Origin of the sequence: Alloalcanivorax balearicus MACL04, from assembly GCF_025532145.1 — a bacterium.
GTDB classification, from domain to species: domain Bacteria; phylum Pseudomonadota; class Gammaproteobacteria; order Pseudomonadales; family Alcanivoracaceae; genus Alloalcanivorax; species Alloalcanivorax balearicus.
In genome coordinates this window covers 1-107,833 of sequence record NZ_ARXS01000017.1, presented here as the reverse complement: position 1 = coordinate 107,833, position 107,833 = coordinate 1, and the positions used below count along the sequence as shown (strand labels likewise).

General features: G+C 62.5%; 90 protein-coding genes. 51 read left to right on the top strand and 39 right to left on the bottom strand.

What is annotated here, in order from left to right:
- Positions 1 to 88: 88 nt before the first annotated feature.
- Positions 89 to 1,684 (bottom strand): GMC family oxidoreductase, encoded by a 1,596-nt coding sequence (locus tag MA04_RS14675; RefSeq protein ID WP_262461220.1) that lies wholly within the window; start codon positions 1,682 to 1,684, stop codon positions 89 to 91.
- Positions 1,685 to 2,114: 430 nt separating this feature from the next.
- Here MA04_RS14675 and MA04_RS14670 point away from each other — a divergent pair, with 430 nt between their 5' ends.
- From MA04_RS14670 to pbpC, 3 genes are all read left to right on the top strand, one after another.
- Complete coding sequence (locus tag MA04_RS14670) at positions 2,115 to 2,675, top strand: HNH endonuclease (RefSeq protein ID WP_022995518.1); 561 nt, start codon at positions 2,115 to 2,117, stop codon at positions 2,673 to 2,675.
- 312 nt (positions 2,676 to 2,987) lie between these two features.
- Positions 2,988 to 8,558, top strand: a complete 5,571-nt coding sequence (locus tag MA04_RS14665; RefSeq protein ID WP_262461218.1) for an alpha-2-macroglobulin family protein — start codon at positions 2,988 to 2,990, stop codon at positions 8,556 to 8,558.
- Between the two features lie 67 nt (positions 8,559 to 8,625).
- Complete coding sequence (gene pbpC / locus MA04_RS14660; RefSeq protein ID WP_262461217.1) at positions 8,626 to 10,956, top strand: penicillin-binding protein 1C; 2,331 nt, start codon at positions 8,626 to 8,628, stop codon at positions 10,954 to 10,956.
- A gap of 36 nt (positions 10,957 to 10,992) precedes the next feature.
- On the opposite strand, the gene MA04_RS14655 is transcribed toward pbpC, so the two are convergent.
- A complete protein-coding gene (locus tag MA04_RS14655; protein ID WP_262461215.1) occupies positions 10,993 to 11,346 on the bottom strand; it encodes a MerR family transcriptional regulator in 354 nt (117 codons plus the stop codon).
- Between the two features lie 76 nt (positions 11,347 to 11,422).
- Between MA04_RS14655 and MA04_RS14650 the strand changes: the two genes are divergently transcribed.
- Entirely contained in the window at positions 11,423 to 12,238 is an 816-nt protein-coding gene (locus MA04_RS14650) for an aminotransferase class IV family protein (protein ID WP_262461214.1), read from the top strand.
- A gap of 135 nt (positions 12,239 to 12,373) precedes the next feature.
- Here the strand turns inward: MA04_RS14650 and MA04_RS14645 are convergent, their stop codons facing one another.
- The 11 genes from MA04_RS14645 to MA04_RS14595 all read right to left on the bottom strand — a co-directional run bounded on the left by MA04_RS14645 (position 12,374) and on the right by MA04_RS14595 (position 28,165).
- Positions 12,374 to 13,999 carry a BCCT family transporter gene (locus tag MA04_RS14645; protein WP_163126585.1) on the bottom strand — a complete coding sequence of 542 codons (1,626 nt, stop codon included), beginning with the start codon at positions 13,997 to 13,999 and terminating at the stop codon, positions 12,374 to 12,376.
- Positions 14,000 to 14,094: 95 nt separating this feature from the next.
- On the bottom strand, positions 14,095 to 15,456 hold the full coding sequence (locus tag MA04_RS14640) for a succinylglutamate desuccinylase/aspartoacylase family protein (protein WP_262461212.1): 1,362 nt from the start codon (positions 15,454 to 15,456) through the stop codon (positions 14,095 to 14,097).
- Positions 15,457 to 15,465: 9 nt separating this feature from the next.
- Complete coding sequence (locus MA04_RS14635) at positions 15,466 to 17,358, bottom strand: ATP-binding cassette domain-containing protein (protein WP_262461210.1); 1,893 nt, start codon at positions 17,356 to 17,358, stop codon at positions 15,466 to 15,468.
- A gap of 35 nt (positions 17,359 to 17,393) precedes the next feature.
- Positions 17,394 to 17,987, bottom strand: a complete 594-nt coding sequence (locus MA04_RS14630) for an AAA family ATPase (RefSeq protein WP_262461208.1) — start codon at positions 17,985 to 17,987, stop codon at positions 17,394 to 17,396.
- A 211-nt stretch (positions 17,988 to 18,198) separates the two neighbouring features.
- Complete coding sequence (mscK, locus tag MA04_RS14625) at positions 18,199 to 21,528, bottom strand: mechanosensitive channel MscK (RefSeq protein WP_262461206.1); 3,330 nt, start codon at positions 21,526 to 21,528, stop codon at positions 18,199 to 18,201.
- Positions 21,529 to 21,635: 107 nt separating this feature from the next.
- The gene (locus tag MA04_RS14620) at positions 21,636 to 22,535 is read right to left on the bottom strand and encodes a PA2778 family cysteine peptidase (RefSeq protein WP_163126590.1); all 900 of its coding nucleotides are present in this window, start codon (positions 22,533 to 22,535) and stop codon (positions 21,636 to 21,638) included.
- 13 nt (positions 22,536 to 22,548) lie between these two features.
- Positions 22,549 to 22,926, bottom strand: a complete 378-nt coding sequence (locus MA04_RS14615) for a PA2779 family protein (RefSeq protein WP_022995529.1) — start codon at positions 22,924 to 22,926, stop codon at positions 22,549 to 22,551.
- 48 nt (positions 22,927 to 22,974) lie between these two features.
- The gene (gene selD, locus MA04_RS14610; RefSeq protein ID WP_262461223.1) at positions 22,975 to 25,140 is read right to left on the bottom strand and encodes a selenide, water dikinase SelD; all 2,166 of its coding nucleotides are present in this window, start codon (positions 25,138 to 25,140) and stop codon (positions 22,975 to 22,977) included.
- Positions 25,140 to 26,264: a tRNA 2-selenouridine(34) synthase MnmH gene (gene mnmH / locus MA04_RS14605; RefSeq protein WP_163126592.1), complete on the bottom strand. Its 1,125-nt coding sequence runs from the start codon at positions 26,262 to 26,264 to the stop codon at positions 25,140 to 25,142. Before mnmH ends, selD begins: the two co-directional genes overlap by 1 nt.
- A gap of 268 nt (positions 26,265 to 26,532) precedes the next feature.
- Positions 26,533 to 27,420 carry a MaoC family dehydratase gene (locus tag MA04_RS14600; protein WP_163126593.1) on the bottom strand — a complete coding sequence of 296 codons (888 nt, stop codon included), beginning with the start codon at positions 27,418 to 27,420 and terminating at the stop codon, positions 26,533 to 26,535.
- Positions 27,421 to 27,511: 91 nt separating this feature from the next.
- Entirely contained in the window at positions 27,512 to 28,165 is a 654-nt protein-coding gene (locus tag MA04_RS14595) for a TetR family transcriptional regulator (protein ID WP_026949003.1), read from the bottom strand.
- A gap of 258 nt (positions 28,166 to 28,423) precedes the next feature.
- Here MA04_RS14595 and MA04_RS14590 point away from each other — a divergent pair, with 258 nt between their 5' ends.
- The 4 genes from MA04_RS14590 to MA04_RS14575 all read left to right on the top strand — a co-directional run bounded on the left by MA04_RS14590 (position 28,424) and on the right by MA04_RS14575 (position 33,088).
- Positions 28,424 to 29,503: a ferredoxin reductase gene (locus MA04_RS14590; protein WP_163126594.1), complete on the top strand. Its 1,080-nt coding sequence runs from the start codon at positions 28,424 to 28,426 to the stop codon at positions 29,501 to 29,503.
- A gap of 296 nt (positions 29,504 to 29,799) precedes the next feature.
- Positions 29,800 to 30,921 (top strand): fatty acid desaturase family protein, encoded by a 1,122-nt coding sequence (locus tag MA04_RS14585; protein ID WP_163126595.1) that lies wholly within the window; start codon positions 29,800 to 29,802, stop codon positions 30,919 to 30,921.
- 74 nt (positions 30,922 to 30,995) lie between these two features.
- Entirely contained in the window at positions 30,996 to 32,018 is a 1,023-nt protein-coding gene (locus MA04_RS14580; RefSeq protein WP_022995536.1) for an AraC family transcriptional regulator, read from the top strand.
- Positions 32,019 to 32,155: 137 nt separating this feature from the next.
- Positions 32,156 to 33,088: an SdiA-regulated domain-containing protein gene (locus MA04_RS14575; RefSeq protein ID WP_262461203.1), complete on the top strand. Its 933-nt coding sequence runs from the start codon at positions 32,156 to 32,158 to the stop codon at positions 33,086 to 33,088.
- Here MA04_RS14575 and MA04_RS14570 read toward each other — a convergent pair.
- Both MA04_RS14570 and MA04_RS14565 read right to left on the bottom strand, forming a co-directional pair.
- Positions 33,085 to 33,636, bottom strand: a complete 552-nt coding sequence (locus tag MA04_RS14570) for an FxsA family protein (RefSeq protein ID WP_262461202.1) — start codon at positions 33,634 to 33,636, stop codon at positions 33,085 to 33,087. The genes MA04_RS14575 and MA04_RS14570 overlap by 4 nt on opposite strands.
- Before the next feature lie 394 nt (positions 33,637 to 34,030).
- Positions 34,031 to 35,449 (bottom strand): 3-oxoacyl-ACP reductase, encoded by a 1,419-nt coding sequence (locus MA04_RS14565; RefSeq protein WP_262461200.1) that lies wholly within the window; start codon positions 35,447 to 35,449, stop codon positions 34,031 to 34,033.
- A gap of 221 nt (positions 35,450 to 35,670) precedes the next feature.
- On the opposite strand from MA04_RS14565, the gene MA04_RS14560 reads away from it, so the two are divergent.
- Complete coding sequence (locus MA04_RS14560) at positions 35,671 to 36,957, top strand: acetyl-CoA C-acetyltransferase (RefSeq protein WP_163126599.1); 1,287 nt, start codon at positions 35,671 to 35,673, stop codon at positions 36,955 to 36,957.
- A 69-nt stretch (positions 36,958 to 37,026) separates the two neighbouring features.
- Here the strand turns inward: MA04_RS14560 and MA04_RS14555 are convergent, their stop codons facing one another.
- Positions 37,027 to 37,887 (bottom strand): acyl-CoA thioesterase, encoded by an 861-nt coding sequence (locus MA04_RS14555; protein ID WP_262461199.1) that lies wholly within the window; start codon positions 37,885 to 37,887, stop codon positions 37,027 to 37,029.
- A gap of 206 nt (positions 37,888 to 38,093) precedes the next feature.
- Here MA04_RS14555 and MA04_RS14550 point away from each other — a divergent pair, with 206 nt between their 5' ends.
- From MA04_RS14550 to MA04_RS14535, 4 genes are read left to right on the top strand one after another with little or no spacing between them, the layout of a single operon-like run.
- Positions 38,094 to 38,408, top strand: a complete 315-nt coding sequence (locus MA04_RS14550; RefSeq protein ID WP_163126601.1) for a PepSY domain-containing protein — start codon at positions 38,094 to 38,096, stop codon at positions 38,406 to 38,408.
- Positions 38,408 to 38,716: a PepSY domain-containing protein gene (locus tag MA04_RS14545; RefSeq protein ID WP_163126602.1), complete on the top strand. Its 309-nt coding sequence runs from the start codon at positions 38,408 to 38,410 to the stop codon at positions 38,714 to 38,716. Before MA04_RS14550 ends, MA04_RS14545 begins: the two co-directional genes overlap by 1 nt.
- Positions 38,716 to 39,384 carry a response regulator transcription factor gene (locus MA04_RS14540; RefSeq protein WP_163126603.1) on the top strand — a complete coding sequence of 223 codons (669 nt, stop codon included), beginning with the start codon at positions 38,716 to 38,718 and terminating at the stop codon, positions 39,382 to 39,384. The genes MA04_RS14545 and MA04_RS14540 overlap by 1 nt, the downstream gene beginning before the upstream one ends.
- Positions 39,381 to 40,703: an ATP-binding protein gene (locus tag MA04_RS14535; protein ID WP_262461197.1), complete on the top strand. Its 1,323-nt coding sequence runs from the start codon at positions 39,381 to 39,383 to the stop codon at positions 40,701 to 40,703. The genes MA04_RS14540 and MA04_RS14535 overlap by 4 nt, the downstream gene beginning before the upstream one ends.
- On the opposite strand, the gene MA04_RS14530 is transcribed toward MA04_RS14535, so the two are convergent.
- The gene (locus MA04_RS14530) at positions 40,690 to 41,310 is read right to left on the bottom strand and encodes a TetR/AcrR family transcriptional regulator (protein WP_163126605.1); all 621 of its coding nucleotides are present in this window, start codon (positions 41,308 to 41,310) and stop codon (positions 40,690 to 40,692) included. The genes MA04_RS14535 and MA04_RS14530 overlap by 14 nt on opposite strands.
- Before the next feature lie 88 nt (positions 41,311 to 41,398).
- Between MA04_RS14530 and MA04_RS14525 the strand changes: the two genes are divergently transcribed.
- Positions 41,399 to 43,411: an NADPH-dependent 2,4-dienoyl-CoA reductase gene (locus MA04_RS14525; protein ID WP_262461195.1), complete on the top strand. Its 2,013-nt coding sequence runs from the start codon at positions 41,399 to 41,401 to the stop codon at positions 43,409 to 43,411.
- A gap of 49 nt (positions 43,412 to 43,460) precedes the next feature.
- Here MA04_RS14525 and MA04_RS14520 read toward each other — a convergent pair whose 3' ends face one another.
- From MA04_RS14520 to MA04_RS14470, 11 genes are all read right to left on the bottom strand, one after another.
- Positions 43,461 to 44,666, bottom strand: coding sequence for an acyl-CoA dehydrogenase family protein (locus MA04_RS14520; RefSeq protein WP_022995548.1), 1,206 nt, complete (start codon positions 44,664 to 44,666; stop codon positions 43,461 to 43,463).
- A gap of 13 nt (positions 44,667 to 44,679) precedes the next feature.
- Positions 44,680 to 45,987 carry an acyl-CoA dehydrogenase family protein gene (locus tag MA04_RS14515; protein ID WP_262461193.1) on the bottom strand — a complete coding sequence of 436 codons (1,308 nt, stop codon included), beginning with the start codon at positions 45,985 to 45,987 and terminating at the stop codon, positions 44,680 to 44,682.
- 402 nt (positions 45,988 to 46,389) lie between these two features.
- Positions 46,390 to 47,559 (bottom strand): OmpA family protein, encoded by a 1,170-nt coding sequence (locus MA04_RS14510; RefSeq protein ID WP_262461192.1) that lies wholly within the window; start codon positions 47,557 to 47,559, stop codon positions 46,390 to 46,392.
- A gap of 187 nt (positions 47,560 to 47,746) precedes the next feature.
- Entirely contained in the window at positions 47,747 to 48,514 is a 768-nt protein-coding gene (locus tag MA04_RS14505; RefSeq protein WP_262461190.1) for a GGDEF domain-containing protein, read from the bottom strand.
- Positions 48,515 to 48,774: 260 nt separating this feature from the next.
- A complete protein-coding gene (locus tag MA04_RS14500; protein WP_262461188.1) occupies positions 48,775 to 49,650 on the bottom strand; it encodes a GAF domain-containing protein in 876 nt (291 codons plus the stop codon).
- 347 nt (positions 49,651 to 49,997) lie between these two features.
- Positions 49,998 to 51,380: an alanine/glycine:cation symporter family protein gene (locus MA04_RS14495; RefSeq protein WP_262461186.1), complete on the bottom strand. Its 1,383-nt coding sequence runs from the start codon at positions 51,378 to 51,380 to the stop codon at positions 49,998 to 50,000.
- Positions 51,381 to 51,424: 44 nt separating this feature from the next.
- The gene (locus MA04_RS14490) at positions 51,425 to 52,417 is read right to left on the bottom strand and encodes a GlxA family transcriptional regulator (protein ID WP_163126612.1); all 993 of its coding nucleotides are present in this window, start codon (positions 52,415 to 52,417) and stop codon (positions 51,425 to 51,427) included.
- 320 nt (positions 52,418 to 52,737) lie between these two features.
- On the bottom strand, positions 52,738 to 53,712 hold the full coding sequence (locus tag MA04_RS14485) for a tetratricopeptide repeat protein (protein ID WP_163126613.1): 975 nt from the start codon (positions 53,710 to 53,712) through the stop codon (positions 52,738 to 52,740).
- Between the two features lie 42 nt (positions 53,713 to 53,754).
- Positions 53,755 to 54,423, bottom strand: coding sequence for a hypothetical protein (locus MA04_RS14480; RefSeq protein WP_145912288.1), 669 nt, complete (start codon positions 54,421 to 54,423; stop codon positions 53,755 to 53,757).
- A gap of 134 nt (positions 54,424 to 54,557) precedes the next feature.
- The gene (locus tag MA04_RS14475; RefSeq protein WP_262461183.1) at positions 54,558 to 56,900 is read right to left on the bottom strand and encodes a fatty acid cis/trans isomerase; all 2,343 of its coding nucleotides are present in this window, start codon (positions 56,898 to 56,900) and stop codon (positions 54,558 to 54,560) included.
- A gap of 89 nt (positions 56,901 to 56,989) precedes the next feature.
- Entirely contained in the window at positions 56,990 to 57,499 is a 510-nt protein-coding gene (locus MA04_RS14470) for a DUF1643 domain-containing protein (protein ID WP_262461181.1), read from the bottom strand.
- A gap of 332 nt (positions 57,500 to 57,831) precedes the next feature.
- Between MA04_RS14470 and MA04_RS14465 the strand changes: the two genes are divergently transcribed.
- On the top strand, positions 57,832 to 58,041 hold the full coding sequence (locus MA04_RS14465; RefSeq protein WP_014993836.1) for a dodecin: 210 nt from the start codon (positions 57,832 to 57,834) through the stop codon (positions 58,039 to 58,041).
- A 50-nt stretch (positions 58,042 to 58,091) separates the two neighbouring features.
- Here the strand turns inward: MA04_RS14465 and MA04_RS14460 are convergent, their stop codons facing one another.
- From MA04_RS14460 to MA04_RS14445, 4 genes are all read right to left on the bottom strand, one after another.
- Positions 58,092 to 59,756, bottom strand: a complete 1,665-nt coding sequence (locus MA04_RS14460; protein WP_262461180.1) for a DEAD/DEAH box helicase — start codon at positions 59,754 to 59,756, stop codon at positions 58,092 to 58,094.
- A gap of 185 nt (positions 59,757 to 59,941) precedes the next feature.
- Positions 59,942 to 60,751: a DUF4198 domain-containing protein gene (locus tag MA04_RS14455; protein WP_262461178.1), complete on the bottom strand. Its 810-nt coding sequence runs from the start codon at positions 60,749 to 60,751 to the stop codon at positions 59,942 to 59,944.
- Positions 60,752 to 60,791: 40 nt separating this feature from the next.
- Positions 60,792 to 61,280 carry a DUF2271 domain-containing protein gene (locus MA04_RS14450; protein ID WP_262461176.1) on the bottom strand — a complete coding sequence of 163 codons (489 nt, stop codon included), beginning with the start codon at positions 61,278 to 61,280 and terminating at the stop codon, positions 60,792 to 60,794.
- Between the two features lie 9 nt (positions 61,281 to 61,289).
- Positions 61,290 to 61,895 (bottom strand): PepSY-associated TM helix domain-containing protein, encoded by a 606-nt coding sequence (locus MA04_RS14445; protein ID WP_262461174.1) that lies wholly within the window; start codon positions 61,893 to 61,895, stop codon positions 61,290 to 61,292.
- Positions 61,896 to 62,064: 169 nt separating this feature from the next.
- Here MA04_RS14445 and MA04_RS14440 point away from each other — a divergent pair, with 169 nt between their 5' ends.
- The 3 genes from MA04_RS14440 to MA04_RS14430 all read left to right on the top strand — a co-directional run bounded on the left by MA04_RS14440 (position 62,065) and on the right by MA04_RS14430 (position 66,193).
- Positions 62,065 to 62,775, top strand: coding sequence for a response regulator transcription factor (locus MA04_RS14440; protein WP_262461172.1), 711 nt, complete (start codon positions 62,065 to 62,067; stop codon positions 62,773 to 62,775).
- Positions 62,775 to 64,121, top strand: coding sequence for a sensor histidine kinase (locus tag MA04_RS14435; RefSeq protein ID WP_262461170.1), 1,347 nt, complete (start codon positions 62,775 to 62,777; stop codon positions 64,119 to 64,121). The genes MA04_RS14440 and MA04_RS14435 overlap by 1 nt, the downstream gene beginning before the upstream one ends.
- A gap of 110 nt (positions 64,122 to 64,231) precedes the next feature.
- Complete coding sequence (locus MA04_RS14430) at positions 64,232 to 66,193, top strand: ligand-gated channel protein (RefSeq protein WP_262461168.1); 1,962 nt, start codon at positions 64,232 to 64,234, stop codon at positions 66,191 to 66,193.
- 94 nt (positions 66,194 to 66,287) lie between these two features.
- On the opposite strand, the gene MA04_RS14425 is transcribed toward MA04_RS14430, so the two are convergent.
- Positions 66,288 to 66,710: a DUF4168 domain-containing protein gene (locus MA04_RS14425; RefSeq protein ID WP_262461167.1), complete on the bottom strand. Its 423-nt coding sequence runs from the start codon at positions 66,708 to 66,710 to the stop codon at positions 66,288 to 66,290.
- Between the two features lie 232 nt (positions 66,711 to 66,942).
- On the opposite strand from MA04_RS14425, the gene MA04_RS14420 reads away from it, so the two are divergent.
- From MA04_RS14420 to MA04_RS14405, 4 genes are all read left to right on the top strand, one after another.
- The gene (locus tag MA04_RS14420; RefSeq protein ID WP_014993845.1) at positions 66,943 to 67,653 is read left to right on the top strand and encodes a phosphoadenylyl-sulfate reductase; all 711 of its coding nucleotides are present in this window, start codon (positions 66,943 to 66,945) and stop codon (positions 67,651 to 67,653) included.
- A 295-nt stretch (positions 67,654 to 67,948) separates the two neighbouring features.
- The gene (locus MA04_RS14415) at positions 67,949 to 68,362 is read left to right on the top strand and encodes a hypothetical protein (protein ID WP_163126622.1); all 414 of its coding nucleotides are present in this window, start codon (positions 67,949 to 67,951) and stop codon (positions 68,360 to 68,362) included.
- A gap of 99 nt (positions 68,363 to 68,461) precedes the next feature.
- Positions 68,462 to 70,660, top strand: a complete 2,199-nt coding sequence (locus tag MA04_RS14410; RefSeq protein WP_262461166.1) for a TonB-dependent receptor — start codon at positions 68,462 to 68,464, stop codon at positions 70,658 to 70,660.
- Positions 70,660 to 72,012 (top strand): PepSY-associated TM helix domain-containing protein, encoded by a 1,353-nt coding sequence (locus MA04_RS14405; RefSeq protein WP_262461165.1) that lies wholly within the window; start codon positions 70,660 to 70,662, stop codon positions 72,010 to 72,012. The genes MA04_RS14410 and MA04_RS14405 overlap by 1 nt, the downstream gene beginning before the upstream one ends.
- On the opposite strand, the gene MA04_RS14400 is transcribed toward MA04_RS14405, so the two are convergent.
- The gene (locus MA04_RS14400; RefSeq protein WP_163126625.1) at positions 71,998 to 72,483 is read right to left on the bottom strand and encodes a hypothetical protein; all 486 of its coding nucleotides are present in this window, start codon (positions 72,481 to 72,483) and stop codon (positions 71,998 to 72,000) included. The two genes, MA04_RS14405 and MA04_RS14400, sit on opposite strands and share 15 nt — an antisense overlap.
- A gap of 287 nt (positions 72,484 to 72,770) precedes the next feature.
- Here MA04_RS14400 and MA04_RS14395 point away from each other — a divergent pair, with 287 nt between their 5' ends.
- Positions 72,771 to 74,360, top strand: a complete 1,590-nt coding sequence (locus MA04_RS14395) for an ABC-F family ATPase (protein WP_014993862.1) — start codon at positions 72,771 to 72,773, stop codon at positions 74,358 to 74,360.
- 160 nt (positions 74,361 to 74,520) lie between these two features.
- On the opposite strand, the gene MA04_RS14390 is transcribed toward MA04_RS14395, so the two are convergent.
- Complete coding sequence (locus MA04_RS14390; protein WP_262461163.1) at positions 74,521 to 75,219, bottom strand: pirin family protein; 699 nt, start codon at positions 75,217 to 75,219, stop codon at positions 74,521 to 74,523.
- 215 nt (positions 75,220 to 75,434) lie between these two features.
- On the opposite strand from MA04_RS14390, the gene MA04_RS14385 reads away from it, so the two are divergent.
- The 6 genes from MA04_RS14385 to MA04_RS14360 all read left to right on the top strand — a co-directional run bounded on the left by MA04_RS14385 (position 75,435) and on the right by MA04_RS14360 (position 79,930).
- Entirely contained in the window at positions 75,435 to 75,887 is a 453-nt protein-coding gene (locus MA04_RS14385) for an SRPBCC family protein (protein WP_262461162.1), read from the top strand.
- 204 nt (positions 75,888 to 76,091) lie between these two features.
- Complete coding sequence (locus tag MA04_RS14380) at positions 76,092 to 76,529, top strand: hypothetical protein (protein ID WP_262461161.1); 438 nt, start codon at positions 76,092 to 76,094, stop codon at positions 76,527 to 76,529.
- A gap of 125 nt (positions 76,530 to 76,654) precedes the next feature.
- A complete protein-coding gene (locus MA04_RS14375; RefSeq protein WP_262461160.1) occupies positions 76,655 to 77,428 on the top strand; it encodes a type IV toxin-antitoxin system AbiEi family antitoxin in 774 nt (257 codons plus the stop codon).
- Complete coding sequence (locus MA04_RS14370) at positions 77,415 to 78,338, top strand: nucleotidyl transferase AbiEii/AbiGii toxin family protein (protein ID WP_262461158.1); 924 nt, start codon at positions 77,415 to 77,417, stop codon at positions 78,336 to 78,338. Before MA04_RS14375 ends, MA04_RS14370 begins: the two co-directional genes overlap by 14 nt.
- A gap of 100 nt (positions 78,339 to 78,438) precedes the next feature.
- Positions 78,439 to 79,071, top strand: a complete 633-nt coding sequence (locus MA04_RS14365) for a nucleotidyltransferase domain-containing protein (RefSeq protein WP_262461156.1) — start codon at positions 78,439 to 78,441, stop codon at positions 79,069 to 79,071.
- Positions 79,072 to 79,309: 238 nt separating this feature from the next.
- Positions 79,310 to 79,930, top strand: coding sequence for a hypothetical protein (locus tag MA04_RS14360; protein ID WP_262461154.1), 621 nt, complete (start codon positions 79,310 to 79,312; stop codon positions 79,928 to 79,930).
- Between the two features lie 350 nt (positions 79,931 to 80,280).
- Here the strand turns inward: MA04_RS14360 and fadA are convergent, their stop codons facing one another.
- Positions 80,281 to 81,456 (bottom strand): acetyl-CoA C-acyltransferase FadA, encoded by a 1,176-nt coding sequence (gene fadA, locus MA04_RS14355; protein WP_262461152.1) that lies wholly within the window; start codon positions 81,454 to 81,456, stop codon positions 80,281 to 80,283.
- A 24-nt stretch (positions 81,457 to 81,480) separates the two neighbouring features.
- Entirely contained in the window at positions 81,481 to 83,628 is a 2,148-nt protein-coding gene (gene fadB, locus MA04_RS14350) for a fatty acid oxidation complex subunit alpha FadB (protein ID WP_262461150.1), read from the bottom strand.
- Between the two features lie 304 nt (positions 83,629 to 83,932).
- Between fadB and recJ the strand changes: the two genes are divergently transcribed.
- From recJ to MA04_RS14310, 8 genes are all read left to right on the top strand, one after another.
- Positions 83,933 to 85,630 (top strand): single-stranded-DNA-specific exonuclease RecJ, encoded by a 1,698-nt coding sequence (gene recJ / locus MA04_RS14345; RefSeq protein WP_262461222.1) that lies wholly within the window; start codon positions 83,933 to 83,935, stop codon positions 85,628 to 85,630.
- Positions 85,631 to 85,996: 366 nt separating this feature from the next.
- On the top strand, positions 85,997 to 86,281 hold the full coding sequence (locus tag MA04_RS14340; RefSeq protein ID WP_262461148.1) for a DUF7352 domain-containing protein: 285 nt from the start codon (positions 85,997 to 85,999) through the stop codon (positions 86,279 to 86,281).
- Between the two features lie 230 nt (positions 86,282 to 86,511).
- Positions 86,512 to 87,631, top strand: a protein-coding gene (prfB, locus tag MA04_RS14335) for a peptide chain release factor 2 (protein WP_148279224.1) whose coding sequence is annotated in 2 segments (ribosomal slippage) — positions 86,512 to 86,583 and positions 86,585 to 87,631 — 1,119 coding nt in all. Because the reading frame shifts where the segments join, the coding sequence is not laid out codon by codon here.
- Positions 87,632 to 87,693: 62 nt separating this feature from the next.
- The gene (gene lysS / locus MA04_RS14330) at positions 87,694 to 89,193 is read left to right on the top strand and encodes a lysine--tRNA ligase (RefSeq protein WP_262461145.1); all 1,500 of its coding nucleotides are present in this window, start codon (positions 87,694 to 87,696) and stop codon (positions 89,191 to 89,193) included.
- Positions 89,194 to 89,307: 114 nt separating this feature from the next.
- Entirely contained in the window at positions 89,308 to 89,976 is a 669-nt protein-coding gene (locus tag MA04_RS14325; protein WP_163121632.1) for a TetR/AcrR family transcriptional regulator, read from the top strand.
- On the top strand, positions 89,969 to 90,649 hold the full coding sequence (gene ung, locus MA04_RS14320) for a uracil-DNA glycosylase (protein WP_262461143.1): 681 nt from the start codon (positions 89,969 to 89,971) through the stop codon (positions 90,647 to 90,649). Before MA04_RS14325 ends, ung begins: the two co-directional genes overlap by 8 nt.
- Before the next feature lie 223 nt (positions 90,650 to 90,872).
- Positions 90,873 to 91,985, top strand: coding sequence for an enoyl-CoA hydratase/isomerase family protein (locus tag MA04_RS14315; protein ID WP_262461141.1), 1,113 nt, complete (start codon positions 90,873 to 90,875; stop codon positions 91,983 to 91,985).
- A gap of 395 nt (positions 91,986 to 92,380) precedes the next feature.
- Entirely contained in the window at positions 92,381 to 93,364 is a 984-nt protein-coding gene (locus MA04_RS14310; protein WP_262461139.1) for an NAD(P)H-dependent flavin oxidoreductase, read from the top strand.
- Positions 93,365 to 93,563: 199 nt separating this feature from the next.
- Here the strand turns inward: MA04_RS14310 and ygfZ are convergent, their stop codons facing one another.
- Complete coding sequence (gene ygfZ, locus MA04_RS14305; protein ID WP_262461137.1) at positions 93,564 to 94,517, bottom strand: CAF17-like 4Fe-4S cluster assembly/insertion protein YgfZ; 954 nt, start codon at positions 94,515 to 94,517, stop codon at positions 93,564 to 93,566.
- 126 nt (positions 94,518 to 94,643) lie between these two features.
- Between ygfZ and MA04_RS14300 the strand changes: the two genes are divergently transcribed.
- Together MA04_RS14300 and MA04_RS14295 are read left to right on the top strand one after the other, a co-directional pair.
- Positions 94,644 to 94,901 carry an FAD assembly factor SdhE gene (locus tag MA04_RS14300; protein ID WP_163121622.1) on the top strand — a complete coding sequence of 86 codons (258 nt, stop codon included), beginning with the start codon at positions 94,644 to 94,646 and terminating at the stop codon, positions 94,899 to 94,901.
- A complete protein-coding gene (locus MA04_RS14295; RefSeq protein ID WP_262461136.1) occupies positions 94,861 to 95,271 on the top strand; it encodes a hypothetical protein in 411 nt (136 codons plus the stop codon). Before MA04_RS14300 ends, MA04_RS14295 begins: the two co-directional genes overlap by 41 nt.
- Here the strand turns inward: MA04_RS14295 and nadB are convergent.
- A complete protein-coding gene (nadB, locus tag MA04_RS14290) occupies positions 95,255 to 96,892 on the bottom strand; it encodes an L-aspartate oxidase (protein ID WP_262461134.1) in 1,638 nt (545 codons plus the stop codon). The two genes, MA04_RS14295 and nadB, sit on opposite strands and share 17 nt — an antisense overlap.
- 368 nt (positions 96,893 to 97,260) lie before the next feature.
- On the opposite strand from nadB, the gene rpoE reads away from it, so the two are divergent.
- The 12 genes from rpoE (at position 97,261) to pdxJ (ending at position 107,771) form a co-directional block, all read left to right on the top strand.
- Entirely contained in the window at positions 97,261 to 97,845 is a 585-nt protein-coding gene (rpoE, locus tag MA04_RS14285) for an RNA polymerase sigma factor RpoE (protein ID WP_014993885.1), read from the top strand.
- Between the two features lie 4 nt (positions 97,846 to 97,849).
- Positions 97,850 to 98,440, top strand: a complete 591-nt coding sequence (locus tag MA04_RS14280; protein ID WP_163121616.1) for a sigma-E factor negative regulatory protein — start codon at positions 97,850 to 97,852, stop codon at positions 98,438 to 98,440.
- A 3-nt stretch (positions 98,441 to 98,443) separates the two neighbouring features.
- Positions 98,444 to 99,421: a MucB/RseB C-terminal domain-containing protein gene (locus MA04_RS14275; protein ID WP_163121614.1), complete on the top strand. Its 978-nt coding sequence runs from the start codon at positions 98,444 to 98,446 to the stop codon at positions 99,419 to 99,421.
- Positions 99,418 to 99,879 (top strand): SoxR reducing system RseC family protein, encoded by a 462-nt coding sequence (locus MA04_RS14270; protein WP_163121612.1) that lies wholly within the window; start codon positions 99,418 to 99,420, stop codon positions 99,877 to 99,879. Before MA04_RS14275 ends, MA04_RS14270 begins: the two co-directional genes overlap by 4 nt.
- 98 nt (positions 99,880 to 99,977) lie before the next feature.
- Positions 99,978 to 101,450, top strand: coding sequence for a DegQ family serine endoprotease (locus MA04_RS14265; protein WP_262461130.1), 1,473 nt, complete (start codon positions 99,978 to 99,980; stop codon positions 101,448 to 101,450).
- Positions 101,451 to 101,605: 155 nt separating this feature from the next.
- Complete coding sequence (lepA, locus tag MA04_RS14260; RefSeq protein WP_262461129.1) at positions 101,606 to 103,405, top strand: translation elongation factor 4; 1,800 nt, start codon at positions 101,606 to 101,608, stop codon at positions 103,403 to 103,405.
- On the top strand, positions 103,405 to 104,193 hold the full coding sequence (gene lepB, locus MA04_RS14255) for a signal peptidase I (protein ID WP_262461127.1): 789 nt from the start codon (positions 103,405 to 103,407) through the stop codon (positions 104,191 to 104,193). The genes lepA and lepB overlap by 1 nt, the downstream gene beginning before the upstream one ends.
- Before the next feature lie 4 nt (positions 104,194 to 104,197).
- Positions 104,198 to 104,575 (top strand): DUF4845 domain-containing protein, encoded by a 378-nt coding sequence (locus MA04_RS14250; RefSeq protein WP_014993892.1) that lies wholly within the window; start codon positions 104,198 to 104,200, stop codon positions 104,573 to 104,575.
- Positions 104,572 to 105,258: a ribonuclease III gene (gene rnc / locus MA04_RS14245; protein ID WP_163121604.1), complete on the top strand. Its 687-nt coding sequence runs from the start codon at positions 104,572 to 104,574 to the stop codon at positions 105,256 to 105,258. Before MA04_RS14250 ends, rnc begins: the two co-directional genes overlap by 4 nt.
- On the top strand, positions 105,251 to 106,159 hold the full coding sequence (gene era, locus MA04_RS14240) for a GTPase Era (protein WP_022996735.1): 909 nt from the start codon (positions 105,251 to 105,253) through the stop codon (positions 106,157 to 106,159). The genes rnc and era overlap by 8 nt, the downstream gene beginning before the upstream one ends.
- Positions 106,137 to 106,829, top strand: coding sequence for a DNA repair protein RecO (gene recO, locus MA04_RS14235; protein ID WP_262461123.1), 693 nt, complete (start codon positions 106,137 to 106,139; stop codon positions 106,827 to 106,829). The genes era and recO overlap by 23 nt, the downstream gene beginning before the upstream one ends.
- Positions 106,830 to 107,042: 213 nt before the next feature.
- Positions 107,043 to 107,771, top strand: a complete 729-nt coding sequence (gene pdxJ, locus MA04_RS14230) for a pyridoxine 5'-phosphate synthase (RefSeq protein WP_262461121.1) — start codon at positions 107,043 to 107,045, stop codon at positions 107,769 to 107,771.
- Positions 107,772 to 107,833: the final 62 nt, after the last annotated feature.

Sequence of the window (107,833 nt, the reverse complement as noted above, 5' to 3'; positions counted from 1 at the left end):
TGCGGGGCACCATAGAATCTCCCACAGCGGCGTTCCCGCAAAGGCGTAACACGGCCCCGCTGTCCCTAATGGGGGACAACTCTTTTTGTCACGCCACGCCGAGGATATCGTCGGCGGCTTTTTCGGCGATCATCACCGTCGGGGCATTGGTGTTACCGCCGATCAGCGTCGGCATGATGGAGGCGTCCACGACCCGCAGGTTTTCCAGACCGTGCACGCGCAATTGCGGATCCACCACCGCCATGTCATCGACACCCATCTTGCAGGTGCCCACCGGGTGGTAAATGTTGTCGCACTTCTCGCGCAGGAAAGCGCGGATCTGATCGTCGGACTGCACCTGGCTACCGGGAAAGATCTCATTGCCGCGCCAGGGGCCGAGGGCTTGCTGGGCCATGATCCCGCGCATCACCTTGACTCCGCGCACCATGCCTTCCATGTCGTCCTCGTGCTCCAGGAAGCGCGGATCGATCAGCGCCGGTGAGCGGGGGTTGGCGTCGCGCAGCCGGATGTCGCCGCGGCTCTTGGGGCGCAGAATGCAGACGTGGCCTGAATAACCGTGCCCGATACTGAAGGTCCAGTTCAGGCCGTGGTTATCCAGCTTGGCGGCGGTCAGGTGCAATTGCAGGTCGGGGATCGGCTCTTCCGGCCGTGATTTGATATAACCGCCGGCCTCGGCCACGTTGGATGTCAGTTGGCCGGTACGGCGGTAGAAAAAGTCCCAGACCGCGCGCAGGCCGGAAGTGAGCAGATCCCGAGGCGACAGTGTCAGCGTGTCGCGTTTCAGGTTCTGATGCACCACCAGCACGTCCGGATGATCCTGCAGGTTCTCGCCGACGCCGGGCAGATCGTGGACCACGTCGATGCCGTGCTGTTCCAGTTCCTGGCGCGGACCGACGCCGGACAATTTCAGTAACTGTGGTGAATTGATGGTGCCGCCGCAGAGAATCACCTGACCGGCGGACAGCGTTTGCACTTGCCCTTGATGCTCCACGTCCACGCCAGTGGCGGTGCGGCCTTCAAAGCGCACCCGGTGCGCCAGGGCACCGGTCATCACGGTCAGATTTTCGCGCTCCAGGGCGGGGTGCAGATAGGCCCGCGCGACGCCGCAGCGTTCACCGTCCTTTTGCGTCACCTTGTAGAAACCGACCCCTTCCTGGGTGGCATTGTTGAAATCATCACTGGCCGGATAGCCGGCTTCCTGAGCCGCGCTGACGAACGCCTCGCTGACCGGGTGCCGGAAACGCAGATCGGCCACGTTGAGACGGCCGTGGGTGCCGTGGAAATCATCTTCGCCGGCTTCGTAATGTTCGGAGCGCTTGAACAAGGGCAGGACATCCTGGTAACCCCAGCCGGGGTTGCCCAGGGACTCCCAGTGATCGTAATCCCAGGGGTGGCCGCGGGTGTAACACATGGCGTTGACCGCGGAGGAGCCGCCCAGGGTTTTACCACGGGGAATGTAGATCTGACGGTTGTTGAGCGCCTTCTGTGGCACGGTGTAGTAACGCCAGTTCCGGCTGTTGGAGCGCATCAGCAGGATGATACCGGCGGGAATGCGGATAAAGAGGCTGTTGTCCGGTGGCCCGGCTTCCAACAGGCACACCCGGTTGTTGGGGTTCTCTGACAGTCGGTTGGCCAATACACAGCCGGCGGAACCCCCGCCGACAATCACGTAATCGTATTGCATGCCGCTCGCCCTTGGTTGTTGTCGGCTCTCTGACCGGTCCACTACCCCCGGCAGTGAACCGTGGGGGCGTCCTGTCTCACTATCCTCGCATACTAGTCCCGCCGCGCCTCGGTGTTATTGGCCGAATCCGGACACCGCCAGGCCGGCAAAGTCAGCGACAGCGCGCTTGCGGGGGCGCGGAACGCTGTTTATGATCAATACAACTTTTTTTACGCGGCTTGCCGCGAGGCACTGCTTTCTGCTTAGCCGGTTTGGGTCGGTTAAGCAGAGACCAGGGTAAAGGAAGTTCGTCGCACAGATCCCCTTTACGGGGGCGGGCCCATATTCCCGCCGACGCTTTTTTCCATTCCCTGTCGCAGAATCGTCACGATAACAGGCTTTCATGGTCCCGCCACAGCGGGAGAAGTTCGTCGAGCAGGCGAGGGTGCCTATGAGTGAGCGCATTCTGCGATTGGACAAGGCCGGCACGCCGGTGGAATGGCTGGATTGGCAGGCCGCGGCCACCCTGTACGCGCGGGGTCTGGTGACCTGGACTCTGGGCGATGTGATTTATCGCCTGCGCGGCGGATTCTGCCGTGTCACCGGCGACCGCTCCCGTTTGTCCCTGCATTCCATTATTGCTTGCGATGGACTGGCCAGCCCGCGCCGCCGCACCCGTCCGCCGTTGACCAATCGCGCGCTGTTTCGCCGTGATCAGCATGTTTGTCTTTACTGCGGCAAGCCGTTCCCCGAATCGCAACTGACCCGTGATCATATTCGCCCCACTTCCCGTGGTGGTCGCGATCACTGGCTCAATGTGGTGGCTGCCTGCCGTCGCTGCAATCAGCACAAGGGCAATCGCCTGCCGGAGGAAATCGGCATGGAATTGCTGGCACTGCCTTATGTGCCGAACATGGCCGAGTATCTGGCACTGATTAACAGCCATCGTATTCGTGGTGACCAGATGGCGTTTCTGCGCAATCAGTTCGGCAAGAACAGCCGGTTGTTGTGAGAGCCTGTTTCGGCTGTCCAGACCACCAAGCCCCATGCTCCCCCTGTTCTCGATGCAAAAAAAAACGGCGCCCATGGGGCGCCGTGAATCGTTTGGCTCGGGAGAGCTATCACGGAGTACAACTCCGATGTCAACAGATGGGACCTCGTTGACGGTTTTGAGTATGGCGCCACTGAAATGCAAAAACATTTGCTTTATCGCCCGGGATTTCGGCTTGAGTGGTCAATTCTTGTGCACAGACGACAGCATGGGGTCAGGTTTGGAAGTGTGCTAATTTAGCCTCATTACACCATCCAATAAGGTAGGCAAGGAATGCAAAGCTCCGCTCTACGCCTGATTGGCGTGTCTCTGCTGCTGCTCGGTTTATGGGCTTGTGACACTTCCGACGAATCGGCGTCGTCCGCCAGGGATGAAAGCGAACAGGCCGAACCCGCGGCGGCGGCCGACAGCGAACCCGATCCCCGTTGGCGTACTCATCTGGACAGTTGGCCACGGGGGGAAACCGGTTCCCGCTCCCCGCTGGTATTCCGTTTCACCCATCCGGTGGTGGAGCAGAGCGCCGTCAATGAACCGCGGGAAAGCGTGGTGAAACTGCGCCCGGAGCGGCCTTTCACGGCGGTATTCACCGCCCGTGACCGGCTTGAAGTACAGCCTCTGGAACCCTTGCGCAGTGATCAAAGTTTCACTGTCACCTTGTTTCCTCAGGGCCTCTCCGGAGTCGATGACAGCTTGCCTCCGCTGGAAACCACGCTGACCGTATTGCGCCAACAACTAACCATTCGGGTCGAGGCATTGGCGCCGGTTGAAGGGGCCGACACCATGGTCCTGAAAGGGCGGATCGATACCCTGGATCTGGTGGATAACCAGGCGCTGGAATCGGTGCTCTCAGCCAGACAGGGTGAAACGTCGTTGCCGATGGTTTGGGAACACCCGTCCGGCAGCCTGATTCACCGCTTTCAGGTTACCGGGATCCGCCGTGATGTCGGTGAAGAAGTCCGCCTGGCCTGGGACGGCGAGCCAGTGGGCGAGTCGGGGTCGGGCGAGCAGAGTTATTCAGTGCCTCAGCCTGGCCAGTTCGCCATTACCTCGGTCCGCTCGGAGAGCTTTCCTGACCGTCATGTGGTGGTGCAGTTTTCCGAGGCCCTGCAGGCGGGGCAGGACTTCCAGGGGATGGTGGCGCTGGGTGGCAAGAGCGCCCGGGTGCAGGTCGACGGCTCCCGATTGCTGGTGTATCCGAGCGACGAGGTGGACGAGAAGGCGGTGTTGAAGATCGCTCCGGGCGTGGTCAGCGCCGCCCGCCACACTTTGGAGACGGAGTATCAGCAATCCCTGGTATTGAGTATGTCCAAGCCCGGTGTGCGGTTCGTTGGCGAGGGGGCCATCCTGCCACGGGGCGAAGTGCTCAGCGTGCCGTTCGAGGCCGCCGCCGCCGGCGCCGTCCAGGTGCAGGCGTTCGAGGTGTTCGAGAACAACATCACCTCCTATCTGCAAAGTCGTGATCTCGAGAATCAGCATCCGGATACTCGCTCCGGCCGTTATCTCTGGCAAAAAACCCTGGAGTTACCGCCGTCCGAGGAACGGGGATGGCAACGGTACCGGCTCGATCTGACCGAGCTGATGGCCAAACACCCCAACGGTCTGGTCCTGCTTACCCTCAAGGTGGACCCGCGCAGCATCCACTACCAATGCGGTGATGGCGGTCCGCAGCGTGAGAATAAACTGCCGGACAACTACGAAGGGCCGGGCCAGGACGACGAAGTACAGCGGTATTACCACGATGCCGGCTACCTGCGCTGGGACGAGCGCGATAATCCCTGCAGCGACAGCTATTACGCCTATAACAATGAGGCGGAAAGCTCCCGCGCTTTTATTGCTTCCAACCTCGGTTTACTGGCCAAGCAGGGGGAGGACGACCAGATGCTGGTGGTCACCACCGCCCTGGATACCAACACGCCCCTGGCGGGCACCCGGGTTACCGCCTACAACTACCAGCACCAGTCCCTGGGCAGTGCCAGCAGCGGCGACAATGGCATTGCCGAGTTGAAATTATCCGGCACGCCTTTCTATCTGGTGGCGAAAAACGGCAAGGAAAAAGGCTATCTCAAGGTGGCCCGCAATCGGGCGTTGCCTTCCAACCAGTTTGATACCGGCGGCGAGCGGGTTCTCGATGGTCTGAAAGGTTTCTTTTACGGCGAGCGGGATGTCTGGCGGCCCGGTGATGATATTCATCTGACGTTCGTACTGGATGACCCGCAACAGCGGATGCCGGCGGATCACCCGGTCACGGTGGACTGGTTTGATCCGCGCGGTAACAAGGTCGCCAGTTATACCAACGACGAGCCAGTGAACGGGTTCTACACCTTTACTCTGAAGACCGAGGAGAGCGCCCCCACCGGCAACTGGCGGGCGGTGGCGCGTCTGGGTGAGCGGGACTTTGATACCCGGCTGCGGGTGGAAGCGATCAAACCCAACCGGTTGCGTATTGAGCTGACCGCCCCCGAGCAGGTCTTCGCCGGTCAGAGCACACCGTTGGCGCTGCACGGACAATGGCTCAATGGTGCCCGCGCCAGTGCCCTCAAGGCCGATGTGAAGGTGCGCCTGCTCAACGGCGCCGATCCGTTCCCGGGGTATGCCGGCTACACCTTCAAGGATCCGTCCCGCACCCTGCAGGCGGAGCCGTTCACCGCTTTTGAGGGGCGCCTGGACGACGCCGGCGACGCCACCGTCAACCTGGCGGTGCCGGCGGTCACGCCGCCGGGCATGGCGGCGGCTCTGGTGACCACGCGAATTTTCGAGAATGGCGGGGATTACAGTACCCAGGTGCAGCGATTGCCAGTGGCGCCGTATCGGCACTGGGTCGGACTGCGGGTTCCGGACGGTGACGGCTGGGGCGGTGCCCTCGGACGTGACCAGAACCATAACCTGGATCTGCTCACCCTGGACCAGGACGGGCAGCCGGAGTCCCGTTCCGTCACCCTGAGCGTCTATCGTATCGACTGGCGCTGGTGGTGGGATCGGGGCGCCAATGATCTCGCCAATTTCATCAGTAACCCGCATACCCGCAAGGTGAAGGCCACCCAGCTCACCACCAATGACAAGGGGCGGGTGCAATGGCAATTGAACGGCCCGGATTACGATTGGGGCCGCTATCTGGTACGGGTATGTGATGACAAAGGCGGGCATTGCGCGGCACAGACCGTGTACCTGGGCTGGAGCGGCCAGCGCGGCGGTGGCGGGGACGCCGCCTCCCGGTTGGCTTTGTCCACCGACAAGGAACAGTACCAGGTCGGTGAGATGGCCAGGGTGAAGGTGCCGGTGTCCGGCACCGGACGCTTGCTGGTCAGTCTGGAAAGCGGCTCACGGGTACTCCGTCACTACTGGGTCAAACCCGGTGACCAGGAGAACTTCACCCTGGAGATTCCGGTGACCGCGGACATGGCGCCCAACGTTTACGTGCACGCCACTCTGCTGCAAGCGCACAAGGACCGTGACAATGACCGTCCGATCCGCCTTTACGGCATCGTGCCGTTATTGGTGGAAGACCCGGACACGCGTTTGGAGCCGGACATCGAGGCTCCGGAGGAAGTGCGTCCGGAAAGCGAGTTGACGGTGACGGTGTCCGAGAAGCAGGGCAGGGCGATGACCTATACCCTGGCGGTGGTGGATGAAGGCCTGTTGGGGCTGACCAATTTCCAAACGCCGAACCCCCATCAGACCTTTTTCCGCCGGGAAGCGCTGGGCGTGCTCACCTGGGACCTGTTCGATCAGGTGGTGGGCGCCTACGGCGGGGAACTGGAGCGGATGCTGGCGGTGGGTGGCTCGGAGGGGCTGATGGATGGCTCCGAAGCCCAGCGCCGCCGGTTCCCGCCAGTGGTGTATTTCGCCGGACCGTTCGAACTGAAGGCCAAGTCGGAGCAGGAACACAAGGTCCAGTTGCCGGCCTACATGGGCGAGGTCCGGGTGATGGTGGTGGCGGGGCATCACGACGGCCAGCAGCGCGCCTACGGCAAGGCTGATACCCCGGTTACCGTGACTCAGCCGTTGACGCTGCTGTCGACGCTGCCGCGGGTGCTGGGGCCGGGGGAATCCCTGCAGGTGCCGGTGAATGTCTTTGCCACCGAGGACACCATTACCGATGTGGATTTGAACCTGAAAGCGGAGCCGCCCCTGCAAGTCACCCGTGATACCGCCAGGCTGACCTTCGAGGAACCCGGAGACAAGATCGCCACGCTGTCACTGGAGGCCGGTGACCAGGTGGGGATCGCCCAGGTCACGGTGTCGGCCAAAGCGGGTAAGGAGCAGGCCGAGGAGCAAGTGAATCTGCCGATCCGTACCGCCAACCCGCCCACCAGCCGGGAACAGCGCAAGATGCTGGAGCCTGGAGACAGTTGGGCGCTGGACTGGAGCCCCCATGGTCTGCCGGGCACCAACCAAAGCGCCTTGACGGTCAGCAGTCTGCCCGCCATGGGACTGGAGCGGCGGCTGGAATACCTGATTCGCTATCCTCACGGCTGCGTCGAGCAAACCACCTCCACGGTGTTGCCGCAACTGTACCTGCACCAATTGGTTGGCCTCAGTGACGCCCAGAAACAGGAAGTGCAGAACAACATCGCCGGCGCCATTGACCGGCTGCGCCGCTTCCAACTGAACGACGGCGCCTTCAGCTACTGGCCCGGCAGCGGCCAGGCCAGCGACTGGGGCACGTCCTACGCCGGTCATTTCCTGGTGGAAGCGCGCCGCCTTGGCTATGCGGTACCGGCGCAAATGATCGACAGCTGGCGGAACTATCAGCGGCGGCTGGCCAGCGACCCCGGACAGTACGCCTGGCAATGGGCGAGCCAGGCCTACCGGCTCTATACCCTGGCCCTGGCCGGGGAACCGGAAGTCGGTGCCATGAACCGCCTGCGCGGCGCCCTGACGGTAAGCGACAGTCGCAACCGGTATGGCCGTTACACCGCCCGTTGGCTACTGGCCGCCGCCTATCAGCAAATGGGGCTGACCGATGTGGCCGGTGAATTGATCGCCATTGATGGCGAGGTGGGCGACTACGATGAGCCCGGTCCCACCTTCGGCTCCGCTCTGCGTGACCGTGCCATCAGCATGATGGTGCTGGAAGCCCGCGGCGATCAGGCGCGGGCCTGGGACGAAGCCCGTGTGGTGGCCGATGATCTGGCCTCCGACCGCTGGTTCTCCACCCAGAGCCTGGCCTGGTCGTTGATGGCCATGGCGCGCTTCGCCGGCAACGAAAGCGCGGAGGACGGCTATGATCTGGCCTGGCGGCAGGCTGACGGTGATTGGCAGGAAACCCACGCCACCAGCCCGGTGTTTCAGCAGCCGCTGGCTATCGATGAGGATGGCGAGTCCATCGTGGTCCGCAACGACAGCGACCGCCGTTTGTTCGCCACCATGACCACCGTCGGCACCCCGGCCCCGGGGCAGGAAAAAGCGGTGTCCGAAGGCCTCGACCTGTCGGTGACGTTCCTGTCGATGGACGGCTCGCCGCTGGATCCGGCGCGTCTGACCCAGGGCACGGATTTCCGCGCCCGGGTGAAGGTGACCAACCGCACCAACCGCCGCCTGGAAAATCTGGCGCTGACGCAAATCGTGCCCTCCGGCTGGCAGATCGCCTCGCGTTTGTCGTCCGCTGGGGTGGACGATGCCAAGGACGAGAAGGAAACTCCGTTGGATTACCAGGACGTGCGCGACGACCGGGTGCTGAGCTATTTCTCCCTGAAACCCGGCGCCACGCGTACCGTGAATGTGGAGCTGAACGCCTCGTTCGCCGGCCGTTTCTATCTGCCCGGCTGGCAGGTGGAAGCGATGTATCAGGGCTTCATTCAGTCCCGTCAACGTGGCCAGTGGGTGGAAGTCGTGACGGAATGACCCTGGCGGGTCGGGCATGGAGGTCCGGCCCGTATGCTGGACGCCGCCCGAAGATGCCTGGAACACGATGACAAAACCGTCTCTCTCACGCCGCCGGCGTATCCTGGCGGCACTGCTGCTGGTAGTGCTGGCGGCGTTGGCGCTGCTGCAGTTTTCACCGTTGCCGGCGTCGCTGCGGCAGACCGACTATGCGGTGCTGATGCTGGATCGAAGCGGGCGGCCCCTGGCGGCCCGTATCGCCGCGGATCAACAATGGCGCTTCGCCCCCGTGGCGACGCTGCCGGACAAGTACCGTGAAGCCCTGCTGACCTTCGAGGATCGCCGTTTCCGCTGGCACCCGGGTGTCGATCCGCTGGCGCTGGCCCGGGCCACCGTGGCCAATATTCGCGCCGGCAGGGTGGTCAGCGGCGGCTCCACCCTGACCATGCAATTGGCCCGGCTGTTGCGGGACGATCCGCCCCGCACCTTGTGGGAAAAAGCCCGCGAGGCGTTGCTGGCGTTGCAATTGGAATGGCGCCTTGGCAAGTCCCGGATCCTGGTGGAGTACGCCAGCCGGGCGCCGTTTGGTGGCAACACGGTGGGATTGAGAGCGGCGGCCTGGCGCTATTTCCAGCGCGCGCCGGACGATCTGAGCTGGGCGGAAGCGGCGCTGCTGGCGGTGCTGCCCAACAGCCCCGCACTGATTCACCCGGGGCGCCAGCGCCAGCAATTACTGGCCAAGCGGGACCGTCTGCTGGAAGCCCTGCGGCAACGGGGCCTGATTGATGCGGACGAGCTACGACTGGCGAAGCTGGAACCGCTGCCGCGCACCGCGCGGTTGCCGTCGCTGGCACCGCATCTGCTCGACACCCTGGCGGCCGACGCCACCTCGCCGCTGATTCACACCACTCTGGATGCCGGGCTGCAGCAGCGGGTGAACGCCCTCGCCGGGCAGCATGGACGGCGTTTGGCCAACGACGGCGTGCACAATCTGGCGGTGGTGGTGATCGACCATCGTGATCTGGCGGTGCGCGCCTATGTGGGTAACGTCACTCACGGTAACCGCCGTGAATATGGGGCGGCGGTGGATATCGCCGGGCGTCCCCGCTCCACCGGCAGCGTGCTCAAGCCGCTGCTGTACGGTTTGATGTTACAGGAAGGCCTGCTGCTGCCGGATACCCTGGTGCCCGACCTGCCCACCAACTACGGCGGCTACAGTCCGGAGAATTTCGACCGTGAATACCGGGGCGCGGTGCCGGCCCACGAAGCCCTGGCCCAGTCGCTGAATATCCCCGCCGTGCGCATGCTGCGCCACTACGGCGTGGCCCGCTTCCACGACCGGTTGCGCGCCATGGGGATGAGCACGCTGTTCAGGGATGCCGAAAACTACGGTTTGACTCTGGTGCTGGGCGGTGCCGAAGGCAAGTTGATGGAGCTGACGGCGCTGTACGCCCGGCTGATGGCCAGCGCCCGTGACGGCCAGGCGGCGCCGGTTACTGTGCTGAGCGATGTCCAGCCGTTGCCGGAGCCGTTTCCGATCGGCGCGGGGGCCGCCTGGTTGACGCTGGAGGCGCTGCGTGACGTGGCCCGGCCCGGCACCGCCCGGCAATGGCGGCTGTACCGTTCCAGCCAGGCGATCGCCTGGAAGACCGGTACCAGCTATGGCTTGCGCGACGCCTGGGCGATCGGCAGCAACGGCCGCTATACGGTGGGCGTCTGGGCCGGCAACGGCAACGGCGAACCGGCCCCGGCGCTGGGTGGCGCCACCACCGCGGCGCCGCTGATGCTGGATCTGTTCAGCCTGTTGGGGCCGGCGGAGTGGCCTCAGGCGCCGCTGGGCGATCTGAAGGAACTGCAGGTATGCCGTGACGATGGCTATCTGGCCGGCGGGCAGTGCTCGGCGCGTACCGTGTTGGCGCCGCTGGACAGCCACTTCCAAGCTGTCACGCCGCATCATTTGCGCGTGCATGTGGACGATCAGGGACGGCGGGTGCACAGCGGTTGCGAGAACGTGGCCGCCATGAGCGCCCGCGACTGGTTCGTGCTGCCGCCGGCGCAGGCCTATTTCTACCGCTTCCGCCACCCGGAATACCGGCCCCTGCCGGCCTGGCGGGAAGACTGCGCGGACGGCGCCCGGGCGCTGAGTTCACGGGCGCCGATGGCGGTGATCTATCCCCACGCCGGCTCCGCGCTCTATCTGCCGGTGGAACTGGGCGGGCAGCGTGGTGGGGCGGTGTTCCGGGTAGTGCATGACCGCGATGACGCCGAACTGTTCTGGCACCTGGACGACCGCTATCTGGGGCGCACCGCCCACTTCCATGAATGGGCGATCCAGGCGGCGCCCGGTTGGCATACGCTCACACTGGTGGACGATCAGGGCTTTCGTCTGCGGCGCCGCTTCCAGGTGTTGTCCCATTAGTGGACGACAAGATGGTTCACGAACCGAAAGCGCGGCTCAGGGCCGTTCGACCTCCAACAGGAAATTCCGCAGAATCCGCCGGCTTTGTGCCAGTTTTTCCGCTTTCTGGTCGGCCAGGCGGATCTGTTCATGCAGGACGGTACGAAGCTCATCGCAGGGCTCGAACACCGGCCCCTCACCACGCACACACGGCAGGAACTCGCGAATCGTCGCCAGGGTCATGCCCCCGGAACCGAGCAGCTTGATCCGCTCCACGGTACGTTTCTCCGCGGCATCGTAGTCGCGGTAACCGCTTGCGGTGCGTCGCGGTTTGAGCAGCCCTTCGGCTTCGTAGTAGCGCAGCATGCGGACGCTCACGCCGGTACGTTTCGACAGCTCGCCTATTTTCATCTCATCGCCTTGACTCTGACAGCGCTGTCACAGTTTAAGGTGCCGGCTCCTTCATGTGAATCAGGAGCAGCGTGGCATGTCCATTGAAAATCGTCCCTATCAGGCCGCTATCAACGGCCGTCTGGTCACCGTCGCGGACGTGACGCCCCTGGCGTTCGCGGGGTTCGCGCACTTCACCGCGATGCAGGTGCGAAGCCGCAAGGTCAAAGGGCTCGATCTGCATCTGACCCGCCTGCGTGAAGCCTCCATCGAATTTTTTGGCGTGGCGGTGTCCGATCAACGGATGCGTGCCTATATCAAAGCAGCCATCGACGCCGGGCCGGCGGATCAATCACTGACGGTCACGGTTTTTGTTGGTGGTGGTGAATTCAGCAGCCACAGTATGGATACCGAGCCGGAGGTGCTGGTGCGCACCGATACTCCGGCGGAGGGCCCCGGAGGGCCGCTGAGGTTGAGCGTGGTGGAGCATGAACGCCCCCTGGCGGCGATTAAACATGTTGGCGAAGCCGGCAAGACCTACTGGCTGCATCAGGCCATCCGTCAGGGCTTTGACGACGCCGCTTTTCTCGACCGGCAGGGACGATTAAGTGAAGCCACCATCTGGAATCTGGTGTTCTGGGATGGCGAGGCGGTTGTCTGGCCCAGGGCGGCGATCCTGAACGGCACCATGATGGGCATGGTTCAGCGACAACTGGATCGCCTTGGCATTGCCCAGCGCCATGAAGAGATCACTCTGGAGCGTCTTGGTGATCTGGCCGGGGCGGCGGTGATGAACTCATGGACACCGGGTATCGCGGTCACCGCCATTGGCGGGAACACGATCCCCGAGGCGGAGTCTTTCATGCGCTTGTTGCATCGGTGCTATGAAGCCGAACCGGCCGTTTCCCTGTAACGGCTGGTCTTGGACCGGTAGCTACAAGGCCGCTGTGGGAGCTTGCCTGCAAGCGAATCTTCTGGCTCGAAAGCCGATTCGCTTGCAAGCCCGCTCCCACAGCGGCTTCGTAGTCACCTCCGCAAGGGCGATTGGTCAGCCCGGCGGCGTGCGATTCACCGTGGTCAGGCGCCGGCGAATCTTTTCCTCCGGCGCCAGATCGGTGAATTCCTCCGCTTCGAACGGGTCGCCGCCCACCGGTGTGCCTTCATTGCGGTGATACAGGTCCAGCAGCATGTTGCGGCGATCCTCGCGCAGCTCACGCACCAGCACGATCACCATCAGAAACAACACCAGGGCGAACGGCAGGGCGGCCAATAGCGCCGCCGATTGCAGGCCTTTCAGCCCTCCGGCTGATATCAGCGTGATGCAGATGGCGGAAATCAGCACACCCCAGGTCAGGCGTTTTTTCAGCGGCGGATTGAGAGAACCCTGATCGGTCATCTGCGCCACGATGTAGGTGGCCGAGTCCGCCGAGGTGACCAGGAAGATGAACAGCAGCACCATGGTCAGGCCGCTGAGGAGATGGCCATAAGGCAGCAGCTCGTACATTTTGAACAAACCGCTGGCAACGTCGTTGTCAACCACGGCGGCGAGGCCGGCGTTCTGGGTCAGGTCCAGGTCCAGCGCCGTGCCGCCGAATACGGCGATCCAGACGCAGGCCAGCAGCGGTGGCACCAGCAGCACGCCGAACACGAACTCCTTGATGGTGCGCCCGCGCGATACCCGCGCCACGAAAGTGCCGACGAACGGTGACCAGGCGATGACCCAGGCCCAATAGAACACGGTGAAGCGGTCCATCCAGTCGCCGCGCTCGAACGGGGGAATGGTCAGCGCCATTTTGATGAAGTTGCCAAAGTAATCGCCCAGGCCGTTCACGAACACGTCGAAGATCCGCACGGTGGGGCCGGTGATCAGCATATAGGCCATCAGCGTCAGGCACAGCACCATATTCAGATTGCTGAGGATGCGGATGCCACGGTCCAGGCCGGTGTAGGACGACGCCATGTAACACAGGAACATGGTGCCGAGGATGCCGACTTTGCTCCAGACATCATTGGGCCAGCCGAACACCGATTCCAGGCCGCCGTTCATTTGCAGCACGCCGAGCCCGAGGGACGTGGCGACGCCGGTGACGGTGGCGATCACCGCCATCACGTCGAGGGTATCGGAGGCGATCTGACGGCGTGGCAGGTCGCGCAGGGCCGGTTCCACCATGGTCGACACCAGCCCGGGGCGGTCTTTTCGGAACTGGAAAAAGGCGATGATCAGGCCCACCAGGGTGAACGCGGCCCATTGATTGACGCCCCAGTGGAAGAAGCTGTACTGGATCGCCAGGGCGGCGGCTTGCCGGGTGCCGGGTTCGGCGAGACCGTGGGGCGGCTCCTGTAAATGCAGCATGGGCTCGGCCATGCCGTAGAACACCAGCCCGACGCCGAAGCCGGCGGAGAGCAGCATGCTGAGCCAGGAAAACAGGCTGTAGTCCGGCGTGCTGTCCTGGGGGCCGAGGCGGATCTTGCCGTACTTGCTGAATGCCAGCACCAGCAGGAACACCACGAACACGAAGACGCTGAGCAGGTAGAACCAGCCGAAGTAGCGGCTCAGGCTGGATAGCAAGGTGGCGGCGGTACTGGCGAAGGCTTTGGGGAAGGCGGCGCCGAGGGCGACCAGGGAAACGATGATGGCGGCGGAGGTCAGGTAGACCCGCTGAGTCGATAGCATAGCCTCGTCCTTGGGGCGGAACGAACAACGAAGAACCAGTCCCCTAGGGTGGCAGATCCGGCGGTGGAATGCATCCCGCCGGACCTCCGGCCCGGTCAGTCCCGCTGGCGGTCGTCCGGCTCCTCCGGCTCTTCGTCTTCCACGCCGGTGTCTGTGGCGGCCGGTTTTTCCTCCGTCGGTGCCGTCGAAGCGGGGGCTTCGGAATGCTCCGCTTGCGCCGGTGAGTCGTCGTCGGCGGGCTTCCCGCTCTGTGCCTGCTCCGCCTTGGCCTCCACTTCCTCCGGGGTTTGCTCTTCGCCAAGCCGGTAAGCGGCGAAACCGGCGTGCACCACCTGGTTGATGGCCATGCCCAGAATGCGGCCGTCGTAGGGCGCGATGATGGCGCTGCCGGTGTTGGTGATCGGGTCGGTCACGGTGCCGAGGATTTGCCCCTTTTTCACCTTGTCATTCAGTTTGACTTCCGACAGCAGGATGCCGCCCTGACTGGCGCGGATCCATTGCGATTCATAGAACACCGGCTGCGGCGCGCCCCAGAACCGGCGCGCTTTGCGCATGCCGAGATTTTCCAGCAGGGTTTCCAGCGCCTGGACGCCGTAGCTGACCGCCTCTTCTTCCAGGCGATTGGGCCCGCCAGCCTCCATCGTCACCGCCATGATGCCGTCGTCCACCGCCGCCCGTCGCAGGGTGCCACGGGCGCCGCGTCCATGCAGCACGGTCATGCCACCGAAGTGTTTGGCGAAAGCCAGAACATCCGGGTTTTTCAGATCGGCGCGCAACTGCGGCTGGTTGATGCGTTTGAGCGAACCGGTGTGCAGGTCCACCAGATACTGGCAATGCCGGATGATTTGATCGTAAAGGGAATGGGCCACGCGATCGGCGGCGCTGCCGGTGCCGCGCCCCGGGAAGTGGCGATTGAGATCGCGGCGGTCGGAAAGATAGCGCGAGCCGTTGCGGAATCCTTCCAGATTGACGATGGGCACGCCGATCAAAGTGCCGGAGAGGGTTTCCGGTTCCAGGTCGTACATCAGGCGGCGCACCATCTCGATGCCGTTCAACTCATCGCCGTGGACGGCGGCGGTCAGGCACAGGCGCGGGCCGGGTTTCTTGCCGTGGGCCACCAGCACCGGCACCGGCGTGGCGATGGAGGCGAAGGATTGATCCGGAGTCCAGTGCAGCGTGGCGAAGCTGCCGGGCACCACGTTGCGGCCCAGCAGTGATAGCGGACGCACCGCTGGCGGTTGCTCCTCGGTGGAAGCGGGTGCCGGCTGGTTTGCGCTGTCGGCGTCCGCCGTGTCCACCACCTGCGTGTCGTCCACCACCTGTTTCGCGGGCGGATTGGCCGGGGTCGCGTGCGCCTCGGGCTCGGTGTCGTCGACGGGACTTTCGTCGGCGTGCAGAGCCGGCCAGGGCGCCAGGGCGGCCAACAGGGCAATGGTCAGGGACCAGCGTACGGTCATGGTGATGTCTCAGCTGTTGAGCTGGTCGAGCGCCTCCCAACGGACATAGGCTTCGGCCAGCGTGTGTTCCAGTTCGGAGAGCCGTTTCTGTTCGGCGGCGATGGTATCCGCGGCTTCCTTGTAAAAGGCCGGGTCCGACATCGTGCTCTGCAGCGCCTCCAGCGCCGCTTCCAGCTCTTCGATGCGAGCCGGTAAATCGCGCAACTCGAGCTGCTCCTTGTAACTCAGCTTCTTGCGCGCCGGTTTCGCCGCTTCGCTCCGTTCGGGGCGGGCGGCGGGCCTGGCGGCTTTGACGGTTTCCGGCGCGGACGGTTCCGGACGTTGCCGTAACCAGTCCTCATAACCGCCCACATACCAATGCGGATCGCCACCCTCGAACACCAGTGTCGAGGTCACCACATTGTCGATGAAAGCACGGTCATGGCTGACCAGGAGCAGGGTACCCTGGTAGTTCACCAGTTGCTCTTCCAGCAATTCCAGGGTCTCCACGTCCAGATCGTTGGTCGGTTCATCCAGGACCAGCAGATTGAACGGCCGCGTGAACAGCTTGGCCAGCAGTAGACGGTTGCGTTCGCCGCCGGACAGGGACTTGACCGGCTGACGGGCGCGGGCCGGCTCGAACAGAAAATCCTGCAGGTAACCCATGACATGTTTCTTACGGCCATCCACTTCCACCACATCGGAGCCTTCCGCCAGGTTGTCGATCACGCTTTTTTCGCCGTCCAGGCTGTCACGCAATTGATCGAAGTAGGCCACCTTCAATTGCGTGCCTTGCTTCACGGTACCGTCATCGGGCGCCAATCGGTCCAGCAGAATACGGATCAAAGTGGACTTTCCACAGCCGTTGGGGCCGAGAATACCGACCCGGTCGCCGCGCAGCAGGGTCAGCGAGAAATCCCGCAGCAGCGTCTGTCCGCCCACCGCGTAGCTGAGATGTTCCGCTTCGATTACCGTTTTACCGGAGCGATCACCCTGCTGGATGGCAAGGGCCGCCGTGCCCTGGCGCTGGCGCCGCTGCGCGGCCTCTTTACGTAATGTTTGCAGGGCCCGCACCCGGCCCTCATTGCGGGTGCGCCGGGCCTTGATGCCCTGACGGATCCAGCGTTCTTCCTGGGACAACCTCTTGTCGAACTCGGCCTGGTTTCTTTCTTCCACTTCCAGCGCCGCCTGCTTGCCTTCCAGGTAACGATCGTAGTCCCCGGGCCAGCTGGTCAGTTGGCCACGGTCCAGCTCGATGATGCGGGTGGCCAGGGCGCGGATGAAAGCACGGTCGTGGGAGATGAACACCAGGGTCGCCGGATAGTCCCGCAGGAAGCTTTCCAGCCAGCGGATCGAGTCGATATCCAGATGGTTGGTCGGTTCGTCCAGAAGCAGCAGGTCCGGTTCCTGCACCAGCGCACGGGCCAGCAGAACGCGGCGCTTCATGCCACCGGAGAGGCCGGCGAAGCGCTGCTCGCCATCGAGTTGCAGTTTGGAGAGCACCGTCTCCACCCGTTGGAACAACTGCCAGGCGCCGGCACTTTCGATACGGTCGCTGAGCTGCTGGAAACGGGCCATCACGGCGTCGTCGCCATCGTTGAGCCGATGGCTGAGGCGATCGTGTTCGGCCAGCAGACGGCCCAGCTCGCCAAGGCCCTGGGCCACCATCTCCTGGACACTGTGGTCCTGGTCCTCGGGGACCTCCTGTTCCAGGCGCGCCACCACCAGTCCCTGGGTGCGCTCGATCTGGCCATCGTCCGCCTGCACCTGCCCATCCAGTACTTTCAGCAGGGTGGATTTGCCGGAACCGTTGCGGCCCACCAGGCACAGCCGTTCGCCGGGCTCGATGGTCAGGTCCAAATGGTTGAATAGAGGCTGGTCGCCGTAATCAAGCTGCAGGTCACGCAGGGTCAGCAATGGCATGGTGTCCGGGTACCGTGGTGTCGGGGAACGCGAGTCTAGCATTTTCCCGGGGCGTCATGGATGGGGGGGCAAGCCAGACCGAGATGGGACAGGACCCAGTCGCGGCGTTCTCTTATCGTTCCCCGGGGCACCAGGAGCGGGCGGTAGCCCTGGTCAAGGTAAGTGTCCCATAACACTTGGAACGTACGCTCGGCTTCTGCCAGCGTCTGCTTGCGTTCCTGGTCGTGCCGGTAGATGTCGGGCCAGGGTGGCAGCATCAACACCTCCGGGGTGTAGCGGTAGCGCCGCGCGGTCCAGCGCATGGCCGCGCTCTCATGCAGCCGCTCCAGCCGTGCATAGCCGAGCACGTCCACCACTCCCCGGTCGAAGAATACCGGTCCGCCACGGCCGCTGTGCCGCCGGTACTGGCGCCGGTCCCGGTCCAGCATGGCGGTGGCGAAGGCCTGCCGGTTTCGCCAGGGCAGGGCATCGCCGGCGCGCGCTTGCTGTTGCCGGATCACCGCCCGCCCCGATTCGGCCACGGTGATGTACCCAAGCCCGGACAGGGCCTGGAGCAAACTGGTCTTGCCGGCGCCGGGACCGCCGGACAATACAATAGCCCCGCCATGGGGGAGGCGGTGAGTGAACATGATGGGGTTTCCTGGTTAGAGAAGAGGAGTGGTTCATCTGTGGGAGCTTGCCTGCAAGCGAATCTTCTCGCCGGAAGTCCATTCGCTTGCAAGTCAGCTTCCCACAGCGGCGTTGTAGCGGACGCCGAATTCATGCTTCCAAGGCCAGAAGAGCATCCGTGCTCGCTGCTAGAAGGGAAGCCTGCTGTGTACCTGATTTTCCCGCCGGTGGTCAGGCGTCCGTCTGTGGGTCGTTGTTTCCGGATTCGCGGCGCTCGCCGGGGATGGTCAGGTTGTCGCCGCCATTGATACTGCGAATGTGAATATCCATCTGGCTGATGGCGATTTCCACTCCCTTTTCCCGGCACAACTGATCGATACGGCGATTGAGTTCGTCGGTGGTGCTCAGGCGGTCGCCGATTTCCTTCACGTAGACCCTCAGTTCATGATCCAGCGTGCTGGCGCCGAAGCCCATGAACAGGATCATCGGCTCCGGGTCCTTCATCACTTTAGGATGATCGCGGGCCACGGTCTGGAGAATCTCTCGACAGGTGTTCAGGTCCGAGCCATAGGCGAAACCGACGGTGATGATCAATCGCGTTACCGTGTCACTCAGCGACCAGTTAATCAACTGTTCGGTAACGAAGGTCTGGTTGGGGATGATGATTTCCTTGCGGTCGAAATCGATCACCGTGGTGGCGCGTACCCGCACCCGGCTGACGGTGCCGGACAGCGTACCGATGGTGATCACGTCACCGATACGAATCGGCCGCTCGAACAGAATAATAATGCCGGAAACAAAGTTGGCGAAAATCTGCTGCAGACCAAAGCCCAGCCCGACGCCGAGAGCGGCCACCAGCCATTGCAGTTTGTTCCAGGTCAGCCCCAGCGAACCCAGCACCACCATCACGCCCACGGCGGTGATGACGTAGGACAACAGCGTGGTGGTGGCGTAACTGCTGCCCTGTTTCAGGTTCATCCTCGATAGCAGTAGCACCTCCAGCAGTCCGGGCAGGTTCAGTGCCAGCATCAACGTCACCACGGTGGCGGCGAGCGCGAACATGACGTCACCGAGGCTGATAGGAACCTGGGTGAGAGTGCTGCCGCTGCCCTCGGTGGTTTCCCACAGGAGAATGTTCTCGGTATAGGAGAACGCACTGAGGATGTCCGCCCAGACCCAATAGAACAGGAGGCCGAAGACCACCACCAGAGCCATGCGGATCAGACGCAGGGACTGCTGATTGACCCGCTCCAGATCCAGTTGCGGTTCTTCCACCTCGATGCCTTCCACGCTGGTTTCCTTGGCGTCGCTGTCACGTTGCGCCAGGGCCCTTTTGTAGGCCAGCCGTTGCGCCGCCACCGCCAGACCGCGCACCGCGGTGGCGTCGATCAGGGTCCACAGCAGCAGCAGGTAGAAGCTGTCGATGATGCGCCCGGACAAGCGCACCGTGGTGTAGTAGTAACCCAGGCCGATCACCACGATCAGAGCGGAGGGAAGGCCACCGCATACCAGTGCCGCTATGGTTTTGTAGGCGGTGGAGAAACGGGTGATGGGAAAGTGCAACGCCACCCGGGTGAGCATGATCCCCATTACCGCCAGCCCGAACACCATGATGACCAGGCCGATGCGGTCGTTGTTGAGCTGTGCCGGCCATTGTTCTCCGAAGGCGATGATCAGAGTCATCGGTACCATCGCCAGCCCTACCGCCAGCAATCGCCGCCGCAGTTGTGTATTGCCATCGGCGGACCAGCGGAAATGCCGTTGTGCGATGCCGTCGCGGGCCAGTAACCGGTAGCACATTTCGAATACCAGCCACAGCAGTGCCACTTTTAACAGGGCCGCGCCCAACACCGTGGACAGAGTGCCGGGCTGAATCCACAGTCCCCAGGCGAGCAGGCTCAATACCAGCGGCCCGGGGGCGCACATCAGCGCCGTCATCAGGATCGCCAGTGGCGTATGCAACTGACTGTCCCGTCGGAGAAAACCAATGTCGCTGTTCAGTTTGCGGATGCGGGTACGCAGCCGTCGGCGCCACCACATCAGCGCCGCCGCGAATGTGGCCGGCAGCAGCAGCCAGGGCCACTTGTCCTTCAGTAATGCCAGGGCGTCCTTGCCCATCCGCAACCAGGGCATGGCGTTGACCTGATCCCGGACCTGAATCGGAAACTCCCGTAGCCAGGATAGATTGACCGGTTGGGTGCTGGGCATCCAGAAGGTCTGCTCCGAGATGGTATCGTGCAGGTTGCGGGAAACATCCACCAATTGATCCTGCACCAGGTTGAGCCGAACCAGCAGATTCAGCTTGCGCCCCAGTTCGGTATCCAGTTGATTGAGAAATTCCACGTGGATGTCATGCAGACTCCCCAGAGCATCCTGCAAAGCGGCACGGTCTTCCGGTGAAATGTCCTGATCATCGATCCGGATAATGTCGGCTTCTGTTTGCTGGCGCTGCTGGCCGATCTCGAACTGGCGCAGACGGGTGTCGCCGATGGCTTTGGGCAGACCTTCCCGGGGTTTGAAATCCGGCAGGTTCTTTTGCTGCTCGTACAGAATGCGTGACAGTAAAAGACTGCCGTCGAGCATGCGGATCTGGTCGTTGACGGTGGTGGACAGTGCCCGTACGCGATCCAGTTGGGTCTTGGTGGCCACGTTTTCACGCAGCAGATCGTTGACTTCCTCGCTGGTCTGAATCAACTGTTTGCGCAGGGTTTTGTTACGCTCTTCCGCCGCCGCCAGTTGGGGGTGATCGGCCACCTCGGCGGGCAGGTCCACGGAGGCTGCTTGCAACTCGTCCTGCAGTTGTTGCTGGCGCCGCTGGTTGATCAGCGGTTGCAGCACATCCAGCTGTTTCTGGATCAGTTCCGCGTCCGCTTCCAGTACCCGCTGCTGCAGACGTGAGCGCTGTTCGCTGGCGCTGGCCACGGCCAGCTCCTGGTTGCGCAGTTCAATACGGGAATCCAGTACCGCCAGTTTCACTTGCAGGTTCTGCACTTCCATCTCACTCAGCGTCTCTTCCACCGAGGGGCGGTTCAACTGCCGACGAATATCGTCGGCTTCCGCGAGACTGTCGCTGATGGTGTTTTGGGCCCGCTCCGGCAGGGTTTGAGAGCTGGTCACATCGCTGGCGGTGGCCGCCAGTTTTTCCTGGTTGCGCTCCAACGCTTGCAGCTTCTGCCCCAACTCCTCCGCCAGAGCGGAAATCGACAAGCTCTGATAGCGTTCGGCCCAGTCGATGGTGCTTTCGCGACGAATCTTTTCCAACTCGTCCTGAAGCGCGGCTTTCTCCCGTGGTAGCGCGTTTTGCTGTTGCTCAAGCTTCTTGATCTGCTCGTGATTGGCGTCGATTTCCTTGCGCAGCTTCAGCGTCTCTTCCAACAGCGTGCGTTCCGGTGTTGGTTCGCCTTCCTTTTGGGTATCGGCGTTGTCGCCACCCCCGGTAAGTTGTTTCTCCAGATCGCCGATGCCGGGCAGAGAAAAGCCGCTGCTTTGTGCCGCGGCCACACCACACAGCATCCAGAAGAGCAGTAGGGAAAGCAGTAACCGTGATCGACCGGGTCTCATAGGGAAGCGCGTAATCCATTGTCAGAGAATGAACGGGAGCTTAGACAATAGCGATAAAACGGAAATGACGCCATTTCCCTGGCGTTGTCCGGAGCCTGTTCATGATCTCAGGGGCAGCCGGTACCGTCGGTGATTTCGGCGACACTGCCATCGATGTTGGCGTCATCCGGCGCCAGCGTGCGGGCCCGGCAGACCGCTTCCCGGGCGGCTTCACGGTGACCCTGGTCGAGGCGGGCGTAGGCCAGATTATTCCAGGCCGGAGCAAGAGTGGGGGCGAGTGTCACGGTCTTTTCGAAGGCCTTGAGGGCATCCGCTTTCCGTCCCGCCTGCCACAGCGCGTTGGCGTAGGCGAAATGGAGTTTGCCGTCGTTGGGGAACCGGGATACCGCGGTTTGCCAATGGCGCAAGGCATCCTTTTTCTGCGGGGCAAGAGCGTGTAGAAGAGGGCCGGGGCGGGCGCTGGCGGGTAACTCTCCGGCGGGCAGCAGCACCATGCCCCAATAGTCGGCGCGCGCCCAGGTGCGAATGAAGCGATTCCAATGGCTGGTGGTGGTTTCGCGGGTGCCGCTGTGCAGAATCAACCGGTCGCCGCCGTCGCGGTAGCCGGTGACCACGGCGAAGTGCCACCGCGGCCAGCGCTTCAGCGCCAGGTTCTGCAGAATCAGCACCGGGTGGCCGGCTTGCAGCTCACTGAACAGCGCTTCCGGCCGGTTGACGGGATACGCCAGCAAACCGCGGGCGCGGCCGGCGGCCATCAATTCGATGCCCAGGCTGCCTTTGCGTTCCGGCAACCAAACCTCGTCCACCAGCGCCTCGGCGTCGCCGGGCAGGCTGTTCCATTGCAGCATCATGCCCAGAGCGGCGGGGCCGCACTGATATTTTTCCTGGGCAATGAAAGGGACGTCCAACTGCTGGTCGGCGGGCTGCCGGGCCGACTGCGGCGGGGGCAGTGTCTGGCACCCCGCCAGCAGCAAAACCAGCCCGACGATGATCTTGCGAAAGGTCACGTCAATGGATTGGTCAGATCGCCGGGAACACGTTGGTGGCGCCGAGCAGATCCAGCAGCACGAGAATCAGAATCACCGCCAGAATGACACCGAGAACGCCCTGGCCGGCGGGCAGGTCATCGGCCTGTTCGGCCAGTTGGGTCAGTTCCTGATCACTGAGCCGGTCCAGACGGTCCTTTACTTGTTCCGATTCGACACCATTGTCCGCCAGTACTTTGGCGGCGGCTTTATGCTCGAGTAGCGCAAGGACCTTCTGCTCCATGGCCGCCCGTTGTTCGCTGGCTACCAGGGTATCGGTACCGACCATGGCGGCGTGAGCCATGGGGACGAACAGGGCCTGGGTGATGAGCAGAACGGTGGCGGTAAAAACGCCAGTGAGACGCTTGTTCATGGGCTGTCGCTCCCTGTTTGAATGATGCTTCAAGAGTAGCACGAGCGGCTATCCATACAGCGTGATAGTGGCGGAGGCTTTGTGATTTTTTACAACGGTTTGACCAATCGCGACGGCATTGACGCCGGCCCGATGCAGGGCTTCCAGTGTGGCGTCGAGACGCTCCCTGGTCACCGCCAGCAGCAGGCCACCACTGGTTTGCGGGTCGGTGGCGGCGACCAGTTCCGGCCGGTCGAGCAGGGTGGGGGCGATCTCGCAGTGGCCCAGCACTTGATCGTTGCTGTCCCGCAAGGTGCTGTGAATGCCTTGGCGTATGTGCTCCAGGGTACCGGGCAGTATGGGCAAAGTATTCAGATCAATGCGGGCACTCACCCGACTGTGCTGGCACAGTTCCAGCAGATGTCCGAGCAGCCCGAAGCCGGTGACGTCGGTGCAGGCGTGGGGCGGCAGGGTGGACAGCGCGGCGCGGGCCGGGCCGTTGCTTTGCAACAGGGTTGCCAGGGTGGCGTCCAGATCCGGCCCCCGATGGACGTTGCGCGTCCAGGCCGCCAGTTGAATACCGATGCCCAGTGGTTTGGTAACAATCAGAACCTGCCCCGGCCGGGCACCCTCCTTGCTCCAGGCGGTTCCGGTCAGAGCGCCGTTGATGGTGAAGCCGGCGGCCATTTCCGGACCCTCGATGGTGTGGCCTCCCACCAGCGCGCAGCTTGCCCGGTTCAACTCTTCCGCCGCTCCGGCCAGCAGGCGCCGCAGGTCCCGGCCTTGCAGACGCGGGTGGTGGCGGGGCAGGCACAGAGTAGCCAGTGCCGAATGGGGATCGGCGTTCATGGCGTAGATGTCACTGAGACTGTGCAGGGCGGCCACCCGGCCAAACAGGTAGGGCTCGTCCATGAAGGCGGGGAAATAGTCCACGCTTTGCACCAGCCGGTGTTGCCCGGACCAGCGGATCACCGCCGCGTCATCGCCCTGGGCCACGCCGGCTTCGATATCATCGCGGACCATGATCTGAAGATCAGCGAGAGCGTGATTCAGGGTGGCGGCGCCAACCTTGGCGCCACAGCCGGCGCAGTGCATTGCGTTGCTGTCGGCGGGCACGGCGGGCATTGGTGCTGGCAGGTTCTCAAAGCGCTTCATGAAGGCGCGGTCGATGCGATCCTTCCAGTGCCAGACCCAGGGCCCCGCCAGCGCCGGCCAGGGCGGTCTGGAGGCCACCGCATCACCCGCCCCGGCGGACAGCAGTGAGAGGAAGCGCCGTTGCGGGCGGTAGCGCCGTTTGCGTCCTCCCCGGGTGGCGGCGAGTAAATTATCGGCGAGCACCGGCGCCTGACGTACCGCGTAGACGCCGGCCTTGGGCAAAGGCGAAGGAAACGAAGCGCAGTCACCGGCGGCGTGGACGTGCGGGCTGCCCAGGCTGGTCAGGGTGCTGTCCACACGCAGGAAGCCACGTTCATCGCAGGGCAGGCCGCTGGCGGCGAGCCAGGCCGGTGCCCGGGCGCCGGTGCACCAGAACACCAGATCCGCCGGCTGGGACTGGCCGTTGTAGTGGAGCTGCCCTTCGCCGACCCGTTGCACCGGGGCTTGTTCCACGATGCGGACCCCGGCATTGAGCAGCCGCGTTCGCATCAGCGAGCGCGCCCGGTCCGGGTAGCCGGGCAGCAGCTCGCTGGCGCTGATCAACTGAATCTCGGTGGTAGCACCAAGCCGTTGGGCCAGGGCGGCGGCCAGCTCGGTGCCGCCGGCACCGGCGCCCACCACCGCGACCCGGCGAGTCGCGGTGGGGTCGGCCAATAGATGGTGCCAGCGTCGCTCGAAGGTCGCCACTGGCTTTACCGGCACCGCGTGGGCGCGGGCGCCGGGTACGCTGTCCAGATCCGGGGTGGCGCCGACATCCAGACTGAGTGTGTCGTACTCCACTTCGTCACCGTTATCCAGTTGCAAGCGGCGCCGGACGGGGTCCAGCCCAAGCACGCGTTGCGGCAGCCAGCGGGCGGCGGCGGCCCGGCTCAGCCGGCTCAGATCAATGTGGGTTTCCTGCCGTTGGTAATGGCCCGCCAGCATGCCTGGCAGCATACCGGAGTAGGCGGTGAGGCTGTCGGGGGAAATCAGTGTGAGGCGCAGCCCCGGCACCGGCCGCATGCTCAGACGCCTCAGTACCAGCGCGTGGCTGTGCCCGCCTCCCACCAGCACCAGGTCGTGATGCGCGACCGTCGTCATCACCGTGGGCGGCCCTCCGGTCGTGCCTGCTCTTCGCGTTCCCATTCTTGCAGAGTGGCGATGACTTGGTCGCGGTTGCCGCGAAAATACACCGGTCCCTGGCGATGGCGGAGCATGTAGTCATACATGGGGTCGTAGTAGTCGCTTAGCAGAGTGCGTATCCAGCGGCGGTGCTCGTCGCTGCCATCGCCACGGCGATGTTGTTCCAGTGCCCGGATCATGATTTCGCGCAGGGTCTGGTGACGGGCGCCGCCGAGGCGCTTGCGGATGCGGTCCAGCGCGCCGAGCAAATGCTCGGCGAACAGGCTGCGGGCCTGCTCTTCGTCGTGGCCGTCGAGGAATTCCCGCAGCGGTGTGAGGACATAGTCTTCCAGGATCACTTCCACCCGGCTTTCCAGCGGCTCTTCGATGTCGATGCGCGGCATGCTCCGCAGCCGTTGGTTCAAGGACAGTGGCAGCGCGCACCGGCCGATCAGCCGCCCTTCGTCCTCCACCAGCGCCGGCGCTCGGTCCCCGAGTTTCAGTAAGCGGATGGCCAGGGCGTTTTCAAAGTCGATCTGCGCCGGTTGCCCGCCAGGCCGGCGGCCGAAGGCGGAGCCGCGATGATGGGCCAGCCCTTCCAAATCCACCGCCCGGTGCAGTTGATGCAGGACGCGGGTCTTGCCGCAACCGGTGCGGCCGGTGAGCACCCATAACGGCCCCTGGAGCACATGCTGTTCCAGGTGCTCCAACAGAAAACGCCGCAGGGCTTTATAGCCACCGGTTACCAAGGGCGCGTCGATACCGGCCTGACGCAGCCAGTCCTGGGTAGTGCGGCTGCGCAGGCCGCCACGAAAACAATAGAGATAGCCATCGGGATGCGCCCGCCACCAGTCGCGCCAGGCGCGCAGACGGCGTTCCTTGACCTCGCCACGAACCAGCTCATTGCCGAGATCAATGGCCGCCTGTTGCCCTTGCTGCTTATAGCGCAGGCCGATCAGATGGCGTTCCTGGTCGTCGATCAGAGGAAGGTTGGTGGCATGGGGAAACGCGCCCCGGGCGAATTCCACCGGGGCGCGGACATCCAGGAGCGGCGTGTCGTCCAGGAACAGTGCTGCGTAGTCGTTGGTGTCGTCACGGGTCATGGGCGGCAGTGTACACCGCCCTTATTTATGGTTCATCGCGGAATGACGGGAATGAGCGTCTCCATCGGGGGTACGGGTCTGCACGGAGGCCTTCCGGGATCGCCGTAAATACATCCCTATAAGCTCCCTGCCGTGTTAGGCCTTTGCGGGACCCTGCTTCACCGCGTTCCCGCAAAGGCCTAACACGGCTCCGCTGCCCCTGATGGAGGGTAAGGAAGGCTGTTTCCCACTATTTGAGCAGACAGCGATTGAGTAGACGGACGCCGGTTTAGTCGCTGACCGGACGCACCTCTCCGCTCAAGTGGGGTTTGACGCCGTCGGCGGCCAGCAACTGGAAATCGAGTCCGTCATTCTGGCGGGTACGGGCAAACTTTACCTTGGCGGGAATGAACATGGGCAGCTTGAAGCGCACATCCACAGTGAAAGCCTGCTCTGGCAGTTCCGGCTGTAAAGCCGCCAGGCAACGTGCCTTGGACCACATGCCATGGGCGATCTGGCGCTTGAAGCCGAAGGCCTTGGCGGTCAGCGGGTACAGGTGAATCGGGTTGCGGTCGCCGGACACGCTGGCGTAGCGCCGTCCGGTGTCGCCGGGGACCTCCCATTCCTCGACCAGATCCGGAGCAGGGGCAGTGGTTCGCGCCTCTCTTTGCGCATCCGGGGCCTTTTTCTCACCGTGGCCGCCGCCGCGATGGAAATTCACCGATTCACTCTGCCAGACTCGCTCACCGGCGGTGCTGACCACGGTGAAGATGGAGAACTCATAGCCTTTTTCCACCTGGGTCAGATTGCCGGTATAGCACTTGATATTGAGCTGTTCCCGTTCTCCGATCGGGCGGAACTGGGTGATGCGGTTGCGCACGTGAACCAGCCCCATGGCAGGGAACGGGAACCCGTCACCCAGGATCAGTGCCATGTGCAGTGGAAACGCGTGCATGTGCGGGTAGGTGATGGGCAGATGACCGTCGGCGCTGAAACCGCATACCTGGCGGTAGGCCGCCAAATGGCGAGATTTCTGAGCAACATCGTTGAGCCGCAGCCCCTCGTCGGGCAGTACCGGAGCGTTGCCCGGGCGCACCCGTGCACGCAGTACGGCTTTGGCGAAATTCACCGCCATGGGCGGCGCGTGACGCAGCTCCTTGAATCGAACCTCACTCATAAGGACACCCTTCTCCCACGAACATTTAGCGCAATGTCGTGGCAGTATAGGCAGAGCGCCGGAGAGGCTGATTGGCCGTATCGCCGACGGCTCAGGCAATCCTGTCGGGTTCGGAACGCCATTGGGCCACCCCGAAATAAATCAGACGGACTTGTTTCTCCGCCATGATCAGCATTTCGTTTTGGCCGGCTTCATCGTCCTCGCTCAATTCCAACATTTCCTGCGTCAGTGCCACCACGCTATTGACCACCAATGTGGCCATCATCTGCAGATCCTGGGAACTGACATTGATAAGGAAAGGGAATCGCGCCATGTCCATGGCCAACTCACTGACGAACAGACGGATTTCCCGCCGGATCGCCTGCCGCATGGTGGCGGAGCCACCGTACAGTTCCTTGGAGACAAAAAGAAAATAAGTGCGATTGTTGCGCACATAATTGAAGTAGGTCTCCATGGACCCGCGGATCATCTGCTCATTGGGCAATTGATGCTGGCGGACCTCGCGCATCATCTGCCGCAGAGTACGAAATGACTCATCCAGCAGGGTCAGGCCAAGTGCGCTCATGTCGGTGAAATGACGATAGAACGCGGTGGGCACAACACCGGCTTTCTTGGTCACTTCCCTGAGGCTGAGGGAAGAAAAGGGGGCTTTTTTCGCCACCAGATCCAAGGCCGCGTCCATCAGCGCCTGGCGAGTCCGTCCCTTTCTGGCTTTCCTTCCCCGGGGGGCGGTTTCTCTGGTCATGTGTCAGACAGTCTCCCGAATTGTTGTTTTAACCAACGAATCAAATCTAACCAATCAATAAGCAGTGATGCGGCCTGGGTATTGTCGTTGCGCTTTTGTCCCGGGCTCCGGCGGCAATGGTATTCAATTTCCGCCTCGGGATATAGCAAAGCGCTTGACAACTCCGTTCACAATTATTTTTGTGAACAAGTGTTGACTATAAAATCAGCTCCCTGTAAAAAGTGTACAACTGTTCACTAAATTGATAGGAAATGCCGTATGCAGACCATCATCGAGCCTCGTCGGGGCTGGTTTGGCCGCCTCGGCCAGGCCCTGACCAGCCCGTTTCAGCCGGAAGACTACCTGGCGCTGATCAGCCCGGTGGCCTCGGCCCGGGAGATCCGTGCCCGCGTCACCAGTGTTCACCGGGAAACCGATCGGGCGGTTTCCCTGACGTTGCGCCCGAACCGTCTGTGGCCGGGATTTCAGGCCGGCCAGCATGTGATGCTTGGCATCGACGTGAATGGTGCGCGGCAATGGCGCTGCTTTTCCCTGTCCAGCGCCCCGCAATCGGGGACCTTGACCATCACCGTCAAGTGTCACCGGGCCGGCGGCGTGACCGAACATCTGCTTGAGCGTGCCCGCCCCGGTGACGTGGTGACGCTCAGCGAGCCCGCCGGTGAGTTCCTGTTGCCGGCCCGGATTCCGGACCGGTTGCTGTTCCTGACCGCCGGTTCCGGCATTACACCCGTTCACAGTATAGCAAGATACCTGGAAAACACCTCCTTTGACGGTCAGGTGGAATGGCTGCATTTCGATCGCCGTTACGAGGATGTGATTTTGTTGGAGTCCCTGCGGGAACTGGGACGCCATTCCCAATTGAACGCCCGTGTGGTGCTGGGGCATCAGGCCCCGCTGCCCGGTGATGAACAGGGCCGCTTTGACGCCGCGTTGCTGGCTGCCCTGGTTCCGGACGCCGCCGACCGTCAGGTCTACGCCTGCGGGCCGGCCGGCTTCCTCGACGCGGTCAGCGAGTGGCACCGCGCGGAAGGCCGGGCGCCGTTGTTGCATGAGCGGTTCCAGCCGCTGACCAAGAATACCGGCAACGGTGGCCGGATCCGCTTTTCCGGCAGTGACCTGGCCACCGAGGCCGGTGGCGGCGAGAGCCTGTTGGAGGCCGCCGAGCGCAGTGGGCTGAATCCGGCCCATGGCTGCCGCATGGGCATTTGTCACACCTGCCGCTGTTCGGTGCGGGGTTCGCTCCGTGACTTGCAGACCGGCGAGAGCCGGACGGTGGACAACCAACGGGTAAGACTTTGTATCCATGCCGCCGAAGGCGACGTGGAAGTGGCGCTGTAAGAGCCTGTTCACGATCTTTACGTCACCGCGTTGCCGCTGGAAAAGCCGCCAGAGGGCGTTGGGGTCTGCCGGCTCTGGTGGTTCCAAAGTCAAAGGCCCCAGCGTCGTCTGGCGGCTTTTCCAGCGCAACCCGAAGGGCCGGGCCCCTTTTTCCGTCAGGCTGCGATTACGCTTGTTTATGTAGATTGACTACACGGCACAATCGGAATCACAACCTGACGCAAAAATGAACTCCGGCGCGGCTGCGTAAAGATCGTGAACAGGCTCTAAGCGACGCAAACACAAGGAGTTGAACAATGGGATACGCAATGCAACAAGAGCACGATCCAATCGTCTTTCAACGTGACGGTGTCAGCCTGACCCGTTCCCAGGTGGATGCCTTCGGCGAGGAAATCGACGCTCTGCGCCAGCAGGTGATGGCGGACCGTGGCGAATCCGACGCCCGCTACATCCGCCGTGTGGTGCGCTTTCAAAAAGGCTGTGAAGTAGCCGGCCGGGGACTGCTGTTCCTCGGCTTTCTGCCGCCGGCATGGTTGGCGGGAACCGGTCTGTTGGCGCTCTCCAAGATTCTGGAGAACATGGAGATTGGCCACAACGTGATGCATGGCCAGTGGGACTGGCTGGGCGATCCGAATCTGGACTCCGCTCACTACGACTGGGACAACACCTGCCCGGCCGAGCAATGGAAGCACTCCCACAACTATATGCATCACACCTACACCAATGTGGTGGGCAAGGACCGTGATGTCGGTTACGGCATCATGCGCATGTCCGAGCACCAGAGCTGGAACCCGGCTTATCTGTTCCAGCCGATCTATAACTGGGTGCTGGCGCTGCTGTTCGAGTGGGGGGTGGCGTTCCACGATCTGGAGATCGAACGGGTGATCCGTGGCGACAAGAGCCGCGCACAATTCCGCAAGGAGCAGAAACTGATCTTCAAGAAGGTGCGCCGTCAGGTGCTCAAGGATTATGTGCTGTTCCCGCTGCTGGCGGGGCCGTTTTTCCTGTTCGTGCTGTCCGGTAACTTCACCGCCAACATCCTGCGCAATCTGTGGTCTTACCTGATTATTTTCTGCGGCCATTTCACCGAGCGCGCGGAGATGTTCACCGAGGAAGAGGTGGAAGGCGAAAGCCGTGGGCAATGGTATCTGCGTCAGCTGCTCGGCTCGTCCAATCTGGAGGGCGGTCGGTTGTTTCATATCCTCAGCGGCAACCTTAGCCATCAGATCGAGCATCATCTGTTCCCGGATATGCCGTCCAACCGATACCAGCAGGTGGCGCCCAAGGTGCGCGAGATCGCCGAGCGCTACGGTTTGCACTACAACTCAGGCAGTTTGCGCCGTCAGTTCGGCTCGGTGATGCGGCGCATCCACCGTTTGGCGCTGCCTTCCCGCCGTGGAGCAGCGGTGGTGAACTGATGCTGTTCCGGCCTCCCCGGGCATGTGCTACTCTCGCTCGTTGATACCAAAAAATTCGGGGAAGTCGCGAAAGGATGGCAGAGCTTACCGACTCCGGCGTGTTGTTGCGCATGGCCTACCGGGCCATGGTCAACGCAGGCATTGATGCAGACGCGGTTCTTGCTGAAGTGGGCGTGGACCGCGCCATTCTCCAGGTGCCTGACCTGCGTACGCCGCATGATGCCCAGGAATGGTTCTGGCAGGCCGCGGAAAAGGTCTCCAAGGATCCGCACATCGGTCTGCACCTGGGCCAGCACATGCCGGTCTATAAAGGTCAGGTCCTGGAATACCTGTTTCTTTCCAGCCCCTCATTCGGGGAAGGCTTGCGGCGGGCGCTGAATTATCAGCGTTTGCTGTCCGATGCCGCCCGGGCGGAGCTGATGGAAGAGGAGGGAGACCGTGCCTTCCTGCGCCAGCCGTTCTGGGGCCGCCGCCTGGCCCATCTCAATGAATGCGTGATGGTGGGGGTGATCAAATTCTTCCGCTTCGTCACCGATGGCGCCTTTGAGCCGCTGGAAATTCACTTTGCCCATGAGCGCCACGCGGATCCGAGTGAGTACGAACGTGCCTTCGGTTGTCCGGTGAAGTTCGAGATGAACTCGGTTGGCGTGTACTTCGATGCCCGCCTGATGGCCCTCCCGTCGGCTCATCACGAGCCGGAATTGCTGCGCCTGCACGAGCAGCTCGCCAGTGAGCAGGTGGCGCGGCTGGAAAAGCAGGATCTGGTGGCTCAGGTGAATCGCCTGATCGCCGAGCTGCTGGAATCCGGACATGCCAATCTGGAGGAAGTGGCGGAACGTCTCGGCATCAAGGCGCGTCAGCTGCGCACCCGCCTGGCGGATGCCGGCACCAACTTCAACCAGCTGGTGGCGGATTATCGCTGCAAACTGGCCAAGCGATTGCTGGCCGGTACCGACGAGTCCATCGACGAGATCGTCTATTTGACCGGTTTCTCGGAGCCTTCCACTTTCTATCGGGCCTTCAAGCGCTGGGTGGGTATGACGCCCATCGAATACCGCAAGATGAAAGCCGAAGAGGATGCCGCCGCTCGCGGTTGACGCGGGCGGCGGCGTAAAGATCGTGAACAGGCTCTAAGGCGCCGTCGCTCTGGAACCATCCCCGAAAACACCTCTCTAAGCCTGTCCTGACGGGAGTGCGGTTTTGCACTCCAGCATGAGTAAGAGGGTGGGGTTTTATGGGGAAACTTTCCTTCAATCGTCGTTCCCGGCGCTCCACAAAAGCGCGCTGGTGGCTCGGTGGCGCGCTGGTGATGGGGTTACTGGCCGGCGTGGCGTATTGGCAGCATTGGTATGAACCTCTGTTTTTCCATCTGAAGGAACGGATCGAGGGGCCGCGGCAGGGATTGCGGCTGGAGGAATATCACGTAGTCATCGAAGGCAAGGCCGTCGCCGGGGTGAGCCGCAATCTGTCCGCGATCAGCTATGACCGGGAGCGGGACCGCTTGCTGGCGGTGACCAACGATCCGCCAGTGATGCTGGAGTTGGATCGCCAGGGCGAGGTACTGGACCGCCATCGGCTGGAAGGGTTCGGCGATATCGAGGGGATCGCCTCACTGGGTAACGGCCGCGTGGTGGTGGTGGACGAACGTCGCCAGCGTTTCAGTGTGTTTGCCATGCCGGAGCCCGGCGCGGCGGTGGACCAGCAGCGAATCCAGTCGTTATCCCTGGGCATGGAAGAAGATGGCAACAAGGGGTTTGAAGGCATTTCCTATGATGCCGAAGGTGATCGGCTGTTCGTGGTGAAGGAAAGCCGCCCGCGGAAGCTCTACGCCATTGAAGGATTCGGTGCCAGTCTGGAGCAAGGGCTGTCCCTGCACATTCGTGATCTGACCGGCTGGATTGACGGGCTGGTGTTCAACCGGGATCTCTCGGATGTGTTTTACCACGGCGCGACCGGTCACCTGCTGTTACTGAGCGACCGCTCCCATTCCCTGGTGGAACTGGACCGGGAGGGGCGCTACGTCAGTTATCGGGCCTTTTTGCGTGCTAATGAGGATATGCAACGGGACGCGCCGCAACTGGAAGGGGTGACCATGGATGACCAGGGGGATCTCTACCTGGTCAGCGAGCCCAATCTGTTCTACCGGTTAAAGAAGACCGGCTCTTAGCTCCGCCGGTTCGGGTCATGCTCCAACGGGTCGCGACTTTCCGCTTCTTCCCGCGCCTCGCCATCGATGACCACGCCGTTGCCCGGATCGCGGTCCGCGCCGAAAGGCGCGCCGCCGGGGCCGAACGGGCCGCCGTTGAAGGTACCGCTCTGATAGAAGAATGCCGAGCCCTGTTGCCCGCCGAAGGTTTGCAGGGTGCCCCGGCGTACCAGCGTGGCGGCGAGCCGGTGGCGGCTGAACGGCAGCAGCATGACAAAACCGACAATATCGCTGACGAAACCGGGGGTGATCAGCAAGGCGCCGCCGATCAACAGCAGCAGACCTTCCACCAGCTCTTGGCCTGGCATCTCGCCGGATTGCATGCGCTGATTCAGGCGCGTCCAGGTTTGCAGACCCTGGCTGCGGAACAACCAGGAACCAATGATGGCGGTGGCCAGCGTCAGAATGATGGTGACCGGCCAGCCGATCACATCGGCCACTGCGGCCAGAACCAATACCTCCAGCAAGGCGAAGGCGAAAATCACGAAAAACAGGCGGCCAAACGTCATGGGGACCTCTTGGTGACGGCGTCGCAGCCGGGAGACGTGTCGCGGCACGGTTTAACCTTGCCTACGACGACCTGTCCCAAGAGATGGCGGTAAGGACGGGAAATTCAACCCCGCAAAGGCATAATGCGGCTCCGCTTCGAGGTAACCGGCAGGCTCAGGAATCATTCCGACCGCTGCCGAGGCGTTCTCTTGTCCAGCAACATTGACCGCTGGCACAGAAGGGGCCACGAAGCCGCTGTGGGAGCTTGCCTGCAAGCGAATACCCCAATACCAGATGCCGTATTCGCCAGCAGGCTGGCTCCGACAGATTGCGCTCCTACAGCGGCCTCCGAATGTATCTCTCCAAGGCAGGTAAAAAGAGGAGAGACCGGGGAAGCCCCGGTCCGGTATTGGATCAGGCGCCGAGCATCATCTGCCCGCATACGCGGACCACATTGCCGGTCAGGCCCTGGGCGGCGGGGCTGGCGAAGAAGGCGATGGTTTCCGCCACATCCACTGGCTGGCCGCCCTGATTCATGGCGTTCATGCGCCGCCCGGCCTCGCGGATGGTGAACGGGATCGCCGCGGTCATCTGCGTTTCGATGAAACCCGGTGCCACCGCGTTGATGGTGATGCCCTGGTCCGCGTATTCCTCGCGATAAGCGTCCACCATGCCGATCACCGCCGCCTTGGAGCAGCCGTAGTTGGTCTGGCCGGTGTTGCCGGCGATGCCGGCGATGGAACTGATGGAGACGATGCGTCCGCCTTCGCCCATGGCGCCGTCCGCCAGTAATTGTTCATTGATGCGCAACTGGCTGGCGATATTGATATTCAGCACCATGTCCCAGAGGTTTTCCGGCATATTGCCGAGCATCTTGTCGCGGGTGACCCCGGCGTTGTGCACCAGAATATCCAGTCCGCCGTGCTCCTTGGCAGTCCGGGCGATAACCCCCGGCGCTTCGTCGCTGGTAATGTCCAGTTCCAGGGTATGGCCACCGATTTCACCTGCCACTTTGTTCAGGTCCTCCGCCATGGGCGGAATATCCAGCACGATCACCTCGGCGCCGTCGCGGGCCAGGACCCGGGCAATGGCGGCGCCGATGCCCCGGGAGCCACCGGTGACCAGTGCTTTCTTGCCGGCCAGCGGGCGTTGCCAGTCAAAGCTCTCGGCGTCGAAGCCGGCCTGGCGGGCGCGCACCACCTGACCGGAAACATAGGCGGATTTCGGTGAGAGGAAGAATTGCAGCGGCGCGGCGAGCTGGCTCTCGGCCCCGGCTTCGGCATAGATCAACTGAACCGTGGCACCGCGTTTGATTTCCTTGCCGACCGAACGGGTAAAGCCTTCCAGGCCCCGTTGGGCGACCCGGGCGGCACCGCTCAGCGTTTCCGGGGTGCGGCCGATCACCAGCACCCGGGCGCATTTATCCAGTTTCTTGATAACCGGGTGGAAAAAGGCCCACAGTGCTTTCAGTTGATCCGGGTTCTCGATGCCGGTGGCGTCGAACACCAACCCTTTGAAGCGGGCATCGTCTTCACGGGTGGCGGTGTAATTGTCGGCGTTGACACCAGCAGCGGCCGCCTGCTTTTGCAGTTCGCTGGCGTTGCCGTTATTGGCCAGTACCGCCAGTTGCGCACCGGAAGCGGTTTTCAGGGTGGCCAGGATGGTGTCCATGGCGCTGCCGCCCTCGGCGGCACCCACCAGCACGCGGCCATCGATGAACGACGCCTGGCCGGGCTGCCAGCGCTCCAGGATCACCGGGATCGGCAGATTGATGGCGTTGAAAAGGGCCTTGCCCACGGAAGAGTTGGCAATCGTCTGATAGGTATCGTTCATGATCCTGTCCTTCGCCGTGCGATGTGCGGAATGTCGACCCTTGGTGCGGAACACGCTTGCGGGTCACTGTTGGCTGCGTATTGAATCACCCGTCCGTGACACGCGGATTGACCCGCCTGGGAAACGCCAGGGGCGCCGTAGCCAATGAGGCGCGTCAACGGAACGATAGACTGCGCTCATCTGTTAATCTTGGCGGAAACGCCATTGTGGAGGATTTGACTATGCTGGCAGGCGACGCGGTTCGCAAGGTGGCCGTGGTGGGGGGCAACCGGATTCCCTTTGCCCGTTCCAATACGGTGTATTTCGGCGCAAGCAACCAGGACATGCTCACCGCCGCCCTCAACGGCCTGGTCGATCGCTTCAAGCTGCAGGGCGAGCGGGTTGGCGAAGTGGCCGCCGGTGCGGTGATGAAGCACTCCCGGGATTTCAATCTGGTGCGCGAGTCCGTGCTGGGGTCCCGTCTGGCGCCGGAAACCCCGGCCTATGACTTGCAGCAGGCCTGTGGCACCGGCCTGGAAGCCGCCATTCTGGCGGCCAACAAGATTGCGCTGGGGCAAATCGACAGCGCTATCGCCGGTGGCGTGGACACCACCTCCGACGCACCGCTGGGTGTGAACGAGGACGCCCGCAAGGTGTTCATGAACATCAACAAGGCGAAGACCAATGGCGAGAAAATCAAAGCGGCACTGAAACTGCTCAACCCGAAAATGATCGTGCCGGACATTCCCCGGAACGCCGAGCCGCGTACCGGCCTGTCCATGGGCGAGCATCAGGCGATCACCGCTGCCGAATGGGGCATCAGCCGTGAGGATCAGGATGAGCTGGCTTGGCGCTCCCACCAGAATCTGGCCAAATCCTATGAGGAAGGTTGGCAGGAAGACCTGATCACGCCGTTCAAGGGCCTGGAGCGTGACAATAACATGCGTGGCGATTCCACCCTGGAAAAACTGGCGACCTTGAAGCCGGTGTTCGGCGGGCCGGAAGGCACCATGACCGCCGCCAACTCCACGCCCTTGACCGACGGAGCGTCCGCGGTGCTGCTGGCTTCCGAACAGTGGGCCGAGGAGCGCGGTCTGCCGGTGCAGGCGTACATCACCCACTGCGAAGTGGCGGCGGTGGATTTTGTCGGCAAGAAAGAAGGGCTGCTACTGGCGCCGGCTTACGCGGTACCGCGCATGTTGGCCCGCGCCGGTCTGACCCTGCAGGATTTCGATTTCTATGAAATCCACGAGGCTTTTGCCTCCCAGGTGCTGAGCACTCTGAAAGCCTGGGAAGACGAAACCTTCTGCAAGGAGCGGCTCGGGTTGGACAAGCCGCTGGGCAGCATCGACCGTAACAAACTCAACGTGAAGGGCTCTTCACTGGCCGCCGGCCACCCGTTCGCCGCCACTGGCGGGCGGATTCTGGCCAACGCCGCCAAGCTGCTGAACCAGAAAGGCTCCGGCCGTTGCCTGATCTCCATTTGCGCCGCCGGTGGGCAGGGCGTGGTGGCGATCGTCGAGAAGTAATAAGGAAAGACGTCGCGGTCCTCTCCATAAGGAGCCTATCCATAACAGGAAAGGACCGCGACAGGCGCGTCACATCTTCCGCATCAACCCTTCCTGGGCCACCGAGGCCACCAGTTCCCCCCGCTGATTGAAAATCTGACCGCGATTGAAGCCGCGGCCATCGGTGGCGATGGGGCTGTCGCTCTGGTAGAACAGCCAGTCATTGATATTCACCGGACGATGGAACCACAGAGCATGGTCCAGGCTCGCCATCTGATGGTCACGGGTGAGGAAGCTCAGGCCATGGGGCAGCATTGCCGTGCCCATCAGACTGTGATCACTGACGTAGGCGAGAATGCACTGGTGCAGCACCGGATCCTCCGGCAGTGTTTCCGGCGCGCGCATCCACACCTGGCGCAATGGCGGCGCTGGTTCCGGGCGCAAAGGATGGCGTTTCACCACCGGCCGCATCTCCAGCGGCTTTCTTCTCAGCATGGCGTTGCGGAAATTCTCCGAGATATCCTCATGCTCCAGATAGCGCCGGTTCAGTTCCTGTTCGGTGAGCAGACCGTCCGGGCCCTCGGGGACCGGCGCGTCGCATTGGTGTGAAGGGCCTTCCGCAGGCAGGGTGAAGGACGCCGACAGGTCGAAGATCGGCCGGCCGCGTTGTTCCGCGACCACCCGGCGGGTGGAGAAGGTCTGGCCGTCGCGCACCCGTTCCACCCGGTAGATAATCGCATCCCGCGCGTCTCCGGGGCGTAGAAAATAGCTCTGCAAGGAATGAGCGGTGCGGCCGGGTACGCTTTGGCAGGCCGCGCGCAGCGCCTGGCCGAGCACCTGGCCACCGAAGATGCGGGGACCGACGATATTGCGGCCTTCGCCTTGATAGAGATCGGGTTCCAGTTCGGTGAGGTCAAGCAGTTGCAGCAAATCGGAAAGATCGGTATGCATGGAATCGCTCTTGTTCTTTGACGGTCTGGACAGCGGCGTGGCCGCCGGAAAAGGCTCAAAGTGACCGGATGTGGCGGATTTTGCAAGAGGGTAAAGGGGGTTGACGATCTTAACAATGAGTTAAGATTCCATTCAGGGAAGGTTAAGCGGTGACGAATAAAGTGATTCCCGTACCCCAACGGAAGTGACTCAAAGGAGATACCCCCATGCAAGCCAAGAAAGCGATTCTGACCGCCCTGTTTCTCGGTACCGCCACCCTGACCGCCGGCGCCTACGCCGACGATGTGGGTCCCGACCAGGCAATGAAACTGGTTCAGGAAGGCAAAGTGAAGTCCTTCGAGGAACTGAACAAAGCCGCCCAGGCCCAACATCCCAACGCCAAGATCGAGGAAACCGAGTTGGAGAAGGAGTTTGGCGGTTATGTCTACAAAGTGGAGCTGCGGGACCAGGACAACGTACAGTGGGACGTTGAACTGAACGCCGCTAACGGTGAAGTGATTCGTAACGAACGGGACGACTAATGTCTTTACCCCTCCGCAGGGCGGCAACCGCCGCCCTGTTGGTCTTGAGCGGTTCGGTGCCGGCGCTGGACGTGGGGCACGATGAAGCCTTGCGCCTGCGGCAAGAGGGCCGCATCCGGCCGTTTGAACAGATTCTGACGGAAGCGCTGCGCCAGTACCCCGGCGGACAATTGCTGGAGGCGGAACTGGAGCGCGAGGACGGTCATCTGATTTACGAGATCGAGTTGCTGACCCCGGATGGTGTGGTGCGGGAACTGGAGCTCGACGCCCGTACCGGCAACATTCTCAAGGACGACGTGGACGACTGATGCGCCTGCTATTGGTGGAAGACAACGTGGCCCTGGCCGACCAGCTCAATCCGTTGTTGCGTGATCACGGTTACGCGGTGGACTGGCTGGCGGATGGCCGTGACGCTCTGGTGCGCGTACATGATGACCCTTATGACCTGGTGATTCTGGATCTGGGGCTGCCCGGCCTGGGTGGCCTGGACGTGTTGAAACAATGGCGCGGGGAAGGCGTCACGGTGCCGGTGCTGATCCTCACCGCCCGGGACAGCTGGGCGGAGCGGGTGGATGGTCTGCGCGCCGGCGCCGATGATTATCTGACCAAGCCGTTCCATCCCGAGGAGTTGCTGTTGCGAGTGCAGGCGGTGCTGCGCCGTAGCCATGGCAGCGCCAACCAGGCCTGCCTGAACGTGGGCGGCGTGGAACTGGACGAGGAGCGGCAAAGCGCCTGGCTGGAAGGCAACGAAATAGCGCTGACCGGCGCGGAATTCCGGTTGCTGCGTTATTTCATGCTGAACGCCGGCAAACTGCTGTCGCGGATGCAATTGGCCGATCATCTTTATGACGGTGAGAGCGAGCGGGACAGCAACGTGCTGGAAGTCCATATCAATCGCGTACGGCGCAAGCTCGGGGCTCCGGTGATCCAGACCCGGCGCGGGCAAGGCTACGTCTTCACCGGATTGCCCCGGTGACCTCCATTGCCGGCCGCCTTGGCGTCAGTTTGTTCGCCAGCCTGTTACTGGCCGGCATTCTGGTCGGGCAGGGCGCGCTGTGGTGGCTGGACCAACGCCAACGGCAAGTGATGACCGCCAACCTGCGCGATGAAGCGGTCAGTGTGCTGGCCGCGATTTCCCAAGGGCCGTCCGGGCTGCAACTGGAGCAGCCGATGCTGGATCCGGCCTATCGCCAGCCGTTTTCCGGCCGCTATTTCATGGTGTCCTTTGATGACCACATCTGGCGTTCCCGGTCCCTCTGGGATCAGCGGATGGCGGACACCGAAAGCCGTGGCCTCGACAATGAACTGGTGCCGGGGCCGGATGGCCAGCAGTTGCTGCGTTATCGTGGTGACTACGAAATTTATGGTCGCAAACTGGCTATCGTGGTGGCCCAGGATTACACCCCGCAGTTGGAGAATTTCCGCAATACCCGCTCCGTGAGCCTGCTGGTATGGGTATTGATCCTGTCCGGCCTGGCGGCGGCGCAGCTTTGGTTGATCCGTCGCGGTCTGCGACCGCTCAACGAGGCTCGCCGCCAGATTGAGCAACTGCGTGACGGTGAGCGCACCGAGCTGGATTGCGACGTGCCCACGGAATTGCGGCCGCTGGTGCAGGAAGTGAACCGGTTGTTGGGGCACACCGACCAGCAGTTGCGTCGTTCCCGTCACGCCATTGGCGACCTCGGACACGCCTTGAAAACGCCTTTGGCGGTGCTGCGCAACCGCTGCGATGAAAACCTGCAACGTGATCATCCGGATCTGTACCGTTTGCTGGATGAGCAACTGGCCCAGGTGGAGGACACCGTGCGCCGGGCGTTGAATCGGGCGAGAGTGGCCGCCGGCGCCACCCCGGGGACCCTGTTTCACCCGGACCAGGACCTGGTGGCGCTACGGGACACCATGATCCAGGTTTACGGGAATCGCTGCCGCATCGAACTGATCGGCACCGAGCTGCCGCCGCAGCCGGTGGAGCGGGATGACATGCTGGAAGTGCTGGGCAATCTGATGGATAACGCCTGCAAGTGGGCCGGCGGCCGGGTATCGGTGCGTCTGTGGCGGGAGCCCGAGGCGTTGTGGCTGAGTGTGGAGGATGACGGCCCTGGCATCGAACCGGCGCGCCGCGACCAGGTGATCCGCAGAGGCGAGCGCCTCGATCAGCGCGTGGCCGGCCACGGCCTCGGGCTGGCCATTGTCAGTGACACCGCCGAGGCCTACGGCGGTGAATTGACGCTGGGGCACAGCGAGGCGCTTGGCGGTCTGATGGCGCGAGTGTGCTGGCCGCTTACCCGTCGGTGACGTCTTCGCCGAGGCGCAGGCCGGCGATCATCAAATCCACCGCCTGATCGCTGACCGCCTCCATGTCATCCTGGTCCAGGTAGATGCCGTCCAGCAGCAGCCGGCTCAGACCGTGCAGGGTGGCCCAACTGGCCTGGGCCAGCCGCAGCGGGTCCACGCCCGGCGGCAGGCGGGTGGCCAGCGGCGGCCGGTACATCAGATCGATATAGCGGCGGAAGCAGCCGTGAGCCACCCGGGTCAACGATTCGGTGGGTTGTCCGGTTTTCCACAGAGTGCGACCGAACATCAATTCATACTGCTCCGGGTCCTGGCTGGCGAAGCGCAAATAAGCGTGGACGAAGCGGCGCAGCCCCCGGGCCGGTTCCGACTCCAGATCCCCTTCCTCCATCAGCGTTTCCAGCTTGCGGAAGCCCTGTTCCGCCAGCGCGCACAGCAGCGCGTTCTTATCCGCGAAATGATGATAGGGCGCGGTGCGTGAAACCCCGGCCCGCTCCGCCAGACGCCTGAGTGACAGCCCCTCTACGCCCTGTTCACGTAGTAGCACGGCTGCTTCGCGCAGCAGCGTGGCATGCAGGTCGCCGTGGTGGTAGCGGGCGGTTTGGCTCATCGGGACTCCCGGGTATCTTGACAGTGTCAAGACAGTATCCTAACTTGACGGCGTCCAGATCAAGCCGCCGCCAATTTGGAGAGCACTGATGAGCGATTACTCGCGACTGCTTTCGCCCCTGGACCTGGGGCACACACAGCTGAAAAACCGGGTCATCATGGGGTCCATGCACACCGGACTCGAGGACCGTTTCTGGCAATTTCCGAAACTGGCGGCGTATTTCGCCGAGCGCGCCCGCGGCGGTGTCGGCCTGATCGTCACCGGCGGCTTCAACCCCAACCGGCGCGGCTGGTTCTATCCGTTGGCGGGTACCTTCAACAGCCGCCTGGATGTGCGTAATCATCGTCTGGTCACCGACGCGGTGCATCGCGAGGGCGGCAAGATCGTGCTGCAGGTACTGCACGCCGGCCGCTACAGCTACCATCCGTTCTCCGGTTCCGCCTCGGCGATCAAAAGCCCGATCAACCCGTTCAAACCCAAGGCCCTGTCCACCCGTGAAGTGCGCCGGACCGTGCAGGATTTCGCCCGTACCGCGGAGCTGGCCAAACAGGCCGGTTACGACGGTGTCGAGATCATGGGGTCGGAAGGCTATCTGATTAACCAGTTCACCGCGCCGCGCACCAACAAGCGCACCGACCAATACGGCGGCTCGGCGGAAAACCGCCGCCGCTTCCCGGTGGAAATCGTGGCCGAGACCCGTCGCCGGTGCGGCGACGACTTCATCGTCATGTACCGGCTCTCCGCCATTGACCTGGTGCCGGACGGCTGCACCCGGGAAGAAGTGCTGGCATTGGCGCGGGAAGTGGAAGGCGCTGGTGCATCGTTGATCAACACGGGTATCGGCTGGCACGAAGCACGGGTGCCGACCATCGTGACATCGGTGCCGCGGGCCGCCTTCGCTGAGATCACCAAACAGATCAAGGATCAGGTATCGATCCCGGTGGTGGCGTCAAACCGTATCAATGACCCGGATGTGGCCGAGAATATTCTGGCTAACGGCTGGGCCGATGCGGTCTCCATGGCGCGGCCGATGCTGGCGGATCCGGAGTTCGTGCGCAAGACCGAACAGGGACGGGTGGATGAGATCAACACCTGCATCGCCTGCAACCAGGCCTGTCTGGACCACACCTTTGAGCTGAAGCGGGCGTCCTGTCTGGTCAACCCGCGCGCCTGCCACGAGACCGAACTGGTCTACCTGAAGACCGCCAAGCCGAAACGGGTCGCGGTGGTGGGGGCCGGCCCGGCGGGGCTGGCCTGCGCCACGGTGGCGGCGGAACGGGGGCACCGGGTCACGCTGTTCGATCAGGCGGAGGCCATTGGCGGCCAGTTCAATATGGCCAAGCGTATCCCGGGCAAGGAAGAGTTTCACCATACCCTGCGCTACTTCCAGCGGCGCCTGCAGGTGACCGGTGTCGAGCTGCGCCTGGGCCAGCGGGTCACCACGGAGGAACTGCGGCAGCAGGGTTTCGAGGAGATCGTGGTGGCCACCGGCGTGGTGCCACGCACGCCGTCAATCCCGGGTGTCGATCATGCCAAGGTGGTGTCCTACGTGGACGTCCTGCAGGGCAAGGTCGAGGTAGGAGAGAAAGTCGCCATTATTGGTGCCGGCGGCATTGGCTTTGATGTGGCGGAATTCCTCGCCGAAGCCCCCCGTGAAGGCCATCAACCGTTACCGGAATGGATGGAAGAGTGGGGTGTGGATTTTACTTCCGACGCGCCCGGTGGTCTGGTGGAAGCGGAACCTCCGAAACCACAACGGCGCCTGTATCTGTTGCAGCGCAAGGATAGCTCCGTGGGCAAGGGTCTGAACAAGACCTCGGGCTGGGTGCACCGGGCTACCTTGAAACAGCGCCAGGTGGAAATGCTGCCCGGCTGTGATTACCAAAAAGTGGATGACCGGGGGTTGCATCTGACGGTGAACGGCGAAGTCCGGTTACTGGATGTGGATCACGTGGTGCTTTGCGCCGGTCAGGAGCCGCTTAAGGAACTGTATCGGGAAGGTGAGGAGAATCTTCACCTGATCGGTGGCGCGCAACTGGCGGCGGAACTGGATGCCAAGCGGGCCATTCGCCAGGGTGCCGAGCTAGCCGCGTCGCTATAAAACGACAATCGCGGTCCTCTTCCTTGATAAAGAAAAGGACCGCGCGGCTTTATTTCAGTTCTTTCGAACTCAACCCCAGCACCCGACGGGCAATCACCAGCTGCTGGATTTGCTGGGTGCCTTCGAAGATGTCGAGAATCTTTGAATCGCGGGCCCATTTTTCCAGCAGTTCGTCCTCGGTGTAGCCGAGGCTGCCGGCCAGTTCCACGCAGCGCAGGGTGATATAGTTACCGACCCGGCCGGCCTTGGCTTTGCTGATCGAAGCTTCCAGCGTATTGGCTTTCTTGTTGTCCGCCATCCAGGCGGCCTTCACCGCCAGCCAATAAGCCGCTTCCCAGTCCGCTTCCATTTTGTAGATTTCAGCTTCCACGGCGGAGCAGTTGTCCACCGGTTTGCCGTAATCGTAGCTCATCTGTTTTTCGAGCAGTTCCTTGATACGTTCCAGTGAGGCTTTGGCGCAACCGATGGCCATGGCGGCCACCAGCGGGCGGGTGTTGTCGAAGGTCTCCATCACCCCGGCGAAGCCCTTTTTGGTATCGATCTCCGGGCTGCCCAGCAGATTCTCCGCCGGTACCCGGCAATCGACGAAGTTGATGGCGGCGGTGTCGGAGGCGCGGATGCCGAGCTTTTTCTCCAGGCGGGCCAGTTCCATGCCCGGTGTGCCCCAATCCACCACGAAGGACTTGATGGCGGCGCGGCCCAACTGTGGATCCAGGGTCGCCCAAACCACCACGCAGTCGGCGCGCTGGCCGGAAGTGACGAAAATTTTCTCGCCATTGAGAACGTAGTGATCGCCATCCTTTTTCGCGGTGGTGCGAATGGCGGCGGAATCGGAACCGCAGCCCGGCTCGGTGATCGCCATGGCGGCCCATTTGCCCTTGAAACGCTCCAGCTGTTCGTCATTGGCGACGGCGGCGATGGCGGCATTGCCCAGCCCCTGGCGGGGCATGGCCAGCAGAAAGCCGGTATCGCCATAGCACATTTCCATGGCGCCCAGACAAACGCCCATGTTGGCGCCGTTTTTCACACTGCCGCTGTCCTCCACCTTGCCGCTGCCGGTGGTGGCGGCCCCGGCGGAGTTGGCCGGATCGCCTTCGTTGAAGCCGTCCAGCACGGCGGCCAACATGTCCAGCTCCTTGGGGTACTCGTGTTCGCCGCGGTCATACTTGCGGGAAATCGGGCGGAGGGTACTGCGCGCCACCTGGTAGGCGTTATTGATCAGCGGTTTGAACTTCTTCGGAATCTCGATATTCATGTGCGGTTCCTCCTTACAGGTGCAGACCGCCAAAGGCGACGCCAACGGCACGCAAATCACGGTACCAGCGTTCCACCGGATACTCCTTGGTAAAGCCGTGGCCGCCGAGAAGCTGAACGCCATCGGTGCCGATCTTCATGGCTTTGTCCTTGACCAGAGTTCGGGCCAGATGGGCCTCGCGGCGGAACGATTTGCCTTGCTCGGCGCGGCACGCCGCGCGGTAGGTGAGCATGCGCATGGCGTCCAGTTCGATGGCCATGTCGGCGATCATAAAGGCCACCGCCTGACGGTGGCTGATCGGCTCACCAAAAGCGGTACGCTCATTACAGTAAGGGACCACATAATCCAGTACCGCCTGGGCGGTGCCGATGGCCAGAGCGCACCAGGCCAGAGTGCCGAGGTCGACGAAGGCGCGATAATCAAACTCCTCGTCGCCCAGGCGGTTCTGTTCCGGGACCCTCACTTCATTGAGGTGCAGCGGCCGCTGGGCGCTGGCGCGAATCCCCATGGCGGGATCCTCTCCCACGGTCAGTCCCTCGGTGCCACCTTCGACGATGAACACCGCTGGCCCTTCCTCGGTGGCGGCCGCCACCAGAAACAGCTCGGCTTCCGCGGCCAGCGGAACCAGGGACTTCTCACCGTTGATGACCCAGTCGTCACCATCGCGGGTGGCGTGGGTGTTCAGCACCATGGGATCGAACAGCGGACGCGGCTCCGTTACCGCGATGGTGGCCAACGGCGCCTGTTCCTCGGCGAAACTGCCAAGATACCTGTCCTGCTGTGTGGCCGTGCCCCAGCGAGTCAGGGCGTTGGCGACGCCCATGGGCGCCAGAATCGCTACTGCCTGGCCCATGTCCCCCCAGCCCAGATCCTCGGCCACCAGCATGCTGGTGATGGTGGTGCTCTCATTGGCGGCGCCACCGAGCGCTTCGGGGACGGCGAAGAAATTCAGACCCAGTTCCCGCGCCTGACCCAGCACCTCCTCGGCGATACCCTGGCCATGATCAGCCCGTTCGGCCTGTTCCCTCAGTACCTCGCCGGCGAAAGCTCGCACGCTATCGCGGATCATCTGCTGTTCTTCGGTGATATTGAGATCGAACAGGTCGGTGGTGGTGCCCGGCGCGTTGAGGCGCTCGGGCCGGTCCACTTTACGGGCCGACTTGAAGGCGCGGGCGGAAGTGGTGAGTACCTGGAAACCGCCCTTGGTCAGGCGATAGGCCAGCCGCTCGGCGGTATGGCGCATACCCAGCCGGTCCAGCAGCTCGGAGGACGCCAGACGGTTAAGGGCAGTGAGTGCGTAGCCAATAGCATCTTTGGCCATGAGAATCCCCGTGGTCGTTATCGAATGATCTGATTATGAGGCAGGCGGCCTCTCAGGGATTGACTGCCTCGACCAGGGGCGGCGGCAGCGCAGCCGCGACAGTGACCGAGCAGTCTTGACGCTGACGGATTCGGGGCTGCCGGGCAGGGGGCAGAGAGAAACGGCATTCCCCTCCATCGTGGACAACGTCGCTGTGGGAGCTTGCCTGCAAGCGAATCTTGGTGCCCGGAAGCCCATTCGCTTGCAGGCAAGCTCCCACAGCGGCTTCGTAGCCCTTTCCGTGCCAGCGGTTGTCCGCACAGACCCGAGCCCTCCATTCCCGTTATTCCGCCATAAAAAAGCCCGGCGCGAAGGCCGGGCTTTTTCCAAGAGTCGAGGACTCTCTGTTTGAAGCGGTTCCGATTAGTCCTGGAACTGAGCTTCTTTCACGGTCGCTTTCATGATTGCTTCCACGCGACGGTTCTGAGCGCGGCCATCGCGAGTGCTGTTGTCAGCAATCGGCTTGGCTTCGCCGTAACCTTCAGCGGAGATGCGGCTGCTGTCCACGTTGAAGTGGTTAACCAGCACGTCTTTCACGGCGTTGGCACGCTGCTCGGACAGTTTCTGATTATAAGCTTCAGCGCCTACGCTGTCGGTGTGACCTTCCAGAACCAGGTTTGCGGACGGGTACTCGCGCATGCGGGTAGCCAGGCCTTCCAGCTCGGGGTAGGAGGTTTGACGAACAACGGCCTTGTCGAACTCGAATTCCACGTACAGGGTTTCTTTAATGTCTTCGGTCAGGTAGAGCTGGCAGCCCACCTCGTCGACTTTCGCGCCTGCCGGGGTGTTCGGGCACTGGTCAGCGCTGTTCGGCACGCCGTCACCGTCGTCGTCCAGCTCACAACCGCGGGCATCGACTACCGCACCGGCCGGAGTGTTCGGGCATTGATCACGATCATCCGGAACACCATCGCCGTCGCTGTCGGTGGCCACGTCGGTTACCGGAGCCGGCTTGGCAGCGCTGGAAGCGCCGATCAGCAGGTTCAGGCCGGCGTAGATCTGACCGTCCCAACGCTCGCTGCGGAAGCTGTAGGTCGGGCGAGCGCCTACGTCCAGCAGGAAGTTGCGGGCCAGAGCGGTTTGCACACCGAATTCAACACCACCAACGGTTTCCTTGAAATCGTCGTCGCTTTCGCTGTTGAACTCAGTACGGGTTTCACCGGCGTTCAAACCGACATAGGTTTCGAACGGGGAAGCATCACCACGAAAGTGCTTGCGCAGGCTGACGAAGTTGTTACGCAGGTCCACGTGCTCGTAGTTGTTACGCTCCCACCATGCCTGGATGGACCAGTCACGGTTGAAACGGTAACCCAGTTGGGCACCCGGCAGGGTCACGGTGTCGTTACCCATTCCCGGTTGGGTGTCGCTGATGTAGTTGTCTTCTTCGTAGTGATCGCCAATATCCATCCAGCTTTGGCTGACGTGACCACCGAGGTAGAAATACCGGTCGGGGATATCCGCGGCCGTAGCGACACTCGCAACGGATACCGATGCCAGTGCAATGCTGGAGGCAAGAAAATGTTTAGCGTCCATAACTCCTTCCTTTTTATCGTGTAGGCAGAACAAACACTGGAACAGTTTGTCATGCATATTTTAGGAGTAAATGGGGCGGCGCTTATTAATAAGAAAATTTACAAACACATGTCATACCGCGACATGAAAGACGTCAGTTTGTTAATGATTGGTACTAGAAGGTTGTGTTATTCATAGGTAATTAGGATTAGTTTTGGTCGGCACGGTGACGGAGATCATTCCGGCTTTGATAGAGCGTGTAGTCGGCCTCATTCAGTAGAGCGTTCAGATTGGGGCCGGTGTTCTCCGTACTGGCCACCCCCAGACGAACTTCAAACTGGAGGCTGTCCTCTATCCCCGGCACCTGCATGCTGGTGACCAGCGCGCGCAGGCCCTCCGCCATATGGAGGGCGTCGAGCTGGCTGGTATGAGGCAGTACCAGAAGGAACTGGGCGCCGTCGATGCGTCCGAACAGGTCGCTTTCGCGAATCTTGTCCCGGATGCGGTCGGCGAACACCCGCAGTAGACGATCAGCGGCGCGGCGGCCGTGACGGTCGGCCAGATCGGTGAAATCGGCGACATCCAATAGTAAAACGGACACCACGTAATCGTGGCGCTGGCTCAGGGAAAGCTCACGTTCCAGCATGCCCAGCAAGTGCGGACGATTGAACAAACCGGTGAGATGATCTTCGCGAACCTGTTGCTGCAGAGCGCGATTTTCCCGGCGCAGGGAGGACAGGCGCAACAACAACGGATAGCCCAGAGGGGGCAGCAGCAGCAGGGGGATCAACAGGGCCAGACAGATTGCGGACAACCAGTCCCGTTCACCGGTAAGCAAGACACCAATGCTGGTGATCAGAGAGGACAGCAGCAGACCGCAAAAGGTGATCAGAGCGGTCATGCGCAAGGCATAGAAGCGGTCCCCGGCCCCGACTGGTGTCGGCGAATCCGAATGAGCACTATGAGCCGACGCCATGGTTTCCCCCCAAAAAATACGATTATTTCTTAGAAGTTGAGAGTATCCGGTCAGGTGGGGATGGGTGCAAGTTCCCTGGCGGGAAGGGCGCTTCGCGGTGGTGCCTGGAGGTAACTAAGGCGGTTCTGGAAAACGCCCGTCATCCCGGGCGTGACCCGGGAGCTCCCTCAGCAGGGCGCACCACTTCGTAGAGAGAGATGCCGGATCAAGTCCGGCATGACGTTATTTGGTAGTCCGGCATGACGTTTTCCAAAGGCTCCCTAATGGACCGCGCTGTGCAACAGCACCTCGGGCTGGAGGGCACCGGAATTGAGGATCAGACTCTCCGGCTCGCACACCACCGGCAGATCCTTGGCGGCGAGGGCATCGAGGATACGCGCGCGCATGCGCAGGCTTTGCATTATCGAGGTTTCGGCGAGCAGTATCGCGAACTGGCCATGGCCGAGATAGGCCACCATGTCCTGTTCGCGCACCAGGGCGGCGAGAGAGTCCGCCAGCCGCTGACGACGGTCGCACCGTTCCAGGCCGGTGCCGTGCAAACGCAGAATAGTAGCGCCGAGACCGTAGTTGCGGCAGCGCTGGCGTTCTTTTTCCAGAATCCGCGACCAGCCGGTGACATCAAGGATGCCGGTATCCGGATCACGGCCGTCATCTTCGAGAAAATCACTGACCCTTTGCTGGTTGAGCAGCGAGAGGTTCCACGACAGGGCGGTTTCCAGCAGGAACGCCTGACGTTGCAAAGAAGGAAGCAATTGCTCGGTCAGATGGGGCTGCGGCTCCGGATCCAGCGCGCAAAGCACGGCGAGCAGACGATCCCCGTCGCCGTACAGCGGCAGGCGCAGACAGGCTCCGACTTTCATCGGCCGGTTCACCGGGTAGGGCGGTGAATGGGCTTCGGCGTCCAGCAGCACGCCGGCGTTGGTGTGGATTGAAGGACCGGTTCGGCCACGGGCTTCCGGCCATCTGAAGTGCTCGCCAGTGGTCAAGGCATAGCCGCTGCCGTTGCTGCGCAGCAGGCGCCAGTCGTCGCCGGTTTTACGAATCAGCATCCACAGGGACAGGCCGTAGCGTTCGCGCAGATCCCGTAGCTGAGTATCGACAAACCGATGAAATGAGTGTGTTTTCCCCCACAACATAATTAAACACCGCTTGTTTGTGATATTTTTTGTATATTGTGAGGTGAGAGCCGCTTCCTGACAACCGTCACCTTCGGTCTCCACGAAATGCCTGGCCCGGTGGCGGCGGTATTACCTCCGCCGGCCGGATACTCGAAGCCGCGCCCCCCAAAATGCGTCGCGTTCATTCTCGAAGCCAAGGATCCGCCTACCCCACAACACCCGTTTTACATTCGGCATCGTTCGAGCCGCAAATATCGCCGTTCCTGGGAGTATTTCCCTGGAACCGGACGGGATAGTGGCAAAAACGATCGCCTCCTGCGCCGGGCGGCATCACAACTTCCACGAAATGAGGATGCGCACCGGCGTTAGCCGCTTCCCCCGACGTCCTTACGGAAATAACGCCGCGCCGCCTGGTTCACCTTGGGTGCCAGCGCCAGAGAAGCGGTCATGGTGGGGATCGCCATGAGTGCATACATGGTGTCCACCACACTGATCACCGTATTCAGCGATGCAATGGCGCCGAGTACTATTAAAAAAAGGTAAAACCATACGTAATGATGCTGATGGCGGGCCCCGATCATGAATCCCAGGCATTTGCTGCCGTAGTACCAGAACGTCAGCACCGTGCTGAACGCCAGCACACTCACTGTCAGCGCCATGACCACCGAACCGGCCTCGTCGAACAGGCTGCCGAAGGCGGCGGCGGTCAGCGAGACGCCGTCATTGTCGCCGCTGGTCCAGGCGCCGCTGATCAGAATCACCAAAGCGGTGCAGGTGCACACCACCAGGGTGTCGATGATCGGGCCGAGCATGGCCACCAGTCCCTCGCTGACCGGTTCGCGGGTGCGAGCGGCGCCATGGGCCATGGCTTCGGTGCCGATGCCGGCCTCATTGGAGAAAGCGGCGCGGCGGACCCCGGTGATGATCATCGCGCCAATAGCGCCGCCGACCATCGCCTGCCCGGTGAAGGCATCGACGACGATCAGCTTCAGTGCGGGAAGAATCTGGTCGCTGTTGCCGATCAGCACCACGCCGGTGAGGCTCAGATAGCTGAGCACCATGGCCGGCACCAGGGTGGAGGTGACCCGGGCCAGACGCGGCAGTTTGCCGGCCACTACCCCCAGTACCAGGATCGCCAGCAGCGCCCCGAGTCCGAGGTCGAACAAAAAGTGCTGGTCATCAGTGGTCCAGCCGGCTGGTGTGGCGATCACATCCCGTACCACCTGGACCAATTGATTGACCTGGAAGATCGGCATGGTGCCGAGCAGGCCGGCGAAGGCGAAGAAGTAAGCCAGCGGGCGCCAGCGCCGCCCCATGCCCTCGCGGATGATGTACATCGGGCCGCCCTGGAGCGTGCCTTCGCTGTCCTTGCCCCGGTACATCACCGCCAGGGTGCAGGTGTAGAATTTGGTGGCGATGCCGAGCAGGGCGCTCATCCACATCCAGAAAATGGCACCCGGACCGCCGGTGGCGATGGCCACCGCCACGCCGCCCACATTGCCCATGCCCAGAGTGCCGGACAACGCCGTGCTCAGCGCCTGAAAATGGGACAGCGAGCCCTGGTCGTCATGATCCGGCGGTTTGAACAGCAGGCGCAGGCCCCGGCCGAGATGGCGATAGGGCAGCAGGCGGGAGTAAAACAGGAAGAACAGGCCGCCGCCCACCAGCAAGGTGACCAGTGGCGGGCCCCAGACAAAGCCGACGATCTTCCCCAGTATCAGTTCGAGTTGTGATTCTGATTCATCCATGAAGCTTCACTTTAAGGAGTGAAGCCTGGAATTGCACGCCTAGGTCAGTCGCGCAGGGCGCCGACGCGGGCGAAACGCTGCCGGTAATGGCTCGGTGACAACCCGGTGTGGCGTTTGAACAGCCGGGAGAAACTGCTCACGTCCTGATAGCCGACCTGCTCCGCCAGGGTGCCCAGATTGGTGGCGCCGCGCTCCAGCATTTTGCGTGAGGCCTCGATGCGCACCCGCTGCAAATACTGCAGGGGCGGCTCGCCGAGCGCGGCGATAAAGCGCCGCTGCAACTGCCGGGGGCTGAGGTGCACGCGCTGGGCCAGGTCGGCCAGGGTGGTGGGCTCGGCATAGTGCTCATGTAGCCAGGACTGGACCTGCTGCACCTGCTCGTCGCGGTGATAGGTCTTGGCCGGCAGACCGGCGTAGATGCTTTGCGGGTCGTTACGCACGTCGATAACGAACGCCTTGGCCAGCTCCCGCGCCATGTCGGCGCCGCAATAACGCTCCACCAGCAGGATGGTCAGGTCGCGCCAGGCGGTACCGCCGCCGGCACAGAAGATGTTGCCGTCCCGGGTGATCAGCTCGCGCTCGTTGAGGTTCACCTGCGGATAGCGTTGGCGGAACAGTGGACTGTAGCCCCAATGGGTGGTGGCGCGGCGGCCGTCCAGCAGACCGGCCTCGGCGAGCAGGAAGGCGCCGGTGCAGTTACTGGCCAGATCGGCACCGCCCGCATGCAGAAAACGCAGCCATTCCAGAGTGTCCTGTTCCGCTTTGAGCACACTGGTGATCTCGTTGCCGATGGTGGGCACCAGCACCAGATCGCTGCTGTCCACCCGCTCGATGGCGTTATCCACCGCCAGCCGCAGACCGGCGTTGCAGCGCACCGGCTGGCCGCCGCGGGAGACCACCTGGACCTTGAATTGCCGGTCCAGGGGCAGACCGTGGATGCGGTTCCAGGTCACGCCGGTAAGATTGAGCAGATCCACCACCCCTGCCAGGGCGGAGGCGAAAACGCCGTCATAGGCCAGGACGCTGACTTGATACATTGTTGTCCTTGGTAGGTTTGTCGCAAATCACCATGAATAAGTCATAGGCGACAATACCAGCCCTGGAGGAAGGGTGCCATTATTAGTTTGATCACTCCTGAATCCTGTGGTCATTGCCGGTGCGACGTTGCCAGATGCCGGTGGTGACCTTGCCAACAGGCGCTGATTCAGCCGGGCTGGTTGCCCGCGTAAGTCGTATATCGTCATCAGGCTCGGGAGCCTGCTTCGCAGGCATGCTGTGACGGTACTTTAAACCCCGGACCCAGGTCCGGGGTTTTTTTTGTTTATCGCACCCCGCCATGGTTTGACGGTGTATCGTATTACTGGCGGGTTGATAACGTCGGCATTCCGTACTTGACCCAATACAGGACCTTTGCCTGCCGTTCACTCTCATTCAGGTGCGAATTGGTGTCGCCTGCCTCCTGGATGAAGAGCTTCGCCGCCTTGACACTGGCACTGGGCCGCCCCTTTTTCACTGCTTTTTCAAAGTAGGACAGTGCCGTGTACGGTGCTTTGATGGCCGGCTCTCCTCCCACGGCGTAGTAAGTACCGATCTGCTGAAGGGCGAACGCATTGCCTTGTTGGGCGGCCCTTTGGAACCAGGGGAACGCCTCTTCCTGTTTCCCGTCAATGAGAAGGAGCTGGGCGAAGTTGGCCATGCCGGTGGCATCGCCGGCATCGGCGGATTTCCGGTACCAGGATTTGGCCTTGGAGCGGTCGCCCCAGCCATCGCGCTGGTAGAGCGTGCTGCCCAGATAATTCATCGCCCCGACGTGCCCGGCTTTGGCGGCTCTTTGGTAGGCGTTGACGGCCTTGTCGATATCCTTTGGCGTGCCTCTGCCGTACCGGTAGGCATGGCCTTGCTGGATCAGCGCGTAGAGACTGCCCGCCTCGGCGGCCTGGCCACTGAGCCTGAAGGCTTCGTCATAGCGGAAGGCTTCGGCATAGGCGCGGGCCAGTTCCGCCTGCAGGCGGCGGTGACCGGGGTGTTCGGCCAGTGCTTTTTCGCAGGCGGCAATCGCGGAGGCGATATCGATATCCTCACCCTCCACGGGAGAGATGCCCTTGACGCGATCCCAGTCGTCTTCATGGGTTGTCAGTTGATCACAGTGGGTGATGCCGATATTGGCCACGGGCTGATCCCTGGCGGCCGCCTGGTCGCTGCTGAACAGGCTGTCGAGAGAGAGATCGGGCATTTGATAACCCGCGCTGGCGCAACCGGCTAGTAACCAGGGTAGCAAGCCGGCGATAAGACGCCAGTGGGAGGCAATGCTTTTGGGGGCGAACGTGTGCATGGTTAGCCGCCTTTTTGGTTTTTTTATGGTAGCCGGCTAGGACTAATTACTGTAACCGACTTCGCACTTCCCAGCTGAATCCCTGGGCGTCCCTCCCGGGCAGGTGCCGGAGCCGCTTGGGCTCCCTCCGCCTCCCGAGCCTGACATGGCTCCCGCCGCGGTGCCTACTGCATTGGATACGCCGATCATGATGTCACTGAACGTGCTCCAGCGGGCGGCTTTGCGGGCCTCGGCTTCGGCCTCGGCACGGCCCTGGGCAATCCGCTTTTGACGCTCGGCGATCGCCTCCGATGGGGGCGCCGGTCTTTCGAGGTCGGAGGGCGCCAGGCCGAGTTGGCACTCCATCGCCTGGATAATCGACATTTCCACCACATTGGTTTCCCAGCCCTGCCGGTACACCGACTGGACTTGAGGCAGCAACGGCGTGCCGGGATCGGCGACCAGGGAGGCCATCTCGCTCAGCCATGCCATGTTGGCTTCGTATTGCCGGCGGCTGACTCGCAGAAGGGCAGCGGGGCCGCCGGCCCTGGCGGCCAGCGCCGCCATGTCCAGCTCATACTGGCCATTGGGCAGCCGGGTCATGCCGGCCTGTCTGGCCAGCTCGGGGGAAATGTGCGGAATGGTCGAGGTGACGCAACCGTCCCGCGAGGGGATTGCCTCGGCCAGGGCTGGGGAAATCCAGATCGTCAGGAACAGGGCCGAAGCGCTCATTGTCGCCCGGATCAGGGGGGATGGGGCATATCTACTGCTATTGCGGTCGTCCGGCTCCATGGGTAGCTCCCGCTCAGCGTGATGCGTTCCTCATTGTAGGACTGCCGGATTTCATATCGCAACGCCCGCCACTGTTAAAGATTCTCATAGCGGTTCAGGTCCAGCACCCCGGCCTGGGTCGGTTCATGTTCCAACAAATAGTCCCCGAGATCGTCGAAATAACGCCAGAATTCCGGGTGGGTACGGCGCACGCCGAAACGCTGAACCAGCCGTTCGAAGCCACTCTCATCGCCCGCCCGCTCCATGGCCCGCACAAAGTCTCCCAACTCGCCCTCACGCAGATGGAACATGAAATTCGGATAGCTGGCGAGAACGCCGGGGTAAATTGTCACCGTGTCCAATTCGGGCTGATAGCGCAGTGATTCGCCCATCATGAACGCCACGTTGCTGTGGGCACGGTTGCGCAGCAGTGTGTACACCGCCAGGTCACCGTCCTCGCCACGCACCTGCAGCAGGGACACTTCCGGCAGATGATCGATCACCGGCAGATCGTCGGCCCGCCGCGACGCCAGCACGCTCAGTGCCTGCTGCACGCGCTGTTCGAGACCGTTGGCGCCGGGCAGGGCGCAATGCTCGTCCTGGCAGCGGTTCAGCGGGTCCGGGCGGGCATTGAGATGGGCGAAACGGGTCAGCAGCTTACCGTCGAATTCCTGCTTGGGCGTGCTGGTGCCATAGTCAATGCCGGTGGGGGTGTCGGTATCGACGCTGGCGTAGCTGATGAACAACTTGAGTTTGCCGGTCTTCTGATACCAATCGTCCAGCACCGGCTTGCGCGCCGCCGCCGGCAGGTAACGCAGCATGTTCTGTTCGGCGCCGTTGCGGATCAGGTCGAAGTACAGGCGGGTCTGGGCCTGATGGGACACCGAGCCGAACACGTCGAAATTCACCACCAGGGCATAGTAAGTGCGCTCGAACAGCGGGTAATCCATGACCCAGGTGGTCAACGGCAGGTCGCCGATCAGGCCGCGGCGCACCGAGGCACTATCATGATGGCGGAAGATAGTCAGCAGCGCGTTGCCGTTGTCGCCATCGCCGTCCCAGAGCGTTTCCCAGGTGGGGCCGCCAGGGGTGTGCCGGGCGTAGGCCTGCTGACGTTCGCGCAGGTAGCGATTGCGTTTGTGCTTGTACTTGAGCCATTGCGGGCCCAGTGAAATCAGATCGTCGTGCTGGCCGGGCAGGCCCAGTAGCGGCGTCGCCTGACGTTGATAGTCGGCATCGTCCACATAAAGGTCATGGTCCGGATCCTGGAACACTGTCCAGAACTGGTCGCGGATCACATCGGTGGCGATTTGTCCCCGGCATACCGGACCACGAATAAAGGTGCGCACGAAGTACTCGGCGTCGTCCAGCATGATCTGGTAACGGGCGCGGGCGGGAATGGCCTGAAACGTCTCGAACGGATTGGCGCGGGCATCGGCGTCATAGTCGGGCAGCGCACCGGGCTCCCAGGGTGTATCGAAGAACAGCGTCTCCATGCGTTCGCGCTTGGCGTCGGTGAGCGCGTAGGTAATATGGGTCTTGTGGACGATGGTCTCGGTGATCGGCCGCAACCGGTACCAGGACGGTGCACCGGGATCACCGTTGGGGCGGCGGGTGGCCACCGGCTCGATGGGTTCCCCCGGCGGCGTGTATGAGCGAACCAGGGAAAAGAAGTGGCGCGGCCGGCTCTGGCGGCCATCGTCGAAGTAGAGGTGAGCCAGGAACAGGTGCTCGTAGACCCAGCGGGCGACCAGACGCTGGCGCGGATTTTCCCGGTTGAGCCAGCTTTCCCAGGCCCGGATCCGGCCTTGTTCTTCCAATGTCAGCTTCACCGGCGTGGCCTCCAGCGGCGCGCCCTGGGCCAGCCAGCCTGTCAGCAGATCGAATTCCCGCTCGCTCAATGGCGGCAGCCCCAGCGGCATGCCTTCCAGCGGATGCTCGCGGGCGTAGTCCGCCATGTCCTCCGGTGCCGGGCAAACGTTGGCGCGGCCCAATCCCAGTTGAATCTCTTCCGGCAGCTTGCTGTTCGGCTCGAAGCGGTGGTGCCGGCCCAGTACCAGCATCTGATAAAGCAAGCCTTCGTCCATGGTCTGGCGGCCTTCCAGTACCGAGAAGAAGCCGCGATTACGCCATTCGCCGGAACTGCTCGCGTCAATGAACAGACGGGACGGCGCTGCCGCCGAGGTGCGCTGGCCGTTATACACCGGCGTCTGGTTGGCGCCCCGGGCCAGCCCTTCCGGCGATTCCAGTTTCAATTGGCAAGGGGCGTCATAACAGCCGTGGCAGGCGATACAGCGCTGCTCCAGGACCGGTCTGACCTGCTGCTGAAAGGAAACCGGCTGTGCCGATCCGAAGGAGGAGGGCGCGGCCGCGCCGATGCCGATCAGAGGCACAAAAAAAGCCACGGCTCCCAACAGAGCCTTTTGCAATCTTGTCACCTGGGTTCCCTCCGGTCGTGATTCGGTCGTCGCTCACCGGCAGTCTAGCGGATCGGAATATTGTCTGACCACGATGGCGAAAACGTGAATCAGCGGCGGCCGGGCCGATCGGGCCGGTTGGCAGGCATAACCGGTGGCATCGGAATCGGCTTGAGCGCTTTCGGCAGGTAAAGCGGATGAGCGGGTTCCCCCGAGCCGTTCATGCGCAGACAGTGCAGGGCGTCGCCGAGGCGGTCGCGCACCTGGGCGGCGCGATTGCCATGACGGCCGTGATTGCCCCAGCCGGCCACCACCAGACTGGCGTCGCGGGACAGCTTGTTCAGCCACTGATCGTTGCGCGGGCCCACTGGATCGTCGGCGGCGAACAGGTCGCTCGGATAAGTGGCCCGATAGGCGAACAGGTTGGCCACACACAACGCTGAATAACCCCAATCCCGGGCGAAACCGATGCAGCGGCGAATGGTCGGGTCATCGCGGCGGTGATCGGCGGTGGACGGGTTCAGTGCCACCAGCAGCACATAGTCGTCGCCCTCGGCCCAGCGGCGCCAGAGGGCGTAGCGGTATTGGCGGCAGCGGGAAAAATGGGCGCTTCGTTGCATGGCGGTTGGCGGGGACTGATTTCCGGGCCGGCGATTATAGCGTCTGGAGTGAGCAATGCCGAATCGGCAAGTCTGCCATCCGCTGCTAAAAGCCGCTTTCCCGGACCGGACTACAAAGCCGTTGTAGGAGCTTGCCTGCAAGCGAATCTTTTCGGATCGAAAGCACAATTCGCTTGCAGGCAAGCTCCTACAGCGGCCTTGTAGAGACTAGTGTGGGAGTGGTCTTCTTCATGAAAGGAAGAACTGCGATGGGCGTCTCACCATCACTTTGACCTGATGGCCTTTGGGGTTCACCGTGAAACGGAACAGATGGTGTGCTTAAGGAGGACCTTATGAGCGAGCATGTATATAAAAAGCTGGAACTGGTCGGTTCATCCAAGGACAGCATCGAAGGCGCCATTCATAACGCCATCGCCGCCGCCGGCAAGAGCGTCAAGAACGTGGAATGGTTCGAAGTCCGGGAGACCCGCGGCCACGTGGAAAACGGCAAAGTCGCCCATTTCCAGGTGGTGGTGAAGGTGGGCTTTCGGGTTGATGTCTGAGCTGGCCTGAAGCACACGCCAACGGAACTATCCGTTGGCGTGTGTCGGCGTCAGAGGGCTTCCAGAGAGAGCGGCCGCTGACAAACGCGGGTGCGCTTGAGGATGTTGAGCTGCTTCGCGGTGAGGTCGTGCGGCAGCGCTACGGTGCTGTGTTCCTGGTGAATCCGGATGGCGCCGATCTGGCGGCTCGGCAGACCCGCTTCGTTGGCGATGGCGCCGACCAGATTCCCCGGCCGCACACCGTGGGCGTGGCCCACTTCCACCCGATAAACCTGCATGTCACCGTTGGCGTCGCCGTCGCTGCCGGAGGCACGGCGTCGATTGTTGGCCGGACGGCCTTCCTTGCGCGGGCCTTCCTTGCGCGGTGAGCTGGCGCGCGGCGGTTTGCCCACCGGGGCCGGCTTCAGAATCACCGGTTCCTTGGCCACCAGCAGCGCCGCCAGGCCCAGGGCCAGCTTTTCGTCGTCCAGATCCAGCTGTTCGCGCAGGGCGCTCAGCACCGTCTCCGCCTCTTCGCGGTGTTTGCTTTCCAGGCCCGCCACCAGCTGTTCCTGCAACTTGGCCAGACGCTTGCTGTTGAGCGCGTCGACGCTGGGCAGGTCCATGGATTCCAGGCTCTGGCCGGTGGCGCGCTCGATGGCGCGCAGCATGCCCCGCTCGCGGTGCGACACGAACAGGATCGCCTCGCCATTACGTCCGGCCCGGCCGGTGCGGCCGATTCGGTGCACATAGGCTTCGGTGTCGGCGGGCATGTCGTAGTTGATCACATGGCTGATACGCGGCACGTCCAGGCCACGGGCCACCACGTCGGTGGCGATCAGCAGATCGAAGCGGCCTTCACGCAGGCGGGCCACGGTTTTTTCCCGCTGCGCCTGGGGAATGTCGCCATTCAGGGCTTCCGCGCGCAGGCCACGGCGTTGCAATTGCTCGGCCAGTTCCAGGGTGGACTGCTTGGTGCGGGCGAAGACGATGACGCCATCGTGGGTCTCGCCCTCCAGGATACGGCACATGGCGTCCAGCTTGTTGAGGCCGGAGACCGGCCAGAAGCGCTGGCGGATGCCGCTCTTGGTGGTGGTGTCGTTTTCAATGCGAATCCACTTCGGCGACTTCAGATGACGCTCGGCCACGCGCCGGATCACGTTCGGCATGGTGGCGGAAAACAGCGCCAATTGCCGTTCGTCCGGGGTGTGTTCCAGGATCCATTCGACGTCGTCGATAAAACCCATGCGCAGCATTTCGTCGGCTTCGTCCAGCACCAGCGCTTGCAGGCGATCCAGGTTCAGACTGCCGCGCTGCATGTGGTCCATGATCCGGCCAGGGGTACCTACGACCACCTGGGCGCCGTCTCGCAACGCGCGCAATTGGGTGCGGTATTCGCTACCGCCATATACCGCCACGACCTTAACGCCGCGCAACTGGCGGGCGAAGGTTTCCATGGCGTCGGCCACTTGCAGGGCCAGTTCGCGAGTGGGGGCGATCACCAGCAGCTGTGGGCAACGCTGCTCCGGATCGATACGGGCGAGCAACGGCAGGCCGAAAGCGGCGGTCTTGCCGGTGCCGGTTTGTGCTTGGCCGAGCAAATCATCGCCGTCCAGCAGGACGGGGATGCTTCGCTCCTGGATCGGCGACGGGGTTTCAAAACCCAGTTTGCCGATGGCATCAAGAAGGGGCGCGGGCAAGCCCAAAGCGGCGAACCCGGAATCGCTATGCAACATGAAGGGGACCTTTCAGTGAAAAGGACGCAGGCCAGTATGGCGGGGGGCACGGACTATACGGTAAATAGCGGGAGAATGCATCTTTTTCTTTGTCGGCACGCCTGCAGGAGGAGGATCGCTCCCACAGCGGCTTTGTAAAACCCGTTGTGGGAGCTGCCCTGGCAGCGAGTAGCGTGTGGTTGGCCTTACAGCGGCAGCACCTCGAAAGTGCCCAGGTACTCCAGGCGGCGGCGTTCGGCCTGTTTGTGGCTGGTGTTCTGATCGCTGGCTTCCGCCTCCAGGAAGAAGCGGCCGGCGTGGGGCCAGTCGATCGCCACTTCGCCGTTATCGTCGCTGGTGACGGTCCAGTCTTGCTGGGCGTCGCGGTAGCGGGTGCCGGCGGGCAGCAGGTGGACTTCCAGGCCGGCGGCGGGCTGGCCGTCGACGACGAAGCGGAAGCGCGCGGTTTCACCGCTGTAGAGATCGTTCGGGTGGGTCACTGGCACCAGCTCCAGACCCTTGCCGGTGGGTTTCAGCGCGGCGGTGTCGGGTGCGCCGACGGAGGCGAAGGTCTCGATGCGGCTGACTGATTCCAGCAGGCGTACCTCGTCGGCGCCTTTCGGTACTTTCTTCAGCAGCGCCTTGGCATCCTCGCCGAACAGCCGCTTGCGCTCGCCATCCTGCTCGAAGAAGGCGAGGAAGAAATGGCCCGGCAGGGCAATGCGATAGCTGCCGGTTGCCGCCAGATTGACATCAAATACGCTGCGCCGGTGCATCTCCAGAAGATGATCGGTTTGCGCCGCCTTGCCATCGGGACCGGTGACTTGCAGGCGTTCCAGGGAGTAAGCGCGATCCGGGTAGAAGATGTCGTTGGAAACGCTGGCGTCAACGCTGATCCATTGCGCTTCGGAGACCACGGTGTGGGTCGGCAGCAGCCAGCGCTTGTGGGCCTGGGCGGCGGGGGAGAGCAGTAGCAACGCGGAGACCGCGGCGGCGGCCAGGGAAACGGGTTTCATGGTTTGGCTCCTGTCAATGCCGGTATTTAAAGGGAAAGAGCTAAGGAGTAAGGGTCAGAGTGACGTCATGCAGTTCTTCCGTGCCTTGGGCGCGGAGCTGTTGGGCGCTGGCGGGAGGCCATTGGAACGGAATCCGCACCACTTCGCGGCCGCCCACTTCGCGGGCGGCCTCCACCACCAGCTGGTAGTCGCCAGCGGGCAGTTCGGCCATCGCCGGCAGATCGGAAAAGTCCACGCTGTGCTTGCCCGGTGAACGGGTGGCGCCGGTGAGGCCGTCATAAGGGGCGCTTTGCGAGCGGCCGGTGCGGCGCCACCACTGGCGCAGGTCCTTGAGCCATTTTTCCTGGTCGTCGTACCAGAGTCCCAGTGGGGCGGCCACGGTGTTTTCCGGCGTCTCGATCCAGAACGCCACATAGGGCGCGTGGTATTCCGCCACCCGCAACCGTGGCACTTCCACTTCCACCTGGAACTGGGCGGCCTCGGCGGCGAAGGCCAGGGCGGACAGCATTACTATCGGGATCAAACGCATGACCATCTCCTAGTGCATGAAAAAGGCGATCAGCAACCACGGCAGCACCAGCCCCAGCGCCGTTACCGGCCAGGTGGCCGGGCGCCGGCGGGCGTGCAGGAACATCAGAGCCAGGCCGGTGAAGGCGAACAACAGGGTGGCGACGGCGAAAATATCGATGAACCAGCGCCATACGGTGCCGGTGTCGCGGCCTTTGTGCAGATCATTGAGAAAAGCAATCCAGCCCCGGTCGGTGTTTTCGTAAAGCACCTCGCCACTGCTTCGATCTATGGCCAGCCAGGCGTCACCACCGGCCCGGGGCATGGCCAGATACACCTCCTGGCCGGACCATTCCGCCTCGCGGCCGTCCACCCCGATGTCCAGGTCCTGACTCAGCCAATCCCGTAGTGATTGGGGCAGGGCGCCTTGATCCTGGCGGTTCAATGCGGCCAGCAGCGGTTCGGGCAGCGTCGCGGTCAGCTCTTCCACTTTCGGCTCGCCGTCGATCTGGGCGGCATGGTTGAGGGTGATGCCGGTGACGCTGAACAGCACCATGCACACCAGGCACAGCGCCGAACTGACCCAGTGCCATTGGTGAAGCTGCTTGAGCCAACGCGCTTTTGCTTTCTTGTCCAAGCCGGAGATCTTCCACTGCCTTGGGATTTGGGATGGAGGGTATGTTATTGCGAATGGTTCGCACTAACAATGAAAGGCACGGGTAAAGAATGTAAGCAGGGAACCTTGCGGCGAAATCAGGGACGAACCAGCCATTCCCTTTGTGAATGATAATTCTTATTCTTTACAAATGACTGCGATATCCCCCTGCCCGGCCCGTCTTTTGGTGATCGAGGACGACGCCGTGCTATGCACCCATTTACAGGACTTTCTGGCCTCCCGGCAGCACCAGGTAACGGTATGCCGCGACGGCCGGGCCGGCTTGCAACAAGCGCTGGACCAGCCGTTCGACCTGGTGTTGCTGGACATTCTGTTGCCCGGCATGAATGGCCTCGACTTGCTGGCGGAGCTGCGTCAGCGCAGCGGCGTGCCGGTGATCGTGCTGTCCGCCCTGGGCGACGAGCAGGATCGTATCAGCGGCCTGATGAAAGGGGCCGACGATTATTTGCCCAAGCCCTTCAGCTCCGCCGAGCTGGCGGTGCGGGTGGAAGCGGTATTACGGCGGGTGACGCTGGAGCGGCGTCAGAGTCAGGGCGTGGCGCCGGTGGGCGCTTTGGTCCTGCGCACCGAGGATGAAACCGCCTGGTACCGGGAGGCGGATCTGGGACTGACCACCACCGAGTTCCGCCTGCTGCAGGTGTTCCTGGAGCATCGTGATCAGGTGCTGAGCAAGGCTTTTCTGTATCAGGCGGTGTTGCATCGCGGCTATGGCCGTCATGATCGCAGCCTTGATCTGCACGTCAGCCATCTACGTCGCAAGCTGCGCGATGTCGGCATGGCGGAACAACCGCTGCGCACGGTCTGGGGCCAGGGCTACACCCTGGTGTCCGAGGCGCTGTAATGCCCGGCCGTCATTCCCTGTTCTGGCGCCTTGCCCTGGTGTTGTGTCTGAGCGCGGTGGTGATCGTGGCCTGCAGCCGCTGGGTGACGATCTGGGTGGCCAACCAGGTGGTGCTGCTCAGTGATCAGGCCAAGGTGGAAATGCTGGGCTACGCCCATGAGGCGGAAGCGGCCTGGCGGGCGGGTGGCGAGCAGGGCGTGGCCGCCTGGCTGGCGGAGCTCCACCAGCGGGTACCGGGGGAGGCCATGGTGGTGGACACTTCCGGACGTTCTTTGAGCGGCACCCCGCTCACCGACAGCCAGATCGCCGGCTTTCGCTTTCAGCGCGAGCTGGATTGGCGCATGAGCTTCCGCTACCGCGACATGCCGTTCATCGGCATGCCTTTTCCCGGCGCGCCGGACCAGGGCCGCCTGGTAATGCAGCTACCGCCGGAACACATGCCCGGCGGCGCCTGGCCGCTGCAACGCACTCTTATTCTGACCTTGCTGCCCGGCATCATGGCGCTGTTGGCGGTGATTCTGATCTATTGGCGCATCATGGTGCCGTTGCGGGCGCTGGAAGCCCAGGTGCACCGCTTCCGCGACGAGCCCGCGTCCCGGGTGGAAACCACCCTTACCGAACGGGGTGACGAATTCGGGGAACTGGGGCGCAGTTTCAACAGCATGGCGGAACGGGTGTCCGGTTTGCTGGCAAGCCAGCGGCAGCTCCTGCACGACATGTCTCACGAGCTGCGTACGCCTTTGAGCCGGTTGAACGTGGCGCTGGACAGCCCGCTGGACGAGCCGGCTCTGCGCCAGCGGGTCGCCGTGGAAGTGGACAAGATGCGCACATTGGTGGACGACACCCTGGCCCTGGTGTGGCACGACACCGAGCAGCACGACTCGGAAACCGGCCCGTTGTCGGTACGGGAAATCTGGGATCTGGTGGTGGACGATGCCGCCTTTGAAAGCGGCTGGGACCCGTTGCGGTTCCGTTGCCAGTTGCCCGAGCACGCCATGGTGCTCGGCAACCTCAATGACTTCGCCTTGACCCTGGAAAACCTGGTACGCAATGCCATCCGTCATTCTCCAGTGAACGGCGAAGTGGTGCTGCACGGGAACCGGGAAGGGCAATACTGGCACCTGTGGCTGGCGGACCAGGGTCCGGGGGTGCCGGAGGAACGGCTGGAGTCGATCTTCGCGCCGTTCGTACGGCTGGATCCGGCCCGCACCACCGACAGCGGCTTCGGGCTGGGGCTCAGTATCGCGCGCCGCGCGGTGATCCGGCAGGCCGGCGAGTTGTGGGCGGAGAATGGCCCCCCCGGTCTGCGAGTGCATGTGCGGCTGGCGGCGGCCGAGAATGTATAAAGTGTAATCCCGCCTTTTTCATTAAATAAGAATCTATATCATTCCTGTTCGCACTTTTACGTCCGGGATCGGGTCTTTGGACGCCATTGGGAAACTGCGGGAGTTCAGGAATGAAATTACGTTGTGCCTTGACCGGGGTGGTACTCGGCTTGGGGTCGGGGTCGGTTCTCGCCGATGACACCGTCAACCAGATCGAACGGGTCACGGTGACCGCCGCGGGACGCATCCAGCAGTTGGAGGACGCGCCGGCTTCGATCAGCGTTATTGATCGCGAACAACTGGAACAGCGCTTCTACAAGGACGCCACCGATGCGCTGCGGGATATCCCCGGTGTCATCGTTACCGGCGGCGGTTCCGGCGACAATGGCAACGACATCGTCATGCGCGGGATGCCGGCTCAATACACGCTGATCCTGGTGGACGGCAAACCGGTATCCTCCCGGGAAAGCCGCCCCAACGGCAGCGCCGGTTTCGAACAGGACTGGCTGCCGCCGCTGCAGGCCATCGAGCGGATTGAAGTAGTACGCGGTCCCATGTCCACGCTGTACGGCTCCGACGCCATTGGCGGCGTGATCAACATCATCACCCGCAAGGTCGCCGAGGAGTGGGGCGGCGGCATGCAGTTGGATACCATTATTCAGGACGACGTTCGTTCCGGTGATCAGCAACAGGCGAACTTTTTCCTCAATGGCCCGGTGAAGAAAGACCTGTTGGGTTTGCAGTTGTACGGCAAGTTCAGCAACCGCGATGAAGACCAATTCGTGGATGGCTTCGAGGACAAGAGTCTGCGCAGCCTGACCGCGCGTCTGGCCTATACGCCCAGTACGGATCACGACTTCATTCTGGAAGCCGGGGAAACCCGCCAGCGGCGCCGGCAAACCGTCGGTGAAACCGTTGATGCGGACCCCACCGCCTGTCGTGGTAACCCCTGTACGGATAGCGATGACGAGACTCGCCGTGAAGTTTTGTCCCTGACCCACACGGGCCGCTGGGCAGTCGGTACCTCGGACAGTTATGTACAGCGTGAGGAAACGGAAAACGAAAGCCGTGAGATCACCATCACCAACACCATGGCGAAGAGCAGCCTGTTGATGCCATTGGGGGATCACCTGCTGACCGTGGGGGCGGACTTCGAGAAAGAAGAGCTGCACGACAAGACCACCAATCAGATTTCTGATCGTACCCGCGTGGACGGTTCCAAATGGGGCTTGTTCGTGGAAAACGAATGGATGCTGCCGCACAACGTAACGCTGACCGGCGGTGTGCGTCTGGACGATGACGAAAACTACGGCAGTCACGTCAGCCCCCGTCTATACGCGGTATGGGGTTTCGCGCCGCGCTGGACCGTGAAAGGGGGTGTTTCCACGGGTTATCGTTCCCCCAACTTGCGGGAAATTACTCCGAACTGGGGGCAGACCAGCCGTGGTGGTGACATCTATGGCAACCCGGATCTGGAACCGGAGACCTCGCTCAACAAGGAACTGGGGCTGTACTTCAACGCCGGCCGGATTCTTACCGCCAGCGTCACCGTGTTTCATAATGACTTCGAGGACAAAATTACTCGCGTGGCTTGCCCCGCCAGCCGGTGTCCTGATGGCCCGAACGACTTTGGCTCCGACCCGACCTATCGCATCAACGTGGATGAAGCCGTGACCAAAGGGGTGGAAGCCACCCTGGCCACCACCCTGTGGCGCCAGCTGGATCTGACTTTCAGTTACACGTACACCGACTCCGAGCAAAAGTCCGGCGAATACAAAGGGCAGCCGCTGACCCAGATTCCGGAACATCTGGCGTCCCTGCGGGCGGACTGGCGCGCCACCGATCGGGTATCGCCCTGGGCGTCGGTGCATTATCGTGGCAAGGAAAGTCAGCCGGTGAGCACGCCCTCAAGCAGCGACATTATCGCGCCGTCGAATACGCTGATGGACGCTGGTGTGGCATTCCGTCTGTCACCGCAGACCACGCTGAACGCCGGTATCTACAACCTCACCGACAAAGAAATCTTTCAGGATGAATACGGCTACGTGGAAGATGGCCGCCGCTACTGGCTGGGCATGAGAGTGACGTTCTGACCTAAGGCGCACGTCTGAAGGTGGAACCAAAAACAAAAGGACCGGCACTCGCCGGTCCTTTTGGGTTATGGACGTTGCGTTCCGGGCAGAGCCGTTACTGGGACTCGATGCGCTGGCGCAATTCGTTGTCGTACTGGGCCAGCTGCGCGATCTGGTTGTACTGCTGCACATCCATGCCGCTGTCCTCTACCGCCTGCACCATCTCCTGTTGAGCCTCCTGCTGTATTTCCATGGCTTTCTGCGGATCCTGGGCACTCTCCTGCAACTTGCCCTGGTACTCCTGCTTGATGTCGTTCACCTTGCCCTGGGCTTCGGCGAAGCGTTGTACATCCTGATCGGAAATGTCGGCGCTTTGTGGCATGGCGCCTTGCTGTTGCGGGGCCTGCTGCGCGGCTCCGGCCGGTGGCGCCGCCGGGTTTTCGGTGGTGTGCTGTTGCGCCAGGGCGAGGCTGCTGGCACCGGTGGCCAGAACAAAGGTGGCCACTGCGACCATCGGACCCTTGAACGAAGCTTTCATGGTGTTTCCTCCTGATTGCTTCCGTGACAACGGCATGCTTTCCAGGCATGCCACTGAAGAGTCCGACAGCGATCATAACGAAGGTTCGATGGACGTTTCCGGAATGTGATGGGCTTATCTTTTATATTTCAGTTAGGTATAAAAGTAGCACTATTTATTTCTTTATAATGTGTCCGGCGCCCTTATCATGGCCACTCCAGATACCTAAAGCGACTTGAGGTACAGCGACGTCATGGGCAATGCACAACTGATTACACGGGTAGGCGACAACAGCGCCGGTCTGTCCCGGGAGACCCTTGCCGACCTGAACCGGATCTACCGTTCGCTGAGTTTCGCCGAGCGCATTCGCCGTGTGTATCAGGATTTCGCCCCGGACCGGATCATGGTGACGTCGTCCTTCGCCGCCACCTCTGCGTACTTTTTGCATATCATTTCCACCATCCGGCCGGAACAGAAGGTGCATTTCATTGATACCGGGTACCATTTCCAGGAGACCCTGGATTACAAGGATTACCTGATCAAGCGCTTCGATCTGGATGTCATCGACGTGACCCCGGACCCGCAGCATCATGAAGTGTCCCAGCAGGAACGCATGTGGGAAACCGACCCGGACCTGTGCTGCCAGGTGAACAAGGTGGCACCGCTGGAAGAGGCCAAGGAGAACTATGACTTGTGGATCTCCAGCCTGATGTCCTGGCAGACCGAGCATCGCGCTGGCCTGGAGATCTTCGAGGAGCGTCGCGGCATGATCAAATTCAACCCGATGATCGACGTGACCCGGGAAGAGCGTGACGCCTACATCGCCGAACACGACCTGCCGTTCCACCCGCTGGTCAAGGAAGGCTACCACTCCATCGGCTGCAGCCACTGCACCTGGAAAGGCGAGGGCCGGGAAGGCCGCTGGCAGGGCCAGGGCAAAACCGAGTGCGGCATCCACCTGTAACCCTCCACCGGTAAGAAGGTTGGGGCCGCACACTGACCACCACTGTTCGCTGGCAAGCCAGCTTCCCACGACCGCTTCTTAGCCCCCTGTGGGAAGCGGGCTTGCCAGCGAATTCATACCCTTCACACTCTCACTCCCGAACGCTCTCTTTCTCGCCGGGATCGAAGCGGCGACGACCGCGACCGCTCCGGGTTACCCTGTTTTACGGTTTTGTCTTCCGTTTTCAGGCAACTTGTTCTGTTCCCCCGGGTCTATGCCTGGGTGGTTGCATCAGGACGAACGGAAAAGGATGACGATGAGACGCATTATTAAGCCCGTGTTGGCGTTGTTGTTGCTGGCGGGGCTGGTGACGGTGTTTCTGTGGCGCAATGCCAGCACCCCCGAACCGGTGGACGGTCTGGCGGTGGCCCTCGACCAGGACGGCGACACCCGGGTAATGCGGGTGATTCTGCACGACGCCGATCAGCGGGTCCGCTGGCAGGGCAAGGGCGACGACTATCTGGTGGACGTGCGTCGTGATGGCGCCGACGTTTACCACCTGATCGTGGTGTTGGTGGACGAACGCAAGCGCTACCGGGTCAATTCCACCGTTCGTCTGGAACCCGGCAGCCGCACCGTGGTGGCCAACTTCGGCCCGGAAACCCGGGTCAGCCAGGAAGGCAAGGTCCGGATCAGCGGGGGCCGCCGGATCGTCGTCGAGCTGCGCTGATCCGAACGGCGCGGCGCCGCGACAATATGCCACATTCCCTTCTTCCCCCGTACCGCTAGGCTTGCGCGCCAAAGTGTCCGCGTTCGCCTGGAGGTTTTCTTGTCGCTGCCGTTCCCAGTCTCTCCACGTTCCATCTCTCCACGTCACACCTCTCCGCGTTACGCCCTGTCCGGTTGTTTGTTCTGCGCGGCCCTGTGGCCGGGGGCGGCCTGGCCACAGCCGGAGCCCTATGTATTGGAGTCGGTGGAAGTGGGCGCGGACATCGAGGCCCAGCCCCGGCCGACCACCACCGCCGGACGGCTGAGCCTGGAACCCCGGGAGGTTCCGGCCACCGTCAACAGCGTGGACCGCGAGGACATCGAACAACAGGGCCTGCGCAACCTGATCGAGCTGTACCGCAGTGCCCCCGGCGTCAGCGCCGGCAACATCCCCGGCTCACCGGCTTCCGCGGTGATGCGCGGCCTCACCGACGTGGGCTACCTGTTCGATGGCGTGCGGGTGGCGGATCCGGGCATGGTGGCGCGCAACCTGGACACCTGGAACCTGGAGCGGGTGGAGATTCTCAAAGGGCCCGCCTCGGTGCTGCACGGCACCGGCGCCCTCGCCGGCAACATCAATCTGGTGCCGCGCAAGGCCAGCCTGGCAGGAGACAGCCGCGAAGGGATGATTTCCTATGGCAGCAATGACACCGTGCGTCTCGGCATTGGCGGCAACAAAATGGTGAGCGACCGGTTGGCGTTGCGCGCCGATCTCAGCCACGGCGAGAGCAACGGCTACATCGACGACACCTCGTCTCGCACCAACGCCCTGACCACCAGCCTGTTGTTCCAGGCCACCGAACGGCTCACCCTCAGCGCCGCCTTCGATGTCTACCAGGACCGTTACACCACCCCGTACCAGGGCACGCCGTTGCTGCCGGCCTCGGTGTCGCGGGACCCCGGCGATGTGGTGTCCGGCGGCGATCTGGTACTGGACGAATCGATCCGCGACAACAACTACAACGTCCGTGACGGCGCCATGACCGCCGACAGCCGGTGGCTGCGCGCCAAGGTGGATTACGAACTGACCTCCACCTGGCGGCTGATCAACGAACTGGGCCTGTACAACGCCAACCGCGACTGGGCCAACTCCGAGGATTTCACCTATAACGATGGCACCGGATTACTGGATCGTGGCACCACCCGCATCAACCACCATCACCGCTTCGCCTCCGAACGGGCCTATGCCGCCTATGACGGTTACTGGGGCGAGCGCCGCCATCGCTTCACCGCCGGCGTGGAATACCAGTACACCGACTTCGACACCCGTCGCCGCTTCGGCACCACCACGGCGGTGGACCCGTTCAACCCGGACCGGGGTTATCTGCCGCCCAACTCGCCGGCGAACTACACCTCTTCCCGGGTTGACTACGACAGCACCGTGTCCGGCCGCGCCCTGTTTGTGGAGGACGCCCTCAACCTGATGCCGCGCTGGCTGATGGTGGCGGGTTTGCGCTACGAGTACCTGGATCTGGACCGGGGCATCGACGATCTCGACGCCGGCAGCCGAGAGACCTTCGGCCAGACTTTCGAGGATCTGTCCTGGCGGCTTGGCACCGTCTATGACCTGACCAACACCACGCAGGTGTTCCTGCAGTACAACCGGGCCTCGGCTCCGGTGGGCGGGCTGTTGCTGAGCAACGCCACCAATGCCCGTTTCGATCTGACCACCGGCCGCTCCATGGAAGCCGGGGTCCGCGGCAAGTTGTGGGATAACCGTTTGACGCTGATGACCTCGGTGTACCGCATTCGTCAGGACGACATCATCACCCGTGACCCCAACAATGCCGGCCTCTCGATCCAGGGCGGCAGCCTGGAATCCAGAGGCGTGGAAGTGGATCTGACCCTGCGCCCGCACTCGCGCTGGTGGCTGAACCTGAACGGCGCTTTCAACGACGCCGAGTACACCCGCATGACCAGCAGCAGCGGCGCCGACCAGTCCGGCAACCGGCTCACCAACGTGCCGGAGAAAACCTGGAACCTGAGCAGTGCCTACACCTTCGCTTCGTTGCCGGTCACCGTCGGCGGCGCGGTACGCTACACCGGCGACTTCTTCACCGGCACCGCCAACCAATACCGGGTGGCCAGCCGCACTTTGCTGGACGCCTGGGTCGGCTACCCGCTGGCCGGCGGCACCCTGACCCTGCGCGGGCGCAACCTCACCGACGAGTTCTACGCCGAATGGTCCGGCTACAGCCCCACTCAGGTGTATATCGGTGAACCGCGTACCGTGGAACTGGGCTGGACCGGCCACTTCTGATGGCGCGCAACGGGTACGCCACGGTGTGGCGCTGGCACTTCTACGCGGGGCTGTTCACGGCCCCGTTTCTGCTGATCCTGGCGATCACCGGCGCCCTTTATCTGTTCAACGATGAACTCAACGACCTGATTTATCCGCAACTGCGTTTCGCCCCCAGCGGCGACGCCGTGCTGCCCGCCGGCGATCTGGTGGCGGCGGTGCGCGAGGCTTATCCGCGTGACACCGTCACCCGTATCGACATGCCGGTGAACCCCGGCCGCACCGCCATGGTGTTCGTGACGCCGGAGCAGGGCGAGTCGCTGCGTGTGTTCGTCGATCCGGGGGACGGGGCGATTCTGGGTGACGTCATTTATGCCCGCACTTTGGTGGGCTTCGCCGATGTCATGCACGGCTCGCTGCTGCTGGGGCGCGGCGGTGACGCGCTGGTGGAACTGGCCGCCAGTTGGGCGCTGGTACTGGTGATCACCGGGCTGTATTTGTGGTGGCCGCGCGGACGCCGGAGCAGGGCGTTTACGTTTGATCGGCGCACCCGGGGCCGCAAACGCTGGCGGGAAATTCACCGGCTGGTGGGCGTGTACACGGCGGTGATGATCGTGTTCCTGATCATCACCGGTCTGCCCTGGGCGTCGTTCTGGGGCGACCGCGTGCTGAGCCCGGTGAGCAATGCCATGGGGCTGGGTTACCCGCCGCAGCTGCGCCATCACGGTGGTGGAGAAGCATCCGCCGAGCCTGTTAAAACCATGGTGGATACGCTGGGTGACGCGCCCTGGGCGCTGCAACAAGCGCCGCTGCCGCATGTCCACCATCATCACGGCGAGCACGGTGGTGAGCTGGATACTTCGACGGCGGCGATCAACCGTGTCCATGACATTCTTGCCGGGCAGGGGTTGCCTTACGGCTATCGGCTGTCGATTCCCTCTGACGCGGGGGAACCCTACAGCGCCTATACCTACCCGGACCGCCCCCAGGGCCAGCGTACCCTGCACGTGGACAGCGGCGGCCACCGGTTGCTGGTGAACGTGGGCTTCGACGATTACGGCGCCATCGCCAAGGCGGTGGAACTGGGTGTGGCGCTGCACATGGGCAACTACTTCGGCCGCGCCAATCAGATCGTCATGTTGCTCACCTGCGTCGCCATTGTCGCGCTGGTGATCACCGGCGTGGTGATGTGGTGGCGCCGGCGGCCCGCCGGTGGCCTCGGCGCGCCGGACTCGCCGCCGATCCGCAAACGCTATTGGTTGGCGATCACGCTAACGCTGCTGGCGCTGTTGCCGCTGGCGGGGCTCAGTCTGGTGCTGGTGTTGGCAGTGGAGAAAGGGATGATGACGCGGTGCCGGTCAGTGGCCGGCTAACCGGTCCTCCTTGCGGACATGGACCAGCAGGGCGTCGAAAGCGACCTTGAGCGCCTTGAAGTCCCGATAGTCCGTCACCGGCTGATGCGAAAACCAGTGAGCTTCCTGCCGTTCCCATAGGCGGCTGTCCGGCCAAATACGAAGTTCACAGGCATCGCCGATCACCACCAGATAGAAATCGCGCTGCCCGTCGGTGAAGGATATGTGTCGTGGAATGTAGGCCTCCACATCGCAGGGCAGGGTGTAATGCAATGCCTCGCTACGCCACATGATGTTGCCCATGGTCGCCTTCACCGAGCAGCCGAAGGAGTTGTGGTGGTTGTGGAGCACGCGGTTGATGTCGTCCAGGGGAAACGCTTCCCTGATCCTGGCCTGCCGTGGCCGTTCCAGCAGCCGGTCCAGCCAGCTTTGCTTTCCCCCGTTCCCGGACAAGCCGCCGCACAGGCGTTCCTCGCGGTAATAGATGTTCATCGTGGCGCTGCTCCCCTGGCCGGGTGTCCTGGCTTCCGTCTAAACACGGGGGCAACTTATAAGGGCCGGGAAAGATTGTCCACGGACGTCGCGGTTCGTGGATCATTGCTGCGCCACGATTCGCTGCCAAGGCAGCTTCCCACGGAGGGTGGCTGCGGAGCCGCTGTGGGAAGCTGCCTTGGCAGCGAATAAAACCCCTGGCAGTGTGACCCGGGCCGGCCTCTGTGCCATAATCCACGCCGCTTTTCTCTTTCCTCTCCATTCGCTCTTCGATCCGGAATCCGACCTTGCTGACCACCGCCAATATCACCATGCAGTTTGGTGCCAAGCCGCTGTTTGAGAACGTCTCCGTCAAATTTGGTGACGGCAACCGCTATGGACTGATCGGCGCCAACGGCTCCGGCAAGTCCACCTTCATGAAGATCCTCGGCCGTGATCTGGAGCCGTCCGCCGGCAATGTGTCCAAGGACCCCAACGAGCGCATCGGCAAGCTGCGCCAGGACCAGTTCGCCTACGAGCAGTACTCGGTGGTGGACACGGTGATCATGGGCCACGAGGAACTGTGGAAGGTCAAGGAAGAGCGTGACGCCATCTACTCGAAAGACGAGATGAGCGAAGAGGACGGCATCCGCGCCGGTGAACTGGAAGCGGAATTCGCCGAGCTGGACGGCTACACCGCCGAGTCCCGCGCCGGCGATCTGCTGCTCGGTGTCGGTATTCCGGTGGAGCAGCATTTCGGCCCCATGAGCGAAGTGGCGCCGGGCTGGAAACTGCGCGTGCTGCTGGCCCAGGTATTGTTCTCCGACCCGGACATCATGTTGCTGGACGAGCCCACCAACAACCTGGACATCAACACCATCCGCTGGCTGGAAGACGTGCTCAACCAGCGCCAGTGCACCATGATCATCATTTCCCACGACCGCCACTTCCTCAACAGCGTGTGCACGCACATGGCGGACCTGGACTACGGTGAGCTGCGCGTCTACCCGGGCAACTACGACGAGTATATGACCGCCGCCACCCAGGCGCTGGAACGCAAGCGCGCGGACAACGCCAAGAAGAAGGCGCAGATCGCCGACCTGCAGCAGTTCGTCAGCCGCTTCTCCGCCAACGCCTCCAAATCCAAGCAGGCGACCTCGCGGGCCAAACAGATCGACAAGATCAAACTGGAGGAGATCAAACCCTCCAGCCGTCAGAACCCGTACATCGTGTTCGAGCAGGAGAAAAAGCTGTTCCGCAACGCGCTGGAAGTGAAGAGCCTGGCGAAAAGCTTCGACGAGGAGCTGTTCTCCGGACTGGATCTGCGTGTGGAAGTGGGCGAGCGCATCGCCATCATCGGCCCCAACGGCGTCGGTAAATCCACCTTGCTGCGCTGCCTAGTCGGCGACCTGGAACCCAGCGCCGGCGAAGTGAAATGGTCGGAAAACGCCACCCTGGGCTATTACGCCCAGGATCACGCCGCCGACTTCGAGGAAAAACTGAACCTGTTCGACTGGATGGCCCAATGGGGCAAACCCAGCGACGACGAGCAGGTGATTCGCGGCACCCTGGGCCGGCTGCTGTTCTCCTCCAGCGAGATCAACAAAACCGTGGACGTGATTTCCGGTGGCGAGCAGGGCCGCATGCTGTTCGGCAAGATCATGCTGCAACGGCCCAACATCCTGCTGCTCGACGAACCCACCAACCACCTGGACATGGAATCCATCGAGTCGCTCAACCTGGCGCTGGAAAACTACCCCGGCACCTTGCTGTTCGTCAGCCACGACCGCGAGTTCGTCTCCTCCCTGGCCACCCGCATCATCGAACTGACGCCCACCGGCATCGTCGACTTCCACGGCAACTACGAGGACTACCTGCGCAGCCAGGGCGTGGTTTGAATGACGCAGTGCCGCCCGGGCCTCTAGCTACAAGGCCGCTGTAGGAGCTTGTCCGGGCGGCGGGCCGCTGCAAGCGAATCTCTTGGGGATCGAAAGAATAATTCGCTTGCAGGCAAGCTCCTACAATTCGGTTACGGCGTTGGCTTGACGGCTGAGGTGGTCAAACCACATCCACCAGCACCACCTCGCTGTCCGCCTCGGCGCTGACCGTCAGCCGGGTTTCGTCGTCAATGGCGAGACCATCTCCGGCTTCCGCCAACACGCCGTTGACGCGCACCCGGCCCTTGGCCGGCACCAGATAGGCCTTGCGCCCCGGCGCCAGCTCGTAGACCGCCTCCTGACCGTCATTCAGCGTCGCCGCCACCACCCGGGCGTCGGCCTGGATCGGCAGCGCTCCGTCTTCCGCCGGATCACCGCTGGCCAGGGTCACGAACCCGCCGGCCCGGTCACCCTTGGGAAACGGCTTGCTGCCCCAGGTGGGCGGCAGGCCCGTGGCGTTCGGGATGATCCAGATCTGGAAGATGCGTGTCTCGGTCTCCTCCAGGTTGTACTCGCTGTGGGTGATCCCAGTGCCCGCGGACATCACCTGCACATCGCCGGCCTCGGTGCGGCCCTTGTTGCCCAGGCTGTCCTGGTGGGTAATCGCGCCTTCGCGGACGTAGGTAATGATCTCCATGTCCCGGTGCGAATGCGGCGGGAAGCCGGTCCCCGGGGCGATGGTGTCATCGTTCCACACCCGCAGTTCGCCCCAGTGCAGACGCTCCGGATCATAATAGTTGGCGAAGGAAAAATGGTGCTTGGTATCCAGCCAGCCGTGCCGGGCACCGCCCAGTTCATTAAAGGGTCGCAGTCTGATCATAACGTCCTCCTTATGTCCTCCCACTTAGGCACAGGCATCGGTGCCTGACCGTTCGATGGCGTCACTCTAGAATCGGACGGGCTGATGAAAAACAGAGAAAAGTGACGACATTGAATCGGATTATTCGATGGTTTGCTCCGGCGTGCGGCCAGTGTCGAAATGGCCGGCCGGCAGCCGACTAACCGGCATTCAGAGATCAAAAAAGGAGAACACCCATGTCCGGCAACACTGTTCGTCTGCACCGCGTCCTGCGCGGCACCCCCGACCGCGTCTACCGCGCCTTCATCGACCCGGACGCCATGGTCAAATGGCTGCCGCCCCATGGCTTCACCGGCAAGGTCTATGACATGGACGCCCGCGAAGGCGGCGGCTACCGCATGACCTTCACCAACTTCACCACCGGCAAGAGCCATGCCTTCGGCGGCCGCTTCGTGGAACTCAAACCCAACGAACTGATCCGCTATACCGACCAGTTCGAGGACCCCAACCTGCCCGGGCAAATGCAGGTCACCGTCGCCCTCAAACAAGTGTTGTGCGGCACCGAAGTGCACATCACCCAGGAAGGCGTCCCCGAAGCCATCCCGCTGGAATTCTGCCACCAGGGCTGGCAGGAATCCCTGATCCAACTGGCGCAACTGGTGGACCCGGAAATCCCGGACGAGGGGTAAGTTGAGCAACCCGTCCACTCGCTCCCCCAGTGGGAGCCAGCCTGCTGGCGAATTTCTTCTCCCGAGAGCCCTGATTCGCCAGCAGGGCTGGCTCCTACAGCTTCATACCAACCAGCCCCGCCGTAACTCAGCCCCGAACTCCCCATGCCCGCCCTCCCACTGGATGTGGTAGCGTTCGTGAAGCGCCCGCTCACAGGAGGCCCCATGCCCGACGCACAGCTCCCGCCCAACGCAAAAGAATGGCTGCAGGCCTTCATCGGCGGCTTCATTGCCACGTTGTTGTTCCATCAGGGCATCGTCGCCCTGTTCTGGCTGGCCGGCCTGATCCCGGCGGCGCCCTGGAATATGAGCCCGGTGCCGCCGTTCGGCATTCCCAAAGTTTTGTCCCTGGCGTTCTGGGGAGGCGTCTGGGGGCCCCCGATCTGGTGGCTGATCCGCCGCTGGCGGGGCCTGCGTCATTGGCTTGGTGCCCTGATCGCCGGCGCCATCGGCCCCACCCTGGTGGCCATGCTGGTGGTGTTTCCCCTGAAAGGCCTGGACGTCAACGCCAACACGGTGGTGGGCGGCCTGATCGTCAACGGCGCCTGGGGGTTGGGGTTGGCGGTGTGGATGCGGCTTGTATTCATTCGAAAAATGGTTTGAGGAAAAAGGTTTTTGCGGCGAAAAACGCCGCAAATTATTTGACTTTCAAACTTCAAGGGACAAAATGGTTTGGTGTTCTTCAAATTTGCGTCGATTTTCGCCGTAAATAGGGATGAGGGTAAACCATGAGTCTGTCTTCCCCCTCGGAATGGGCCGCCAGCCTGCCCATGGGCCAGGTGGCCACCCGCCAGTGGCTGCAGGCCCGTGGGGCGTCCCGCCATGCCCTGGACAATGCACTGAAATCCGGACGTCTGATCGCGCCGGCCCGCGGCCTGCTGGCGCGTCCGGGCCTGTCGGTGACCTGGGAAGGCGTGGTCGCCTCGCTGGACCGCATGATGCCAGACCCGGTCTATGTGGGCGGACTGTCCGCGCTGGAACGGTCGGGGCTCGGCCATTACGTGACCATGGCTTCCCGGGTTCACCTGTATTCGCCCGGGCCGGCGCCGGCCTGGCTGGCGCGGCTGCCGGTCGGGGTGGACTGGGTGTGGCACGTCACCACGCGGTTGTGGGACCAACAGGCCCTGCAAGACAGCGGCAGTGTTCGCGAACAGCGCACGCCTACCCTGGAGGGCTGGCCCATGGCCTCCCCGGAACAGGCGTTCCTGGAAGTGCTGGCGGACGTCCCCGAGAGCGTCAGCTTCGAGCACGCGGATAATTTGATGCGCGGCCTGAGCGCCTTGTCGCCACGCCGGCTGGATACCTTATTGCACGCCTGCCGCCACGTGCGGGTAAAACGTCTTTTCTTCTTCTTCGCCGATCGCCATCCCTATCCTTGGCGCAAGCGCCTGGACCCGGCGGACTACGACCTGGGCTCGGGAAAACGCAGTGTGGTCAGGGGAGGGCGGCTGGACCGCACTTACCTGATCACCGTCCCGGAAGCCTTCCATGGACAGGAATAACCCCTACTACCGGCAGGTGGCACTGCTGCTGCAAGTGCTGCCCTTTGTGTTCCGGGAATCCTGCTTCGCCCTCAAGGGCGGCACCGCCATCAATCTGTTCGTGCGCGACCTGCCACGCCTGTCCGTGGACATCGACCTGGTCTACCTGCCGGACGGTGACAGGGAGCAGGCGCTGCCGGCCATTCACCAGGCCCTGGACCGCATCGCCGACGACCTGGAACAGGGGCTGGCCGCCACCGTGACACGCAGCTACCGGCACAAAATCGACTCGCTGCATCTCACCGTGGAACGGAACAACACCGCCATCAAAGTGGAACTGTCCCCGGTGATGCGAGGCACGGTTTTCCCCGTCGTGAACCGCGAAGTGGTGGCGACCGTGGAAGACGAATTCGGCTTCGCCGAAGTCCCGGTGGTGGCGCTGGCGGACCTCTACGCCGGCAAACTCTGTGCCGCCTTCGACCGGCAACACCCACGGGACCTGTTCGATGTCATGCTACTGCTTGAGAACGAAGGCATCGCCGATCAACTGCGCAAAGCGTTTCTGGTCTATCTGATCAGCCACCCCCGGCCCATGGAAGAACTGCTGCAACCGCATTGGCGGCCCATGCGCGACGTCTTCGCCGGCGAGTTCAGCGGCATGACACTGCGCCCGGTCACCCTGGAGGAATTAAGAAAAGCCGGAACCCAGGCCTTGAACCAGCTCCTTGCACAACTGACCGACCCGGAAAAACGCTTTCTCTGCAGCCTCTACCAAGGGCCTCCGGATTGGGCGGCGCTGGGCATCAGCGGCATCGAGAAGCTGCCGGCGGTGCAATGGAAGGTGCGCAATATCGAAAAGATGACGCAAGAGAAGCGGCGCGGCGCGCTGATGGCGTTGCGGCGTGTGCTTTCTATGGGAGATGCCGGGTAGGCAGGTTTTTATCGAGTCGGAGGCGCCTTGGAAGGGGGTGACTTGACGATACCCATTTTGGGGATGATAGTACCCAAAATGGGTCTTAAAGAGGCATGCAATGGCTCTGACACTGGGCGATGCCCTGTTTACCAAAACACAGCAGCGCGTGCTGGGCCTTTTCTTCAGCGTGCCCGACACGCGCTTCTACACCAACGACATCCTGCGCCGGCTCGAAATGGGGCGGGGTACCGTGTTGCGTGAACTCGATAAACTGGCCCAGGCGGGCATCCTGTCGCGGACCCGCGAAGGCAATCAAAACTACTATCAGGCCAACACGGACTCTCCGGTGTACCCGGAGTTGCTGGCGATTGTCCGTAAAACCTTCGGTGTTGCCGAGGTATTGCGCGGAGCTTTACAACCGATTGAAGATCGGCTTGTGCTGGCGTTCGTATATGGATCGCTGGCCAAAGGGACGGAAGATAAGAACAGTGATATTGATCTGATGCTGGTGGGGCAGGATCTGGCCTACAGCGAGGTTATGAACTGCCTGCTGCCACTGGAGTCTGAACTGATGCGACCGGTCAATCCCTCCATCTATACACCGGAGGAGTGGAATCAGAAGCGGAAGCAGGGGAACAGTTTTATAGAACGGGTTATGGAACAACCTAAATTATGGGTGAAGGGAAGCGATGATGACCTGCTGGCGGATTCTCTCATGCCTTGCTTTGGTGGCTCGATAGAGCGAGATTAAGCTCTGGAGCAAACAGGTCCAGGGTTACAATGTATCACCCTGAGTGCGATAGATCGCATAACCGCTAGTCTTGGGGCCTGATAACGCTAACGGTGAGGGGACTATTTCGGAGTGTTTCGGCATGCCAGAGGGTTTCGAACCTCAGCGAAAAATTGTTGGTTTTTTCTGGCTCCATTCTCTCAGATAAGATGGCTTCCTCAAAAAACGGGGTGATTTACTAGTCAGGAGGGTAATTGTTTTGATAAAAAATATTAAAAGGCGGCTTTCTTCAAGACGACTATCGAATGAAATTCGTTATGAGATCGCCCTGAGCGAGTTGGAAGACGGTAAATTTCGGTATGGCATATGGTCCGAAGCTTTATCAAATGCCAGAGGCGATGAAGCAGCTGCCCGGGCGCTGTACATTAAATACCGGGTGCGTTCTCTTCGCGATGAGGAACTACTAATAGATCATGCTGCCGCTAGCAGGGAGGAGAGCCAGAATCAAGAAGTTGAAGAGAAAGAGTTGAATTTCAAGGATAATGCCGCTGCATTTGAGTATGCATGTAAATTCCTAAATACTGAAATTCGGAAAACTATTTGTCTGCCGGCGATGGTTTTGGAAAAAAAGAATGGATCCTCATACTGTATGGCTCAACTAAAAATAGCATCTGAGGATGGAGGGTTTGCCCTTTCTCAACCTTTTCCTGAAAATTTGTACGAAAATATTGGTGAAGATGATTTGGTATTATGGCGGGCCGTGGCATGCGGTGATAGAAACTTAGGGGATCGAAGTGCTTGGTCTGGCTCAATTGACGCTCTGCTTTCTCCCATCTATGACGTCGATAGGGAAGCATGGGTTATAAAATATCATTTTTGAAAATAAAGGATTAGAAAAAGCGGAGGAAAAACCTAGATCGCGCGGACCTTGAGCGGATGCTCGGACTGGATTAGGGTGGAAACATGCTGAAGAAATCGCCCCCCGTCGTGGAATCGACCCCGTTTTCTGATTTCATCCGAAACGCCTCCTCCGCGGAGCGTAAACGGGTGTATGGCCGTGTGCTCAAACGGGCATCCGAACGACAGAATCGTCTTGTCGAGGAAGCCCGCAAGGCAGGGTGATAAGTGTTCAGACTTGTAGATAAAGCAAACCCCGGCGGATAACCGGGGTTTTTTGTGCCATGCCATCCATGGCGGGCACCCTTCCTCGAACTGTTAGGAAGGCGGGCGTTAAACCCGCTCAATCACCGTAGCAATCCCCTGACCCAAGCCAATGCACATGGTCGCCAGGCCAAGCTGGCCGTCTTTCCATTCCATGACGTTGAGCAGGGTGCCGGTGATGCGGGCACCGGAGCAGCCCAGGGGGTGGCCCAGGGCGATGGCGCCGCCGTTGAGGTTGACCTTCTCTTCGACTTTGTCGATCAGTTTCAGGTCCTTCAGCACCGGCAGGGACTGGGCGGCGAAGGCTTCGTTGAGTTCGACGTAGTCGATGTCGTCGATGGTCAGGCCGGCTCGGGCCAGGGCTTTCTGGGTGGCCGGTACCGGGCCGTAGCCCATGATGGCGGCGTCGCAGCCGGCCACGGCCATGCTGCGGATCTTGGCGCGCGGTTTCAGGCCCATGGCCTGGGCTTGTTCGGCGCTCATCACCAGCATGGCGGAGGCGCCGTCGGACAGCGCCGAGGAGGTGCCGGCGGTGACGGTGCCGCTGACCGGGTCGAACACCGGGCGCAGTTTGGCCATGTCCTCGATGCTGGCGCCGGGGCGGATTACTTCGTCGATGTCGCACAGCACTTTGTGGCCGTCGGCGTCGTGGCCTTCGATCGGCACGATTTCGTTTTTCCAGCGGCCTTGTTCGGTGGCTTCCCAGGCTTTCTGGTGGGAGCGCACGCCGAACTCGTCCTGCTGTTCACGGGTGATGCCGTGCATGCGGCCAAGCATTTCCGCGGTCAGGCCCATCATGTTGGAGGCCTTGGCGGTGACCTTGGACAGTTCCGGGTTGAGGTCGATGCCGTGATCCATGGCCACGTGGCCCATGTGCTCCACGCCGCCGATCACGAACACTTCGCCGTTGCCGGTCTGGATCGCCTGGGCCGCGGAGTGCAGCGCCTGCATGGAGGAGCCGCACAGGCGGTTCACGGTTTGCGCCGCGGTGGTGCGGGGCAGGCCGGCCAGCATGGCGATGTTGCGGGCGATGTTCATGCCCTGTTCCTTGGTCTGGTTCACACAGCCCCAGATCACGTCCTCGGTTTTGCTCAGGTCCCAGCCCGGGTTACGGGCTTGCAGCGCTTCCACCAGCAGGGCGGACAGCTTTTCCGCGCGAACGTGGCGGTACTGGCCGTTTCTGCTTTTCCCCATGGGGGTACGGACAGCGTCGACAATGACTACGTCTTTCGGATTCAAACTCATAAATAAATCTCCTCTGCCCGTGCCTTACGCGAAGAAGGACTCGCCCTTGGCGGCCTTGTCCTTGAGCATTTGCGGCGCTTCATAAAGGGCGCCCAGGTGTGCGTACTTGTCGCACAGGTCGGCGAATGCCTTGGTACCGATGCTGTCGATATAACGCAGCGGCCCGCCACGGAACGGCGGGAAGCCGATGCCGTAGATCATCGCCATGTCCGCTTCGGCGGCGGAGCCGACGATGTTGTCTTCCAGACAGCGAACGGTTTCGGTGCACATCGGGATCATCATGCGGGCGATGATCTCCTCGGCGTCGAATTCCTTGCGCTCGGCGGCGATCGGTTTGAGCAGCTCGTAGCTGCCTTCGTCGGCCACTTTCTTCGGTTTGCCCTTCTTGTCCTGCTCGTAACGGTAGAAGCCAATGCCGTTCTTCTGGCCGTAGCGCTCGTTCTCGAACATGATTTCGGTGGGGTCCTTGAAGTCGTGCTGCATGCGGTCCGGGAAGCCGTCCGCCATCACTTTGGCGGCGTGCACGCCGGTGTCGATGCCGACCACGTCGAGCAGGTAGGCCGGGCCCATGGGCCAGCCGAATTTCTGCATCACTTTATCCACTTGCTGGAAGTCGGCGCCGTCGCGTACCAGCATGCCGAAGCCGGCGAAGTACGGGAACAGCACGCGGTTCACCAGGAACCCGGGGCAGTCGTTGACCACGATCGGGTTCTTGCCCATTTTCTGGGCGTAGGCGACCAGGGTGGCGATGGTTTCGTCGGAGGTTTTCTCACCACGGATCACTTCCACCAGGGGCATCATGTGCACCGGGTTGAAGAAGTGCATGCCGCCGAAGTTTTCCGGTTTTTTCAGCGCTTCCGCCAGCTTGGTGATGGAGATGGTGGAGGTGTTGGAGGCCAAAATAGTGCCGTCCGCCACTTTCTCTTCCACTTCCGCCAGCACGGCTTGTTTCACCTTGGTGTTTTCCACCACGGCTTCGACGATCACGTTGACGTTTTCAAAGTCGCCGTAGTTGAGGGTCGGGCGAATGGAGGAGAGCACCTTGCCCATCTTGGCGGCGTCCATCTTGCCTTTGGCGACGCGCTTGGCGAGCAGCTTGGAGGCTTCGCTCATGCCCAGGTCCAGCGCCTTGTCGGCGATGTCCTTCATGATGATCGGGGTGCCTTTGAGGGCGGACTGGAAGGCGATGCCGCCGCCCATGATGCCGGCGCCCAGTACCGCGGCCTGCTGGATGTCCTTGGCGGTCTTGGCGACCTTGCCGTTGACCTTCTTCACTTGCTGGTCGGCCAGGAACAGGCCCACCAGGGCGGTGGCTTGCGGGGTCTTGGCCACTTTGGCGAAGCCCTGGGCTTCCACGTCCAGTGCTTCCTCGCGCTTCATGCCGGAGGCTTTCTGCATCACCTTCACGGCTTCCACCGGCGCCGGGTAGTTCTTGCCGGCCTGCTGCATGACCATGGCGGTGCAGGTCTGGAACGCCATCATGTTTTCCATCGGCGGCAGTGTCAGCGGCTCCAGTTTTTCCTGGCGCTTGGCGCGGAAGTCGATTTTGCCGGCCAGGCACTGCTTGACCAGATCGATGGCGGCGTTGTGCAGGTCGTCGTGCTTGACCACCGCGTCCACCACGCCGTCCTTCAGGGCTTTTTCCGGTCTCTGCTGGGCGCCGGTGGCGATCCACTCAACGGCGTTGTCCACGCCCACCAGACGCGGCATGCGCACGGTGCCGCCGAAGGCCGGGAAGATGCCCAGTTTCACTTCCGGCAGGCCGATCTGCGCCTGTTCGCTCATCACCCGGAAGTCGCACACCAGACACATTTCCAGGCCGCCGCCCATGGCGAAGCCGTTGATCGCGACCACCTTGGGAATATCCAGATCCTCGAAGGCGCTGAAGATGTTGTTGGCCTCGCGGGACCATTTGGCGATCTCCGCTTCTTCCTGGGCGAACATTTCGGTGAATTCGGTGATGTCCGCGCCAACGATGAACACCTTCTTGCCGGAGGTGACGATCAGACCCTTGATCTGGTCACTGCCCTTGATGGCGTCGATGGCTTTCTGGAAGTCTTCCAGGGTGGCCCGGTTGAACTTGTTGACGGACTCGCCCTGAAGGTCGAACTTCAGCTCGGCGATGCCGTCGTCAAGCAGTTGTACGCTTACGGCGTTGCCTTGATAGATCATAAGATTGCTCTCCAGTCCCAAAGTCCGCGGCGTGTCGCCGCATTTGGTGAGCCTGCTTCCGCCTCCGTGGAGGCCCGTGTGCCAGCACGTGAGTAAACACTCACATGAATGGCGAAACCGATTAAGGGGCGCCAAGTATAAGAAAGCGAAGGCGGTTTATTTAGCCTCTTTTGTGACTTTATGGTCGGCCACCGTGTTGTCATCGGTTCCACCAACGCCCTGGCCCTGTAAATGCATTGACCCAGTATACCCGTCGACCCTGTATACTCAGCCCCCGCTTCAAATTGATGAAAGGTTGTCCGCCGTGGTCCGTGCTTTCCCCACCATTCGCCGCCGTCTTGTGGAAATCCCCGCCGGGCTGGCCGAGGTGCCGCCGTTGCTGGCACGAATCCTGGCGGCGCGGGGCATGAGCGGCGCCGAGGAGTTGGACCTGAGCCTGAACCGCCTGCCGCACCCGCGTCAATTCGGTGGCCTGGAGCAGGCGGTGGCGCTACTGCTGCAAGCGCGGCGCGAGCATTGGCGGGTGTGCGTGGTGGGCGATTACGACGCCGACGGCGCCACCGCCACCGCCGTGATGGTAAAGGGCCTGCAACAGCTCGGCTTCGTCCGTCCCGACTATTTGGTGCCGGACCGCTTCGAGTACGGTTACGGCCTGTCGCCGGCCATTGTCGATCTGGCCCGGGAGCGTTACCAGCCGTATTTGTTGATCACCGTGGACAACGGCATCGCCAGCATCGATGGCGTGGCGGCGGCCCGCGCCGCCGGTCTGCGTGTGCTGATCACCGACCACCATTTGCCTGGCGACACGCTTCCCGACGCCGACGCCATTCTCAACCCCCGTCTCTGCGACGAGGGCTTTCCCGCCGCCAACCTGGCCGGTGTTGGCGTGGCCTTCTATGTGTTGATGGCGTTGCAGAGCGCGCTGGAATTGCGCGGCCGGGTGGTGGACCTGCTCGATCTGGTGGCGCTGGGCACGGTGGCGGATGTGGTGGTGCTGGACGGCGCCAACCGCATTCTGGTGGAGCAGGGGCTGCGCCGTCTGCGTGCCGGCCAGGGTTCACCGGGGGTGCGTGCGCTGCTGAGGGTGGCGGGCCGCGATCCCGCGCGAGTCGTGGCCGCCGATCTGGGCTTCGCCGCCGGCCCGCGCCTCAACGCCGCCGGGCGCCTCTCGGACATGAGCCACGGCATCGAATGTCTGTTGGCGGAGAGCGACGCCGAAGCCGAACGCCATGCTCAGGAGCTGGACACCATCAACCGCGAGCGGCGCGGCATTGAGCAGGGCATGCGCGAGGCCGCCATGGCCGAGGTGGCGCGGCTCACCGGGCCGACGCCGCCGGCGCTGTGCCTGCACGGCGACGACTGGCACGAAGGGGTGGTGGGGATTCTCGCCTCGCGGGTCAAGGAAGCGCTGAACCGGCCGGTGATCGCCTTTGCTCCGGCCCGGCAGCAGGGGCTGCTGAAGGGCTCCGGCCGGTCCATTCCCGGCCTGCATCTGCGTGATGTGCTGGACGCGGTGGCCACCGGCCATCCCGGTTTGCTGCAGAAGTTCGGCGGCCACGCCATGGCCGCCGGGCTGACCCTGGAGCGCCGCCATCTGGCCGAATTCACCTCGGCGTTCCAGGCGGCGGTGGCGGCCCAGGCCGACGAGGACGTGTTCCTGGACGTGATCGACACCGACGGCGAGCTGGGCGAGCTGGACATCACCCTGGCCAACGCCGAGCTGCTCAGCCACCGCTTTCCCTGGGGGCAGGGTTTCCCGCCGCCGCGTTTCGATGGTGTGTTCGAGGTGCTCAACCACCGGGTGGTGGGCGAGCGTCACCTCAAACTGACCCTGGGGCTGCCGGCGGCGGGCGCGGCGGTGGACGGTATTTTCTTCAACGCGCCAGTGGCGGATCTGCCCACCCGGATCCAGCGGGTGGAGGGTGTCTATCGGCTGGAAGTGAATGAATTCCGCGGCCAGCGCAATCCGCAGCTGTTGTTTGAGTATTTGCAGGTGGTGTGAGGGAGGAACAAACGCGACCCTCGGGCCACTGGTGCCCCATGATCGTGGGGCCCCGCCGCCACGCCGATTCGCCGCCAGGGCGGCTCCCACAGCCGCTTCGTAGCCGTCCTTGTGGGAGCTGCCCTGGCGGCGAATACAGCCGTGAACCACGAACCGCGATGTGTGTTTCGCCCGCCCTCCCGCATATTAGGTGTCTCGCCCCGGCGACTTTGCTAGCATTGCTTCTCGCGCCTGCCCGCGCCTCGATGATTGCGCGCCCCGCCGCCCCTGCGGCCTGGCGCTGACGCCGGCCCAAAAGGCCGGATTGACCATCCCCCGGCGGCTATCGCCATCCCGGGGAGCTGCGACCCTTAACGGAGGGGAGACATGAAAACAATTCACAAGCATCGCCTGGACATTTCGAGCCAGGTGCAGGAGCTGCGTTTGCCCGAGGACGGTACCGTCCTTCGCGTGGACTACGTGGCCCAGGAAGCTCTGATTTATATGTGGGTGGAAGTGGACGCCGACACCGTCATCGACACGCCGAAGGAAATCCGACGCTTCAAGGTGTTCGACACCGGCAGCGGCATTCCCGACAACGCCCGTTACATCGGCACCACCCTGGATACCCTCAAACCGGAGGCGCACCACGTTTTTGAGTTGAAGGATTAGACGACGCTTGCACGCAACACGCAAAGGACAAAACCCAGGACTCGCCTGTTGGCATGGCCGAATGATCGGACCCTTCCGCCATGCCGCGGGGCAGGCAAGTATGGCGTGGTAGCGTGCAAGCGTGTTGCGTGTAGGCGTCTCGTTGAACCCCACCCCTCGTCAGTGGCGGCGCAAACCGCTAAAATCGCCGCCTTTCCCCATTCATTTGAGACGATTCGAGTAGACGCCATATGGAAGTCAATCCGCTGCGTACGCACCTTGCCGACCTGTCCGAGCGCGTGGAAGCGCTTAGGGGGTATCTTTGACTACGCTGTAAAAAGCGAGCGACTGGTCGAAGTAGAAAGGGAGCTGGCCACCCCGGACGTGTGGAACGAGCCGGAGCGGGCCCAGGCCCTGGGCAAGGAGCGGGCGCAACTGGAGTTGGTGGTGAAGACCCTCGACGAGGCCGGTCAGGGCATCACCGACACCGGTGACCTGCTGGAACTGGCGGTGGAAGAGGGCGATGAAGACACCGTCCCGGAAGTGGAAGCGGACCTGGAGCGGCTCGAACGGCTGGTGGCGGATCTGGAATTCCGCCGCATGTTCTCCGGCGAAATGGACGCCAACAACGCCTACCTGGATATTCAAGCCGGGTCCGGCGGCACCGAAGCCCAGGACTGGGCGGAGATGCTGCTGCGCATGTACCTGCGCTGGGGCGAGGCCCACGGCTTCAAGACCTCCCTGGAGGAAGCCTCCGCCGGTGACGTGGCCGGCATCAAGTCCGCCACGGTGCGTTTCGAAGGGCCCTACGCCTACGGCTGGCTGCGTACCGAAACCGGCGTCCATCGTCTGGTGCGCAAGAGTCCGTTCGACTCCGGTGGCCGCCGCCATACGTCGTTCACCTCGGTGTTCGTGGCGCCGGAAGTGGATGACAACATCGACATCGAGATCGACCCGGGCAAGCTGCGCACCGACACCTACCGCGCCTCCGGTGCCGGTGGTCAGCACGTTAACCGGACCGACTCCGCGGTACGTCTGACCTATGTGTTCACCGATCCGGATACCGGCCAGGAACACACCGTGGTGACCCAGTGCCAGTCCGAACGCAGCCAGCACCAGAACCGGGACAAGGCCACCAAGATGATGATGGCCAAGCTCTACGAACTGGAAATGCAGAAGCGCAACTCGGCCAAGCAGGCACAGGAAAACGCCAAGTCGGACATTGGCTGGGGCAGCCAGATCCGTTCCTACGTGCTGGACGACGGCCGCATCAAGGATCTGCGCACCAACGTGGAAAGCCACAATACCCAGCAGGTTCTGGACGGTGATCTGGACCGCTTTATCGAAGCGTCCCTTAAAAGCGGGTTGTAAAGAGAGACGCGGGCTGTAATACCAGGGTCCGCCGCCGGACCGCGAAACAGGTTAGAGAGATAATGGCTGACGAACAGAACACTCCCAACGGTAGCGCCAACGACAGCGCCGATGAAAACCGTCTGATCGCCGAGCGCCGCGCCAAACTGGCGGCCTGGCGCGAACAGGGCGCGGCTTTCCCTAATGACTTCCGCCGTGACGTGCTGGCCGCCGATCTGCAGGCACAATACGGTGATCTGAGCAAGGAAGAGCTGGAAGGGCGGGACATCCAGGTGGCGGTGGCCGGCCGCCTGATGCTGGACCGCAAGGCGTTCAAAGTGCTCCAGGACATGTCCGGGCGGATCCAGATCTACGCCAGCAAGGACGTGCAAAAAGACACCAAGCACTGGGACCTGGGCGACATCGTTGGCGTGCGCGGCAAGCTGTGCAAATCCGGCAAGGGCGATCTGTACGTGATGATGGACGACTACCGTCTGCTCACCAAGGCGCTGCGGCCGCTGCCGGAAAAACACAAAGGTCTCACCGACACCGAGGCCCGTTATCGTCAACGTTATGTGGACCTGATCGTCAACGACGACAGCCGCCGCGCTTTCCAGATCCGCTCGCAAGTGGTGGCCGGTATCCGCAACTATCTGGTGGCGCAGGGCTTCATCGAAGCGGAAACGCCGATGCTGCAGGTGATCCCCGGTGGCGCCACGGCGCGCCCGTTCATCACCCACCACAACAGCCTGGATCTGGACATGTACCTGCGCATCGCGCCGGAACTGTACCTCAAGCGGCTGGTGGTGGGCGGCTTCGAGAAAGTGTTCGAGATCAACCGCAACTTCCGTAACGAAGGCCTCTCCACCCGGCATAACCCGGAATTCACCATGCTGGAGTTCTACCAGGCCTACGCCGGCTACCAGGACCTCATGGACCTCACCGAGGACATGCTGCGCACCCTGGCGCGGGACGTGCTGGGCACCACCGAGATCCAGTACCAGGGCGAGGTTTATGACTTCGGCAAGCCGTTCGCGCGGCTGTCGGTGTTCGACTCGATCCTCCAGTTCAACCCGGATATGGACGCCGCCGAGCTGGCCGACGAGCAGGGAGCACGCCGTATCGCCGAAGGGCTGGGTATTCCGCTCAAGCCGATCTGGGGCCTGGGCAAGGTGCAGATCGAGATCTTCGAGAAAACCGTGGAGCACCGGTTGAAGGACCCCACCTTCATCACCGACTACCCCACCGAAGTGTCACCGCTGGCCCGGCGCCGGGATGACAACCCGTTCGTCACCGAGCGCTTTGAGTTCTTCGTCGGCGGCCGCGAGATCGCCAATGGCTTCTCCGAGCTCAACGACGCCGAGGACCAGGCCGAGCGCTTCAAGCAGCAAGTGGCGGAAAAGGAAGCCGGTGACGACGAGGCCATGTTCTTCGACGAGGACTACATCAACGCCCTGGAACACGGCCTGCCGCCCACTGCCGGCGAGGGCATAGGCATCGACCGGCTGGTGATGCTGTTCACCGATTCACCGTCGATCCGGGATGTGATCCTGTTCCCGCATATGCGGCCCCAGGGGCGTTGACAGCCAGCGAGACCGCCGGCTTTGGTCACGAAGCGTTGCAAAGTGAGGCCTTACTAAGCTTACACCTGCTGGTAAGCTGGAATGGCCATCATTAGCAGAACAACGAGTCGTCCTATGACCACGACCATTCAATACCAAGGCCGCAAGGCCCGCCGCGCCGGCAGCGAACAGCGCCGGCGCGCCATTCTCGAGGCTGCCCTGACGATCATCGTCCGCGACGGTATCCGTGCCGTGAGGCACCGGGCCGTGGCGCGCGAGGCCGATGTGCCGCTGTCCGCCACCACCTACTATTTCAAGGACATCGGCGATTTGATCGCCGATACCTTCACGCTGTTCGCGGAACGGGCGCTCAGCGACGTGATCGGGCCGTTCCGGGATCAGGCCTTCGCCCTGATCCGGCAGCTCGACGGCGCGCCGATCAATAATGCCGCGCAAAGGGACCAGTTGATTGACCAATTGGCGGATCTGACCACGCGCTTTATCCTTGATGAGCTGCAGAACCGGCGCGAGCACCTGATCGCCGAGCAGGCGTTCCTGCAGGAAGCGATCCTGGACCAGCGGCTGCGGGAGCTGGCGGACCTTTATTTGCAGCAGCAAACGGATATTCTGGTGGAGGCCTGCCGGGCCTTTGGCTCGGACAAGCCGCAATTGGACGCGGAACTGATCCACGGCCAGATCATGGTCATCGAGGTGCGTCTGCTGGCGCACCCCGAATGGGTGGACGAGTCGTCCCTGCGTAACCGAACACGACATTTATTGGACAGGTTGGTACCCCATGTCTGACGCCAAGGCCGCCCTGGAACCGGGGTGGATGAACGTCCTCGCGACGGAGTTCGACAAGGATTACATGGTGCGTCTGCGGGCGTTCCTGCGTGAGGAAAAGCAAAAAGGCGAGACCGTGTTCCCGCCGGGCCCGGACATCTTCCGGGCCTTCAACGATACCCCCTTCGAGGACGTCAAGGTGGTGATCCTGGGCCAGGACCCTTACCACGGGCCGGGCCAGGCCCACGGCCTGTGTTTCTCGGTGCAGCCGGGCGTGCGGGTGCCACCGTCCCTGGTCAATATCTTCAAGGAAATAGAACGGGATCTGGGCATTCCCGCCCCCGATCACGGCAATCTGGAGCCCTGGGCCAAACAGGGCGTGCTGTTGCTCAACGCGGTGCTTACCGTGCGCGCCGGCCAGGCCGCCTCCCATCAAAAGCAGGGCTGGGAAGAGTTCACCGACCAGGCCATCGACCACATCAATCGCGAGCGCGAGGGCGTGGTCTTCATGCTGTGGGGCAGCTACGCGCAAAAGAAAGGGCGCCTGATCGACCGTCAGCGCCACTGCGTACTGACCGCGCCGCACCCGTCGCCACTGTCGGCGCATCGCGGTTTTCTTGGGTGCGGCCATTTTTCCCGCGCCAACCAGTATTTGATTCAACAGGGCAAGACTCCGGTGGATTGGGCCCTTTAACGGCTTTTTGCAACACCCGGGTGCTTTCCGTGGTTTGATACTTTTCAGGACGCCTCTGAAAACGTCATGCCGGACTCGATCCGGCATCTCTCTCTACGAAGCGATGTGCCCTGCGGAGGGAGATCCCGGGTCAAGCCCGGGATGACGGGGTGTTTTTCAGAGGTTCCCTGGATTGACTCTTTTTCTATCGGGATTTCTATCGGAAAAAGGAGCCCGTGCCGGCATGACCGACACCGTTCTGTTTCAGGAATTGCCCACCGCCTCCGGCCATGTGATTGGCCGCGCCACCCTTAACGCCCCCGCCGCTCTCAATGCGCTCAGTCTGGAGATGATCGAGTCACTGAGCCGGCGGCTGGACGACTGGCAAAACCGCGATGACGTTGTCGCGATCTGGCTGGAAGGCGCTGGTGACAAGGCGTTTTGCGCCGGCGGCGATGTGGTGGCTCTGCATCGGGCCATGGTGCGCCACGCGGGCAAGGACCGGAACCCGGAAGTGGAGGCGTACTTCGCCGCCGAATACCGGCTCGACTACCGTCTGCACCGCTCGCCGGTACCGGTGATCTGCTGGGCCGACGGCCTGGTGCTCGGTGGCGGCATGGGCCTGATGCAAGGCAGCACTTTCCGGCTGGTGACGGCAAACAGCCGGCTTGGTATGCCGGAAATCAACATCGGTCTGTACCCGGACGTGGGCGCCAGCTGGTTTCTCAATCGCCTGCCGGGCCGTACCGGTTTGTTCCTGGGCCTCACTGGCGTTCATTTCGATGCCCGCGATGCTTTGAATCTGGGGTTGGCGGATCGCTGCCTGGACCAGGACGCGGAGCACCTCCTGGATGACCTCGGCGGCCAGAGCTTCACTGGCGAGCGCGCCGCCGACCATGCCCTGCTGTTTCGTTTCTTCCGCGATGCCGCCCACTATCCGTTGCAGCTGGACGGCGCCGTCAGTGCCCGCCGTAATCTCATCGACAACTGGTGCGACGGCGCCGACCTGCCGGAAGTGGTGGACACTCTTCTGGCGGCGAAGGAGTGCGACAGCTGGCTCGACAAGGCCCGCGCCAACCTCACCGGCGGTTGTCCGCAAACCGCTTTCCTGGTGTGGGAGCAACTGCGCCGGGCGCGTTATCTGTCGCTTGAGGATGTGTTCCGCATGGAATGGACGCTGTCGGTGCAATGCGCGCTGCACGCGGATTTCCGTGAAGGCGTGCGCGCGCTGCTGATCGACAAGGACGGCAAACCGCGCTTCCGCCACCGCAATGTGCATGAGGTGCCGCCGGGGTACATCGATGCCTTCTTCGAAAACCCGGCGCCGCGGCATCCGCTGGCGGATTTGGGATCCTAGCGGCGAAAAAACCACGATTCGTGGGCACGCCTACACGCGACACGCCGGCACGCTATATCCAAAGCCTGCTAACTGGTTTTGGAGAAGACGGGCCGGGATTCGCCAGCAGGCTGGCTCCCACAGATTGCGCTACGAAGCCGCTGTGGGAGATTCCATGGTGCCCTGCAAGCGAATTTCCCTATGTCGGAGGGCCGGGATTCGCTTGCAGGCTGGCTCCCTCAGCTTTACTACAGAGCCGCTGTGGGAGCTTGCCTGCAAGCGAATGGCGTGTTAGCGGGTTTACCTTCTCCGCCCATAAATACCAGTGATAATGAGTATGCCCGCGTTGTGCTGGTGCCCCGCGCCGCCCGGCGGTAGGGTTAGGCTCCTTCTTCGTTCCAAGCAGGGAGCCAGGCATGTCTTTCCAGCATTACAGCTTGATTCAAGCGCCCATGGCCGGCGGTATCAGTGGTGCCCGTTTCGTCGCCGAAGCGAGCCGGGCCGGCGCGCTCGGTTCGGTGGGCGCCGGCTATTTGAGCGGCGCCGCGATCCTCGAGTCGGCCCGTGGGGTACGTGACGCCGGTGGCGATGCGTTCGCCATCAATCTGTTTATCCCGCCGTCACAAACGCCGGACGCCGAACAAGTGGTGAAAGCAAAGGCGGCGCTGCGTTCCTGCTATGCCGCCGCTGGCGTGGCCATGCCGGAACAGTTCGCGCCGCTGCCGTCCTTCGACGAGCAGTTCGAAGCGGTGCTGGAAGCGCGCCCGGCGGTGTTTTCCTACACTTTCGGCCGTCTGCCCAGGGATCGCATGGACGCCTGCCGCGCGCGCGGTATCGCCCTGGTGGGTACCGCCACCAGCGTGGCGGAGGCGCAAGCGCTGGCTGAGGACGGTGTTGACGCCGTTGTCCTGCAGGGCGAAGAAGCCGGCGGCCATCGCGGCAGCGTCGACCCGCTGGCACCGGGCATGGCGCTGGACGCTCTGCTGGCGGCCTGCCGGCAAGCGGTGTCGCTGCCGTTGATCGCCGCCGGCGGTTTGATGGACGGCGCTGACATGGCGCGGGTGATGCGTGCCGGTGCCGCCGCCGCGCAACTGGGCACGGCGTTTCTGCGCTGCCATGAAGCGGACACGGCGGAGGCGGAAGCCGGCCCCGGCGCCACCGGCGTCACCCGCGCGGTGTCCGGCCGCTGGGCACGAGGCCTGGCCAACGCCTGGATGGATGAGCGCGCCCCTCAAGACATCGCCCCCTACCCGGAACAACACCGCCTGACTTCCCCCTTGCGCAAAGGCGCCGGCGCCGACTGGAAAAGCCTCTGGGCCGGCACGGGGGCGCACCGTTCCCGGGAGATGCCGGTGGCGGAGCTGGTACGGACGCTGGAAGAAGAATGGAAAGAGCAGTGAATAGTTAATAGGGAACAGTGAATAGTTGCGCGCGCTACGAAAGGCGCTGACTAAAACCAAAGAGGCCGCGCCCAAACCTGGGTGCGGCCTCTTTGATTGGAAAAATAAAAAAGCGGGCTATTGCGGATCGGCAAACGGCCCTTGCGTCATCGCAACGCCGCCTTCTTTTCGCTGTTCACTATTCACTGTTCCCTATTAACTATTCACTGCCTTTCCCATATGGCAGTGCCATCGCCGCCGCCCCCAGCGCCTGATCATCAGCGAACAACTCTCCTTCATGGTCCAGGCGCACCACCGCGAGCAGGCGGGGGGTGGGTTCGCCGCGGGCGCTGTCGACCACCTCGCCGACGGCGCGGCCGTCGGTGTTGCGCAGAGGTTGTCCCGGGGAGAGGGGTGGGCCGTTGTAGGTGAAGGCGGCCATGCGTTGCTTGAGCTTGCCCTTGAAGTGCATGCGCGCCACCACTTCCTGGCCGGTGTAGCAGCCTTTGTTGAAGCTGACGCCGCCGAGCAGGTCGTAGTTGAGCACCTGCGGCAGGAACAGATCCTCGCCGCCAGGGTAGATCTGGCCTTCGCCGGCGCCGATATCGAGAAAACGCCAGCCCTCGCCGTCGATCGGGGTGCGGCTTGCCCGCTTAAGTTGCGCCCGGCTCAGTTCCGCCAGGGCGTCGTCAGCGCCGATCACCAGCAGTTGCTCGGTGAGCGGATAACGCAGCAGGGTCAGGCCATCATGGTGGCGGCCGTGGCCTGCTTCCGGCAGCGGCAGGCCGGTTTGCTCCAGCGCTCCGGCCAGTCCGATCACGCGCAGATCCTCCGCCACTTCAAACGTCACCTTGGCACGCAGGCGGTATTTTTCCAGGCAACGGATCACCGTCTCGGCCATGGTCGCCGGGCATAGGATCAGATAGCCCTGGTCATCGCGGATCAGGCGCAGGCTCACCAGGCCTCGGCCTTTCAGCGACAGATGCATGGCGGCATGGTGCTCGCCCTGGTCGATCCGTTGCAGGTCACAGGTGAGTTGCCCTTGCAGATAGGACCCCGCTTCCTCGCCGCGCACCCGCACCACCGCCAGATGGTCGCAGATCGCCAGGGCCGGTGTGGTAACGCCGCCGTTGGCGGGGGAGAGTTCCGCGATTAAAGAGGACCAAGCGCTCATAGTGTTCCCGGTTATTGGCTGGTCACACATGATAGGGAATCGGAGCGGGTGCTGTCAGCTTTCGCCCATATCGCCGGATGATCCGCTGACATACAATTGCCGTTCGCTTAATCGTTGGGGAAAGACATGTCGCTGGCCGATCTGAAACGTCGTTATCGCTGGCAGTGCCGTCGTGGCGCTTCCGAGGTGGAGGTGGTGCTGTACGGCTATCTGGATCATCACTTCGAGCAGGATAGCGAGGCCAACCGGGCACTGTTCCCGAAACTGCTGGAATGCGCGGACGTCGACATGCTGGAGTGGTTCACCGCCCGTTCGGAACCGCAAGACCCGGAGTTACGCGCCTATGTCCGCCACATACTCGGCCTCGTTTCCGCCCCGTCTTGAGCTGCGCCCTTCGGCCTGGCCGCGCCGTCTGCGCCTGGCCGCTTTGCTGATTTCCGCTCTGGCGCTGTGGCACAGCGCGGTGCCGGGGTGGGCATTACCGCCGTTGCTGGCGGGGCGGCCGCCGCTAGTGACGGCGGTGGCGGTCACCGCCACGGAAGTGACTCTGGTGTTGGGAAATGGGGACCTGGAAAATCCGGACCTGAAAGAGAGCCGGATCACCGTGACGGCGCCGTTCCGCGCCTGGACGCCCGGGCCCTGGCTGGCACTGCGCTGTCCCGGCCGGGGCTGGGTCTGGATCTTCGCCGACCAGGCCGGGGAGGCGGCGCTCACGCCGCTGCGTCAGGTGCTCTGGCTCAATCGGCGGCGCTGATCGGCGAAAGGGCGCCCTCGTGCAAGGGGCTGTTGTCCGGCACCAGCACGCTGTCCCGTGGCGGATCCTGGGGGCCGGGAAACTCGCGCATGAAATGCAGGCCCCGGCTTTCCCGGCGCTGCAGCGCCGAGCGGATGATCAGGTCGGCGATCACCACCAGGTTGCGTAACTCCAGCAGATCGTTGCTGATGTGGTAGTTGCTGTAATACTCGCTGATTTCCTTCTGCAGCAAATCCACCCGGTGCTGCGCCCGCTCCAGCCGTTTCACCGTACGCACGATGCCCACGTAGTCCCACATGAAGCGCCGCAACTCATCCCAGTTGTGGCTGATCACCACGTCTTCGTCGGAGTCGGTGACCAGGCTGTCGTCCCACTCCTCGGCGCCGCGCGGCAGCGGCAGACCGGCAAGGTGCTTGCTGATGTGGCGGGCCACGGAGCGGCCGTACACCAGGCATTCCAGCAGGGAATTGCTGGCCATGCGATTGGCGCCGTGCAGGCCGGTGAAACTGGTTTCGCCCAGCGCGTACAGACCGGGCAGGTCGGTTTCGCCGTTTTCGTTGATCATCACCCCGCCGCAAGTGTAATGGGCCGCCGGCACCACCGGGATCGGATCGCGGGTGATGTCCAGACCCAGTTGCAGGCACTTGGCGTAGACGGTGGGGAAGTGCTCGATGATGAAATCTGCCGGCTTGTGGCTGATATCCAGATACAGACAATCGGCGCCCAGGCGCTTCATTTCGTGGTCGATGGCGCGGGCCACCACATCCCGTGGCGCCAGTTCCGCCCGTTCATGGAAGCGCGGCATGAAACGCTCGCCGTTGGGCAGCAGCAGTTTGCCGCCTTCGCCGCGGATTGCCTCGGTGATCAGGAAGCTCTTGGCCTTGGGGTGGTACAGACAGGTGGGGTGGAACTGCATGAATTCCATGTTCGCCACCCGGCAGCCGGCGCGCCAGGCCATGGCGATGCCGTCGCCGGTGGCCACGTCCGGATTGGAGGTGTACAGGTACACCTTGGAGGCGCCGCCAGTGGCCAGCACCACCGAGCGGGCCAGAATGACATCGGTTTCGCCGCTGCGTATGTCGTGCACATAGGCGCCGCAGCAGCGCCGCTCGCCATTGTGCACCTGGGTGATCAGGTCCACCGCCACCCGGTGTTCGAACCGTTCCACGTTGGTCTTTTCCTTGACGCGGTCGATCAGCGTGCTGGAGATCGCCACGCCGGTGGCGTCGGCGGCGTGGATGATGCGCCGGTGGCTGTGGCCACCTTCGCGGGTCAAATGATAGGGCAGGGGCGCGTCCTGGCCACCGGGCATGCGGGTGAAATCCACCCCTTGTTCAATCAGCCAGCGGATCGCTTCCGGGCCGTTTTCCACGGTGAACCGCACCGCGTCGTCGTGGCACAGGCCGGCGCCGGCCACATGGGTATCCTGGACATGGCTGTCCATGGAATCGGATTCATCCAGCACCGCCGCCACGCCGCCCTGGGCGTAATAGGTGCTGGCGTGGGTCAGTTCGCCCTTGGAAAGCAGGGCCACCCGGGCGTCGCCGGGCAGGCGCAGGGCCACGGTCAGGCCGGCGGCGCCGGAACCGATGATCAGAACGTCGTAATGGAAGGTTGCCATAGCTATCCGCGGTTATCCGCGCTGCCGGCTCGACACCGTGACCGGGGACGGTACGCAAAGCGGCGCATTATGGAGGTGAATTGTTGAACCATTGTGAAAACCGGCCATGTTCAGGGAGGCCAGTATAGCGGTCCAGGCAACTCCTGTTACAATACCGCGCTTCAATCCTGGCTGGCGGGGCCGAATCCGCTCCGGCACGGCCAGGGCAAGGCGAAGATCGCGACGTTCCGGGGGGCACAGTGCTTCTGCAACACCAGCTCACGACGGGAAAAACAGGGCCATCGGCGCCTGGTCGGTATGCGCCGTGCGTGCCGTGCCGACGGGATGTCGCCGCTCGTCTTGCCACGACCACCCCGAAGGAGTGCTAGGTGTCCGACGAACAGTTGGTCAAAAAAGCCAAGATTGGTGATCAGCGCGCCTTCGAAGTGTTGGTACTGAAGTACCAGCAACGCATTTTCGCTCTCATCAGCCGTTACGTCCGCGACCAGGATGAGGTCCAGGACGTGGCCCAGGAAGCTTTCATCAAAGCCTGGCGCGCCTTGCCGCGGTTCCGCGGTGACAGCGCCTTCTATACCTGGCTTTACCGCATCGCCGTCAATACCGCCAAGAACCATCTGGTGGCCCAGGGGCGCCGTCCTCCGGGCACCGACCTGGATGCCGCCGAGGCGGAACAGTACAGTGGCGCGGAAATCCTGCACGAGATTGGAACCCCTGAGTCCCATGTGTTGTCTGAGGAGCTGGAGGCAGTAATCCACCGGGCCATCGAGGCACTGCCCCAGGAACTCAAGACCGCTGTGACCCTGCGTGAATTCGAGGGCCTCAGCTATGAGGACATCGCGGTGGTCATGGAATGTCCGGTGGGAACGGTGCGTTCGCGCATCTTCCGGGCTCGGGAAGCCATCGACGAGGCGGTGCGACCCCTGCTAGGGTCGCAACGTGGAGACAAAGGGTGAGGTCATGAAACGGGACTTTGAAGTGTTGTCCGCCCTGCTGGACGGTGAAACCAATGAATTCGAGACGCGGCGGGTGCTGCGGGATCTGGATACGCTGAATGAGAGCGATCTGGATACCCTGGCCCGTTGGCAGCTTACCCGTGATGTGATGCATGGCCAGGCGGTTCGGCCGGTGCCATCGTCCTTTAACGCGCGTCTGTCCGAGGCGCTGGCGGCGGAATCGGCGCCGGCGCGCCGGTCCGGCCTGGTGGGTGGTTTCGCCCGGGTGGCGGTGGCCGCCTCCGTGGCCGCGGCCACCGTGGTGGGCTGGCAGTACTGGAGTGGGCCCTCCGGCTCTTCCGTGTCTTCCGGCGCGCCGCAAAACACCCTGGCCGCCAATGATCAGCGCATGAGCCGTCCGTTCGGCGATCTTTCGCTGGTGTCGCAAAGCGCCCGTGGCGGTGCCAGCACGGCACCGGTGCAGGTCAACGCGGCCCAGCCGCGGGTCAACGCCATGCTGATGCGGCACAGTGAGTTCGCCGCGCGCCACAGCGGTCAGGGCATGATGCCTTATGCCCGTCTGGTGAGCATGGACGCCCGCAACGGAGCACGCTAACGAATGCTGCGAACCCTCGCTTTTGGTCTGACCCTGATAGCGCCGCTGCCGGCGCTGCTGCTCGCTCCGCCGGCCTCGGCTCAGGAAGCCCCCGCGGCGACCCTGCTGCAATCCATGTCCGAGGCGTCCCGGCAACTCAACTATAAAGGCCGTTTCCTCTATCAGTTTGGTGCCGAAGTGAGCACCATGGAGGTAAGCCATGCGATCTTCGACGATCATCAGTATCAGCGTCTGACCCATCTCGACGGTCGCCTGGTGGAGGTGTTGCGGCGCGGACCGGAGCTGGTCTGTCTGCATTCCAACGGCACCTTGACCCGGATCTCCGATGCCAACGGCTCGCCACTGGAATTCCAGGACCGACTGGCGAGCGCGATCCCTTCCCAGTACAACGTTCTCCTCGACGGTGACGGCCGCGTCGCCGGCCGCCCGACCCTGCGCGTGCGCGTGGCGCCACTGGACAACCACCGTTACGGCTACCGGCTGTGGCTGGATGACGAAAGCAAACTGCTGCTGAAGTCGGAAATGGTGGATGGCAACGGTCTGGCACTGGAGCGGGTGGAATTCGTCACCCTGGATTTGAATCCCGGGCTGCAACGGTCGGACTTCGATGTGCCCGAGACCCACAGCGAACGGGCCCTGGAAAACGTGGCGTCTTCCCGGCCCGGTAATTTCGTCATCGAGGCGCAGTGGCTGCCCGGCGGTTTCGAGGCCGTGGATCAGGATTGGCGCCGCGTCGACACGGTGGCGGATCCGGTGGCGGCGCAGAGTTACAGTGATGGTCTCGCCACCTTCACCGTTTTCGCCGAAGCCACCGACGGCGCCAGCCCCGAAGAGGGGGTCAGCCGGGTCGGTCCCACCGTGGCGATCAGCCGCCACACCCAGAACGGGCCAGTTACCTTCCTTATGACCCTGGTGGGTGAAATCCCCCAGCCCACGGCCGAACGGGTCATGCAATCAATACAGGTCTCCACGGCGCAATGATCGAGGAGCACGGGCGCGTGGTGGCACGGGAGCCCGGCGCGATCTGGGTGGAAACCGTGCGGGCCGGTGTCTGTGATGCCTGCCAGGCCCGTAAGGGTTGCGGCCACCGCCTGATCAATCAAAGCGGCGGGCAGCGTGCCCGTCTTCGCGTGCTGACCCGCGACACTTTCCAGGACGACGAGGAAGTGGTGGTGGGCATTCCCGAAGGCGCTTTGCTGCGCGGTGCTCTGTGGGTTTACGCTTTACCCCTGGTTTTACTGTTTTCGGGCGCTCTGCTCGGCGGCGCCCTGCCGCTGCCGTTCGACGGCGCCGCGCTGTTCGGGGTGCTGGGCCTGCTGCTGGGTTTCATCATCAATCGCTGGCGTGATCGTGGTGATCGCGGCCGGGCGTATCAACCAACGGTCCTGCGCCGCTGTCCGGCGCGGGAAGATGGGGCGGTCAGGATCGTTTCGTCATAACGGGTGTCAGCACAAGACACACTGACCGGGGTTTGTTTGGGGTAGAGAAGCCCTTTTAAGGGTGGCAAGAGACTCCATCGATGCACAGGGAGCTTTCCATGGGAATGATTCAACACTATTTGTTGCCGCCGCTGCTGGCGGTGGGGCTGGTGATCGCCGGTTGCGGTGGTTCGGAGCAACAAGAGGCGCCGGCGGAGCAGCCCCAAGCGGCCCCGCCAACCCAGGCGCAGCCGTCTTCCCAGCCGCTGGTCACCGGCCTGCCGGACTTCTCCGCGCTGGTGGAGAAAGAAGGGCCGGCGGTGGTCAACATCAGCACCGTCACCCACCGTGACGCCAGCGACCAGCAACAGCAGATGGAGCAGTTGCCGGAATTCTTCCGCCGCTTCTTCGATGAATTCGGCGGCGGCATGCCGGAACAGGAGGACGTCCGCTCCCTGGGCTCGGGCTTTATCATCTCCAGCGACGGCTATGTGCTGACCAACAATCACGTGGTCGCCGACGCCGACGAAATCGTGGTGCGCCTGCAGGACCGCCGCGAGCTGGATGCGGAACTGGTGGGCGCCGATGAGCAGAGCGACCTGGCCCTGCTCAAGGTGGAAGCCTCCGACTTGCCGGTGGTCAACATCGGCTCCTCCGAAAATCTCAAGGTGGGCGAATGGGTGCTGGCGATCGGCGCGCCGTTCGGCTTCGACAGCTCGGTGACCGCCGGCATCGTCAGCGCCAAGGGGCGCAGCCTGCCATCGGACAACTATGTACCGTTCATCCAGACCGACGTGGCCATCAACCCGGGCAACAGCGGCGGGCCGCTGTTCAATCTGAATGGCGAAGTGGTGGGCATCAACTCCCAGATCATCAGCCGCTCCGGCGGTTACATGGGGCTCAGCTTCGCCATCCCCATGGACATGGCCATGGACGTGGTGGAACAGCTCAAGGACACCGGCAAGGTGAGCCGTGGCTGGCTCGGCGTGCTGGTCCAGGAGGTGGACCGGGATCTGGCCGAGTCCTTTGGTCTGGAGCGGCCCATGGGCGCGCTGGTGGCCCAGGTGGTGGAAGGCTCGCCAGCCGCCGCCGGGGGTTTGCAACCCGGTGACGTGATCATCGAGTTCGATGGCCACCAGATCGAGCGTTCCGGTGACCTGCCGAAGATCGTCGGCACCATCAAACCGGATAGCGAGGTGGCTCTGACCGTGATGCGTGATGGCGGTAAGAAAGACTTGTCGGTGACCGTCGGCGAACTGCCCGAGGACCCGCGCCTGGCCGCCGCCGGCGGTGGTGGTAGCGAGAGCGCCCAGGGCGGCGTGCTCGGCCTGCAGGTGCGCGACGCCAGTGCCGCTGAGCTGGCCCGCGCCAAGGCCGAATCCGGTGTCGTTGTCGCCAAGGTGGAAGAGGGCCCGGCCCGCGCCGCCGGAGTCCGCAACGGCGATATCCTGGTGTCCCTCAATAACCAGCCGGTCAAGGACATCGAGGCCTTGCAGGACATCGTCAAGAGCCTGCCCGAGCAAGGCACCGTGCCGGCTCTGGTCAACCGTGGTGGTAACGCCCGTTTCATCGCCCTCAAGCTGGGGCAGTGATCATCGCCGGTCCTTTCCATTCCTTTCCACGGACGAAAGGACCGCGATCGGCCTGCCTGATGCGGTTTATGGCGCCCGGCGACCAACAACTTTGGTTGCCGGGTGCATAATCCGCTAGAATCGCCCTCCATCGTTTCGTTCCTTGGCGGCAATCTGTGACCGACATTACCCATATTCGTAACTTCTCCATCATCGCCCACATCGATCACGGCAAATCCACCCTGGCGGACCGCTTCATCCAGACCTGTGGCGGCCTCAGCGATCGGGAACTGAAGGAGCAGGTTCTCGACTCCATGGATCTGGAGCGCGAGCGCGGCATCACCATCAAGGCGCAAAGCGTGACGCTGCACTACACCGCCCGCAATGGGGAAACCTACCAGCTCAACTTCATCGATACCCCCGGCCACGTGGACTTCTCCTACGAGGTGTCCCGCTCGCTGTCGGCCTGTGAGGGGGCCTTGCTGGTGGTGGACGCCGCTCAGGGGGTGGAAGCGCAGTCGGTGGCCAACTGTTACACCGCCATCGAGCAGGATCTGGAAGTGCTGCCGGTGCTGAACAAGATCGACCTGCCGCAGGTGGAGCCGGAACGGGTGATCGAGGAAATCGAGGAGATCATCGGCATCGACGCCATGGACGCCTGCCGGGTATCGGCCAAGACCGGTGTTGGTATCGAGGACCTGCTCGAGCAGCTGGTGGAGCGCATCCCGGCGCCGGAAGGGGAGCGCGGCGGCCGTTTGCAGGCGCTGATCATCGATTCCTGGTTCGACAACTACATGGGCGTGATCTGTCTGGTGCGGGTCAAGCACGGCCGCCTCAAGAAAGGCGACAAGATCGTGGTCAAATCCACCGGCCAGACCCATGTGGTGGACAGCCTGGGGATTTTCACTCCCAAACGCACCGAAACCCGGCATCTGGAAGCCGGCGAGGTGGGCTGGGTCAGTGCCACCATCAAGGACATTCACGGTGCGCCGGTGGGCGATACCCTGACCCACGCCAACAGTCCGGACGTGCCGGCGCTGCCCGGCTTCCAGAAGGTCAAACCGCAGGTCTACGCCGGTATGTTCCCGGTCTCCGCGGACGACTACGAGGATTTCCGTGACGCGCTGTCCAAGCTGGCGCTGAACGACGCCTCCCTGTTCTACGAGCCGGAAACCTCGGACGCCCTGGGCTTCGGCTTCCGCGTCGGCTTCCTCGGCATGCTGCACATGGAGATCATCCATGAGCGGCTGGAACGGGAATACGACATGGACCTGATCACCACGGCGCCCACCGTGGTGTACGAATTGATGCTCAGTGACGACAGCCTGCTGTACGTGGACAACCCGTCCAAGCTGCCCGAAGGCAACAAGATCGAGGAATTCCGCGAGCCCATCGCCCGCGTCAATATCCTGGTGCCGCAGGAATACGTGGGCAACGTGATCACCCTGTGCGTGGAGCGCCGCGGTGAGCAGAAGGGCATGCAGTACCTGGGCAAGCAGGTGTCGTTGGTGTACGACATTCCCATGGCCGAAGTGGTGTTGGATTTCTTCGATCGGCTGAAGTCGGTGAGCCGGGGCTTCGCCTCCCTGGACTACGCCTTCGAGCGTTTCCAGGCCACCAAACTGGTGCGGGTGGATGTGCTGATCAACGGCGACAAGGTCGATGCGCTGGCAATGATCTGCCACCTGGATCAATCCGCCCATCGCGGCCGGGTGCTGATCGAGAAGATGAAGGAACTGGTGCCCCGGCAGATGTTCGATGTGGCGATCCAGGCCGCCATCGGCAGCAAGATCATTGCCCGCCAGACGGTGAAGGCGCTGCGCAAGAACGTCACCGCCAAGTGTTACGGCGGTGACGTGTCTCGTAAGAAGAAGCTCCTCCAGAAACAGAAGGAGGGCAAGAAACGGATGAAGCAGGTGGGCAACGTGGAAATTCCCCAAGAGGCCTTCCTTGCCGTGCTGAAGGTGGATGACTGATGGATATAGATATTGGCTTCTGGTTGACCCTGGCGCTGCTGGTCACCGTGGTGGTATGGATACTCGACCGGCTGTTTAAACTGCGTCAGAGAGGCGGAAGTCTGGGCAGCACGGTGGAGACTTCGAATTCGTTGATTTCGGTGTTCTTCGTGGTGCTGGTGATCCGCTCCTTCGTGGTGGAACCGTTCACCATTCCCTCCGGATCCATGCTGCCGACCCTGGAAGTGCATGACTTCATTCTGGTCAACAAGTTCTCCTATGGGCTGCGCCTGCCGGTGACCAACACCAGGATCCTGGAGACCGGCGAACCGGAGCGCGGTGATGTGATGGTGTTCAAGTTTCCGGAAAACCGCGCGCAGAATTTCATCAAACGAGTGATCGGTCTCCCCGGTGATGAAGTGGAAGTGCGTGATAATGTGGTGTACGTCAACGGTGAAGCGGTGCGGCGCGACCTGATCAAAAACGGCAGCAACAGCCAGGCCTGGCGCCGTGAGTACATCGAGATGCTCGGCGAACACCCGCATCTGATCCGCCAGGAAGGCCCGGTCAATCCGTACACCGGAGACAAGGTCATTCCCCGCAACACCCAGGGCAAGTGGCAGGTACCCGAGGGGGAGTACTTTGTCATGGGTGACAACCGGGATAACAGCAACGACAGCCGTTTCTGGGGCTTCGTCCCCGAGAATCTGGTGGTGGGCAAGGCGTTCCTGATCTGGATGCACTGGGAACCGTTCTTCTCGCTGCCCAGCTTCTCCCGCAACGGCGCGATCGACAAAGTGGAGAAATAACAACATGAAAGGGCGCGCACGTCAGGGGGGGCTTTCCCTATTGGGCTGGATCGTGGTGTTGATCGTTCTGGCGGTGTTTGGCACCGCCGCGTTCCGCATGGTGCCAGCGTATATGGAGTACAACACGATCAAATCGGCGACCGTCTCCTTGCTTGGCGACAGCAAGACCGCGCTGATGTCGGAGCGGGAAATCCGCGACGCGCTCAGCAAGCGTTTCATCATCAACCAGGTCAATGCGATCACCGCCAATGACCTGGTGGTGAGCAAGGAAGGTGGCCGTGTTTCGGTGGCGGTGGATTACGAAGTCCGTGAGCCGCTGTTCTACAATGTGTCCGTGGTGATGACATTCCAGGACACATTCAGCAAATCGGCGGCGCCGTGATCGAACACCGTGAGCGTTTGGAAAAGGCCCTGGGCTATCGTTTCAGCGATGGGGAGCGGCTGGAACTGGCGCTGACCCATCGCAGTGTCAGCCGGCGTCACAATAACGAGCGGCTGGAATTTCTCGGTGACGCCCAACTCAGCCAGATCATTTCCACCGAACTGTTCCACCGTTTTCCGGACGCGGCGGAAGGGCAACTGACCCGTATGCGTGCCTCGCTGGTGCGAGGCCAGACCCTGGCGGAAGTGGCCCGCGAGCTGGGTCTGGGGGAGTACCTGATTCTGGGCGGTGGCGAGCTGAAAAGCGGCGGCCACCGGCGTGACTCCATCCTGGCCGATACCCTGGAAGCCCTGATCGGCGCCATGGTCATCGACGGCGGTGAAGACGCCTGCCGCGAAGTCGTGCTGAGCTGGTTCGAAGCCCGGCTGGCGGCGATCAGCCCGCAGAGCGTGCGCAAGGACGCCAAAACCCGCTTGCAGGAATGGCTGCAGGCGCGCAAATATGAATTACCCGTCTACGGCGTGCTGTCGATCAGCGGCCAGGCGCCGAAACAATCCTTCGAGGTGGAATGCGAACTGAGTGGCTTGAAGAAAACCTTCCGTGCCAGCGGCCCGAGCCGCCGGCGTGCCGAGCAGCAGGCCGCGGAGCAGGCTCTGGAGTGGCTGGAGCAGACTCATGAGTGAATCCCGTCGCTGCGGTCTGGTGGCGATCATCGGCCGTCCCAACGTGGGTAAATCCACGCTGATGAACCATTTGATCGGTCAGAAGGTGAGTATCACCTCGCGCAAGCCGCAGACCACCCGTCACCGTATCCACGGCATTCTGACCCGGGACGACTGTCAGATCGTGTTCGCCGACACCCCGGGCATCCATACCGGCCAGCAACGGGCGCTCAACCGTGCCATGAACGAAGCGGCCATGTCGGCGTTGTCCGATGTGGATGTCATCTGTTTCATGGTGGACAGCGACAAGTGGAATGAAGGTGACGAGCACGTGCTGTCATTGCTGGCCCGGGCCGGCGACATTCCGGTGATCCTGGTGGTGAATAAAGTGGATCGCCTGGACGACAAAGCGGCCATGCTGCCGTTGCTGGACAAACTCAACCAGCGTCACGATTTCGCCGAAGTGATTCCGGTGTCCGCGCTGGGCGGACACAACCTGGACGTGTTGGAACAGGCGCTGGTTTCCCGCTTGCCGGAAGGGGATTTCTGGTTCGACGAGGACCAGCTCACCGATCGCAGCCTGCGTTTCATGGCGGCGGAAATCATCCGCGAAAAAGTGGTTCGGCAGCTGGGCCAGGAAGTCCCCCATCAGGTCACCGTGGAAATCGACCTGTGGGAGGACGGACCCCGTGTCACCGACATTGCCGCCACCATTCTGGTGGAACGGCGCGGGCAGAAAAAAATTCTCATCGGCGATAAAGGCGAGCGCATCAAGAGCATCGGCACCCAGGCCCGCCGCGATATCGAAAACCTGATCGAGCGCCGCGTCATGCTCAATCTGTGGGTGAAGATCAAGGCCGGCTGGTCCGATGACGATCGCGCCCTGCGTTCCCTGGGCTATGACAACTCGCGACAATCCTGACGGCGCCAACGGCCTCGAACCGGCCTGGTTGCTGCACCGCCGGCCGTTCCGCAACACCAGTCTGATTCTCGACCTGTTCCTGCCCGGCGGCGGCCGGGTCGGCGCCGTGGCCCGCGGCGGCCGTCGCAATCCGGCGCTGGCCCCGTTCGTACCGTTGTGGGTGCAATTGCAGCGGGGCAGCGGCGAACTCCGTACCTTGCGTCAGGTGGAACCGCGCGGCGCCGCCGTCTCCCTGAGCGGCACCGCCTTGTACTGCGGCTTCTATCTCAATGAGCTGCTGGTACGCCTGCTGCACCGCGACGATCCCCATCCGGACCTGTGGCCCGCCTACGAACACACTTTGAACGAGCTGAAAGGCGATACGCCCCTGGACGTGACCCTGCGCCGTTTCGAAATGGTGCTGCTGGAGGAGGTGGGCTACGGCCTGGTGCTCGAACACGATGGCGAAGGGCAACCGCTCTCGCCGGAACTGCGCTACGGCTGGGTGCCGGACCTGGGGCTGATAGCCAACAAAAACGGCCACTCCGGCGCCGACCTGCAAGCCCTGGCCGAAGACCACTGGACCCCGGCCGTGCGCCGCATGGCCAAACAACTGCTGCGCGAAGCCCTGGCGCCGCACCTGGGCGGAAGACCGCTCAGGAGCCGCGAATTATTTCGCGGCACCAGCTGATAGTTAACAGTGAACAGTGAATAGTGAATAGTGAATAGCGAAAACAAGTGCCGCCGAAGATACTTTGCGTGTATCGCAAATACAATTATGCGTTTCTGCAACGATGTTTTGACTTTAGCTGTTCACTATTCACTGTTCACTATTCACTGTTAACTGTTCATTGCCCGTCCGTTATTATGGCTGTCCCACCAACCACCCACGGTGCCAATCCCCATGCCTTCTTCCGTTCTTCTCGGCGTCAACATCGACCACATCGCCACCTTGCGTCAGGCGCGGGGCACCCGCTATCCGGAGCCGGTGCAGGCGGCGCTGGTGGCGGAGCAGGCGGGCGCCGATGGGATCACGGTGCATTTGCGCGAGGACCGGCGGCATATCCAGGATCGTGACGTGGAACTGTTGGCGCAGACCCTGCAGACGCGCATGAATCTGGAGATGGCGGCCACCGAGGAGATGGTCAACATTGCCCGCCATATCGGCCCGGCCCACTGCTGTCTGGTGCCGGAGAAACGGGAGGAGTTGACCACCGAAGGCGGCCTCGATGTGGTCGGCAACGAAGCCTGGATCAAAGCCTGCTGTGATCGCCTGGCGGAAGCGGGGATCGAAGTATCCCTGTTCATCGACGCCGACCCGGCGCAGATTGAAGCAGCTCATCGCTGCGGCGCTCCGGCCATCGAGATCCATACCGGCCATTACGCCGACGCCACCAATGAAGCCGCGCGGCTGGCGGAACTGGAGCGCGTGCGTGAAGGCGTGGCGCTGGGCCTCAAGGCAGGCCTGATCGTCAACGCCGGCCACGGCCTGCACTACCACAACACCCGCGACATCGCCGCCATCCCCGGCATCAACGAGCTCAATATCGGCCACGCCATCATCGCCCGAGCGGTGATCAGCGGCCTGCACGAAGCGGTGCGGGAAATGAAGAAAACCATTGAAAGCAGTTAATAGTGAACAGTTAACAGTGAATAGTTGCGCGGATGGACCGGCCCCAAAAAAGTAGACACCTT

Excerpts from the sequence above, each read along its gene's own strand:
- MA04_RS14675 (WP_262461220.1), bottom strand. The coding sequence starts at position 1,684 with ATGCAATACGATTACGTGATTGTCGGCGGGGGTTCCGCCGGCTGTGTA.
- MA04_RS14670 (WP_022995518.1), top strand. The coding sequence starts at position 2,115 with ATGAGTGAGCGCATTCTGCGATTGGACAAGGCCGGCACGCCGGTGGAA.
- MA04_RS14665 (WP_262461218.1), top strand. The coding sequence starts at position 2,988 with ATGCAAAGCTCCGCTCTACGCCTGATTGGCGTGTCTCTGCTGCTGCTC.
- pbpC (WP_262461217.1), top strand. The coding sequence starts at position 8,626 with ATGACAAAACCGTCTCTCTCACGCCGCCGGCGTATCCTGGCGGCACTG.
- MA04_RS14655 (WP_262461215.1), bottom strand. The coding sequence starts at position 11,346 with ATGAAAATAGGCGAGCTGTCGAAACGTACCGGCGTGAGCGTCCGCATG.
- MA04_RS14650 (WP_262461214.1), top strand. The coding sequence starts at position 11,423 with ATGTCCATTGAAAATCGTCCCTATCAGGCCGCTATCAACGGCCGTCTG.
- MA04_RS14645 (WP_163126585.1), bottom strand. The coding sequence starts at position 13,999 with ATGCTATCGACTCAGCGGGTCTACCTGACCTCCGCCGCCATCATCGTT.
- MA04_RS14640 (WP_262461212.1), bottom strand. The coding sequence starts at position 15,456 with ATGACCGTACGCTGGTCCCTGACCATTGCCCTGTTGGCCGCCCTGGCG.
- MA04_RS14635 (WP_262461210.1), bottom strand. The coding sequence starts at position 17,358 with ATGCCATTGCTGACCCTGCGTGACCTGCAGCTTGATTACGGCGACCAG.
- MA04_RS14630 (WP_262461208.1), bottom strand. The coding sequence starts at position 17,987 with ATGTTCACTCACCGCCTCCCCCATGGCGGGGCTATTGTATTGTCCGGC.
- mscK (WP_262461206.1), bottom strand. The coding sequence starts at position 21,528 with ATGAGACCCGGTCGATCACGGTTACTGCTTTCCCTACTGCTCTTCTGG.
- MA04_RS14615 (WP_022995529.1), bottom strand. The coding sequence starts at position 22,926 with ATGAACAAGCGTCTCACTGGCGTTTTTACCGCCACCGTTCTGCTCATC.
- selD (WP_262461223.1), bottom strand. The coding sequence starts at position 25,140 with ATGACGACGGTCGCGCATCACGACCTGGTGCTGGTGGGAGGCGGGCAC.
- mnmH (WP_163126592.1), bottom strand. The coding sequence starts at position 26,264 with ATGACCCGTGACGACACCAACGACTACGCAGCACTGTTCCTGGACGAC.
- MA04_RS14600 (WP_163126593.1), bottom strand. The coding sequence starts at position 27,420 with ATGAGTGAGGTTCGATTCAAGGAGCTGCGTCACGCGCCGCCCATGGCG.
- MA04_RS14595 (WP_026949003.1), bottom strand. The coding sequence starts at position 28,165 with ATGACCAGAGAAACCGCCCCCCGGGGAAGGAAAGCCAGAAAGGGACGG.
- MA04_RS14590 (WP_163126594.1), top strand. The coding sequence starts at position 28,424 with ATGCAGACCATCATCGAGCCTCGTCGGGGCTGGTTTGGCCGCCTCGGC.
- MA04_RS14585 (WP_163126595.1), top strand. The coding sequence starts at position 29,800 with ATGGGATACGCAATGCAACAAGAGCACGATCCAATCGTCTTTCAACGT.
- MA04_RS14580 (WP_022995536.1), top strand. The coding sequence starts at position 30,996 with ATGGCAGAGCTTACCGACTCCGGCGTGTTGTTGCGCATGGCCTACCGG.
- MA04_RS14575 (WP_262461203.1), top strand. The coding sequence starts at position 32,156 with ATGGGGAAACTTTCCTTCAATCGTCGTTCCCGGCGCTCCACAAAAGCG.
- MA04_RS14570 (WP_262461202.1), bottom strand. The coding sequence starts at position 33,636 with ATGACGTTTGGCCGCCTGTTTTTCGTGATTTTCGCCTTCGCCTTGCTG.
- MA04_RS14565 (WP_262461200.1), bottom strand. The coding sequence starts at position 35,449 with ATGAACGATACCTATCAGACGATTGCCAACTCTTCCGTGGGCAAGGCC.
- MA04_RS14560 (WP_163126599.1), top strand. The coding sequence starts at position 35,671 with ATGCTGGCAGGCGACGCGGTTCGCAAGGTGGCCGTGGTGGGGGGCAAC.
- MA04_RS14555 (WP_262461199.1), bottom strand. The coding sequence starts at position 37,887 with ATGCATACCGATCTTTCCGATTTGCTGCAACTGCTTGACCTCACCGAA.
- MA04_RS14550 (WP_163126601.1), top strand. The coding sequence starts at position 38,094 with ATGCAAGCCAAGAAAGCGATTCTGACCGCCCTGTTTCTCGGTACCGCC.
- MA04_RS14545 (WP_163126602.1), top strand. The coding sequence starts at position 38,408 with ATGTCTTTACCCCTCCGCAGGGCGGCAACCGCCGCCCTGTTGGTCTTG.
- MA04_RS14540 (WP_163126603.1), top strand. The coding sequence starts at position 38,716 with ATGCGCCTGCTATTGGTGGAAGACAACGTGGCCCTGGCCGACCAGCTC.
- MA04_RS14530 (WP_163126605.1), bottom strand. The coding sequence starts at position 41,310 with ATGAGCCAAACCGCCCGCTACCACCACGGCGACCTGCATGCCACGCTG.
- MA04_RS14525 (WP_262461195.1), top strand. The coding sequence starts at position 41,399 with ATGAGCGATTACTCGCGACTGCTTTCGCCCCTGGACCTGGGGCACACA.
- MA04_RS14520 (WP_022995548.1), bottom strand. The coding sequence starts at position 44,666 with ATGAATATCGAGATTCCGAAGAAGTTCAAACCGCTGATCAATAACGCC.
- MA04_RS14515 (WP_262461193.1), bottom strand. The coding sequence starts at position 45,987 with ATGGCCAAAGATGCTATTGGCTACGCACTCACTGCCCTTAACCGTCTG.
- MA04_RS14510 (WP_262461192.1), bottom strand. The coding sequence starts at position 47,559 with ATGGACGCTAAACATTTTCTTGCCTCCAGCATTGCACTGGCATCGGTA.
- MA04_RS14505 (WP_262461190.1), bottom strand. The coding sequence starts at position 48,514 with ATGGCGTCGGCTCATAGTGCTCATTCGGATTCGCCGACACCAGTCGGG.
- MA04_RS14500 (WP_262461188.1), bottom strand. The coding sequence starts at position 49,650 with ATGTTGTGGGGGAAAACACACTCATTTCATCGGTTTGTCGATACTCAG.
- MA04_RS14495 (WP_262461186.1), bottom strand. The coding sequence starts at position 51,380 with ATGGATGAATCAGAATCACAACTCGAACTGATACTGGGGAAGATCGTC.
- MA04_RS14490 (WP_163126612.1), bottom strand. The coding sequence starts at position 52,417 with ATGTATCAAGTCAGCGTCCTGGCCTATGACGGCGTTTTCGCCTCCGCC.
- MA04_RS14485 (WP_163126613.1), bottom strand. The coding sequence starts at position 53,712 with ATGCACACGTTCGCCCCCAAAAGCATTGCCTCCCACTGGCGTCTTATC.
- MA04_RS14480 (WP_145912288.1), bottom strand. The coding sequence starts at position 54,423 with ATGAGCGCTTCGGCCCTGTTCCTGACGATCTGGATTTCCCCAGCCCTG.
- MA04_RS14470 (WP_262461181.1), bottom strand. The coding sequence starts at position 57,499 with ATGCAACGAAGCGCCCATTTTTCCCGCTGCCGCCAATACCGCTACGCC.
- MA04_RS14465 (WP_014993836.1), top strand. The coding sequence starts at position 57,832 with ATGAGCGAGCATGTATATAAAAAGCTGGAACTGGTCGGTTCATCCAAG.
- MA04_RS14460 (WP_262461180.1), bottom strand. The coding sequence starts at position 59,756 with ATGTTGCATAGCGATTCCGGGTTCGCCGCTTTGGGCTTGCCCGCGCCC.
- MA04_RS14455 (WP_262461178.1), bottom strand. The coding sequence starts at position 60,751 with ATGAAACCCGTTTCCCTGGCCGCCGCCGCGGTCTCCGCGTTGCTACTG.
- MA04_RS14450 (WP_262461176.1), bottom strand. The coding sequence starts at position 61,280 with ATGCGTTTGATCCCGATAGTAATGCTGTCCGCCCTGGCCTTCGCCGCC.
- MA04_RS14440 (WP_262461172.1), top strand. The coding sequence starts at position 62,065 with ATGACTGCGATATCCCCCTGCCCGGCCCGTCTTTTGGTGATCGAGGAC.
- MA04_RS14435 (WP_262461170.1), top strand. The coding sequence starts at position 62,775 with ATGCCCGGCCGTCATTCCCTGTTCTGGCGCCTTGCCCTGGTGTTGTGT.
- MA04_RS14430 (WP_262461168.1), top strand. The coding sequence starts at position 64,232 with ATGAAATTACGTTGTGCCTTGACCGGGGTGGTACTCGGCTTGGGGTCG.
- MA04_RS14425 (WP_262461167.1), bottom strand. The coding sequence starts at position 66,710 with ATGAAAGCTTCGTTCAAGGGTCCGATGGTCGCAGTGGCCACCTTTGTT.
- MA04_RS14420 (WP_014993845.1), top strand. The coding sequence starts at position 66,943 with ATGGGCAATGCACAACTGATTACACGGGTAGGCGACAACAGCGCCGGT.
- MA04_RS14415 (WP_163126622.1), top strand. The coding sequence starts at position 67,949 with ATGAGACGCATTATTAAGCCCGTGTTGGCGTTGTTGTTGCTGGCGGGG.
- MA04_RS14405 (WP_262461165.1), top strand. The coding sequence starts at position 70,660 with ATGGCGCGCAACGGGTACGCCACGGTGTGGCGCTGGCACTTCTACGCG.
- MA04_RS14400 (WP_163126625.1), bottom strand. The coding sequence starts at position 72,483 with ATGAACATCTATTACCGCGAGGAACGCCTGTGCGGCGGCTTGTCCGGG.
- MA04_RS14390 (WP_262461163.1), bottom strand. The coding sequence starts at position 75,219 with ATGATCAGACTGCGACCCTTTAATGAACTGGGCGGTGCCCGGCACGGC.
- MA04_RS14385 (WP_262461162.1), top strand. The coding sequence starts at position 75,435 with ATGTCCGGCAACACTGTTCGTCTGCACCGCGTCCTGCGCGGCACCCCC.
- MA04_RS14380 (WP_262461161.1), top strand. The coding sequence starts at position 76,092 with ATGCCCGACGCACAGCTCCCGCCCAACGCAAAAGAATGGCTGCAGGCC.
- MA04_RS14375 (WP_262461160.1), top strand. The coding sequence starts at position 76,655 with ATGAGTCTGTCTTCCCCCTCGGAATGGGCCGCCAGCCTGCCCATGGGC.
- MA04_RS14370 (WP_262461158.1), top strand. The coding sequence starts at position 77,415 with ATGGACAGGAATAACCCCTACTACCGGCAGGTGGCACTGCTGCTGCAA.
- MA04_RS14365 (WP_262461156.1), top strand. The coding sequence starts at position 78,439 with ATGGCTCTGACACTGGGCGATGCCCTGTTTACCAAAACACAGCAGCGC.
- fadA (WP_262461152.1), bottom strand. The coding sequence starts at position 81,456 with ATGAGTTTGAATCCGAAAGACGTAGTCATTGTCGACGCTGTCCGTACC.
- fadB (WP_262461150.1), bottom strand. The coding sequence starts at position 83,628 with ATGATCTATCAAGGCAACGCCGTAAGCGTACAACTGCTTGACGACGGC.
- MA04_RS14340 (WP_262461148.1), top strand. The coding sequence starts at position 85,997 with ATGAAAACAATTCACAAGCATCGCCTGGACATTTCGAGCCAGGTGCAG.
- lysS (WP_262461145.1), top strand. The coding sequence starts at position 87,694 with ATGGCTGACGAACAGAACACTCCCAACGGTAGCGCCAACGACAGCGCC.
- MA04_RS14325 (WP_163121632.1), top strand. The coding sequence starts at position 89,308 with ATGACCACGACCATTCAATACCAAGGCCGCAAGGCCCGCCGCGCCGGC.
- ung (WP_262461143.1), top strand. The coding sequence starts at position 89,969 with ATGTCTGACGCCAAGGCCGCCCTGGAACCGGGGTGGATGAACGTCCTC.
- MA04_RS14315 (WP_262461141.1), top strand. The coding sequence starts at position 90,873 with ATGACCGACACCGTTCTGTTTCAGGAATTGCCCACCGCCTCCGGCCAT.
- MA04_RS14310 (WP_262461139.1), top strand. The coding sequence starts at position 92,381 with ATGTCTTTCCAGCATTACAGCTTGATTCAAGCGCCCATGGCCGGCGGT.
- ygfZ (WP_262461137.1), bottom strand. The coding sequence starts at position 94,517 with ATGAGCGCTTGGTCCTCTTTAATCGCGGAACTCTCCCCCGCCAACGGC.
- MA04_RS14300 (WP_163121622.1), top strand. The coding sequence starts at position 94,644 with ATGTCGCTGGCCGATCTGAAACGTCGTTATCGCTGGCAGTGCCGTCGT.
- MA04_RS14295 (WP_262461136.1), top strand. The coding sequence starts at position 94,861 with ATGTCCGCCACATACTCGGCCTCGTTTCCGCCCCGTCTTGAGCTGCGC.
- nadB (WP_262461134.1), bottom strand. The coding sequence starts at position 96,892 with ATGGCAACCTTCCATTACGACGTTCTGATCATCGGTTCCGGCGCCGCC.
- MA04_RS14280 (WP_163121616.1), top strand. The coding sequence starts at position 97,850 with ATGAAACGGGACTTTGAAGTGTTGTCCGCCCTGCTGGACGGTGAAACC.
- MA04_RS14275 (WP_163121614.1), top strand. The coding sequence starts at position 98,444 with ATGCTGCGAACCCTCGCTTTTGGTCTGACCCTGATAGCGCCGCTGCCG.
- MA04_RS14270 (WP_163121612.1), top strand. The coding sequence starts at position 99,418 with ATGATCGAGGAGCACGGGCGCGTGGTGGCACGGGAGCCCGGCGCGATC.
- MA04_RS14265 (WP_262461130.1), top strand. The coding sequence starts at position 99,978 with ATGGGAATGATTCAACACTATTTGTTGCCGCCGCTGCTGGCGGTGGGG.
- lepB (WP_262461127.1), top strand. The coding sequence starts at position 103,405 with ATGGATATAGATATTGGCTTCTGGTTGACCCTGGCGCTGCTGGTCACC.
- MA04_RS14250 (WP_014993892.1), top strand. The coding sequence starts at position 104,198 with ATGAAAGGGCGCGCACGTCAGGGGGGGCTTTCCCTATTGGGCTGGATC.
- era (WP_022996735.1), top strand. The coding sequence starts at position 105,251 with ATGAGTGAATCCCGTCGCTGCGGTCTGGTGGCGATCATCGGCCGTCCC.
- recO (WP_262461123.1), top strand. The coding sequence starts at position 106,137 with ATGACAACTCGCGACAATCCTGACGGCGCCAACGGCCTCGAACCGGCC.
- pdxJ (WP_262461121.1), top strand. The coding sequence starts at position 107,043 with ATGCCTTCTTCCGTTCTTCTCGGCGTCAACATCGACCACATCGCCACC.